Source organism: Streptomyces iakyrus (genome assembly GCF_000717055.1).
GTDB classification, from domain to species: Bacteria; Actinomycetota; Actinomycetes; order Streptomycetales; family Streptomycetaceae; genus Streptomyces; species Streptomyces iakyrus.
In genome coordinates this window covers 1-112,774 of the sequence record NZ_JNXI01000017.1, presented here as the reverse complement: position 1 = coordinate 112,774, position 112,774 = coordinate 1, and the positions used below count along the sequence as shown (strand labels likewise).

The 112,774-nt window shown below is 73.2% G+C and carries 109 protein-coding genes and 2 pseudogenes (1 of these 111 cut by a window edge); 66 read left to right on the top strand and 45 right to left on the bottom strand.

Features of this window, described 5'->3' with window-relative positions; genetic code table 11:
* The 8 genes from OO68_RS27120 to rfaE2 all read left to right on the top strand — a co-directional run.
* Positions 1-689, top strand: the 3' end of a protein-coding gene (locus OO68_RS27120) for a carbamoyltransferase family protein (RefSeq protein WP_033311768.1). Its footprint begins 988 nt before the window's first position; the window shows 689 of its 1,677 coding nt (coding positions 989-1,677); the start codon falls outside the window, past its left edge; the stop codon is at positions 687-689.
* Positions 686-1,759: a glycosyltransferase family 2 protein gene (locus OO68_RS27115; RefSeq protein WP_033311767.1), complete on the top strand. Its 1,074-nt coding sequence runs from the start codon at positions 686-688 to the stop codon at positions 1,757-1,759. Before OO68_RS27120 ends, OO68_RS27115 begins: the two co-directional genes overlap by 4 nt.
* Complete coding sequence (locus OO68_RS27110; protein WP_078625474.1) at positions 1,756-2,364, top strand: D-glycero-alpha-D-manno-heptose-1,7-bisphosphate 7-phosphatase; 609 nt, start codon at positions 1,756-1,758, stop codon at positions 2,362-2,364. Before OO68_RS27115 ends, OO68_RS27110 begins: the two co-directional genes overlap by 4 nt.
* On the top strand, positions 2,361-3,422 hold the full coding sequence (locus tag OO68_RS27105) for a glycosyltransferase family 9 protein (protein WP_033311766.1): 1,062 nt from the start codon (positions 2,361-2,363) through the stop codon (positions 3,420-3,422). Before OO68_RS27110 ends, OO68_RS27105 begins: the two co-directional genes overlap by 4 nt.
* A complete protein-coding gene (locus OO68_RS27100; protein WP_033311765.1) occupies positions 3,419-4,384 on the top strand; it encodes a glycosyltransferase in 966 nt (321 codons plus the stop codon). Before OO68_RS27105 ends, OO68_RS27100 begins: the two co-directional genes overlap by 4 nt.
* The gene (locus OO68_RS27095; protein ID WP_033311764.1) at positions 4,381-5,658 is read left to right on the top strand and encodes a glycosyltransferase; all 1,278 of its coding nucleotides are present in this window, start codon (positions 4,381-4,383) and stop codon (positions 5,656-5,658) included. The genes OO68_RS27100 and OO68_RS27095 overlap by 4 nt, the downstream gene beginning before the upstream one ends.
* A gap of 108 nt (positions 5,659-5,766) precedes the next feature.
* On the top strand, positions 5,767-6,408 hold the full coding sequence (locus OO68_RS27090) for a D-sedoheptulose-7-phosphate isomerase (protein ID WP_051814826.1): 642 nt from the start codon (positions 5,767-5,769) through the stop codon (positions 6,406-6,408).
* On the top strand, positions 6,405-7,802 hold the full coding sequence (gene rfaE2 / locus OO68_RS27085; protein WP_033311763.1) for a D-glycero-beta-D-manno-heptose 1-phosphate adenylyltransferase: 1,398 nt from the start codon (positions 6,405-6,407) through the stop codon (positions 7,800-7,802). Before OO68_RS27090 ends, rfaE2 begins: the two co-directional genes overlap by 4 nt.
* A gap of 322 nt (positions 7,803-8,124) precedes the next feature.
* Here rfaE2 and OO68_RS27080 read toward each other — a convergent pair whose 3' ends face one another.
* The 3 genes from OO68_RS27080 to OO68_RS27070 all read right to left on the bottom strand — a co-directional run bounded on the left by OO68_RS27080 (position 8,125) and on the right by OO68_RS27070 (position 10,916).
* Positions 8,125-9,369: an MFS transporter gene (locus OO68_RS27080; protein ID WP_245237187.1), complete on the bottom strand. Its 1,245-nt coding sequence runs from the start codon at positions 9,367-9,369 to the stop codon at positions 8,125-8,127.
* Positions 9,370-9,723: 354 nt separating this feature from the next.
* Positions 9,724-10,287, bottom strand: coding sequence for a hemerythrin domain-containing protein (locus tag OO68_RS27075; RefSeq protein WP_033311761.1), 564 nt, complete (start codon positions 10,285-10,287; stop codon positions 9,724-9,726).
* 95 nt (positions 10,288-10,382) lie between these two features.
* Positions 10,383-10,916 (bottom strand): DoxX family protein, encoded by a 534-nt coding sequence (locus OO68_RS27070; RefSeq protein WP_033311760.1) that lies wholly within the window; start codon positions 10,914-10,916, stop codon positions 10,383-10,385.
* Between the two features lie 206 nt (positions 10,917-11,122).
* On the opposite strand from OO68_RS27070, the gene OO68_RS27065 reads away from it, so the two are divergent.
* The 5 genes from OO68_RS27065 (at position 11,123) to OO68_RS42455 (ending at position 15,178) form a co-directional block, all read left to right on the top strand.
* Positions 11,123-11,311 carry a hypothetical protein gene (locus tag OO68_RS27065; protein WP_033311759.1) on the top strand — a complete coding sequence of 63 codons (189 nt, stop codon included), beginning with the start codon at positions 11,123-11,125 and terminating at the stop codon, positions 11,309-11,311.
* A gap of 21 nt (positions 11,312-11,332) precedes the next feature.
* Positions 11,333-12,031: a hypothetical protein gene (locus OO68_RS27060; RefSeq protein ID WP_033311758.1), complete on the top strand. Its 699-nt coding sequence runs from the start codon at positions 11,333-11,335 to the stop codon at positions 12,029-12,031.
* Positions 12,028-12,999 carry a DUF6895 family protein gene (locus tag OO68_RS27055; RefSeq protein WP_245237181.1) on the top strand — a complete coding sequence of 324 codons (972 nt, stop codon included), beginning with the start codon at positions 12,028-12,030 and terminating at the stop codon, positions 12,997-12,999. The genes OO68_RS27060 and OO68_RS27055 overlap by 4 nt, the downstream gene beginning before the upstream one ends.
* Positions 12,996-13,913 carry a DUF6895 family protein gene (locus OO68_RS27050; protein ID WP_033311757.1) on the top strand — a complete coding sequence of 306 codons (918 nt, stop codon included), beginning with the start codon at positions 12,996-12,998 and terminating at the stop codon, positions 13,911-13,913. The genes OO68_RS27055 and OO68_RS27050 overlap by 4 nt, the downstream gene beginning before the upstream one ends.
* 191 nt (positions 13,914-14,104) lie before the next feature.
* Positions 14,105-15,178, top strand: a complete 1,074-nt coding sequence (locus tag OO68_RS42455; protein WP_078625473.1) for a serine hydrolase domain-containing protein — start codon at positions 14,105-14,107, stop codon at positions 15,176-15,178.
* A 59-nt stretch (positions 15,179-15,237) separates the two neighbouring features.
* Here the strand turns inward: OO68_RS42455 and OO68_RS27040 are convergent, their stop codons facing one another.
* The 5 genes from OO68_RS27040 to OO68_RS27020 all read right to left on the bottom strand — a co-directional run bounded on the left by OO68_RS27040 (position 15,238) and on the right by OO68_RS27020 (position 20,384).
* On the bottom strand, positions 15,238-16,605 hold the full coding sequence (locus OO68_RS27040; protein WP_033311756.1) for a carbohydrate-binding protein: 1,368 nt from the start codon (positions 16,603-16,605) through the stop codon (positions 15,238-15,240).
* Between the two features lie 147 nt (positions 16,606-16,752).
* Positions 16,753-18,417, bottom strand: a complete 1,665-nt coding sequence (locus OO68_RS27035) for an alkaline phosphatase D family protein (protein ID WP_033311755.1) — start codon at positions 18,415-18,417, stop codon at positions 16,753-16,755.
* Between the two features lie 228 nt (positions 18,418-18,645).
* Positions 18,646-19,410, bottom strand: coding sequence for a metallophosphoesterase family protein (locus tag OO68_RS27030; protein ID WP_033311754.1), 765 nt, complete (start codon positions 19,408-19,410; stop codon positions 18,646-18,648).
* The gene (locus tag OO68_RS27025) at positions 19,407-19,694 is read right to left on the bottom strand and encodes a BON domain-containing protein (protein ID WP_033311753.1); all 288 of its coding nucleotides are present in this window, start codon (positions 19,692-19,694) and stop codon (positions 19,407-19,409) included. The genes OO68_RS27030 and OO68_RS27025 overlap by 4 nt, the downstream gene beginning before the upstream one ends.
* Before the next feature lie 12 nt (positions 19,695-19,706).
* Positions 19,707-20,384, bottom strand: coding sequence for a nucleotidyltransferase family protein (locus tag OO68_RS27020; protein WP_033311752.1), 678 nt, complete (start codon positions 20,382-20,384; stop codon positions 19,707-19,709).
* A gap of 320 nt (positions 20,385-20,704) precedes the next feature.
* Here OO68_RS27020 and OO68_RS46940 point away from each other — a divergent pair, with 320 nt between their 5' ends.
* Together OO68_RS46940 and OO68_RS27010 are read left to right on the top strand one after the other, a co-directional pair.
* Positions 20,705-21,295: a hypothetical protein gene (locus tag OO68_RS46940; RefSeq protein WP_245237179.1), complete on the top strand. Its 591-nt coding sequence runs from the start codon at positions 20,705-20,707 to the stop codon at positions 21,293-21,295.
* A gap of 17 nt (positions 21,296-21,312) precedes the next feature.
* Positions 21,313-25,644 carry a cation-translocating P-type ATPase gene (locus OO68_RS27010; protein ID WP_033311751.1) on the top strand — a complete coding sequence of 1,444 codons (4,332 nt, stop codon included), beginning with the start codon at positions 21,313-21,315 and terminating at the stop codon, positions 25,642-25,644.
* 60 nt (positions 25,645-25,704) lie between these two features.
* Here OO68_RS27010 and OO68_RS27005 read toward each other — a convergent pair whose 3' ends face one another.
* Positions 25,705-26,154: an SRPBCC family protein gene (locus OO68_RS27005; protein ID WP_033311750.1), complete on the bottom strand. Its 450-nt coding sequence runs from the start codon at positions 26,152-26,154 to the stop codon at positions 25,705-25,707.
* Between the two features lie 149 nt (positions 26,155-26,303).
* Here OO68_RS27005 and OO68_RS27000 point away from each other — a divergent pair, with 149 nt between their 5' ends.
* The 3 genes from OO68_RS27000 (at position 26,304) to OO68_RS26990 (ending at position 27,708) form a co-directional block, all read left to right on the top strand.
* Positions 26,304-26,747: a phage holin family protein gene (locus tag OO68_RS27000; RefSeq protein WP_209442621.1), complete on the top strand. Its 444-nt coding sequence runs from the start codon at positions 26,304-26,306 to the stop codon at positions 26,745-26,747.
* Positions 26,744-27,175, top strand: a complete 432-nt coding sequence (locus tag OO68_RS26995) for a DUF3618 domain-containing protein (protein WP_033311749.1) — start codon at positions 26,744-26,746, stop codon at positions 27,173-27,175. The genes OO68_RS27000 and OO68_RS26995 overlap by 4 nt, the downstream gene beginning before the upstream one ends.
* Positions 27,176-27,255: 80 nt before the next feature.
* Positions 27,256-27,708, top strand: coding sequence for a flavodoxin family protein (locus OO68_RS26990; RefSeq protein WP_033311748.1), 453 nt, complete (start codon positions 27,256-27,258; stop codon positions 27,706-27,708).
* Positions 27,709-27,722: 14 nt separating this feature from the next.
* On the opposite strand, the gene OO68_RS26985 is transcribed toward OO68_RS26990, so the two are convergent.
* Positions 27,723-28,922 (bottom strand): YihY/virulence factor BrkB family protein, encoded by a 1,200-nt coding sequence (locus OO68_RS26985; protein WP_078625471.1) that lies wholly within the window; start codon positions 28,920-28,922, stop codon positions 27,723-27,725.
* Between the two features lie 101 nt (positions 28,923-29,023).
* Here OO68_RS26985 and OO68_RS26980 point away from each other — a divergent pair, with 101 nt between their 5' ends.
* The 4 genes from OO68_RS26980 (at position 29,024) to OO68_RS26965 (ending at position 33,718) form a co-directional block, all read left to right on the top strand.
* Complete coding sequence (locus OO68_RS26980) at positions 29,024-29,653, top strand: GNAT family N-acetyltransferase (protein WP_033311823.1); 630 nt, start codon at positions 29,024-29,026, stop codon at positions 29,651-29,653.
* 156 nt (positions 29,654-29,809) lie between these two features.
* On the top strand, positions 29,810-30,505 hold the full coding sequence (locus OO68_RS26975) for a lytic polysaccharide monooxygenase auxiliary activity family 9 protein (protein ID WP_033311746.1): 696 nt from the start codon (positions 29,810-29,812) through the stop codon (positions 30,503-30,505).
* A 252-nt stretch (positions 30,506-30,757) separates the two neighbouring features.
* Positions 30,758-32,776 (top strand): DUF1996 domain-containing protein, encoded by a 2,019-nt coding sequence (locus OO68_RS26970; RefSeq protein WP_033311745.1) that lies wholly within the window; start codon positions 30,758-30,760, stop codon positions 32,774-32,776.
* Between the two features lie 177 nt (positions 32,777-32,953).
* The gene (locus tag OO68_RS26965; RefSeq protein ID WP_033311744.1) at positions 32,954-33,718 is read left to right on the top strand and encodes a sulfite exporter TauE/SafE family protein; all 765 of its coding nucleotides are present in this window, start codon (positions 32,954-32,956) and stop codon (positions 33,716-33,718) included.
* A 72-nt stretch (positions 33,719-33,790) separates the two neighbouring features.
* Here the strand turns inward: OO68_RS26965 and OO68_RS26960 are convergent, their stop codons facing one another.
* The 8 genes from OO68_RS26960 to OO68_RS26930 all read right to left on the bottom strand — a co-directional run bounded on the left by OO68_RS26960 (position 33,791) and on the right by OO68_RS26930 (position 40,822).
* Positions 33,791-34,588, bottom strand: coding sequence for a YsnF/AvaK domain-containing protein (locus OO68_RS26960; protein ID WP_033311743.1), 798 nt, complete (start codon positions 34,586-34,588; stop codon positions 33,791-33,793).
* 42 nt (positions 34,589-34,630) lie between these two features.
* Positions 34,631-35,335, bottom strand: coding sequence for a DUF3618 domain-containing protein (locus OO68_RS26955; RefSeq protein WP_033311742.1), 705 nt, complete (start codon positions 35,333-35,335; stop codon positions 34,631-34,633).
* Positions 35,311-35,676, bottom strand: a complete 366-nt coding sequence (locus OO68_RS26950; protein WP_245237176.1) for a phage holin family protein — start codon at positions 35,674-35,676, stop codon at positions 35,311-35,313. Before OO68_RS26950 ends, OO68_RS26955 begins: the two co-directional genes overlap by 25 nt.
* Positions 35,677-35,746: 70 nt before the next feature.
* Positions 35,747-36,346: a hypothetical protein gene (locus OO68_RS26945; RefSeq protein WP_063739341.1), complete on the bottom strand. Its 600-nt coding sequence runs from the start codon at positions 36,344-36,346 to the stop codon at positions 35,747-35,749.
* Between the two features lie 12 nt (positions 36,347-36,358).
* Entirely contained in the window at positions 36,359-36,499 is a 141-nt protein-coding gene (locus OO68_RS46340; protein WP_157852754.1) for a hypothetical protein, read from the bottom strand.
* 140 nt (positions 36,500-36,639) lie between these two features.
* The gene (locus tag OO68_RS26940) at positions 36,640-38,892 is read right to left on the bottom strand and encodes an MMPL family transporter (protein ID WP_033311821.1); all 2,253 of its coding nucleotides are present in this window, start codon (positions 38,890-38,892) and stop codon (positions 36,640-36,642) included.
* A 57-nt stretch (positions 38,893-38,949) separates the two neighbouring features.
* Positions 38,950-39,912 (bottom strand): DMT family transporter, encoded by a 963-nt coding sequence (locus OO68_RS26935; RefSeq protein ID WP_033311740.1) that lies wholly within the window; start codon positions 39,910-39,912, stop codon positions 38,950-38,952.
* A gap of 88 nt (positions 39,913-40,000) precedes the next feature.
* Positions 40,001-40,822, bottom strand: coding sequence for a chitosanase (locus OO68_RS26930; RefSeq protein ID WP_033311739.1), 822 nt, complete (start codon positions 40,820-40,822; stop codon positions 40,001-40,003).
* A gap of 248 nt (positions 40,823-41,070) precedes the next feature.
* Here OO68_RS26930 and OO68_RS26925 point away from each other — a divergent pair, with 248 nt between their 5' ends.
* On the top strand, positions 41,071-41,253 hold the full coding sequence (locus OO68_RS26925) for a hypothetical protein (protein ID WP_033311738.1): 183 nt from the start codon (positions 41,071-41,073) through the stop codon (positions 41,251-41,253).
* Here the strand turns inward: OO68_RS26925 and OO68_RS26920 are convergent.
* Positions 41,241-41,993, bottom strand: coding sequence for an ankyrin repeat domain-containing protein (locus OO68_RS26920; protein WP_033311737.1), 753 nt, complete (start codon positions 41,991-41,993; stop codon positions 41,241-41,243). The two genes, OO68_RS26925 and OO68_RS26920, sit on opposite strands and share 13 nt — an antisense overlap.
* 213 nt (positions 41,994-42,206) lie before the next feature.
* Between OO68_RS26920 and OO68_RS26915 the strand changes: the two genes are divergently transcribed.
* The gene (locus tag OO68_RS26915) at positions 42,207-44,339 is read left to right on the top strand and encodes a SpoIIE family protein phosphatase (RefSeq protein ID WP_033311736.1); all 2,133 of its coding nucleotides are present in this window, start codon (positions 42,207-42,209) and stop codon (positions 44,337-44,339) included.
* Here OO68_RS26915 and OO68_RS26910 read toward each other — a convergent pair.
* A complete protein-coding gene (locus OO68_RS26910; RefSeq protein ID WP_033311820.1) occupies positions 44,330-45,022 on the bottom strand; it encodes a GAF and ANTAR domain-containing protein in 693 nt (230 codons plus the stop codon). The genes OO68_RS26915 and OO68_RS26910 overlap by 10 nt on opposite strands.
* Before the next feature lie 114 nt (positions 45,023-45,136).
* Complete coding sequence (locus OO68_RS26905; protein ID WP_078625470.1) at positions 45,137-47,695, bottom strand: SpoIIE family protein phosphatase; 2,559 nt, start codon at positions 47,693-47,695, stop codon at positions 45,137-45,139.
* A gap of 149 nt (positions 47,696-47,844) precedes the next feature.
* On the opposite strand from OO68_RS26905, the gene OO68_RS26900 reads away from it, so the two are divergent.
* Entirely contained in the window at positions 47,845-48,435 is a 591-nt protein-coding gene (locus OO68_RS26900; RefSeq protein WP_051814825.1) for an AMIN-like domain-containing (lipo)protein, read from the top strand.
* Between the two features lie 47 nt (positions 48,436-48,482).
* Here OO68_RS26900 and OO68_RS26895 read toward each other — a convergent pair whose 3' ends face one another.
* From OO68_RS26895 to OO68_RS26880, 4 genes are all read right to left on the bottom strand, one after another.
* Entirely contained in the window at positions 48,483-49,586 is a 1,104-nt protein-coding gene (locus OO68_RS26895; protein ID WP_033311734.1) for a GNAT family N-acetyltransferase, read from the bottom strand.
* A 97-nt stretch (positions 49,587-49,683) separates the two neighbouring features.
* The gene (locus tag OO68_RS26890; protein ID WP_245237174.1) at positions 49,684-50,067 is read right to left on the bottom strand and encodes a hypothetical protein; all 384 of its coding nucleotides are present in this window, start codon (positions 50,065-50,067) and stop codon (positions 49,684-49,686) included.
* A gap of 139 nt (positions 50,068-50,206) precedes the next feature.
* Entirely contained in the window at positions 50,207-50,884 is a 678-nt protein-coding gene (locus tag OO68_RS26885; protein WP_033311732.1) for a hypothetical protein, read from the bottom strand.
* Positions 50,885-50,985: 101 nt separating this feature from the next.
* The gene (locus OO68_RS26880) at positions 50,986-51,369 is read right to left on the bottom strand and encodes a VOC family protein (RefSeq protein WP_033311731.1); all 384 of its coding nucleotides are present in this window, start codon (positions 51,367-51,369) and stop codon (positions 50,986-50,988) included.
* 270 nt (positions 51,370-51,639) lie between these two features.
* On the opposite strand from OO68_RS26880, the gene OO68_RS26875 reads away from it, so the two are divergent.
* A complete protein-coding gene (locus OO68_RS26875; protein ID WP_033311818.1) occupies positions 51,640-52,992 on the top strand; it encodes a diacylglycerol/lipid kinase family protein in 1,353 nt (450 codons plus the stop codon).
* A gap of 80 nt (positions 52,993-53,072) precedes the next feature.
* On the opposite strand, the gene OO68_RS26870 is transcribed toward OO68_RS26875, so the two are convergent.
* A complete protein-coding gene (locus tag OO68_RS26870; protein ID WP_033311730.1) occupies positions 53,073-53,399 on the bottom strand; it encodes an antibiotic biosynthesis monooxygenase family protein in 327 nt (108 codons plus the stop codon).
* Positions 53,400-53,514: 115 nt separating this feature from the next.
* Between OO68_RS26870 and OO68_RS26865 the strand changes: the two genes are divergently transcribed.
* Positions 53,515-54,465 (top strand): TIGR01777 family oxidoreductase, encoded by a 951-nt coding sequence (locus OO68_RS26865; RefSeq protein WP_033311729.1) that lies wholly within the window; start codon positions 53,515-53,517, stop codon positions 54,463-54,465.
* A gap of 5 nt (positions 54,466-54,470) precedes the next feature.
* Here the strand turns inward: OO68_RS26865 and OO68_RS26860 are convergent, their stop codons facing one another.
* Both OO68_RS26860 and OO68_RS46935 read right to left on the bottom strand, forming a co-directional pair.
* Entirely contained in the window at positions 54,471-55,346 is an 876-nt protein-coding gene (locus tag OO68_RS26860; protein WP_033311728.1) for an SCO4651 family lipoprotein, read from the bottom strand.
* A gap of 109 nt (positions 55,347-55,455) precedes the next feature.
* Entirely contained in the window at positions 55,456-55,605 is a 150-nt protein-coding gene (locus OO68_RS46935) for a hypothetical protein (RefSeq protein ID WP_167345921.1), read from the bottom strand.
* A gap of 140 nt (positions 55,606-55,745) precedes the next feature.
* On the opposite strand from OO68_RS46935, the gene OO68_RS26855 reads away from it, so the two are divergent.
* From OO68_RS26855 to OO68_RS26825, 7 genes are all read left to right on the top strand, one after another.
* Positions 55,746-56,177, top strand: coding sequence for a hypothetical protein (locus OO68_RS26855; RefSeq protein ID WP_106974424.1), 432 nt, complete (start codon positions 55,746-55,748; stop codon positions 56,175-56,177).
* 229 nt (positions 56,178-56,406) lie between these two features.
* Entirely contained in the window at positions 56,407-58,047 is a 1,641-nt protein-coding gene (gene pgm, locus OO68_RS26850) for a phosphoglucomutase (alpha-D-glucose-1,6-bisphosphate-dependent) (RefSeq protein WP_033311726.1), read from the top strand.
* A 217-nt stretch (positions 58,048-58,264) separates the two neighbouring features.
* Positions 58,265-58,552, top strand: a complete 288-nt coding sequence (locus OO68_RS26845) for a zinc-ribbon domain-containing protein (RefSeq protein WP_033311817.1) — start codon at positions 58,265-58,267, stop codon at positions 58,550-58,552.
* A gap of 168 nt (positions 58,553-58,720) precedes the next feature.
* Complete coding sequence (locus OO68_RS26840) at positions 58,721-59,206, top strand: SRPBCC family protein (RefSeq protein WP_033311816.1); 486 nt, start codon at positions 58,721-58,723, stop codon at positions 59,204-59,206.
* 230 nt (positions 59,207-59,436) lie between these two features.
* On the top strand, positions 59,437-60,444 hold the full coding sequence (locus tag OO68_RS26835) for a trypsin-like serine peptidase (protein WP_033311725.1): 1,008 nt from the start codon (positions 59,437-59,439) through the stop codon (positions 60,442-60,444).
* A 105-nt stretch (positions 60,445-60,549) separates the two neighbouring features.
* Entirely contained in the window at positions 60,550-62,148 is a 1,599-nt protein-coding gene (locus tag OO68_RS26830) for a HEAT repeat domain-containing protein (protein ID WP_167345920.1), read from the top strand.
* Positions 62,136-63,380, top strand: coding sequence for a glycosyltransferase (locus OO68_RS26825; RefSeq protein WP_033311723.1), 1,245 nt, complete (start codon positions 62,136-62,138; stop codon positions 63,378-63,380). The genes OO68_RS26830 and OO68_RS26825 overlap by 13 nt, the downstream gene beginning before the upstream one ends.
* On the opposite strand, the gene secD is transcribed toward OO68_RS26825, so the two are convergent.
* The 4 genes from secD to OO68_RS26805 form a co-directional block, all read right to left on the bottom strand.
* Positions 63,370-65,643 (bottom strand): protein translocase subunit SecD, encoded by a 2,274-nt coding sequence (secD, locus tag OO68_RS26820; protein WP_033311722.1) that lies wholly within the window; start codon positions 65,641-65,643, stop codon positions 63,370-63,372. The genes OO68_RS26825 and secD overlap by 11 nt on opposite strands.
* An 82-nt stretch (positions 65,644-65,725) precedes the next feature.
* Positions 65,726-66,142, bottom strand: coding sequence for a hypothetical protein (locus OO68_RS26815; protein WP_033311721.1), 417 nt, complete (start codon positions 66,140-66,142; stop codon positions 65,726-65,728).
* A gap of 44 nt (positions 66,143-66,186) precedes the next feature.
* Positions 66,187-66,870 (bottom strand): response regulator, encoded by a 684-nt coding sequence (locus OO68_RS26810; RefSeq protein ID WP_051814823.1) that lies wholly within the window; start codon positions 66,868-66,870, stop codon positions 66,187-66,189.
* A gap of 2 nt (positions 66,871-66,872) precedes the next feature.
* Positions 66,873-67,826, bottom strand: a complete 954-nt coding sequence (locus OO68_RS26805) for a sensor histidine kinase (protein WP_033311720.1) — start codon at positions 67,824-67,826, stop codon at positions 66,873-66,875.
* Positions 67,827-68,189: 363 nt separating this feature from the next.
* On the opposite strand from OO68_RS26805, the gene OO68_RS26800 reads away from it, so the two are divergent.
* From OO68_RS26800 to OO68_RS26720, 17 genes and pseudogenes are all read left to right on the top strand, one after another.
* A complete protein-coding gene (locus tag OO68_RS26800) occupies positions 68,190-68,501 on the top strand; it encodes a TraR/DksA family transcriptional regulator (protein WP_033311719.1) in 312 nt (103 codons plus the stop codon).
* Positions 68,502-68,544: 43 nt separating this feature from the next.
* Positions 68,545-68,919, top strand: coding sequence for a TraR/DksA family transcriptional regulator (locus tag OO68_RS26795; RefSeq protein WP_033311717.1), 375 nt, complete (start codon positions 68,545-68,547; stop codon positions 68,917-68,919).
* A complete protein-coding gene (locus OO68_RS26790) occupies positions 68,916-69,740 on the top strand; it encodes a rod shape-determining protein (protein WP_051814822.1) in 825 nt (274 codons plus the stop codon). The genes OO68_RS26795 and OO68_RS26790 overlap by 4 nt, the downstream gene beginning before the upstream one ends.
* Before the next feature lie 165 nt (positions 69,741-69,905).
* Positions 69,906-70,475: a dihydrofolate reductase family protein gene (locus tag OO68_RS26785; protein WP_033311716.1), complete on the top strand. Its 570-nt coding sequence runs from the start codon at positions 69,906-69,908 to the stop codon at positions 70,473-70,475.
* Between the two features lie 93 nt (positions 70,476-70,568).
* Positions 70,569-70,781 (top strand): annotated as a pseudogene (locus tag OO68_RS44410) (M1 family peptidase); the annotation flags it as partial.
* A gap of 330 nt (positions 70,782-71,111) precedes the next feature.
* Positions 71,112-71,702, top strand: coding sequence for a LysE family translocator (locus OO68_RS42450; RefSeq protein ID WP_051814821.1), 591 nt, complete (start codon positions 71,112-71,114; stop codon positions 71,700-71,702).
* Between the two features lie 181 nt (positions 71,703-71,883).
* On the top strand, positions 71,884-72,447 hold the full coding sequence (locus tag OO68_RS26770) for a snapalysin family zinc-dependent metalloprotease (RefSeq protein WP_033311713.1): 564 nt from the start codon (positions 71,884-71,886) through the stop codon (positions 72,445-72,447).
* A gap of 290 nt (positions 72,448-72,737) precedes the next feature.
* The gene (locus tag OO68_RS47810; RefSeq protein ID WP_245237171.1) at positions 72,738-72,878 is read left to right on the top strand and encodes a hypothetical protein; all 141 of its coding nucleotides are present in this window, start codon (positions 72,738-72,740) and stop codon (positions 72,876-72,878) included.
* 242 nt (positions 72,879-73,120) lie between these two features.
* Positions 73,121-74,062: a bis(hydroxyethyl) terephthalate hydrolase gene (gene bdeA, locus OO68_RS26760; protein ID WP_033311709.1), complete on the top strand. Its 942-nt coding sequence runs from the start codon at positions 73,121-73,123 to the stop codon at positions 74,060-74,062.
* Between the two features lie 923 nt (positions 74,063-74,985).
* Positions 74,986-76,305: pseudogene (locus OO68_RS48335) on the top strand (helix-turn-helix transcriptional regulator); the annotation flags it as partial.
* Between the two features lie 187 nt (positions 76,306-76,492).
* Positions 76,493-77,761, top strand: coding sequence for a PucR family transcriptional regulator (locus OO68_RS26750; RefSeq protein ID WP_033311707.1), 1,269 nt, complete (start codon positions 76,493-76,495; stop codon positions 77,759-77,761).
* Between the two features lie 241 nt (positions 77,762-78,002).
* Positions 78,003-78,824 carry an ABC transporter ATP-binding protein gene (locus tag OO68_RS26745; protein ID WP_033311705.1) on the top strand — a complete coding sequence of 274 codons (822 nt, stop codon included), beginning with the start codon at positions 78,003-78,005 and terminating at the stop codon, positions 78,822-78,824.
* Positions 78,821-79,621: an ABC transporter ATP-binding protein gene (locus tag OO68_RS26740; RefSeq protein WP_033311703.1), complete on the top strand. Its 801-nt coding sequence runs from the start codon at positions 78,821-78,823 to the stop codon at positions 79,619-79,621. Before OO68_RS26745 ends, OO68_RS26740 begins: the two co-directional genes overlap by 4 nt.
* On the top strand, positions 79,618-80,517 hold the full coding sequence (locus tag OO68_RS26735; RefSeq protein WP_033311702.1) for a branched-chain amino acid ABC transporter permease: 900 nt from the start codon (positions 79,618-79,620) through the stop codon (positions 80,515-80,517). Before OO68_RS26740 ends, OO68_RS26735 begins: the two co-directional genes overlap by 4 nt.
* Complete coding sequence (locus tag OO68_RS26730; protein WP_033311701.1) at positions 80,510-81,649, top strand: branched-chain amino acid ABC transporter permease; 1,140 nt, start codon at positions 80,510-80,512, stop codon at positions 81,647-81,649. The genes OO68_RS26735 and OO68_RS26730 overlap by 8 nt, the downstream gene beginning before the upstream one ends.
* Positions 81,646-82,929: an ABC transporter substrate-binding protein gene (locus tag OO68_RS26725; protein WP_033311700.1), complete on the top strand. Its 1,284-nt coding sequence runs from the start codon at positions 81,646-81,648 to the stop codon at positions 82,927-82,929. Before OO68_RS26730 ends, OO68_RS26725 begins: the two co-directional genes overlap by 4 nt.
* Before the next feature lie 79 nt (positions 82,930-83,008).
* Positions 83,009-83,386, top strand: a complete 378-nt coding sequence (locus OO68_RS26720; protein ID WP_033311697.1) for a VOC family protein — start codon at positions 83,009-83,011, stop codon at positions 83,384-83,386.
* Positions 83,387-83,419: 33 nt separating this feature from the next.
* Here OO68_RS26720 and OO68_RS26715 read toward each other — a convergent pair whose 3' ends face one another.
* Both OO68_RS26715 and OO68_RS26710 read right to left on the bottom strand, forming a co-directional pair.
* On the bottom strand, positions 83,420-84,529 hold the full coding sequence (locus OO68_RS26715; protein WP_033311696.1) for a hypothetical protein: 1,110 nt from the start codon (positions 84,527-84,529) through the stop codon (positions 83,420-83,422).
* A gap of 2 nt (positions 84,530-84,531) precedes the next feature.
* Entirely contained in the window at positions 84,532-85,581 is a 1,050-nt protein-coding gene (locus tag OO68_RS26710; protein WP_033311695.1) for a hypothetical protein, read from the bottom strand.
* A gap of 243 nt (positions 85,582-85,824) precedes the next feature.
* Between OO68_RS26710 and OO68_RS26705 the strand changes: the two genes are divergently transcribed.
* Positions 85,825-86,343, top strand: a complete 519-nt coding sequence (locus OO68_RS26705; protein WP_051814819.1) for a hypothetical protein — start codon at positions 85,825-85,827, stop codon at positions 86,341-86,343.
* Between the two features lie 143 nt (positions 86,344-86,486).
* Here OO68_RS26705 and OO68_RS26700 read toward each other — a convergent pair whose 3' ends face one another.
* Both OO68_RS26700 and OO68_RS26695 read right to left on the bottom strand, forming a co-directional pair.
* Positions 86,487-88,409 (bottom strand): protein-arginine deiminase domain-containing protein, encoded by a 1,923-nt coding sequence (locus tag OO68_RS26700; protein ID WP_051814818.1) that lies wholly within the window; start codon positions 88,407-88,409, stop codon positions 86,487-86,489.
* Positions 88,410-88,563: 154 nt separating this feature from the next.
* Positions 88,564-88,986, bottom strand: coding sequence for a DUF350 domain-containing protein (locus OO68_RS26695; RefSeq protein ID WP_033311693.1), 423 nt, complete (start codon positions 88,984-88,986; stop codon positions 88,564-88,566).
* A gap of 149 nt (positions 88,987-89,135) precedes the next feature.
* Here OO68_RS26695 and OO68_RS26690 point away from each other — a divergent pair, with 149 nt between their 5' ends.
* Entirely contained in the window at positions 89,136-89,828 is a 693-nt protein-coding gene (locus OO68_RS26690) for a 2-phosphosulfolactate phosphatase (RefSeq protein ID WP_033311692.1), read from the top strand.
* A gap of 182 nt (positions 89,829-90,010) precedes the next feature.
* Positions 90,011-91,060: an enoyl-CoA hydratase/isomerase family protein gene (locus OO68_RS26685; protein WP_033311691.1), complete on the top strand. Its 1,050-nt coding sequence runs from the start codon at positions 90,011-90,013 to the stop codon at positions 91,058-91,060.
* Positions 91,061-91,113: 53 nt separating this feature from the next.
* On the opposite strand, the gene OO68_RS26680 is transcribed toward OO68_RS26685, so the two are convergent.
* The 5 genes from OO68_RS26680 to OO68_RS26660 all read right to left on the bottom strand — a co-directional run bounded on the left by OO68_RS26680 (position 91,114) and on the right by OO68_RS26660 (position 96,640).
* Entirely contained in the window at positions 91,114-92,154 is a 1,041-nt protein-coding gene (locus OO68_RS26680; RefSeq protein ID WP_033311690.1) for a vWA domain-containing protein, read from the bottom strand.
* Positions 92,155-92,390: 236 nt separating this feature from the next.
* Positions 92,391-92,762 (bottom strand): hypothetical protein, encoded by a 372-nt coding sequence (locus tag OO68_RS26675; RefSeq protein WP_033311689.1) that lies wholly within the window; start codon positions 92,760-92,762, stop codon positions 92,391-92,393.
* A gap of 140 nt (positions 92,763-92,902) precedes the next feature.
* Positions 92,903-94,138 carry a SpoIIE family protein phosphatase gene (locus tag OO68_RS26670; RefSeq protein ID WP_033311688.1) on the bottom strand — a complete coding sequence of 412 codons (1,236 nt, stop codon included), beginning with the start codon at positions 94,136-94,138 and terminating at the stop codon, positions 92,903-92,905.
* 33 nt (positions 94,139-94,171) lie between these two features.
* Positions 94,172-95,092 carry a universal stress protein gene (locus OO68_RS26665; RefSeq protein WP_051814817.1) on the bottom strand — a complete coding sequence of 307 codons (921 nt, stop codon included), beginning with the start codon at positions 95,090-95,092 and terminating at the stop codon, positions 94,172-94,174.
* An 87-nt stretch (positions 95,093-95,179) separates the two neighbouring features.
* A complete protein-coding gene (locus tag OO68_RS26660) occupies positions 95,180-96,640 on the bottom strand; it encodes an aldehyde dehydrogenase family protein (protein WP_033311687.1) in 1,461 nt (486 codons plus the stop codon).
* 208 nt (positions 96,641-96,848) lie between these two features.
* On the opposite strand from OO68_RS26660, the gene OO68_RS26655 reads away from it, so the two are divergent.
* Positions 96,849-99,275, top strand: a complete 2,427-nt coding sequence (locus OO68_RS26655) for a SpoIIE family protein phosphatase (protein ID WP_033311686.1) — start codon at positions 96,849-96,851, stop codon at positions 99,273-99,275.
* 97 nt (positions 99,276-99,372) lie between these two features.
* Positions 99,373-99,876, top strand: coding sequence for a VOC family protein (locus OO68_RS26650; RefSeq protein WP_033311685.1), 504 nt, complete (start codon positions 99,373-99,375; stop codon positions 99,874-99,876).
* Here the strand turns inward: OO68_RS26650 and OO68_RS44405 are convergent.
* Entirely contained in the window at positions 99,761-100,648 is an 888-nt protein-coding gene (locus OO68_RS44405; protein ID WP_078625467.1) for an alpha/beta fold hydrolase, read from the bottom strand. The genes OO68_RS26650 and OO68_RS44405 overlap by 116 nt on opposite strands.
* Before the next feature lie 73 nt (positions 100,649-100,721).
* Between OO68_RS44405 and OO68_RS26645 the strand changes: the two genes are divergently transcribed.
* Positions 100,722-101,555, top strand: a complete 834-nt coding sequence (locus tag OO68_RS26645) for an NAD(P)H-binding protein (RefSeq protein WP_033311684.1) — start codon at positions 100,722-100,724, stop codon at positions 101,553-101,555.
* A gap of 40 nt (positions 101,556-101,595) precedes the next feature.
* Entirely contained in the window at positions 101,596-102,228 is a 633-nt protein-coding gene (locus tag OO68_RS26640) for an HAD family hydrolase (protein WP_033311682.1), read from the top strand.
* A 23-nt stretch (positions 102,229-102,251) separates the two neighbouring features.
* Here the strand turns inward: OO68_RS26640 and OO68_RS26635 are convergent, their stop codons facing one another.
* Both OO68_RS26635 and OO68_RS26630 read right to left on the bottom strand, forming a co-directional pair.
* A complete protein-coding gene (locus OO68_RS26635; protein ID WP_033311679.1) occupies positions 102,252-103,115 on the bottom strand; it encodes an LLM class flavin-dependent oxidoreductase in 864 nt (287 codons plus the stop codon).
* 69 nt (positions 103,116-103,184) lie between these two features.
* Positions 103,185-104,489 carry an MFS transporter gene (locus OO68_RS26630; protein ID WP_280922535.1) on the bottom strand — a complete coding sequence of 435 codons (1,305 nt, stop codon included), beginning with the start codon at positions 104,487-104,489 and terminating at the stop codon, positions 103,185-103,187.
* 115 nt (positions 104,490-104,604) lie between these two features.
* On the opposite strand from OO68_RS26630, the gene OO68_RS26625 reads away from it, so the two are divergent.
* Positions 104,605-104,823 (top strand): hypothetical protein, encoded by a 219-nt coding sequence (locus tag OO68_RS26625; protein WP_245237169.1) that lies wholly within the window; start codon positions 104,605-104,607, stop codon positions 104,821-104,823.
* Positions 104,824-104,883: 60 nt separating this feature from the next.
* Here OO68_RS26625 and OO68_RS26620 read toward each other — a convergent pair whose 3' ends face one another.
* The gene (locus OO68_RS26620; RefSeq protein ID WP_033311676.1) at positions 104,884-106,083 is read right to left on the bottom strand and encodes a hypothetical protein; all 1,200 of its coding nucleotides are present in this window, start codon (positions 106,081-106,083) and stop codon (positions 104,884-104,886) included.
* A gap of 85 nt (positions 106,084-106,168) precedes the next feature.
* On the opposite strand from OO68_RS26620, the gene OO68_RS26615 reads away from it, so the two are divergent.
* The 7 genes from OO68_RS26615 to OO68_RS26590 form a co-directional block, all read left to right on the top strand.
* Positions 106,169-107,146, top strand: a complete 978-nt coding sequence (locus OO68_RS26615) for an ABC transporter substrate-binding protein (protein WP_063739340.1) — start codon at positions 106,169-106,171, stop codon at positions 107,144-107,146.
* 92 nt (positions 107,147-107,238) lie between these two features.
* The gene (locus OO68_RS26610) at positions 107,239-108,369 is read left to right on the top strand and encodes a FecCD family ABC transporter permease (RefSeq protein ID WP_033311675.1); all 1,131 of its coding nucleotides are present in this window, start codon (positions 107,239-107,241) and stop codon (positions 108,367-108,369) included.
* A gap of 11 nt (positions 108,370-108,380) precedes the next feature.
* A complete protein-coding gene (locus tag OO68_RS26605; protein WP_245237186.1) occupies positions 108,381-109,373 on the top strand; it encodes a FecCD family ABC transporter permease in 993 nt (330 codons plus the stop codon).
* A gap of 20 nt (positions 109,374-109,393) precedes the next feature.
* The gene (locus tag OO68_RS26600; RefSeq protein ID WP_033311671.1) at positions 109,394-110,215 is read left to right on the top strand and encodes an ABC transporter ATP-binding protein; all 822 of its coding nucleotides are present in this window, start codon (positions 109,394-109,396) and stop codon (positions 110,213-110,215) included.
* A 56-nt stretch (positions 110,216-110,271) separates the two neighbouring features.
* Positions 110,272-110,385: a streptamidine family RiPP gene (amiA, locus tag OO68_RS47805; RefSeq protein WP_241270818.1), complete on the top strand. Its 114-nt coding sequence runs from the start codon at positions 110,272-110,274 to the stop codon at positions 110,383-110,385.
* Positions 110,386-110,475: 90 nt separating this feature from the next.
* Positions 110,476-111,324, top strand: coding sequence for a hypothetical protein (locus OO68_RS26595; RefSeq protein ID WP_033311669.1), 849 nt, complete (start codon positions 110,476-110,478; stop codon positions 111,322-111,324).
* Positions 111,321-112,774: CocE/NonD family hydrolase (locus OO68_RS26590; RefSeq protein WP_051814816.1), on the top strand; the 1,454-nt coding region annotated here is incomplete at its 3' end. The genes OO68_RS26595 and OO68_RS26590, both read left to right, overlap by 4 nt.

The window sequence follows — 112,774 nt, the reverse complement described above, 5'->3', positions numbered from 1 at the left end:
AGGGCGACGAGCCGTCGCCCATGACCGGTGCCGACCTCGGCCGGGAGTGGTCCGACGCCGAACTCGGAGCCTGGCTGAAGACCGCCGCCGTCCCCTTCGAACGGCCCCAGGACATCACCGCGACCGTCGCCCGCGCCCTGGCGGACAACGGGATCGTCGCCTGGTTCCAGGGCCGCTCCGAGTACGGCCCCCGGGCCCTCGGCCACCGCTCCCTGCTGGCCCACCCCGGCCACGCGGGCAACCTCGAACGGCTCAACGACGTCAAGGGACGCGAACAGTTCCGGCCCGTCGCCCCCATGGTCCTCGCCGACCGCGCGGCCGACCTCTTCGACGGCCCGCTGCCCAGCCCGTACATGCTGTTCGTGCACGACGTGGCCCCGGCGTGGCGGGAGCGCGTCCCCGCCGTCGTGCACGTCGACGGCACCGCCCGCATCCAGACCGTCGACCCGGATCGCGAACCCCTGGTCGCCGCCATGCTCCGCGAGTTCGAGCGGCTCACCGGCCTGCCCGTGGTCGTCAACACCAGCCTCAACACCGCCGGCCGGCCCATGGTCGACGACCCGCGCGACGCCCTGGAGTGCTTCGGCTCCTCGCCCGTCGACCTGCTGGCCATCGGCCCGTACGCGATCCGGCGCGGCGACCTCTTCCGTACCGACTCCCGCAGCGACGACGCCGGAGGCCCCCGATGACCGGACCCGACGCCCCGGCTCCCGACGCCGAGTACGCCGTGGTGATCCCGACCCTCGGACGGCCCAGCCTGAGCGCCTGCCTGCACGCCCTCGCCGAGGCCACCGGACCGGGCCCGGCCCGGATCGTCCTCGTCGACGACCGCCCCGACACGGCCCGGGCCACCCTCACCGCCCACGTTCCGCCGTCCCTGCGCGCGCGCACCGTCGTCGTGCCCGGCGGGGCACGCGGACCGGCCGCCGCACGCAACCTCGGCTGGCGGGCCGCCGGTGACGTGCCCTGGATCGTCTTCCTCGACGACGACGTCGTACCCGGGCCCACCTGGCGCGACGACCTGACCCTCGACCTGGCCGCCGCGACCGCGCGCACCGCCGGGATCACCGCCCGCATCGAGGTGCCGCTGCCCGCCGGCCGGCGCCCCACCGACTGGGAACGCAACACGGCCGGTCTCGCCGACGCCCGCTGGATCACCGCCGACATGGCCTACCGCCGGGACGCGCTGGTGGCCGTCGGGGGATTCGACGAACGCTTCCGGCGGGCCTTCCGGGAGGACGCCGACCTCGCCCTGCGCACGCTCGACGCCGGCTGGACGCTCACCACCGGCCGACGCACCACCACCCACCCCGTACGGCAGACCGGGCGCTGGATCTCCGTCCGGCTCCAGGCCGGCAACGCCGACGACGTGCTGATGACCCGGCTGCACGGCCGTCACTGGTGGCGCCGGGCGGAGGCCTCCCGCGGCCGCCTGCCCCTGCACCTGGCGGTGACCGGAGCGGGAGTGGCGGCGCTCGGCTGCGCCCTGCTCGGCCGGCACCGGGCCGCCGCGGCCTGCGCCGCCACCTGGCTGGCCGGCACCGCGGAGTTCGCCCTCGCCCGCATCCTGCCCGGGCCCGGCACCCGCGACGAGGTGCTCACCATGACGGTGACCAGCGCCCTCGTCCCGCCCGCCGCGACCTGGCACTGGCTGCGCGGGCGCCTCGTGCACCGCAAGGCCCGGCCGCACACCCCGTTCCCAAGCGGCGAGCCGACGCCCGCGCCCCGTCCGGCGGCCCGAGAACGGCTGCGGTCATGACGCCGCGTCCAGGCCCCTGGCTGCTCTCCGGGGACGTGCGGCAGCGCCCGTACGATCCGGGCAGTCCGCTGCCCGCGGCCGTCCTCTTCGACCGCGACGGCACGCTCGTCGCCGACGTCCCCTACAACGGCGACCCCTCGCTGGTCGCGCTCATGCCCGGTGCCCGGCAGGCCGTGGACGCCGTGCGCGCCGCCGGGGTGCCCGTCGGCGTCGTCACCAACCAGTCGGGCGTGGCCCGGGGCCTGCTCACCCGCCACGCGGTCGAGGCCGTACGGCTGCGGGTGGAGGAGCTGCTCGGGCCGTTCGCCGTCTGGGCCGTGTGCCCGCACGCGCCGGAGGCGGGCTGCGACTGCCGCAAACCGGCCCCCGGACTGATCCTGGCCGCGTGCCGCCGCCTCGCCGTCCCGCCGGAGCGCACCGCCGTCATCGGCGACATCGGAGCCGACATGGAGGCGGCGCGGGCCGCGGGAGCCCGCGGAGTCCTGGTCCCCACGGCTGTCACCCGGGCCGAGGAGGCAGCGGCGGCCGGGACCACGGCACCGGACCTGCCGACGGCCGTGGATCTCGTCCTCGGCCCGGCCCTCGCGGCCCGGGAGCCGCGATGACCCCGACCCGCCTTCCCCGCACCCTCGTGGTCCGCCTCGACAGCTCCGGAGACGTCCTCCTGGCGGGCCCCGCCGTACGGGCCGTCGCCGCCGGATCCTCCCGCACCGCCCTGCTCTGCGGACCCCAGGGCGCCCCGGCCGGGCGGATGCTGCCCGGCGTCGACGAGGTGCTGACCTACGACGCCCCCTGGGTCGGCCTGGAGCCGCCGCCGGTCACGCGGGCGGCCACCCGGCGACTGATGGAGACCCTCACGGCAGGCCGCTTCGACCGCGCGATCGTGCTGGTGTCCTACCACCAGAGCCCACTGCCCATCGCCCTCCTGCTGAAGCTGGCCGGGATCGGACGGACCGCCGCCGACTGCGAGGACTACCCGGGCGCCCTCCTCGACCTGCGGCACCGCAGACGGCCGCACCGTCACGAGGCCCTGGCCGCCCTCGACCTGGCCCGCGCCGCCGGTTTCGAGCTCCCGCACGGCGACGACGGCCGGCTGCGCGTCCAGCCGCCGTCGCCCACCACCCACCTCACCGGGCCCGGCCCGTACGTCGTCCTCCACCCCGGCGCGGCCGTGCCCGCACGGGCCTGGACACCGGGCCGCGCGGCACGTGCCGTGGCCGCGCTGTCCGCGGCGGGTCACCGCGTGGTCGTCACCGGCGGGCGCGCCGAGCGCGAGCTGACCGCCCGGGTCGCCGGGCGGCACGCCCTGGACCTCGGCGGCGCCACCGACCTGCCGCAGCTGGCCGGAGTCCTGGCGGCGGCCCGCGCCGTGGTGGCCGGCAACACCGGCCCGGCGCATCTGGCCGCCGCCGTGGGCACGCCCGTCGTCAGCCTCTTCGCGCCGGTCGTACCGGCCGAACGGTGGGCCCCCTACGGCGTACCGCACGTCGTGCTCGGCGACCCGCACGCCGCGTGCGCGGACACCCGGGCCAGGCACTGCCCGGTGCCGGGGCACCCCTGCCTCGACGGCATCGGCGACGAGGAGGTGCTCGCCGCCGTGGCGGCCCTCACGGACCACCCGGCGGGCCGGGGAGAACACACCCAGCGAGGAGCGGCCGTATGAACATCCTGCTGTGGCACGTGCACGGCTCCTGGACCACCGCGTTCGTCCAGGGCCCGCACACCTACCTCGTCCCCGTCACCCCCGGCCGCGGCCCGGACGGCCTCGGGCGGGCCCGCACCTTCACCTGGCCGTCCTCGGTCCGCGAGGTCACTCCGGAGGAACTCCGCGACACGCGGGTCGACCTGGTCCTTCTCCAGCGGCCTCACGAGGCGGCGCTGGCCGAACGGTGGCTCGGCGGACGCCGCCCCGGCCGGGACGTGCCCGCGGTGTACCTGGAGCACAACGCGCCGGCCGGCGACGTGCCGGACACCCGGCACCCGTGCGCCGGCCGCGACGACCTGACGCTCGTCCACGTCACCCACTTCAACCGGCTGTTCTGGGACTGCGGCACCACCCGGACCGAGGTGATCGAGCACGGCATCGTCGACCCGGGCCACCGCTACAGCGGCCGGCTCGCCCGCGCCGCCGTCGTCGTCAACGAACCCGTGCGACGCGCCCGGTACACCGGAACGGACCTGCTGCCTGCACTGGCCGAGGCCGTGCCGCTCGACGTCTTCGGCATGGGCACCGACGGCCTGGCCGGACACCTCGGCCTGCCGGCCGACCGCTGCCGTACGGCCGACCTTCCCCAGAGCGAGCTGCACACGGCCCTGGCCGAACGCCGCATGTACCTGCACCCGGTGCGCTGGACCTCCCTCGGCCTGTCCCTGCTGGAGGCGATGCACCTGGGCCTGCCCGTGCTGGCGCTCGCCACCACCGAGGCGGTCGAGGCGGTCCCGCCCGGTGCCGGCACCCTGACCACCCGCCCCGACGTCCTGGCCCGCGCCGCCCGCCGCTACCTCCACGAACCGGAGGCGGCGGCCGCGGACGGAGCCCGCGCCCGGCAGGAGGCCCTCGAACGCTACGGGCTCAAGCGCTTCCTGGCCGACTGGGAGCGCCTGATCACGGAGGTGTGCTCATGACCCCGTCCCTCAGTCCCCTCCCGGCCGGACCGCTCGGCGGCGACCCGCTCGACCCGGGCGTCCTCGCCATCGCGCTCGTCTCCGAGCACGCCAGCCCCCTGGCCGCGCTCGGCGGCGTCGACGCCGGCGGACAGAACGTCCACGTCGCCTGCCTCGCCGCCGCACTCGCCGACCGCGGCCACCGCGTCACCGTCCACACCCGCCGCGACGCGCCCGACCTGCCCTGCCGGACGGAACTGCGCGACGGCGTCGAGGTGCACCACGTACCCGCGGGGCCGGCCGAGCCGCTCCCCAAGGACGAGCTCCTGCCGCACATGGACGCCTTCGGCCGCCACCTCGCAAGCGCCTGGCGCACCCGGACCCCCGACGTCGTGCACTCCCACTACTGGATGTCGGGCCTGGCCGCCCTGCGCGCGGCCCGCGAGCACGGCCTGCCCCTGCTGCACACCTACCACGCCCTCGGCACGGTGAAGAGGCGGCACCAGCGGCTCGCCGACACCAGTCCGCCGGAGCGGATCCCCGGCGAGATCGAGGTCGGTCTCGGCTGCGACCGCGTCATCGCCACCTGCCGGGACGAGGCCCGCGAACTGGCCCTGATGGGCATTCCCCCGCACCAGGTCGGCATCGTGCCGTGCGGCGTCGACACCGACCGGTTCACGCCGAAGGGCCCGGCCGCACCGCGCGGACCGTACCCGCACCGGATCCTCCAGCTGGGCCGGCTCGTGCCGCGCAAGGGCGCCGCCGTCACCGTCACCGCACTGGCCCGGCTGCCCGGGACCGAGCTGGTCGTGGTCGGCGGGCCGCCCGCCGGCCGGCTCGACGGCGACCCGGAGGTGCGGCGGCTGCGCGGCATCGCCCGGGACGCCGGGGTCGCCGACCGCGTCCGCTTCACCGGTGCCCTTCCCAGCGAAAAGGTGCCGTCGCTGCTGCGCTCAGCGGACGTCGTCGTCTGCCCCGCCGACTACGAACCCTTCGGCATCGTCCCGCTGGAGGCCATGGCCTGCGGCGTGCCCGTCGTGGCCAGCGCGGTCGGCGGGCAGCTCGACACCGTCGCCGACCCCGGCACCGGGCGGCTGGTGCCGCCCCGCGACCCGGCGGCCCTGGCCGCCGCCGTCGCCGCGCTGCTCGCCGACCCGGAGGCCCGCGCGGCCTGCGGCGCGGCCGGCCGACGGCGCGTCCTGAGCCGGTACGGCTGGGGCCGGGTCGCCGCCGCCACCGAGGCCGCCTACTGCGAAGTCCTCGACACCGAGCCCGCCGCGACCCGCGCCGGCTGACCGCCCGGACCCGCTCCCCGCCCGACGACAGCCACCAAGGCCCGACGTTCGACATCCGAAGGAGGTGCGGGTTCGCCGCCGTCACCCACGGCGGTACGCCCGATCGACATGAGCGAACGCGAACCCCCCGCACACCCCGTCCTGGAAACCGCGCGACTGCACTGCCGGTCACTGGAGGAATCCCTCGGAGGATTCCGCAGGCAGGGGCTCGACCGGCTCGCGGACTGGGGCGGCCGTCTCGCCGACGTCCTCACCGGCGGCGGACGGCTGCTGGCCGCGGGCAACGGCGGCAGCGCCGCCCAGGCCCAGCACCTCACCGCCGAACTGGTCGGCCGCTACCGCCGGGAACGCCGCGCCTACTCCGCGCTCGCCCTGCACGCCGAGACGTCCAGCATGACCGCCATCGGCAACGACTACGGCTTCGACCACGTCTACGCCCGTCAGGTCACCGCCCACGGCCGCCCCGGCGACGTCCTGATGCTGCTCTCCACCTCGGGGCGCAGCCCCAACCTCATCGCCGCCGCCGTGACGGCCCGGCAGGCCGGACTGCGCGTGTGGGCCCTGACCGGACGTGGCCCCAACCCCCTCACGGAAGCCGCCCACGAAGCCCTGTGCGTCGACGCCGGCAGCACCGCCAACGTCCAGGAGATCCATCTCGTCGCCGTCCACCTGCTCTGCGAGTGCTTCGACACGGCCGTGTCCGCGCTGCCGGCACACCGCGCGGTCCTCACCCACGGGAGCACGTCATGACCGGCCCCCACCCCCTCGTCGTCGTGGGGGACGTCCTCCTCGACGAGGACATCGAGGGCGTCTCCACCCGCCTCGCCCCGGACGCCCCCGCCCCGGTCGTCGACGTCACCGGCGACCGCCGCCACCCCGGCGGAGCCGGTCTGGCCGCCGCCCTCGCCGCCCGCGGTGGCCGGGACGTGGTCCTGGTGACCGCGCTCGGCGACGACGAGGCCAGCGAGGCGGTACGGCGCGGGCTGCGCGGCCGGGTCCGGCTGCTGGAGATCCCGCTGGACGGCACCCTGCCGGTCAAGACCCGCGTCCTCGCCGGCGGGCGGCCGGTGGTCCGCATCGACCGGGGCGGCGGAACCCCCGGCGAGCCCGGTGACGCGGTCCGTGAGGCCCTGGCCGGCGCGCACGCCGTCCTGGTGGCCGACTACGGCCGGCACACGGCCGGGGCCCTGCGGCCGCTCCTGGAGGACGCCGCCCGCCGCACGCCCCTGGTGTGGGACCCGCACCCCCAGGGCGACCCGCCGGTGCCGGGGGCCCGCCTCGTCACCCCCAACGCGGCCGAGGCACGGGCCCTGCACCCCGGTTCCGGGGACACCACGCTGGGCGCGTACGCCGAGAGGGGGGCCCGTCTCGCCGAACGCTGGCGAGCGGCCGGTGTCGCCGTCACCCTCGGCGAACGCGGGGTGCTGCTGGTCCGGCCGGGCTCCGGCACGCCGATGCTCGTCCCCGTGCCCTACCGGGCTGCCGGGGACCCCTGCGGCGCGGGTGACTGCTTCGCCGCCACGACGGCGGCGGCCCTCGCCGACGGCCTGCTGCCCGAGGAGGCGCTGCAACGGGCCGTCGCCGAGGCGGCCGCGTTCGTCGCGGCGGGCGGGGCGGGCAACCCCGGCCTGTGGCGGACCGAGCCCGCCCCCGGCCCCGCCGCCGAGCCGGCGCACGACGCGTTCGGCCTGGCCGAGCGGGTCCGGTCCAGGGGCGGCACCGTCGTCGCCACCGGAGGCTGCTTCGACCTGGTGCACGCCGGTCACGTCGGCCTGCTGGAGAGCGCCCGGCGCATCGGCGACTGCCTCATCGTGTGCCTGAACTCCGACGCGTCCGTCGCCCGCCGCAAGGGCCCGGGCCGCCCCCTCAACCCGGCGGCGGACCGCGCCCGCGTCCTGGCCGCGCTCGGCAGTGTCGACGCCGTCGCGGTCTTCGAGGAGGACACCCCCGAGGCGGTACTGGCCCGGCTGCGGCCGGACGTCTGGGTCAAGGGCGGCGACTACTCCGTCCAGGACCTGCCCGAAGCGGAGGTGCTCCGCACCTGGGGCGGCCAGGCCGTGGTCCTGCCCTACCTCGACGGCCGCTCCACGACCCTGCTGGCCCGCCGCGCGGCGGTGGCGGCACAGGCGGCCCTGCGACCGTAGGGCGCCTGGGACGCCGAGCCGCCGGTGTCCGCCGTGCGGCCCGTCGAGGGCTCGGGGGCGGCGGGGTGTTCCGCTGCGCGGGGGAGCACCCTCCCGGGCGCTCGGTCACGCCCCCGGCGGTGCCGGGCAGGCGGGACGGAGGCTGCCGATGGCGAGGGCACGCGGGCCGCCGTGTGACACACGGCAGCAGCCCCTGTCCCGGGGCCGCGCGGCACGCCGCCCCGGTCCGGCCGCCGTCCGGGCCAGGCCCCCCGGAGGCTGATGTCCGCCCGGTCCGGCCGCCGTCCGGGCCGCGTGCCCGGGGCCCCCGGGCCGAGCCGGTTCAGGCAGCCGGGCTGAGCGCCGGCTTGCCCAGGGTGTCGTGGTCCTCCTTGCGCAGCAGCACCGGCGCCGTGGCCCGGCGGCGGCGCAGCAGAGAGCCCGTCCCGATCGCACTGGCGATGAGCAGTCCCCCGGTGACGAGGGCGCCGCGGGGTCCGGCCAGTTCCATGAGGAGGCCCAGTGCGGGCGGGCCGCCCAGGCCCCACACCGTGCCGATGCTGCCCCACACGCCCAGCACCCGTCCCCGCAGGTGGGCGGGCGGGTCGGTCTGCAGGACGGCCGTACCGGCGGTGTCGGAGACGGACTCCACCACGGCCATGGGCAGTACCAGCACGATCAGCACCGCCAGCGACGGCGACAGGCCCGCCACCACCTGGAGCAGCGCCCCCGCGGCCGCCAGCGTGCCCACGAGCCGCACCGACGGCCGGCGCAGCCGGGCGCCCAGCACCGCGCCGAGGATGCCGCCGGCGGCGAGCACGGTCGACACCGTGCCGAACGAACCGGCGCCTCCCGCGAGCGGCCCGGTGACCAGCACGGCCAGGGTGAGCCCGTAGTTGCGGCCGAACACCGCGCTGATCCCGGTCACACCCGCCAGCGCGACCAGGCGCGGCCGCCGCACGAAGTAGGCCAGCCCCTCGCGCACGGTCAGGTCCGAGCCGACGCCGCCCTCGGGCTCCCGGCCGGTCTGCCGCACCGCTCCGGCGGCGGGCCGCAGGAACGGGATGACCGAGGCGACGAAGAGGAACGAAAGACCGTTCGCGAAGTACGCGGCGGACGTGCCGAGGAACCCGACCGCCACACCGGCCAGGGCCGCTCCCACCAGGCGGCCCGCCTGGTGCACCAGCGCCCCGACGCCGATGGCCGAGGGCACGTCCTCCGCCGGCACGAGGTCGTTGCCCAGCAGCGCGCACGCCGGGTTGTCGACGGTCGCGACGACACCCGTGACGGCGGCCAGCACCATCAGCGAGGTCATGTCGATCCGGTCCAGCGCCACGAGGACGGCCGTGGTGAACGCGATCGCGCCGAGCAGAGCCTGGCTCACGGCGGCCGTCAGCTTGCGGGGCCACCGGTCGACGGCGGCCCCGCCCAGCACGCTGATCAGCAGCGCCGGGGCGGCCTGCACGGACATGGAAAGACCCGTCGCGGCGGCGGACCCGGTGATCTGCAGGACCAGCAGGTTCTGCACGGTGAGCTGCATCCACGTACCGGCGTTCGACACGAAGTTCGCGACGGACCACCAGCGCATGCTGCGGTACCGCAGGGACCGCCAGGGCGAGCGGGAGGCGGGCAGGGCAGGGGAGGGGGAGGAAGACACAGTGCGGTACTCGGAGACGAGTCGGAGGACTCAGGAGGAGGGGGACGAGGGGGCGGGACACACCGGCCGCGCTGCGCGGTGGTTCCCCTCGACGGGTACGGCGCCGCCCATCGTGGCAGAGGGGACCGGAGAAGCGGTTCCACCGCACCGTGATCCGCCGTCTCGCGCCTCCCAAACTCCCTGCCGCGCACGGGCCTTGAGGCCGCAGTGTGGTTACTCACACGCGCACACACGGAAGCGGGGTCCGTCGCCTAGGCGACGGACCCCGCACAGACGGTGACGGCCCTACTCGGACTTGCCGCGGCCGCTCAGCGCGTCCCGCAGCCGGTCCACCATCCCGGTGCCCGGGGCCAGCAGCTTGTTCGCCGGGGGCTTGTCGGGGGCTGCCGGGTGGGGCCTGGTCGGAGCGGTCTTTTTCGCCTTGCGCACCTTGTCGCCCAGCTCGTTGAGCGCGTCCATCGGACAGGCCTGCCGCAGCCGCGGGAAGAGGTTGCCCTCCTCGTCGGCGATGTGCGAGCGGATCTCGCTCATGAGCATGCCCATCAGACGGTCGAACTCGGCGTCGCCCGCGTCACAGCCCTCCAGATCCTTCATGATCTGCTCGGCCGTGGCGTGGTCCTGGAGCTCCTGATCGGCGATGGCGTCCCCGCCGGCCACGTGCTCGCGGACCGCCGGGTACAGGTATGCCTCCTCGGCCACCGAGTGCCGTACGAGCTCCATCGTGACCTGGTCGGCGTACAGCTTGCGGTCCTGGTGGCCGGACGGCAGTGCCTCGATCCTGCCGAACATCTCCTCGACCTCGCGGTGATCGGTCACCAGTTCGTCGATGACGTTTCCTCCGTGTCCCATGTCCTTCACCTCCAGCGCTCGGGTCCCCCCGGCCCCATGGGGTTAACGCGCGGTCCCGCCGGTGCCGTACCGGCGGGACCGGCGGTTCAGGCGGTTCACGCGGGGAGCTTGGCCCGGACGCGCCCGGCCGCGGCGGCCGGCCGTGCGGTGGCACGCACGGAGCGGCGCACCAGACCCGCGTCGCGCCGCAGACCACGGGCGGCGTGCGTGCCGCGCCACACCACCGAGGGGCGGGCGCCGGTGTCGTCGGCGGCGATCAGCAGCCCGCCGAGCATGGACAGGTTCTTGAAGAAGTGGATGCGCTGCTGTGCCCGCTCCTCGGGGTCCTCCGACTCCCAGAAACGGTGCCCGGCCAGCGTGGTGGGCACCAGTGTGGCCGCGATGGCCAGCGCGGCCGGACGCGGCATGCGCCCCGTGGCCAGCATCAGTCCCGCGGCGACCTGCACGGCGCCGCTGAGGCGTACGACCTGCTCGGTGCGGTCCGGCAGGGCCGGGACGCGCTCGGTGACCGGTTGGACGACAGGCTCGGCGGCGTCGGCGACCTGCTCCGGGTCGCGGACGGAACTCAAGCCGCCCGTGAGGAACATCGAGGCCAGCATGGGGCGGCCGAGCACTCGCAACAGACTCATGGCCCTCTCCAGGGGGTCGGTGGGTACAGCGTCCGCCGGGTTCCCCAGCCGGAGCCGAAGCACTCACACCGCCCGTGCCACTAGGTCGCTTATGGGTGAGATGTTGAAGAAGTGACGCAAATAAACTCTTGGGTAAGTTGGCATGATTTGTCCCCATCAGGTGCACTAGAGGAGAAAGCATCCACTTCAGTCAAGGAGATGGTGCAATGACTGCCACCGAGAAGGTCACCAAGGACCTGACGGGCATCCAGAGTGCCGACATCGAGGCCGCACTCGACCCGGCAGAAGCCGACGGCATCTACCGCGACAGCCGCGAGTGCGCCGCACTCGCGCTGTTCAAGGGCGGCTACGGGCTGCTCCTGTCGCCGCCCACCCCGCGCCCCAAGAAGGGCTAGTGGACCGACGGGAGTAAACAAATGGAGCAGTCTGGCACTTCGTCCCTCTTGCAGGGCGCGGTGCAGGACCTCGCTTCCTCTGTGGTCTCCGCTCTTCGGAGCGGAGACCACGCTCGTGCGGCCGCCCCGGAGCGGGCGGCCGACGGGGAAGCGGAGGGCCTCGCCCTCGCGGCCGTACGTGTGCTGGGAGCCGACGCGATGCTGCCGAGCACCCTGCTGTCCACCCCGCCGCTGCCCGACGAACTCGCGGTGTTCCGTGCGGCCGTGGAGGCCTACCCGCCCGGCGCCGACGCCGCCCCCACCGTTCTGTGGAGCCACTGGGCCATGCGGCACACGCTGTGGCGACTCGACCCGGGCCACGCCGACGGCCCGCACCCGGAACCCGACGCCGCCTGGCTCGAGGGCGCGCCCTGGCAACTCCTGACACACCAGCTCGCGGTACTGGCCGCCCTGGCGGTACCGGGAGAGGACTGCGCGGTGGCACGCGCGGCACAGCACCGTCCGGTCGACGTCGCCCGGGGCTTCGTGCGCGCGGTACGCCGCAGGGACTGGCGACAGGCGGCCGGCGCCGGACGCTGGCTGACCCTGCTGGAGGGCGTACCGCAGACGCTGGGACTCGACAACGGCCTGGACTTCGTGGAGCTGATGGGTGGACAGGACCCGCTCGTGGCTCTCCAGGTGAGCGCGGCGCGTCTGACGCGGACGGGAGTGTTCGTGTGAGCGACATCCCGGGGACGTGGGGGACGCGGCAGGTCGCCGAGGACGCGCTGGCGTGGGTGTCGGCACATCGCGCGCAGTTCGCGCTGGGCGAGGACGCGCTGGCCGCTGACGGACAGGTGAACCGCAGCTGGAAGCCGCTCGGGGAACTGGCGCAGGTGTGCGCGACCGTCTGCCGCCACACCGCGCCCCCGGATCCGCTCCACGCCTGCGCGTCGGCCCTGATGGACTTCGCGTGGCAGGAGACCGGCCGGGGAGAGCTGTTCCTGCGCCTGCAACGGCTGGAACCCTTCGCCACATACCCGCTGGAGGTGTACGCCGCCATGGCCGCGGCGGGCCTGCGGCACCCCGGCTACGAGGCGGCCACCGCCACGGTGGCCCGCACCCGCAGCTGGCAACTCACCGAGCAGGAGCCCACCCGGCGGCTCGGCGTCGTGAACGCCGAGACCCGCAGCGGCATCCGGCAGTCCGACGCGATGCCGCAGGCGCTGCGGCGCACCTGGCTGGGCGGGCTGCCCGAGCCCTGGACCTTCGAGCAGTCCTCCGGCTACTCCCTCACCCACGTGGTCTTCCATCTCACCGACTGGGGGCGCGCCGGCCCCGCGGGGGTGCCGCCCGACCTCGCCGGCTACCTGGCCGACTGGCTGCCGCCCTGGCTCGACACCTGTCTGGATGCCGGGATGTGGGACCTCGGTTGCGAGCTGCTGGCCGTGGCGGCGAGCCTGCCCCTGCTGCCCGAACCCGCCGTCCTGCGTGACGCCTGGGCGCGGATCGCGGCGGCACAGCACCCCTCCGGCGCGGTCCCGGAACAGGGGAGCGGAGCGGACCACGGCAGCGGTCCGGACTTCCCCTCCCACTACCACCCCACCCTCATGGCCGCCTTCGCCGCGACGCTGACCACCGGGCGGCTCGACGACGGAGCCCGGGCAGCCGCGCCCCACCTGCCCGGCGGACAAGGAGTGCTGGGATGACCGACACCCGCCTGATCCACAACGTCGGAGTCGGCGCCCTGGAATGGCTGTGGGCCCACCGTGACGGATTCGAGCTGGAACCCGATGTGGACCCCGAGATCGGCTTCCTGGAGCGCTTCAAACCCATCGGCGAACTGGCCATGATCTGCAAGGTGCTGTTCCGCGAGGGCGTCGCCGGGTCGCGTCAGGCCCGGCTGGCCCGGCAACTCCTCGACCACGCCTGGCGCGAGACGCTGGACGGCGGCCGCATGCTGGTGCGGGGGCAGCTCACGGAGCCCATCTCCCCCATCCCCTTCGAGGTGTACCTGCCCTTCAAGGAACTCGGCTACAGCCAGCCGGAGGTGGAGCGGGCAGCCGCCCTGAACCACCGGCTGGACAGCTGGGCGGCGTTCGAGGCGACCCCCACCCGGCGGCTCGGCCTGTCCGCGTTCCAGCGCCGGTTCGGCCTCCCGCCCCGGCCGCCGGAGTCCGAACTGAGGGACACGACCTGGCTGGCCCGCACCCCCGAACCCTGGACGGTGGAAGGGCACATCGCCTACGACGTCACGCACAACGTCTTCCACCTGACGGACTGGGGGGAGAAGCCGGACGGTCTGCCACCCGCCACCGCCGACTACCTCGCGACCTGGCTGCCGGTCTGGATCGACGACTGGCTGGACCTGGAACGCTGGGACCTGCTCGGCGAACTGCTCGTGGTCGACGCCTGCCTGCCGCGCCCGACCCTGGACGAGCGGGCCTGGGAGGGCTTCGCCGCAGCACAGCAGCCCGAAGGCGCCATGCCCGCCCTGCGGACGATGCCCGAGGGGGCTCCCGACGAGGTGTTCGACATCGTCTACCACCCCACGCTGGTCGCCGCCTACGCCTCCGTACTGGCCACGTCCCGGTCCTTGGCCCTGCTGGCACACGCCTCATGACGCCCCGTCGGCACACGCCCTGGCCGGGTGAACCGCTCGACGACGCCGAGACTCCGGCCCTGCGTGTCACGCCGGCGGACGCATCCTCGCCCGCGAGCCACGCGCCGAACGAGGGCCCGGCGGCCTCGCGCGCCACACCGGCGGGCCGCTCCCTCGCCCCGCACGACACGGCGTCAGAAGATCCCCGGCGTATGCGCGCCACGCTCCACGCCGCCGGGCCTGCCCCGCGCGGCCCGTCCCTGCAGGTCCCCCCGGACGACGGCCCGCTCGTCGAGCGGCTCTCCGACGCCGTCACCACCTCCGACGCCCCGGACGTGGTGTTCGCCCTCTCCCGGCACGGCCGCCGCAGTGTCGTGAGCGGCGGCACCGCCCTGCCCCCGTCGGTCACCCGCGAAAACCTGCGCTACGAGATCGGCTCGGCGACGAAGACGTTCACCGGTCTGCTGCTGGCCCGGCTGATCCGCAGTGGCCGGCTGTCCGGCGGTGAACCTGCCGCCGCCTTCCTGGACGGGGGGCGGCCGACAGGTGCGGACCCGGTCACGCTCGCCCACCTGATCACCCACACCTCCGGCCTGCCCGCACTGCCGGCCGGGTTCTTCCTCCGGGGGCTGCCCGCCTGGACCACCAACCCCTACGGCCGTTTCCCGGAGGCCCGGGTCATCGACGCCTTCCTGCGCCACCGGCCGCGCCACCGCCCCGGTACCCGGTGGCGCTACTCCAACTACGGCGTCGCCGTACTCGGACACGCACTCGCCGCCGCGACCGGCACGCCCTGGGAGGCCCTCCTCACCGACCAGATCCTGAGCCCCCTCGGCCTGGACGGCACCACCCTGCGGGCGGACGACTCCGGGTCCGACGCCCTCGGGCACGGAAGGGACGGCGTGTCACGGGTGCCCGCCTTCGACGCCGGAGGCTTCCAGGCGGCCGGAGCCGTACGGGCCACGCCGCACGACCTGCTCACCTTCCTCGAGGCCCATCTGGACCCGACCGGCGTGTCACCGCACCTCGCCCCCGCCCTGCGGGCGGTGCGCCGCCCCGTGCTCCGCAGGGGCATCGGGCACCGGCACGTCCACACCATCGCCTGGTTCCGTCACCCGACGGACGGCGGACCGATGTACTTCCACAGTGGCGCGACCCTCGGCCAGCAGGCGTTCCTCGGTTTTCGCGCCGACACCGGCACCGCCCTGGCCGCGGTGTGCACCCGCCGCTTCCGCGCCCACGACCCGTTCCTGGCCACCGCGTACGCGCTGCTGGCCGAGGAGTAGCGGGCCCCGCCCGGCGCCGACGGCACATGCCGTTCGCGCCGGGCTTCCCTGACACCTCGTCACACCCGCTGCCACAGGGCCGGAGTGCGGTTGGGCGCCCACGCGCCCTGGGCCTGGTGGGTCTGCAGGCACCGGTACCGCACACCGGCGTGGATCACGGTGGCACCGGCCTGGTAGACACGGCCCTCCGCCCACGCCTGCGCGCCGTTGCCCTGCGGCGCCGAAGACTGGACGGCGGCGGTCTTCAGGGTGAGGCCGAAGTCGCTGAGCAGCGGGTTGACCGGCTGGTAGAAGGTCGTGCCGCCGCTCTTGCAGTCGCCCGTACCGCCGGAGGTCACACCCTGCGCCTGGACGCCCGCGACGAAGGGCCCGCCGGAGTCGCCCGGCTCGGCGCACACCGTCGTCCGGGTCAGCCCGTCCACCCTGCCCTCGGCGTAGCTGACGCTGGTGTCGTGCTGCTCGATCTTGCCGCAGTGCCACCCGGTGGTGGAGCCGGAACGGCAGACGGCGGCCCCGACGAGCGCCTGGACCGAGCCGGTGATCTGCACCTTCTGGTCGCCCTCGACCTTCACGTTCGCGGTCGGGGTCCACTGGTCGTTGACGGCGACCCACGACATGTCCTTGCCCGGGAACGTCGAGGCCTGGAAGGTGCCCTGCTCCGTCTGGTCGAAGCCGGTCGTCCGGTCGCCCTTCTTGCCGCAGTGGCCCGCCGAGGCGAAGCCCCGCTGTTCGCCCTTGGTCACGGAGAAGCCGACCGAACAGCGGGCGGAGCCGTTGATGTAGTAGGGGTCGCCGCCGGTGATGTCCGCCAGCAGGCGTGGCCGGTCCGCCGTCACCTTGACGCCCACGCCCTTGCCGTCGAGACCCGCGGCCTTGACGAACGCGGCGGCCGCGGCCTTGGTCCGGGCTTCCATGGCGACCCGGTTCGCCGGGACGTCGACGTACCACTGGGGTGTGTCGCGGGTGCTGACGCGGGTCGCCGCCCGGTCCAGCTTCTTCTTCGCGGCCATCAGGTCGCGCAGCGTCTTCCTGACGACGGCGGCTTTGGCGCCCTGGGCCTTGATGGTGGGCACGTCGGCGGCCTTGGTGGTCGCCACCACGAGCTCCTGCGAGGTCGCGCCGCGCAGCCAGGCCCCCGCGAAGCGGTTCCCCAGCGCGTTGCGCAGCAGCCCTGCCCGGGTGCCCGCCTCCGCCTCGTTGATCAGCCGCCGGGATGCCTGGGCCCGGGTCAGCCCGAGATCACGCTCCAGGGCGCGCAGCATCAGAGGCGACGGCCGGTCGGCTCCGAGGGTCTGGGAGGCCGAGGACAACGGGCCCGCGGGGGGTGCCGGCTCGGCCGCCACGGCGGACGGGACCCCGGTGGCGACGAGCGCGCCGAGCGCGGTCAGGGCCGCCCGGCGGCCGGTCACGGCATGTCTGTGGACCATCTCGATGTGTCTCCTTCGATCACGGTGGAACTGCCGTCGAGGTCATAGGCCTTGCCGGAGCGGCCCGGAGTGATGCCCCGGGGCGCCCCGTTTCGCGCCTGGGCGCGGGGAAGGACGCCATGTGCAGTACTGCGGACGCCCGGCGTGTCACGCGGACTTCAGGCCGGGCGATCCCACCTCCGTGACGAAGGACGCGGTCGTCGAGATGGTGCCCCCGGGCGCGTTGACGGCCGAGACGGTCCGGAAGTCGACTTGGGCGTTCTGGCGGCCCAGCTCGACCCGGACGTAGCCGCGCCGGCCGTCGTAGTGCTTCATGTGGGGGTTGGCCTTCATGTAGGTGTCCCAGTTGTCCGGCTTCCTGGTTCCGTTCCCGCCGCTGGCGATGGAGGTGCAGGTGAACTCCGTGCCCACCGTCTTGGACTGCGGGTCGTCGAAGTCGTCCTTGATGTCGAAGGCGTAGCCGACGTGGACGTCACCGGTCAGGACCATCCAGTTGTCGATGCCGGCGGCCTTGGCGCCCGCCATGACCCGGTCACGGGAGGCGCGGTAACCGTCCCAGGCGTCCATGGAGACCCGGGCCGGCGAGGTCAGGTCGAACTTGCGCTGTGAGAAGCACACCTGCTGGGGCATCACGTGCCACAGCGCACCGGAGTTCCGCCAGCCGTCCAGCAGCCAGCGCTCCTGCTCGGCGCCGGTGAGGGTGCGGGCCGGGTCGTCCGACTCGCTGCCCGGCGCGTGCGGCCGGTCGCCGTAGGCCTGGTCGGAGCGGTACTGGCGGGTGTCGAGGATGTCGAACTGGGCGAGTGACCCCCAGACCAGCCGGCGGTACAACCGCGCGTCGGGGCCCTGCGGCAGCTGCTCGGCGCGCAGCGGCTGGTTCTCCCAGTAGGCCCGGTAGGCGGCGGCGCGCCGCACCAGGAACTGCTCCTGCGGAGTGCCGTTCTCGTCGAAGGCGCCCGCGTAGTTGTTCTCCGTCTCGTGGTCGTCCCAGGTGACGAGGAACGGGTGCCGGGCGTGCGCGGCGAGCAGGTCCGGGTCGCTCTTGTAGAGCGCGTAGCGCAGCCGGTAGTCCGCCAGGGTGGTCGTCTCGCGGTTGAACACGTCGGGCAGTTTGCGGTCGGTGTAACGGCGGGCCCCGCCGGCGGAGTCCACCGGGTACTCGTACAGGTAGTCGCCGAGGTGGAACACCACGTCGACGTCCTCCTGCGCCACATGCTGGAAGGCGGTGTAGTAGCCGTCCTGGTAGGCCTGACAGGCCACGGCGGCCAGCCGCATGCCGGCGGCGTCCGTGCCCGCCGCCGGCGCCGTACGGGTCCGTCCGACGGGGCTGATCCAGCTGCCCACGCGGAACCGGTAGTAGTAGTGGCTGCCCGGCCTCAGGCCCTTGACGTCGACGTGCACGCTGTGGGCGTATTCGGGATGGGCCGTGGCGGTGCCCTGCTGCTCGACGATCGCGAACCACTCGTCCAGGGCCACTTCCCAGGAGACGACGACCCGCTGCTGGCCCAGGCCACCGTCCTCGCCGAACGGCTCGGGGGCCAGCCGGGTCCAGATCAGTACCGAGTCGGGCAGCGGGTCGCCGGAGGCCACCCCCAGGGTGAACGGGTCGTCGGAGACCCGGGCGGCGTCGAGTTCGGGAGCGGCGGTGGCACCGCGGGCCGGCCGGTTGGTGGCGAACGCGAGCGTCGCCGCCGCCGCGGTCACCGTCAGGAACCGGCGGCGGGCGACGTGCGGCGCCGCGGTGCGCAGTACGTCGTCGTGCGGGGAGAAAGCATGCTCGGACGGTGCTCTTCGACGGCCCGTCAGCGCCATCTGGTGTCCTCTCGTACGGGGCAGTTGCACTCCATACGGACGCATGGGGACATCGTCGGCGTGCGGAGCGCGGAGCTCGCATGCTAAGCAGACAAAATGCCTTAAACAGGCGCGACGTGCGGGGTGTTCACACCAGAGGCGGTACGGGGCCCGATCGGGCGCGTCCCGGCGGCGCACACGCCGACCGCCGCCGGCGAACGCCGGCGGCGGAGGGGGAAGAGGGGTGGTTCAGCCGGCCTGTCGGGCGGCGGCCACGGTCGCGGCGGGCTCCCGGACCGGCAGGTGGTAGACGTGGAAGGCCCGTCCGATGACCGGCTGGGCGACGTTGCGCACCCGCACGCCGCCGCTCGTCATGCCGTGCTCCGTGCCGGCATGCGCGTGCCCGTGCACCGCGAGGTCGGCACCGGCGGCGTCGATCGCCTCGGCCAGCAGATAACTGCCGAGGAAGGGGTAGATCTCCAGCGGCTCGCCGGCCAGGGTGTCCGCGACGGGGGAGTAGTGGGTCAGCGCGATCCGCGCGTCACAGCCCTCCTCGCCCAGTCGCTCCAGCGCGGCCCGCAGCCCGTCGGCGCTCCGCCGGGAGTACCGGACGAACTCCTTCATGACCGGCTCGCCGAACTCCCCGGCGCAGCGGCCGACGAACCCGCCGCCGAACCCCTTGGTCCCGGCGACGCCGATCCGCGCCCCGCCGCTCTCCACGACCGTCCCCTGCCCCTCCAGCACCTGCGTGCCGGCATCCTGGAGGATGGCCGTGACCTCGTCCGGGCGGTCGTCGTGGTGGTCGTGATTGCCCAGGACGGCGACGACCGGAACGGCGAGATCCTGGACCTCCCGGGCCACCACCCGCATCTCCTCGGGCGTGCCGTGCCGGGTGAGGTCCCCGGCCAGCAGCAGGAGGTCGGCGCACTCGGGCAGGGTCTCGAAGGCAGGGCGCAGCACACCCTGGCTCTCGGGCCCCATGTGGATGTCTCCGACGGCTGCGATGCGGATCATGAGAGCTCCTCCGCGTGGTCGGGGGAGGACGCCTCGGTGACCACGAGGTCGCTGTGCACGGGGAAGCCGGTGAGCTCCTCCTCGACGGTGCGCACGATCTCCTCGCGGCAGGGCGCCGAGGGCACCGTGCCGGTGAGCAGCACCGTCCTTCCGCGGGCCTCGACCCGTACGCCCAGTTCACCGAGTTCGCCGGAGGCGAGGCGGTCCTGGAGGTGGGCGATGCGGTACTCCAGGTTCTCGGCGGGCGGCCCGCCGCCCGCGTCCTGTGAACCGAGGGTGCTCATGTGGGTGCTCCTTCAGATGACGTTCAGGCGCTCCAGGAGGAAGAAGAACGCCGCGGGCATGGGCTCGTCCCCGCACTCGCGCCGCACCTGCTCCCAGTCGACCTTCTCCCGCAGCGCACGCGCGATGGGCAGGGCCGCCCCGAAATCGCAGTGGTGCTCGGAGAACGCGGCGGTCAGGCTCCACAGCAGATCGGTCGGGGCCAGCACGGGCATGCGCACCGAGTCGACGGACAGCTCCTCGGCGCGCTCCAGCATGTCCGCGCCCACCGGCCGGTGGGCCAACTCGAAGATGATGTCGACGGGCTGTCCGAAACACGTGGCCTTGATCAGCCAGTCCTCCGGCGGCGTGTAGACCGTCAGCCCGGCTTCCCGGAGTGTGGCCGCCACCGCCTCCGCGTCCTCGGGGCGGATGGCGAAGTCGACGTCGTGCTGCATGTTCTTCTCGCCGCCGTGGGCGTACGCGGCCACGCTCCCGGCCAGGGCGAACAGGTGCCCCTTGCGCTTCAGCAGGGCGCCGACCTGCTTGGCCGCCTCCAGGATCGCCTGGTTGCGGTCCAGGGGCAGCTCCTGCGGCGGCTGGTCCGCCTGCGGGTCCTGTGGTGGCGCGGGCTCGGCTCCTTCCGGTGCCATCCGGAGGTCGGGGATCCCCGGTCGCCGGACGAGCGTCGCGTCATCACCGTTCTGCGTCATGACCACTCCTTCGCCGAACCGGACACTCCGCTCCCGTGCGGGGTCCGGACCCGTGACGGCCTGTTTGCCTGCACTGAGTACCCGGCGCTCCCGACCCGACACGGACGGCTTACGAGGGCCGCCCGATCCAGCACGATGTCGCTTCCCCGCAGGGCCAGTTGAACCCCGGGCCGCAGCTCCCGGGCTCCGGTCGGGCCGCAGGGCCCCTCCACTCCGGAGCGTCGGCCGGTTCGCCCCCTGCGCAGCCTGGCACCCGGCCGAACAAGACAAGCGCATACCATCCTAAAAGCGGAATATGGGGCAAAGAGCTGGGAAACCGGATGACGCCGCTGGACAACGCGCTCGTGGAGGTCGACATGAACCAGGAGACATCACGTTCGTCCGATCTTCCGCAGCCCTTGCGGGCCATGGCCTCGGGCCTCAGGCACCTGCCGGGTGCGGAGCAGGTGGGCAAGGTGGCCACGGACGCGCTGGACAGGATCGGCGCGGTCTCGCCGCGCGGCCGCCGCATGGCCGTCTACGCCGGCGCCGGAGTGCTCGGCGTGGCCGGACTGGTGGAGTGGCCGGTGGCGGTGACCGGCGCGGCCGTCGCCTGGTTCACCCAGCCGCGCCCCGGGCAGCGGCCCGACGGCGCGTCCCCGAACGGCGGAACCCCGGCCGGCGAGAGCGGGGACCGCCGCTCCGCCCGGTCCGGCCAGGACGACGAGGACACCTCCGCCCACGGACCGGGCGGCAGACTCGCCGCCTCCCACTACCGGCACGACCGGCCGGAACAGCACGTCCATGAACAGCCCGCCAAGGTCGGCGACACCGCCACCGCCTCCGCGCTGAAGCAGGTCGCCGAGGCCACCGCGCACCACGGCGAGGAGCAGCAACACGGGCAGACACACGACAGCCGCCCCACCGGCTGAGTCGGGACAGCAAACAGATGCTCACACGCTTCGACGTCACCCCGCTCGTCGGGGCCGTGGCCGGGGCCGCCGCAGGCGCCGCCCGCAGCACCGCCCAGTCGGTGACGTCCGTCTACGACACCACCCGCCGCGTCCGCAACGTCGCGCGCAACGCCCTGACCGGCGGGCAGCACTGGAAGGCCGGACAGCGCCTCCACCTCGCGCTGCGGCACTCCGACGGCGAGGCCGAAGCCCTCGCCCACAAGCTCGCCCAAGAACTGGTCGAGCACCCGGACGTGCTCACGGCGTACTGGGACGGGGGACTGTCCCGCCTCGTGGTCACCGTGGCCGAGGACGCCGTCACCGACCGCGTCGCCGAGCGGGCGACCGCACTCGCCACCCGCCTCGGCCTGGACCAGGGGGCCGACCCGAACCTCCGGGACACCAGCCACCCCGGCGACCCCGCCGAGGTGCGCGTCACAGCGGCGGCGATCCTGCTGGACGCCGCCGGCGCGGCGGGCGCCCTGGCCGGCCGGTCCCTGCGGATCCCGCCCACCTCGCGCATCATCACTGCCACCGTCACGCTGCTGCGCGAGAACCCCCGCTTCCGGGCCCTGCTCCGGCAGCGGTTCGGCACGTCCGGCATGGAACTCGTCCTCGCCGCCGGCAACGCCGCCGCCCACGGCATCGGCCAGACCCCGCTGGCGCTCGTGCTCGACGGCATCCTGCGCGGCAACCAGCTCACGGAGGCGGTGGCCAGGGCCGCGGCCTTCGAGGCGCTGCACGACGACGTCTGCCATCACCAGCGCACCAGCCTGCCCGGCCCCACGGACGCCCGGCCGGCGCTCAAGGTGACCCCGGCGGCGGAGTACGCCTCCCACGCCAGCACCGGCAGCCTCGCCGGCGCCGCCGCCACCCTCCTCGTCACCCACAGCCCGAACGACGCCGCCGAAGCGGTCCTCGCCGGATCCCCGAAGGCGGCCCGGTACGGACCGGCCGCCTTCGGCGCGACCCTCGGCATTTTCCTCGCCCGGGCCGGGATCCTCCTGCGCAACGGGGAGCGCCTGCGGCAGCTGGAGATCGCCGACGCCCTCGTCCTGCACGCCGACGCCCTGCGCAGCCTGCGGCAGGACGACACCGGCGACGGCCTCCCCGACGACCCGGTCCACCCCTTCGCCGAAGCCGTCCTGGACGCCGCCCGCCGGGCAGGGCTGCACGTCGTGATCGCGGGCGGCTCCGACCTGAAGGACATCACCCGGCTCGCCGACGAGGTCGCCCCGAGCGCCGTCCCGTTCGGGGACGTCGTGCGGGGCCTGCAGGACGAGGGGCACGTCGTCGTGACGGTGGCCCGCCTGGACGCGTCAGGGGACGGGCACGTCGCGGCCGGGCTGCCGGCCGGGGACGTGGCCGTCGCCCTCACCGACGGCGGGGGCGCCGTCTCCTGGGGCGTCGACGCGCTGGTCCCCGGCGGCCTCGCCGACGTCTGGCGGCTGCTCACGGCGATCCCCGCCGCCCGGCGCGTCGGACGCCGGTCGCAGACCCTCGCCCGGGCCGGCGCGGCCCTCTCCGGCCTCCTGGTCGCCCGCGGCGGGCAGCCCCCCGGCCTGCACCTCCCGTTGCCCCTCACCCGGCACGCCCCCGTCAACATCGCCGCCGCCAACGCCCTGATCACCGGCTGGCTCGAAGCCGTCCGCGTCGCCCGGGCCACCCCGCCCGAGCCCCGCCTGCACATCCCCTGGCACGCCCTGGAACCCCACGAGGCCCGCAACCGGCTGCGGCGCACCGACCACGACGGAGAGCCCCGCGGACTCACCCTGCTCGCCGACCGCTCACGGCAGCAGGCCGCACGCCTGGCCCGGCACCCGGCCGCCACCCCCGCCCGCTGGACCTGGCAGGCGGCCGGCGCCGTACGCCGTGAACTCGACGACCCGCTGACCCCCGTCCTCGCCACGGGCGCCGTCGCCTCGGCGCTGCTCGGCTCGGTCGTCGATGCACTGCTCGTCGTCGGCGCCATGGACCTCAACGCCGTGACCGGCGGCCTCCAGCGACTGCGCGCCGAACAGGCCCTGGCCCGGCTCGCCGCCCGGCAGCAGCCCAAGGCCCGCAGGCAGGACAGCCGCAAACGCACGGTCACCGTCGACGCCGCCCGGCTGCGGCCCGGCGACGAGATCAGCCTCGGCGCCGGTGACGTCGTACCCGCCGACGCCCGGCTGCTGGACGTCGACGGCCTCGAGGTCGACGAGTCGGCGCTCACCGGCGAGTCCCTGCCGGTGACCAAGTCGGTCGAGGCCACCCCCGGTCTGCCCGTCGCGCAGCGCACCTGCATGGTCTTCGAGGGCACCACCGTCGTGGCCGGACGGGCCACCGCCCTCGTCGTGGACACCGGCGACCGGACCGAGGCGGGCCGGGCCGTCACCCTGGCCGCCCGCACCCCGCCGCCCGCCGGCGTCCAGGCACGGCTGCAGGAACTGACCCGCAAGGCACTGCCGGTGACCTTCACCGGCGGCGCGGTCGTGACCGGGCTGTCCCTGCTGCGCGGCAGCCCCGTCCGGCGCGCCGTCAGCGGCGGCGTCGCGGTCGCCGTCGCCGCCGTGCCCGAAGGGCTGCCGCTCGTCGCGACCGTCGCGCAGATGGCGGCGGCCCGCCGGCTGTCCCGCCGCGGCGTCCTGGTCCGCACCCCGCGCACCCTGGAGGCACTCGGCCGGGTCGACACCGTCTGCTTCGACAAGACCGGCACCCTCACCGAGAACAGACTGCGCCTGGTCCGCGTCGCAACCGCCGACGGCACCGTCCTCGCCACCGACGACGAACGGGCCGCCCCGGTCGTCCGCCTGGCCGCGCGCGCCTGCCCCCAGGAGGACACGGGGGAGGGCCGCCGCGTCGCGCACGCCACCGACGAGGCCGTCCTCGACGTCGCCCCGCCCGACGAGGGCTGGGCCGCCACCGGTGAGCTGCCCTTCGAGACCCGCCGGGGCTACGCCGCCGCGATCGGCCGCGACGGCGACCCGGACCTGGGCGAACTGCTCGTCGTCAAGGGAGCCCCCGAGACGATCCTGCCCGCCTGCCGGGACCTGCCCGCCCACGCCTGGGACACCGCGCACGAACTGGCCGGCCAAGGACTGCGCGTCCTCGCCGTCGCCCGCCGCGCCTGCCGGGCCGACGACGCCGAGGCCGAACTCGACCTGCCGCTCGCCGACCTGGAGTTCAGCGGCTTCATCGCCCTCGCCGACGTCCCGCGCGACACCTCGCACGCCCTGCTCGCGGAACTGCGCCGCTCCGGCATCCTGCCCGTCATGCTCACCGGCGACCACCCGGAGACCGCCCGCGCCATCGCCCTGCAACTGGGCTGGCCGGAGGAGACCGAAGCCGTCACCGGTGACGAACTCGTCGCCATGGAGCGCCGCGAACGCGTCCGGGTCCTGCGCGGCGCGGGCGTCATCGCCCGGGTCGCACCCGAGCAGAAGCTGCACGTCGTGGAGGCCCTGCAACAGGCCGGGCGGGTCGTGGCGATGGCCGGCGACGGCGCCAACGACGCCGCCGCCATCCGGGCCGCCGACGTCGGGGTCGGTGTGGAGTCCCGCGGCTCCGCCGCCGCCCGCAACGCCGCCGACCTCGTGCTCACCACCGGCGACCTGTCCGTCCTCGTGGACGCGGTCGCCGAGGGCCGTGCCCTGTGGCGCAGCGTCGCCGACGCGGTGAGCATCCTCATCGGCGGCAACGCCGGCGAGGTCGGCTTCAGCGTCCTCGGCACCCTGCTCGCCGGCGCTTCCCCTCTGTCGACTCGTCAGCTGCTGCTGGTCAACCTGCTCACCGACATGTTCCCGGCCATGGCCGTGGCCGTCACGCCGAGCAGTGACCCCTCGACCGCGGAGCACGCCGCGACCGGACCGATGGGCCTCGACGTCCTCGGCGCACCCCTGCTGCGCTCCATTCGCCGCCGCGGCGTCACCACCTGCCTCGGCGCGGTGACGGCGTACCTCATCGGCCGCCTCACCCCCGGCACCGAACGCCGGTCCACCACCATGGCGCTGTGCGGTGTCGTCGGCGCGCAGCTCGTGCAGACCCTCTCCGGACGGCGCCACAGCACACTGGTCTGGGTCACGGCCCTCGGCTCGGCCGCCGTCCTCGCCGCCCTCGTCCAGACCCCCGGCGTCAGCCACTTCTTCGGCTGCACCCCGCTCGGACCCGTCGCCTGGGCCGGCGTGGCCCTGGCCATCGCCCTGTCGGCCCTGGCTCCCCGTCTGGAGCGCCTCCGCGCGGTCCACGCCCTCTACGACGCCGCGACACGGCTCGCCCTGCGCCTGGGCGACCTGAGCCGGCAGACCCGGCAGGTCTTCCAGAGCGGGATCGCCGCCCCGGTGGCGTCGTAGCGGACGAGCACAGAGGAAGGCCGCCACCACGGCACGTGGTGGCGGCCTTCTCACGCGCGGTCAGACCTGGCCGCGCCAGGCGCCCGTCTCCGCCCCGCGGGCCTCCATGAACTCCTTGAAGCGCCGCAGATCACCGGAGACCTGCCGCTTCACGAAGCCGAGCTTGTCGCCCACCGTCTCGGCCACGCCGTCGGGGTCGAAGTCCATCTGCAGCATGACCTTGGTCGTGTCGTCCTGGATGCGGTGGAAGGTCACCACACCGGCCTGCCGCGCCTCGCCGCCCACAGTGGTCCAGGCGACGCGCTCGTCCGGGACCTGCTCGGTGATCTCCGCGTCGAACTCCCGCGCCTGCCCGCCGACCTTCGTCACCCAGTGCGTGAGGGTGTCGGTGCGCTGCTCGATGCGCTCGACACCGTCCATGAACTCGGGGAAGGACTCGAACTGCGTCCACTGGTTGTACGCGGTGTGCACCGGCACGCGGACCTCGATGGATTCCTCTACCTGCGACAAGGCGATACCTCCCTTTCTCGTCTCTGAGCGGCGGACGGGTACCAGATCCCGCGCGGCTCACTCATCGTCATCACAAGTTGTCCGACCAGGTGTCCTTTCCGCCTTTGCGGGGGTACTCGGCCCGCACCACGGACCGGGAGGTGATCGCCATGACGGACACGCACCGCACGGCCTCCGCCGCTCCCCGCACGGGGAGCGCGCCGGCGGCCGGAGACGAGCCGGTGGGCGAGCTGGTGCAGCGGGCCACCGAGCAACTGACCGACCTGGTGCGCGGCGAGATGCGCCTCGCCCGGGCGGAGATGACCGAGAAGGGCAAGCGCTTCGGGAAGGGCGGCGGCCTGTTCGGCGGCGCCGGCGTCCTCGGCTTCGTCACCCTGCAGGCCCTGGTCGCCACGGTGATCGCCGCCCTGGCCGTGCCGCTGCCGGTATGGGCGGCGGCGCTGATCGTCACGGGCGTGCTGGCCGTGGCCACGGGCCTGACGGCGCTGGCCGGCCGCAAGCAGGTGCGCAGCGCCACCCCGCCCGCCCCGCAGCAGACCATCGACAACGTGAAGGCCGACGTGGCCGAGATCAAGGAGAGTGCACAGCGATGACCCAGCCTCCGCACGACGAGCCGACCGCCCGCAGCCAGGAGGAGCTGCGCGAGCAGGTCGAGCAGACCCGCCACGAACTCGGCGACACCGTGCAGGCACTGGCGGACCGGGCCGACGTCAAGACCCGTGCCCGTGAGAAGGCCGCCGTGGTCAGGGAACAGGCCGGCGTCAAGGCCGAGGAATGGGGCGGGCAGGCCAGGGCCAAGGCCGCGCACCTGGCCCACACCGTGGAGGAGAAGCTGCCCGAGCCGGTGAAGCAGAAGGGCGCCGCCGCCGCTCAGGGCGCGAAGGAGAAGGCCGCCCAGGCCGAGCAGGTCTGGCAGGACAAGGCCCCGCAGCAGGTGCGCGACCACCGGGCCGCACTGCTGGCGGGCGCCGGTGCCGCGCTCGTGGCCTTCCTGCTGATCCGTCGTCGCGGCAAGCGCTGAGCCACAGCGACCGCGCACGCGACACCCGGCCCCCGTCACCGCTTGCGGTGGCGGGGGCCCGCACGGCAAGGTCAGGTGCCGTGGCCACCTTGCTGATCGTCCATCACACGCCCTCGCCGCACTGCCAGGCGATGTTCGAAGCCGTCCTCTCCGGGGCGACCGACCCCGAGATCGAGGACGTCCGGGTCGTCCGCGTTCCCGCGCTGTCCGCCACCGCTTCCGACGTCCTCGCCGCCGACGGCTTCCTCCTCGGCACTCCCGCGAACCTCGGCTACATGTCCGGAGCCCTCAAGCACTTCTTCGACCAGGTCTACTACCCGTGCCTGGACGCCACCCGCGGCCGCCCCTTCGGCTACTGGGTGCACGGCGGCAACGACGTCACCGGAGCGGTGCGCGGGATCGAGTCGGTCACGACCGGCCTCGGCTGGCGTCGCACTGCCGAGGCCGTGACCGTGACCGGTGAGCCGGACAAGGGCGACCTCGAACGGTGCTGGGAACTGGGTGCGACGGTCGCCGCCGGGCTCTCGGGCTGAACCGGCGGGACGGGTCAGGTCTGTTCGAGCCGGCGCCGGTCCTCCTCGTCCCACGCCCGGGTGTCACGGGGCTGGGTGTACGGCTCCTCCTCGGGCGGATGCCCCCCGGCGATGGCCCGCTGGCGGACCGTCTCCGCGTCGAACTCCAGCCCCAGCAGGATCGCCAGGTTGGTGATCCACAGCCACACCAGGAAGACGATGACACCGGCCATGGTGCCGTAGGTCTTGTTGTACGAGGCGAAGTTGGCCACGTAGACCGCGAAGCCGGCGGAGGCGACCATCCAGATCAGCAGGGCCAGGAAACTGCCCGGAGTGATCCAGCGGAACCCCTTCACCTTGGCGTTCGGCGCCGCCCAGTACAGGATCGCGATCATGAGCACGACCAGCAGCACCAGGACCGGCCACTTGGCGATCGACCACACCGTCAGCGCGGTGTCGCCGATGCCCAGTGCGTCTCCGGCCTGCTGGGCCAGTCCGCCCGAGAACACCACGATCAGCGAACTGATGACGGCCAGCACCAGCAGCACGACCGTCACGCCCACCCGCATCGGCAGCAGCTTCCACACCGGCCGGCCCTCGGGCATGTCGTAGACGGCGTTGGCCGAGCGGATGAATGCGCCCACGTAGCCGGAAGCCGACCACAGTGCCAGGACCAGACCGACGATCGCCATCAGCGAGCCGATGCCGGCGTTGCCCTGCAACTGGTCCACGGCCCGGGTGATGATGTCGCCCGCCGAGCCGGGCACGAGTTCGCGGACGTTCTCGGTCACCTTGTCCGTGGTCGACCTGCCGGTGAGGCCCAGCATCGACACCAGCACCAGCAGTGCGGGGAACAGGGCCAGCACGCCGTAGTACGTCAGCGCGGCCGCCCGGTCGGTCAGCTCGTCGTCCTTGAACTCCCGCACGCTGCCCTTCAGCACCGCGACCCAGGACTTCCGGGGGAGGCCGGCAGGGGTGTCCGGCGCCGCACGCTCCACCTCGGGGTCCGGCCCGGGCTCGTCGGCAGCGGCCGCGGGTTCTTCCCGGCCCTCCGCCCCGGTGTCCTCTCGGCGTTCCGCCTCCGAGGTCCCCCAGCGGTCCGCATCGGCAGTTCCCCGCCGTTCCGGCTCGTGAGATTCCCGGCGTTCCGCCTCGAACCCCGGGCGCTGGCTCTCCGGAGGCGGTGCCTCGGTCTCGTGCCGTTCTTTTCGTCCCGGAATATGCAGCTTCACCATGTGAGCCGGGTAACCCCAGGCGGGGCCCTTAAGCCGCGCTGGTGCGAGCTGGGGCTCGATGAAGTTGAGGGAGCGCTCCCACTGCGTGCACGATGGCCGCCATGACCACGTCACCCACCATCCGCCCGTACCGCCCCGAGGACCGCGAGGCCCTCGACGACATCTGCATCCGCACCGCCCATCACGGCGAGGACAGCCGCCCCCACTACGCGGACCCGGGCATCTTCCCGGCGACCTTCGCGGCGCCGTACGTCCGTCTGGAGCCGGAACTGGCCTTCGTGCTGGACGACGGGCGGGGACAGGCGGGCGGTTACATCCTCGGCGCGGCCGACACCGCGCGCTTCGCAGAAGCCTTCCGCGCCACGTGGCTCCCCCTGGTCGCCGACCGCTACCCGGAACCATCCCGGCCGCCGCGCACGCCGGACGAGGTGATAGCGGGCCTGTTGCACGACCCCGAACGGATGGTGCTGCCCGAACTGGCCGCCTATCCCGCGCACCTGCACATCGACCTGCTGCCCGACTGGCAGCGCCGCGGCTACGGGCGCCGGCTGATGCGGACGCTTCTCCAGGCCCTTCAGGACAGGGGAGTGCCGGCCGTGCACCTGGCCATGGCGACCGCGAACACCCGGGCCCGGGCCTTCTACGCCCGGCTGGGCTTCGAGGAGATCGAGGTGTCCGAGCCGGGTGCGGCCACCTACCTCGGCCGCACCACGAAGCCGGACCGGCTCTGACCGATACGGAAGTGGCGCAATCGCGCATTGCCGACTCGTGTCATCGGGTGCAACCTGTGGGAGATGGGAGCGCTCCCACAGCGAAACATGATCGAAAAGTATGAACGATTGAACGCACGACAACCCCCACAGCCCCCACAGCGAAAGAGAGAGATCATGAATTGTCATGATCATGATGCACCGCGCGGTGTAGTGCGCCTCCCCAGGCTCAGGTCCCGCCTGACGCTCGCCCTGAGCGTGCTCGTCGCCGCGCTGCTCGGCCTGTTCCCGTGGAGCGGCACGGCCGTCGCCCACGGCTCCGTCGTCGACCCGGCCTCCCGCAACTACGGCTGCTGGCTGCGCTGGGGGAACGATCACCTGAACCCCGCGATGGCCCAGCAGGACCCCATGTGCTGGCAGGCGTGGCGGGCCGACCCCAACGCCATGTGGAACTGGAACGGTCTGTACCGCAACGGCTCCGGCGGCAACTTCCAGGCCGTCGTCCCCAACGGCCAGCTGTGCAGCGGCGGCCGGACCGAGGGCGGCCGGTACAACTCCCTGGACGCGGTCGGCGCCTGGAAGACGACGGACATCACCGGCAACTTCACGGTGAAGCTGTACGACCAGGCCAGCCACGGCGCCGACTACTTCCTGGTGTACGTGACGCGGCAGGGCTTCGACCCCACCACCCGGCCGCTGACGTGGAACGACCTCCAGCTCGTCAAGCGCACCGGCAGGTACGCGCCCAGCCAGAACTACGAGATCCCGGTGAGCACTTCGGGGCTGAGCGGCCGGCACATCGTGTACACGATCTGGCAGGCCTCGCACATGGACCAGACCTACTTCCTGTGCAGTGACGTGAACTTCCGCTGACCTGCGCATCCCCGCCGGACGGGCCGTCCGGCGGGGCCCGGGCCGTCCCGCGCTTCATGAGAGTTCTCCGAAAATTTTCGACGGGGGTGAACACCCCGCCGCTCCCGTACGTATGGGGCGAGGGGATTTTCATGCCCGGCACGCCACAAGCGCAGGAGAGCACCCTTGGGACGCAACACGCGAAGACGCCCTACCGGCCCACGACGCGCGACCTTCGCCGCATTCGCACTGATCCTGGGCGGAGGCGGCCTGATGGCCGCGAACGTCTACGCCTCGGCCACGGACGGCGGTTCGGGCGGTGACTCCGCCGCGACGCGGTCCGGTACGGGGGTCCGGACCGCGGGCGCCACGATCGACTGCCCGGACGTCGGCAGCAAACTGACCTCGGTCCCCGAGCAGGCGCGGGGGGAGGTCGACAAGGAACTCGCCCTCCTGGACGAACAGATCGCCAAGGCGTATCAGCAGCTGAGCGCATCGGCACAGCAGATGCAGCAGGACCCCGGCTTCGCCGACAACGCGATCGTGAATCCGCTGAAGGAGAAGCGGGGCGCGACCCTCGAACGCATCGCGATCGCCATCGACCGCGTCGGGGACCGCCCCGAAGGGCTGGAGGCCCTCGCCGCCTGCACGGTGCAGGACGGCAACCAGGCTCCCGCGCAGGGCGAAGGCCAGGACGGCGACGCCGGCGAGCAGCCCGGCCAGGAGCAGGGCCAGGCCGGCCAGGGACAGGGGAACGGCCAGGGTCAGGGCGCCAACGGCGGACAGGCGGGCAACGGCCCCGTCGCCGCCGACTTCGCGGACATCAAGAGCGTCCAGCCCAACGTGAACAACCCCCGCCCGCAGGGCGACGCGTCCCGCGGCACTTTCGCCACCAGTTGCGGCGTGAATGAGAACGGCCTGTTCAACTCGGACAACATCATCGCCGCCCCGGGTGTCACCAACGGCGCCCACCACTTCCACGACTACGTCGGCAACCAGGCCAACAACGCCTTCGCCAGCGACGAGGACCTCGCGAACGCGGAGACCAGCTGCGACGACCAGGGCGACAAGTCGTCCTACTACTGGCCCGTCGTCCGTCTGCAGAACGGCACCCAGGAGCAGGACGCCAACAAGCCCGGCGGCGGCATCGAGGGCAACGCCGGCGAGATCGCAACGCCGAAGCAGGTCACGCTGACGTTCGTCGGCAACCCGCGTGAGAAGGTCACGGCCATGCCGCGCCTGCTGCGCATCATCACGGGCGACGCCAAGTCGTTCGTCAACGGCCCGGCCAACGCCAACGCCTCCTGGAGCTGCACCGGCTTCGAGGACCGGCAGCTGAAGGACAAGTACCCGCTGTGCCCGCAGGGCAGCGACGTCGTCCGCACCTTCAAGTTCCAGAGCTGCTGGGACGGCCGCAACATCGACAGCGCCAACCACCGTACCCACGTGGCGTTCGCGGACGCCGCCGGGAACTGCCCGTCCGGATTCCGCCCCATCCCGCAGCTCGTCCAGCGCATCGTCTACGACATCGACGCGCCGAGCCTGAGCGACGGCGGCCGCACGACGCCGCTGTTCGCGGTGGACTCCTTCCCGGAGCAGCTGCACAAGCCGGGCACGGACCACGGTGACTTCATCAACATCTTCGACGAGGATCTGATGGGGGAGATGGTCGACTGCATCAACGACGGCCGTAAGTGCGGCGCCGGAGCGGGCGGCCAGGACCCGGCACCGGGCGAGGAGCCCCAGGAGCCCACGAAGTCGCCGGAGGCCCCGCAGGAGGAGCCGACCAAGGCGCCCGAGGCTCCGCAGGAGGAGCCGACCAAGGCGCCCGAGGTCCCGCAGGAGGAGCCGACCAAGACGCCCGACGCCCCGCAGAACGGGAACGGCGGCGGCAAGCCCGGTGACCAGGGCGACGACGGCAAGGGTGACGCCGCGAAGCCCCCGGCTCAGAAGCCGGAGCCCGAGCCGGAGCCCGGCGACGCGTCCACGGCTCCCGGTGGCGCCCAGCCGGAGGTGAAGGCGACCGCCTCCGCCGACGGCGGCAATGCCGCCGAGCAGGGCGGCGGTGCGAAGAACGGTGACGGCGACGACGCGGACGGCCTCGGCGAGTCCCAGGCCGTCGGCCAGGCGACCAGCGCCGCCCCGACCCCGTCGGCCCCGTCCCGGACCGAGCCGCAGGCGGTCGGCGAGGGCGGCCTGGCCGACACCGGCGCCCAGCTCTGGCCGGCCGTGGCGGGTGCCGTGCTGGTCATCGCGGGCTTCGTCGTCCTGCGCCGGGTGCGGCGGGGCTAGCAGCCACGTCCGGACGTGAGCCGTGAACGGCGGCGGGATCCCCACCGGACCCCGCCGCCGTCGTACGCCTCGGGCCGAGCCGCTTCTCCGGCACCCTTCGACGGGCGCCGAACCGTCCACCCTCTAGCGTGACCTCATGAACCTCAGCGGAAACGGCACACACTGCGGAGCGGCGGCGTGACGCCGTGGGAGATGGCCGCCGTGCTCGCCGCCGGTACGGGTGCCGGGGCCGTCAACGCCGTCGTCGGCTCGGGAACGCTGATCACCTTCCCGGTCCTGCTGGCCACCGGCCTGCCCCCGGTCACCGCCACGGTGTCGAACGGGCTGGGCCTGGTGCCCGGTTCCATCACCGCGGCCCTCGGCTACCGCGAGGAACTGCGCGGGCAGCGTCGGCGCGTCCTCCTGCTCGGCGCCGGTGCCGTGCTGGGCGGCCTCGCGGGCGCCGTGCTGCTGCTGACCCTGCCCGCGTCGGCGTTCGAACGGATCGTGCCGGTCCTGGTGGGCCTCGCCCTCGTCCTGGTCGCCTGCCAGCCCTGGATCGCCGAACGGGTACGCCGCCGTCGCGCCTCGGGCGGTCGCGTCCGCCGCGACGGCGGCCCGCTGCTCTTCACCGGACTGACGCTCGCCAGCGTCTACGGCGGCTACTTCTCCGCCGCGCAGGGCATCATCTACGTCTCCCTGATGGGCATGCTGCTCGACGAGACACTCCAGCGGCTCAACGCCGTGAAGAACGTGCTGGCGGCCGTCGTCAACACGGTCGCCGCCCTGCTGTTCCTGTTCTTCGCTCCCTTCGACTGGACGGCCGTCGTGCTCATCGCCGCCGGTTCAGCGCTCGGCGGCCTGATCGGAGCCCGAACGGGCCGCCGCTTCAGCCCCGCCGTCCTGCGCACCCTGATCGTCTCGGTCGGCACCGTCGCCCTCGTTCACCTGATGCTCCACTGATCCCGTCCCGGCGCGCACGCGGGGCGCCCGGGGGAGGGCCTCGGCCCTCGCGCCCCGGGCGCCCCGTGGAGATCAGGGGCGGCGCCGCCGGTCCCCGTGCTCGTCGGTTCCCTCGGACTCGATGCGTTCCTTGCGGACCTCGCCGGTGACGGTCTCCTCCTCCGTGACCTCTTCGGTGGTCAGGCGCACCCGCTCCTTCGGCACGGCCCGGGTCTCCACCACGGGCTGCTCCTCGTAGAGCGTGACGTCGTGTTCCGCCTCGGTGATGTCCGGGCCGGTCATCGCCCTGTCCCGGTTGGCGTCGGTGATCGGCTCGCGCTCGACGCGGACCTCTTCATGGCGTACGGGGACGGTGTACTGCTGCTCTTCGGTGACGACGTACTTGCGCAGCCGAGCCCGGCCGGCCTCGTGGCGTTCGACACCGACGTGCATCTCCTCCTCGGACCGCGTCATCGCGTCATCGCCGGTGCCGACGGTGCCGACGGTGCCGGTGGTACCGGTGGTGCCCGTCGCCCGGCCAGTGCCGGAGTCCGGGTCCTGCCACGAGGCGTCCCAGTCGATGCCGTAGTACTGGTACAGGCGCTGCTCCTCCTGTTCGGACAGGTGGCCGCCGGCGTCTACGTCGACGTTGGGCGCGTCTTTGACCTGGTCCTTGGCGAACGGCACTTCGAGGTGGTCCTCGACGAGGGCCGCGTCGTGGATGGGCACGAAGGACTCACTGGTGCCGAACAGGCCCGTCCGGACGCTGACCCACTCGGGCTCGCCGGTGACGTCGTCGAAGAAGACGTGCCGGGCATCGCCGATCTTGTCCCCCCTGGCGTCATGGACCGGGTGGTCCAGCACGATGTCGATCTGCTCTCGGGTGATCATTCGGTATCTCCTGCATTCTGGGTTGGTCGGGCGGCGGGGTGCCTACGGTCCGGGGCTGCCGGTCTGTCCGCGTGCTTCCTCGGCCGCTGTCTGTGCGGAGCGCCGGGCCTGTTCGGTGACGTGCCCGGCTTGCTCTTCGGCCTGCTCCTTGGTGGCGCGGGCGGCTTCGGAGGCGGTGTCCTTGACCTCCTGGGCGGCTTGGCGGCCGGCCTGGGTGGCGTCCTCCTTCAACTGCTGCGCGGACTCCAACGCGGCCTGCTTCATGGGCTCCACGGCCTGCCCGGCCCGCTGCGCCGCCTGCTCCTCGGCCTGCGAGGTGGGCAGCAGCGAGGCGGTCAGCAGTCCCGCGCCGAAGGCGATGAGGCCGGCCGCGAGCGGATTGCCCTGCGTCTGCCGCATCGCTTGCTCGGGGGCCTGCCGTGCCGCCTCGCCGGCCTGCCCGGCGGTCTGCCGGGCGGTGCCGGTGACCCTTCCGGCGGCCTGGCGCGCGGTGTCAGCCGCCTGACCGGTGGATTCCAGTACCGACCGGGTGGCCTGCTGCGTGCGGTCGGCGGTCTGCCCGGTGATCTCCGAAGCGCTGCCCATCACTCGTTCCCTGACCCCGTGCAGAGCGCCGCGGACGCGCCGGGTGCGACGCCGTACCATCCGGCGGGGGCGGGCGCGGTCGGCCAGTCGGGACACGTCCTCGGACAGCCTTTCCCGGGTGGATTCGATGTCGGCCCTTATCCGGTCGGGTGCCGTGCCCATTGCATGTCCTCCTTCAGCGTCTGCATGGTCTGCTCCGGCTTCCGTGACACGGTGCGCATCTGCGCGCGGCCCCGGCGGTACAGGACCAGGCCGATCACCGCCCACACTCCGGTGACGATCAGTGCGGCCCATCCCAGGTCCATGACGTTGGCCAGGGCGAACATCGCCGCCAGGGTCAGAAAGACCGCCACCATGTAGCCGGCGAAACCGGCTCCGCCGAACATCCCGGCCGCCTTGCCCGCTTTGGTGGCCTCTTCCCGGATCTCGGCCTTGGCCAGTTCCGCTTCTTGGCGCAGCAGTTGCTGCACGTCCGACGTCACCGTCGAGAGCAGCTCTCCCACCGAGCTGTCCTCCTGCCCGCGGTGCTTCGGAGCGGGGCGATGCGGGGCGTGTGGCGCGAGCGACGACATCTCAGACCTCCCCGTAACCCGGCAGTCCGGGCGGCGCCGCGTCCTCGGGCAGGCTCTGAGAACCGGCCGAGGTGTGCGGCTGCGCCGAGCGGCCCTGGCCGGAACCGTCGGCCTTGCTGCCGGCCTTGGCAAGCCGTCCGACGGCGAACCCGGCCACGACCGCTCCGCCGAGGAAGGCGCCGGGGCGCCGGCGGGCGAAGTCCTGAAGGTCGCCGACCAGGCCGCCCACGCCCCGGGCGTCCAGGTAGTCGGCGGCACGGTGGCCACGGTCGGCCGCCTGCGTCACGAGGCTCCTGGCGGGTGTGTCCGTGTCGGCGCTGTCCGCGAGAGCGGACAGGTCGTCCGCCCACTGCCGCACCACCTGCGCTCCGCGCCGGGTCTGGCTCTCGGCCTCCTCGCTGACCCGCGTCCGCAGGTCGCCGGCCATCGCACCGGCCTGTGCCCTGGCCTCACCGGTGACGGCTCTGACCTGGTCGGTGGCGGTGCCGACGACCTGACTCGCACCTTCCCTGGCCTGACCGGCCGTGGCCGAGGCCTCCTGTTTCGCCGCCTGCCCGGCCTGCTGAGCACGACCGGTGCTCTCGTTCGCCATCTCGCTCATGGGTCCTCTCCCTCAGGCACCGCCCGTGGATTCGGTCTCGTCGGGATCCGGACCGCCCGCGGCGACGGCGTCCGCCGTCCACCTCCGCGCTTCGGCGCGCCCGGCCTGTGCGGGGCTCGCCGCCGGCTTCTCGCTCCGGTGGCCGTCCCGCACGCACCCTCCTCGATTAACCACACCCACTAGGCCAAAACAGCAAAAAGGGATTTTTCGGGCCATGAAACGCGGGGTGAAGCCGGAAGCCGTTGCAAGCAGCCGATGGCTCACGCGAGTTGGGACAGCGGTGGGAGTCGGGTTCAGTGAGACGCCGAACGTGCCTCGGTCCGTGCCCCCTCGGCATCGATGTGCGGCACCACCCGGTCCAGCCACCGCGGCATCCACCAGGCGTGCCGTCCGAGCAGTGTCATCACGGCCGGCACCATGAGCAGGCGTACGACGGTCGCGTCGATGAGCACGCTGACGGCCAGCCCCAGTCCGAGCATCTTGACCACGATGTTGTCGCTGACGATGAACGCCGCGAACACGCTCACCATGATCAGCGCGGCACAGGTGATGACCCGGGCGGTGATCTCCAGGGCGTGCGCGACCGACCCCTCGGCGTCCTTGGTGCGGAGCCAGGCCTCGTGGACACGCGACAGCAGGAAGATCTCGTAGTCCATGCTGAGGCCGAAGACGATGGCGAACATCATCATCGGCACGTAGCTCTCGATGGGCACCTTGCCGTGGACGCCGAGAGCGGGACCGCCCCACCCCCATTGGAAGACCGCGACGACCACCCCGTACGACGCGGCGATCGACAGCACGTTCAGGACGGCCGCCTTGACGGCGACGAGCAGCCCCCGGAACACGGCCAGGATGATCAGGAAGGCCAGACCCACCACGACGGCGATGATCACGGGCAGCTGGGAGGCGACGATGTCACGGAAGTCGACCTGGGTCGCCGTCGTACCGGTGACGTACCCCTTGGCGTCCGTGCCCTGCACGGCGCCCGGCAGCGTGTCGTCGACGAGACGGTTCGTCAGGTCCGTGGTCGCGGCGTTCTGCGGGGACTTGGCCGAGTAGACCGTGCCGAGCAGGATGTCGCCGTCCTGCGTGGGCGTCAGGGGAGTGACGACGGCGGCGCCTTGGACCCCGTCGAGCGACTGCTGGGCCTTGGAGGCCAGGGCGGAGCGCTGCGACTGAGGCACGTTCGTCTGGTCGATGACGACCGTGAGCGGGCCGTTCGAGCCGGGCCCGAAGGCGCCGGCCATCAGGTCGTACGCCCGTCGGTCGGTGAAGGAGGTCGGGTCGGCGCCGTCACCGATGTGTCCGAGCTGGATGGAGAACAACGGGATGGCGAGGACCACGACCACGGCGACTCCCGCCGACAGGAACGACAGCGGTCTGCGCTCCACCCGCTGCGCGTACCGGTGCCAGGTGCCCTGCGGCGTGTCACCCGCCCCGGCTTCGGTCTCGGCGATGGGCGGGCGCACGTGGAAGCGGTCGATGTGCCGGCCGATGAGGCCGAGCAGGGCCGGCACCAGGGTGAGCGCGCCGACGACGGCCGAGACGACGGTGACGGCGGCGGCGAGACCGAGCAGGGCGATGAAGGAGACCCCGGACGCGGACAGGCCCGCCAGCGCGATGATCACCGTGCAGCCCGAGACGAGAACGGCATGGCCGCTGGTGCTCGCGGCCTGGCCCGCCGCCCGCACCGGGTCCATGCCGTCGATGAGGTTCTGCCGGTGCCGGGTGAGCATGAACAGGGCGTAGTCGATGCCGACGCCGAGGCCGATCATCGTGGCCAGGGTCGGTGAGACCGTCGCGAAGGTGAACGCCGCCGCCAGCAGTCCGAGGATGGCGAGACCGCCGACGACGCTGATCAGCGCGCTCAGCAGCGGGACGACGGCGGCGATCACGCTGCCGAACCCGACGAGCAGCACGATGACCGCCACGCCGAAGCCGATCAGCTCGCTCACCCGGTCGTCGGCGGACGGCCGGGCGAGCTCGCCGAGCGGTCCGCCGTATTCGACCTCCGCCCCGGCCGACCGCAACGGCTGTACGGCGGTGTCGACGCCGTCGAGGTAGTCGTCGCCGAGCGTCGAGGGCTGCACGTTGAAGCGGACGGTGATGTAGGCCGTCTTCTTGTCGTCCGACAGCGGCCCCACGTTCTGCTGGCCGCTGGGCGTGCCCGGCGCGGTCAGCGGGTTCTGGGCGGACAGCACGTGCGGGAGCTTCTCCAGGTCGGCGACGGTGGTCGACATCTGGGAGCTCAGCGCGGTCAGGGGCTGCTGGTCGTCGCGCAGCACGATCTGGCTGCTGTAGCCGCCGGCCTGGGGATCGTGCGCCTTCAGCACGTCCAGACCCTTCTGGGCCTGCGCCTGGGGCAGGCTGAAGTTGTCGGAGTACGACCCCCCGAACTCACGGCTGACGACCTGGAGCGCCACCAGCGCCACGAGCCAGGCGATGATGACGATCACGAAGTGCCGTGCGCACCACTCGCCCAGCCGCCGCAGCACACCCCCGCGCGAGGTTTTCGTGTCTCCTTCACCGGTGCGGCTAAGCGGCATGGAGTCGTCTCCTGTGTCGGCCGGGAGGTCAATGCCGTTCATTAGATGCGCGCGGGATCACTCCGGCGCTTCAGGCACGCGGATGCCCCGGGACTCCGGTCGTCCGTTCCCCCGAAAGGCCCGACCCCGCGGGGCCCGCCTCCGCTCCGCCCGCCGCAGCGCTCCCGACCCGAGCGCCACGCCGAGCCCCACCAGCGCACTGCCCGCCGCCTGGGCGGGGCCGTAGGAGCCCGTGCCGACGAGCGGCGCGGTGCAGGCCGCCGCGACCGGGATGAGGCCCGAGAAGAGCGTGGCGCGCTCCGCGCCGATCCGCTGCATGCCCATGTACCAGCACACGAACCCGACCACGGTGACCACCACCGCCTGCCACAGCAGCGCGGCCGTCTCGACGGTGTCCGGACGCCGCAGCCAGCCGGTGCCGTCGACGAGCAGCCCGACCGCCGCCGACTCCAGGGCGGCGACCGCGCACACCGTGGCGGACAGCAGCCGCGGCCCGAGCGGCCGCAGTACGGGCACCGCGAGCACGGCGAACCCGACCTCCCCGGCCAGGGCGCACACGGAGAAGGCGATGCCGGTGCCGTCCGTGCGTCCCCAGCCCTGCACCGTGAAGGCGCCGACGGCCACCAGCAACGACCCGTACAGCACGACCCGTTGGGGCCTGCGCCCGTCCATGAGGGGCACGAGCACGGCGACGGCCACCGGCGCGCAGCCCACGAACACGCCGGGCACCGCGGGTTCCGCCGTGCGTTCGGCGGCGATGACGGCCAGGTTGAAACCGACCATGCCGACCGCGGTCAGCAGGGCGAGACGGGCCCACTGACGGAGTGTCAGGGCCCGTACCCGGCCGGCGGCGCCCTTCCCGGCCGCCGGCACCAGCAGCAGGCAGGCCAGTGCGTAACGCAGGAACTGGCCGCCCGCGTAGGGGTAGTCGCCCAGGACGCTGTTGGCGGTGAAGGATCCTCCGACGAGGACGCAGGCGAGCGCGGCGAGCAGGGCGCCGCGCGTGGTCGTGGCGTTCATGGGGGTGACGCTAGGCAGCCGGGCGGCCCGGGACGGGGTCCACTTCCCTGCCTGCTTGGTGGACCACTTCCCGCCCGGGCCGGCCGGGTCAGCCGATGTGGTAGCTGTCGCCGTAGACCCTCCAGTCGAGCGGCGGGTTCAGGTCGAGGTTGCGCCGGCGCAGGAAGACGCGCTGCGCGGTGTCGACCCGGCTCGTGTCGCTGTGCGCTTCCTCCTGCTTCATGGCCCACACCCGTGCGTCCAGGAAGGCGTCGAGGTACGTCACCTCGTCACCGCCCTGCGCCGGCGGCTTCGCGGTGCGCAGCGCGCGCCTGCGGATGTTCCGGAAACTCAGGGGATCGCTGCCGTCGCCGTGCATGACGATGGCGTCGTAGTACGCGAACTGGCCGAGCACGCGCAGCCCGTCCGCCTTCCCCTGCCGGACCGCGGGGCCGAAGTACACCCGGTCGCGCTCGTCGTCCTGCGCCCGCTGGAACGCGGCGTCCCGGGCCGCCCGGCGCCAGTCGCCGGGGAAGCCGGGGTCCAGTCCGGCATGCGAGTCCGAGCCGTTGACCTCGCGCAGGGCCGGCAGGTACTTGGCGAGGACGTTGCCGGGCCGGCGGGCGGTGTAGAGCTCCACGAGGTCGAGCATGTCGCCGGTGCCGGAGCAGAAGCCGATGATGCCGGCGGTGTAGCCGCGGCCGTCGCGGATGTCCTCGATGTACTGGTACTGCGCCTTCCAGTCGAGCGAGGAGTTCTCGGCGCTCGACACGAGCTGCATGGCGATCTCCTTCTTCGCCGGGTCGTCGAGCCCGATCGCCCGCTCGGACGCCGTGGCGGCGACGGGTTTCAGGAACGGGGTGGCCGCGAGGGCCGCGCCGAACAGCGTCAGGGCGGTGCGGCGCGTCGCCGGGGTGGCGGGGTGTCTCACGGGGCCTCCAAGCAGAGTGGGGGGTTGGAAGAGCTGGCCGTGCAGAACTGATAGGAAGGTTTCCTATCACTGGCAGGTCGGAAGGGGAACCGGCGAGGTGAAAGTTCGTACGGTCGAACAAGCGCCGGTGGCGGCGCGACTTTCACGGCTGAGCGGTGCCACGGGAACCAGAAGCCCCTCCCGCACGTCAACTCTTTGCCCACCAAGGGACGAACGGTCGGACCGACCAGCCGGAGAGGGGAATCGCCGTGGACGAGGCGACGACGCAGCAGGGGAGCGAGGCGGAGGGCGCGGCCCGCCGGGCCCGCTTCGGGGCACTGCCGGAGCCGGTGCGCGTGGAGGACATGGTCGAGGAGCGGGCGGCGAGCGTGCCCGACCCGGCGCGTAACGCGTACAACCAGGACGAATGGATGGTGCGCTACTGCCTGTGAGGTGCCTCGCCGGAGGCCTTCGTCTTCGCGCCCAGGTCGCGCAGCCAGCGCACCACGTCGTCGGCGTCCTGGGTGCGGGCGACGTCCAGCGGCGTCATGCCGTCGTAGCCGGACCAGTCGGGGTCCGCGCCCCGTTGGTGGAGGTACTGCGCGGTGGGCAGGTGACCGCCGTGACAGGCGCCCCAGAAGGCGCTGGTGATCTCCTCGGGTGACGGTGCCTCGTCCGCCTCGACGCAGGCCCGGACCCGGTCGAGCAGACCGAGCGTGGCGGCGTCCTGGAGGGTGACGCGGGCGCCGTGCTCGACGAGCCGGTGCGCGGCGCGCCACTGGCCGAATCCCCGGGCGTCGGCGAGCGGGGTGCCGCCGGCGATCACCGCCCCGGGCGCCTCGATGTCGGCCCCGGCCGCGATCAGCGCGTCCAGGACGGGCACGTCGTTGCTGCTGGCGGCCCAGTGCAGCGGCGTCTCAGCGTGCGCACCCTCGAAGCGGGCCTGCGGATCGGCCCCGGCGGCCACCAGGACCGCGACCACCTCGGGGCCCCTGGGGAAGTGACCGGGCCAGTCGGCCGCGATGTGCAGCAGACTGCGCGTGCCCCTGCCCTCCTCGCCCTGCTCGGCGATGCGGACGGCGGCGAGACCGGGATGGTCGGCGAGCAGCCGCCGGAGCCCGGGCACATCCCCGGTGCGGATCGCCTCCGTGACGGCGACGGCCAGCGGGTCCTGCGATGTCAGCGTCTGCAAGCCGGCCTCCCGGTGCCGTCAGGGCTCCCGATTCTGCCAGCCGGTGTCCTCCCGCACGGCCGCCCGCCGGAAACGGCCGGACCATCGTTCTCCCGGCAGCCCTGCGGCCCCGCTCCGAGACCTGCACATCCGGCGACAAACCGGGCACCCGTTCGTATGACATGCCCGGACGCTCCGCCAGGCGTAGCGTCCGGGTAGGAGCGGGAGGACACCATGCCCGGGAGCAACGAGCACCCCGGCAGCGCCGGATCACCGGACGACGCCCTGGGGGCGGCCCTGGCCGACACCGTGCGCGGCACCGGCGCCTCGATCGGCGGCCTCTACCTCATCGAGGAGGCCGAACCGGTGCTGCGTCTGGTGGCCCTGTGCGGTCTGCCGGTGGCCTTCACCGCCCCCTGGCGGCGGCTGCCCCTGAGCGCACCGGTCCCGGTCGCCGACGCGATCCACGACGACACCCTGGTCAGCGTGGTCGGCCAGGACGACATGGCCCGCCGCTACCCCCGCGCCGCCGCCGTCCTGCCCTACCCGTTCGCACTCGTCGCCGTCCCACTGACCGGCGTACGGCGCCCGTGGGGCGGCCTCGTGCTGATGTGGCCCGCCGGCCGGCCGCGCCGGATCACGCCACGCGAACGCGGCCACATCACCTCCAGCGCCCGCCGCATGGCCCGCCTCCTGGACGACGCCCCCCAGCCGCCGTCCCTGCCCGAGCTGCCGCGGGTCGTCCCGGTGGACGCCACTCGCCACCCTGCGCAGACCGGCCTGGCCGCCGCCGACTACCTCGAACGCCTCCCCGAAGGCGCCCTGGCCCTCGACTTGGAGGGCCGCGTCACCTTCATCACCGCCACCGCGGCCCGCCTGCTCGGCCGCGGCGCCGACCGGCTCCTGGGCACCAGACCCTGGCAGTCCCTGTCGTGGCTCGACGACCCCGTCTACGAGGACCACTACCGCACGGCGGTGGTCAGCCGCGCCCCCGTCTCCTTCACCGCGCTCCGCCCCCCGGACCAGCCGCTGACCTTCCAGCTCTATCCCGACACCAGCGGCATCAGCGTCCGCGTCCTGCCGAGCACGGAGCAGGCCGGCGGCCCGCCGCCCGCAGGCGCGCGGCAGCCCGCCGCGGCACCGACGGGACGCCTCTACCAACTCGTGCACCTGGCCGCCGCGCTCACCGAGTCGGTGACCGTGCGCGACCTCGTCGCGCTGATCGCCCACCAGATCCTGCCCGCCTTCGGCGCCCAGGGTCTGGTGCTGTCCGGCGTCGACGCCGGACGGCTGAAGATCACCGGCTACCACGGCTACCCGGCCGAGGTCATGGAGCGGCTCGACGCGCTGTCCCTGGACACCGACCTCACCCCCGCGGGCCAGGTCCTCGCCAGCGGCACCCCCGCCTTCTTCGCCGACCCCGTGGAACTGGCCGCCGGCTACCCCAGAGCACCCCAGATCAGCGACAAGCAGGCCTGGGCGTTCCTCCCCCTGATCATTTCCGGCCGGCCGGTCGGCTGTTGCATCCTGTCCTACGCCCAGCCGCACACCTTCACCGCCGACGAACGCGCCGTCCTCACCTCGCTGTCCGGCCTGATCGCCCAGGCCCTCGACCGCGCCCGGCTCTACGACACCAAACTCCGGCTCGTGCAAGAACTGCAGCGCGTCCTGCTGCCCCGGGCCCTGCCGCGCCTGCCCGGCCTCGACGTCGCCGCCCGCTACCTGCCGGCCGGCCACGGCACCGAGGTCGGCGGCGACTTCTTCGACGTCCTGCGCGTGAACGACACCACCGCGGCCGCCGTCATCGGCGACGTGGAGGGCCACAGTGTCGCCGCCGCGGCCCTCATGGGCCAGGTCCGCACCGCCATCCACGCCCACGCCACCGCCGGCGCCGCACCCGGCCAGGTCCTGGCCCGCACCAACCGGCTCCTGGCCGACCTCGACTCCGACCTGCTCGTCTCCTGCCTCTACGTCCACCTCGACCTGGCCGGCCGGCAGGCGTCCTTCGCCAGCGCGGGACACGTGCCGCCGCTGCTGCGTCACGCCCGGCACCCCGCCCGGGTCCTGGACGTCGACCCCGGCCCGCTGCTGGGCATCGGCACCGGCGGCGACTACCCGGTCACCACCGTGCCCCTGTTCCCCGGCACGACCCTCGCCCTCTACACCGACGGCCTGGTCGAACTCCCCGGCACCGACGCCACCCGCACCACGACCGACCTGGCCGGGCACCTGGACGCCGCCGACGGGCAGGACCTGGAGCGGCTCATCGACCGGCTCGTCCGCCACACCACACCCACCGGACAGCACAACGACGACATCGCGGTGCTCCTCCTGCGGGCCATGAGCCTGCCGGACGGTCAGACCTGACCGGAGGGCTGGGCCCGGACCCGCCGCGCCACGTCGCGCAGCTTGAGGTTGTGGTCCTGGGAGATGCGCCGCAGCACGCCGAAGGCCTCGTCCTCGCTCATCCGATGGCGCTCCATCAGGATGCCCATGGCCTCACCGATGGCGTGCCGCGTCTCCAGGGCGTGCTCCAGCTGGTCGACGGTACGGGCCGTGGACAGGGCGACGGCGGCATGGGAGGCGAGCAGCCAGCCCGCCGACTCGATGTCCTTGCCGAATGCCCCGGGACGGCGCGAGTACAGGTTCAGCGCGCCGAAGTCCTCCTCGTCGGTGTAGAGCAGAGCGCCGGTCATGCTGCCGATCCCGAGGTCGCGAGCGGCCCGGCTGTAGCGGGGCCAGGACGGCTGCGGCCGGGTCATGTCGGCGATGCGGAACAGCCGCTCGCCGTCCACGCGGCGCGCGGCGTCGAAGCAGGGGCCCTCGCCGAGCTCGCCCTGCAACCGGTCCGACTCCTCGACCATGTCGCCGCACACGGCCAGCGTCACGGCCCGGCCCTTCGAAACCGTCAGGATCCCCGCCGCGTCGCAGCCCTCGACCAGCTCCACCGCCGCCGCCGAGACCGCGTCCAGCGTCGCCTGCACCGAATCCTGGGCGACCAGGTCCCGGGCGAGCTGCGCCATCTGCTCGGCGTACCGCCGCCACTCCACCGCCACCACCGCCTTGCTCGCCGGTCCCGCCCACGGTACTCCGCGCCGCTTCGTATGGCCGTTCGGTCATCCGGCCGGGCGTCCGGGCAGCCTGCCCGCAGCCGGGCCCGGCATTCACCGGTACGCCGTCAGCAGCAGCGCCACGTCGTCCGGCCGCTCCCGGGCCTGCCGGGCCGTCCCCACCAGCCGGTCGGCGAGATGCTCCACCGAGTCCGCCGGCGTCTCGGACAGCCGGCGCCGGACCGCGTCGATGCCGGTCTCGATGTCGCTGCCGGGCCGCTCCACCAACCCGTCGGTGTACAGGGCGAGAACACTGCCGGGAGCCAGGGTGAGCGCGGTGACGGGGTACTCCGAGTCGGGCTGCACGCCCAGCATGACGCCGCCCGCGAGATCCAGGGTCTCGGCCCGCCCGTCGGGGTGGCGCAGCAGCGGCGGGGGATGACCTGCCCGCACCGCGAGAGCCCGTCCGGTGCCCGGGTCGAGTTCGATGTAGCAGCAGGTGGCGAAGGCGTCCGATTCCAGCTCGGTCAGCAGCCGGTTGGTGTGCGTGATGACCTCCTGTGGCGGGCGCTCGCTCGCGGCGAAGGCGTGGACCGCACTGCGCAGTTGCCCCATCACCGCCGCGGCGCCGACGCTGTGCCCCTCGACGTCCCCGATGACCAGGGCCACCCCACGCCCGGTGGTGATCACGTCGTACCAGTCCCCGCCGATCGCCATGCCCTGCGTACCGGGCAGATAGCGGCCGGTCGTGCGCAGACCCTCGACGGCGGGCAGGCGGTGCGGCAGCAGCCCCTCCTGGAGGCCGCGGGCGACGGCGGACTCCGCGTCGTAGAGCCGGGCCCGTTCCATCGCCTGGGCGGCCAGGCCGCTCAGCGCGGTGAGGGCGGAGCGTTCGTCCGCGGTGAAGCGGTGCGGGGCCTCCCAGCCGAGGATGCACGAGCCGACGGAACGGCCGGAGGCGATCAGCGGCAGGAACGCCCAGGCGTTCATGCGGTCCAGGGTGATGCCCGGATAGGCGAGGGAGAGGGCCTCGGGCGACTCGAAGAACAGCGGGAGCCGGGTGGTGAGGGCGTGGACGCCGGGCAGTTGTGTGTCGAGGGTGACGCCTTCGAACGGGGTGAGGAAGTCCTCCGGGTATCCCGACTCCCACAGCAGGTACATCCGGCCCTCGCGGACGGTGTACAGCGCCAGCTCCCGGGCGCCGAAGGCGGGCAGCAGCTGCTCGGCCACGGCCCGGCAGACGTCGCGCACGGTGACCGCCTCGGTGAGCACGCTCGCCATCTGCACCACGTGGTAGAGCGCTCCGGCACGCGCGGCGGTGACCGGCACGGGCGGGGGCGCCCCGGCCGCGGCGGCGGGAGCGGCGGCGGCACCGGCCTCCGGACCCTGTTCGGCCCCGGTGGGCGGCCCGGTCGGGGAGACCCGGCCGGTCAGGCCGTGCACGTCCGGGTACAGCACGAAGCTCAGCCAGCTCCCCCCGGGATGGCGGACGAGGAAGGACACCGGCTCCTGCGACAGCATCGCCGCCCGGTAGCGGTCCTCGTACGCGGGATCCCTCAGCCAGGTGATCACTTCCCACGGATAGCGGCCGAAGAGCTCTTCCCGGCCGGAATCCAGCAGCTCCTCGCAGCGGCGGTTGGCGTAGGTCAGACGGCCGTCCTGGTCCAGTGAGAAGATCCCGTCCGGCAGCCGCTCGGCCGCCTCGGCCGCGGTGAGTCCGCCGGCCGCGTCGACGAGGGCGCCCACCAGGATCCGAGGGGAGCCGGGGCCGGCGTGCACGAGATGGCCCCACAGTTCGACCGGCCGGTAGCCGGTCTCCTCCTCGCCCATGGACGTGTCCCGCACCCGGAAGTGACGGGACCTGACCCGGCCGCCGGCCAGCACGTCGTGCCGGCTCTCCCGCAGTTCGTGCAGGTCGTCAGGGCTGACACGGGACTCGACGTCCGCGATGGTGCCGCCGTAGTCCGCCCGGTCGATGCCCAGCAGGGCGAGGGCCTCGTCGTCCGCCGCGCACCGGTCGCTGTCCAGGTCCCAGTCGATGAGGCCCACCCGGACCGGGTCGGCGCCGGAGGTGGGCAGCCGCACGCTGATCGGCTCGTCGTCGTACTCGACGCGGCGGGCGGCGGCGCCCGCGCCGGGCGGGTGTGCGGCGAGGCGGTCTTCCATGGCCCGCTCGGCGGGACGCAGCGCGTGGTCCACCGTCTCCACGTCCATCGGCGCCCGGCTGGCCGAGCGCAGCACGACCAGGACGCCGACGGTCTCACCGCCGGTCCGGACGGGCTGGTAGGCGGAGCCGAAGGAGTAGGGCAGCCCCGCGGTGAAGTGCGGGAAGCGCACCATGGTGGCGCGCTCGTCCGGCAGCCACAGCGTCTCGTCGCGCCGGTACGCCTCCGCCATGGGCAGGGCACCCCCGACCGGCACCCGCCACCAGGCCTTGAGCAGCGAGCGGGGCACGCCGGTGACCATCGCGAGCACCAGCGAGCGCCGGTCGCGGGAACGCAGGTAGACCAGTCCGCCGTAGCCGTCGAGGTCCCGCACGGCCTCCACCAGCGAGTCCGTCAGGGCGTCCTCGATCCGGCCCGGGCCCCCGGCCGGGGCCCGGCTCCCAGCCCCGTCCCGGCTCCGGCCGTCGGCCGGCCGCGGCCCGTCCGGTACGGCGGCTGCCTCATCCATGTCGCGTCCTCCCGGTACGGACGCACCGGACACCAATCGCTCCCCACCAGGATGTGCCATGCCCGGCGGTCCGGCGCGGCAAGTGCAACCTTTCGGCCCGCCCGGCCGTCTCACCCCACATCAGCCACATGCAAGCCTCGGGGGCGGCAATGGTACGCATCAGAAGAGCATGCGCGACTCTCGCGCTCGTCGGCGCGACGGTGGGAGTGGCGGCGGTCCCGGCCGGCGCCGCACCGGACGCCACCTCGCGCTCCACCACGAAGGCCACGACGTGTCCGACCGGCTGGGGAAGCCTGGCCAAGACGGACGCCGGCGCCACCGTCGCGCCCATGACGAACGTCAGGACCGGCCGTCACACCTGCTTCGACCGGATGGTCGTCGACGTGCCGGGCGCCGGCAGCGGTGTCGGCTACAGCGTCCAGTACGTCACCCGGCTCTACCAGGACGGTTCGGGGCGCGAGATCCCCGTGGCCGGCGGCGCCGTCCTCGCGGTGCGGGTCGTCGCGCCCGCTTACGACCCGGAGACCGGCGCGGCCACGTACCCGGGCCGGGTGGCGCGTCCGCTGCCGGGCGTGGACCTCACCGGGTACCGCACCTTCCGGGACACCAGGTTCGCGGGCAGCTTCGAGGGCGAGACCCAGATCGGCCTCGGCGTCCGCGCCCGGCTGCCCTTCCGGGTGCAGCAGCTGGACGACCGCGTCATCGTGGACGTCGCGCACAGCTGGACCGCCACGGGCTGACCGGACCGCACACCGCGCCCGGCTCCCCGGAGCCGGGCGCGCCGGTCTCAGCCACCGCGCAGCCGGCCGACTTCCTCCAGGGCCCGCGCCGCCGCGGCGGCCAGGCCGGGCCGGTTGCGGACGAAGCGGCGGGCCGCCCGGGCGGGCTCCCGGCCCAGCCAGTGCACGGCTCCTCCCGGCACCGCCCGTACCACAGCTCCTTCGTACACGCGCAGGTCGCGCGTCTTGAGCGACTCCTTGTAGCGGGCCGGACCGCTTCCCAGATCAAGCATCTCGACGCCGTCGGCCGCCGCGGCCTCCAGCATCCTCAACTGCAGCACGAGACCGGGGGAGTACTTGGCGTACGCGCGGTCGTAGGCCGGGAACCACCAGGACAGCACCGTGCGCGACCGCAGCCCGAAGTGCGCGGCCACCGGCCGGTCCGCGGCGTACAGCACGGACAGCACCCCGCGGCACTCCGGGTCCTCGCTCCTCCCGAGCAGCCCCACCAACCGGGTGATCCACTCCTGGGCGAACCGGTCCCGCCGTCCGGTCCGCCGATATTGTGCCGACTTCCACTCCATCAGAGCCCGCAGCGCGCCGGGGTCCCCGGCGTCGTACACGAAGCGCACCTCGCCGACCTGCCGGGCCAGCTTGCGCTCCTTGGCCAGGGTCTGTCTCAGGAAGCCCGGCGACTGCGCCCGCAGCCGTCGCGCGTACGCCTCGAAACCGTCGCCGATGTCGACGACCGGGGAGGCGAGCTCCTCGACCGCGTGCGGCGCGAACGCCTCCTGGCCGGCTTCGAGGTTGTCGAACTCCCAGGACGCCAGCCCGCAGACCCGTAACAGCCGGCGGGCGTCCAGCCGTACCCCGGGGCGCAGCACGGCCCCCTGACTGTCGGACACCCCCAGCCCGATGGCCCGGCCCCGCCCCAGCACCCCGGCCTCGTACGGGAAGAACCCCACGGGGGAGCCGTCGTCCTGCAGCACCGCCACTCGGGCAGCCGGCCTGACCTGCCCCACGGCCGCGGTGAACACCGGGTCGAGAAAGGGGTTCGCCGGGGCGCCGGACTCCGTCCGGATCTCCCGCCACATCTTCTTGTCGTTGGGGCCGAGTTCGTCCGGCCTCAGAACGAGAACGCGCTTTCCAGGCAACTCTGCCTCCTGTGTCATCGGGATGGGGACACATGAAGGCCTGCACATCACCGCGTACCGGCACCAGGCAGTACTCGGGCCGCACGGCGCAGGCCCTGGTCGGTACTGCCGTCACTCAGCAGCGGAACGTCTGCAACCGGGCGGTACTCGGGGCGGATCCGACCGCCACCGGACACGGAGGCGCTCCCGCCGCACGCAGGTGCGCACCACTCCCGCCCGGCACGGCCGCCCCGGTCACCACCGTGCTCGTCCCGGTCGCCCCCGCCGCCCGCGGCGTCCGCGCCGCGAGCTGCCGCCCGGACGGCTCCTCCTCGCACGGACAGGGCTCCTCGGCCCCTTCGGCCCCGGCGCTCGGGGCCACGCCCGGCTTCGTCGTGTCCGCCATCGTGACCGGCACCGCGGAGCGCGCCTCGTCCACGAGCCCCGGGGTGACGAGGTGCAGCAGCATCAGCAGGCAGGCCACCAGACCCACCGCCGCTGCCCCACGTCGCCGCACCATCAGACCCCCGACTCGGCCGGCTGCGCCTTCCAGTAGGCCGAGCCCGGCTCCACCCCGTCAAGCCCTGGTGTGACGATTCGTCCCAGTCGGGCGGCTGACGCCCGGATTCCAACGGAAAGCGCTGCCGTCCCGCGGGTGTTCAGCCCCCGGCGCTCAGCACCTCGCCCGGCTTCGGCGCCCGCACGTTCAGCGGCTCGTCGAAACCGCTGAACGACGTGGTGGTGCGTTGCGCGCCGCTCTTGTACACCGTCTTCAGCAGGTACGGCTCGCCTTCCTCGGCGACGTAGAAGGTGTACGTCCCTTCCTTGTCCGCCTTGTCGGTCACGATGACCTCGACGGCCCTGGTGTCTCCGACGCGGGTGGAGCCGCCCTTCTTCGCCGTACCGAAGGAGTCGAAGGGCCGTTCGCAGGAGGTGAGTCCGTCGCCGCCCGGGGAGGCCGGGTCGACGGGCGTCTTCACCCACAGCCTCTGCTCGCCGGTGACGCCCGGCTTCTTCTTCCACTTCTGCAAGTAGGCCCGGTTCGGACGGACGTAGTCGGTCGTGCCCAGCCGGATCTGCTCCAGGACGCCGCCGCCGGACCAGGTGGTCCTGGACCTGCATCGGCCGTCCAGATCTGTCACCAGGTGGCTGGTGACCGTGCCGCCGCTCGTGGTGCGGTTGGTGATGTCGACGGTGACGGAACTCAGCTTCCGCATCGTCGCGTTGGCCTCGTCGAGGATGTCGCCGGCGGTTCTGTCCTCGCCGGTGCCGCCGGCTCCGCACCCGGCCAGGGCCGCCGCCAGCAGGCAGAGCGCGGTCGTCGTCACGGTGGCCATGGCCCGCACGGAGCCCCCCTGTTGTTCGTGTCGGCCGATGATCAGCAGGGGAGCTTACCCGCCGGTCTCCCGACGGGCCGGGGCTTTTCTCCACCGGGTGGTCAGGAGCCCATGGCGGCTCGGTCGGACGCACTGCGCAGGACGCAGAACTCGTTGCCCTCGGGATCGGCGAGAACCGCCCAGCCCGAACCGTCGGGGTTGCGGTGGTCGGCGACGAAGGTGGCGCCGAGGCCCAGCAGCCGGTCCACCTCCTGGTCGCGCGAGGTCTCGGGGCGCAGGCACAGATGGATCCGGTTCTTGACCGTCTTGGCCTCGGGGACCTGGTTGAAGTACAGCACCGGCCCCTCCGCGAGCATCACCTGGGTCTCCCGGTCACCCGGTCTGTCCTCCGGATGCAGCGGACGGCCGGTCACCCTGCTCCAGAAGCGGGCCAGCCCGTAGGCATCCGCACAGTCGATCGCCACGTTCTGCACCACAGAGACCATGCGCGCGAGCCTTCCTGATCTTCACGCCGAACGCCACCGAGTTGCGGTTCCCGAGCCGAGGCCAGGCCCCCGGCGCCCGGAACCGCGCTCACGAGGCCGCGTACGCTACCGATGGCTCCGTCCCGATGGATCTGCGCGTCTCACGTGCCCCGCGGCGGGGGAGCCATCCAGGACGGCAGTGGCGAAGCCGGCAGGTCGGCGGGCACCATGGTCACGGCCGGGCGCGGTCTCGGGGATCCGCCCGCGCCGGCCTTCGAGCGGAGGGACGAGATGGGATCGGCGATGGACGAGCGGTTTCACCGCCGGCAGAGATGGGCGGCCAGGGGTGCCCTGGCCGCGGCCGCCCTGGCGGCCCTGCTGCCGCTCGTCTCCGGCGGTCTGCGAGGGCTGCTCCTGCTCGTGGCGGGCCTCGCGGGACTCGCCCTGACCGCGGCCGCGCTCTGGTGGGTCCTGTCACGGCGGGGAGTGGTCCGCATCGCGTCGGCCGCGCTGGCCGTCGTCGCGCCCGCCGGCCTCATCACGGCCTTCGCCGCGGCGAACCTGCTGTGGGTGGTCGTCCTGTCCCTGCTCCTGTGGTGCGGGGCGGTCTGGAGCGGCCGCTACGCCCTGCGCAGCACGGGCCTGCGGTCCGTGCGGGTCAAGGAGTACCGCACGCCGCCGCCGCTGCACCCCTTCCTGCTGCTCAACCCGCGCTCCGGCGGCGGCAAGGTCGAGAAGTTCAACCTGCGGGAGAAGGCCGAGTCGCTCGGCGCCCGGGTCGTCCTGCTCGACCCGGACCAGCACCAGGACGTCACCGCCCTGGCCAAAGCCGCCGTGGCCGACGGAGCGGACCTCCTGGGCGTCGCGGGCGGGGACGGCACCCAGGCGCTGGTCGCCGCCGTCGCCGCCGAACACGGCCTGCCGTTCCTCGTCATCGCCGCCGGCACGCGCAACCACTTCGCCATGGACCTGGGCCTGGACCGGGACGACCCCTCCACCTGCCTCGACGCCCTCACCGACGGCGTCGAACTCCGCGTCGACCTCGGGTTCGCCGACGACCGCCCGTTCGTCAACAACGCCTCGTTCGGCGTGTACGGGGCCGTCGTCCAGAGCCCCGGCTACCGCGAGGACAAGGTGGGCGCGGCCCTGGAGCGGCTGCCGGAACTGCTCACCCGGCAGAGCGGCCCGCGTCTGACGGCCACCGCCGACGGCATCATCGTCTCCGACCCGCAGGCGATCCTGGTCAGCAACAACGCCTACCGCATGGACGACCCCTTCGGATTCGGCCGCCGCGAGCGGCTCAACTCCGGGCGGCTGGGCGTGCTCGCCGTCCGCGTGGACAGTGCCGTGGAAGCGGCCGAACTCCTGCTGTCGCCGCGCCCGGAAGGGCTCACCGTGCTCACCGCCCAGCGCGTCGTCGTCGACGCCGACGAGCCGCAGCTGGAGGTCGGCCTCGACGGCGAGGCGCTCACCCTGCCCGCACCCGTCCACTGCCGCATCGCTCGCCGCGCCCTGCGGGTGCGGGTGCCCCGCAACCGGCCCGGAGTGCCCGAGGCGCCCCCACGGCTCGACTGGCGCCGCCTGCGCAAACTGGCGGCCGCGGTCGGCCGCACCGCCGTGCCCACGCGTTCCCGCCGGAGCTGAGCGCCGCCGCACGACGCCCCACGAGACGCCGAGGGCCCCCATGCGCGCGGCATGGGGGCCCTCGTACGTCACGCCGTCGGTCAGGCCTCCTTCGGCCCGGCCTGCTGCACCACCTCGAAGGACCACAGCGTCGAGCCGCTCGCCGCCGGCTTCGGCCGCTCGCCGCCCTCGCCGCCGCCCTGGTGCGCGGTCTTCATGGGCCCTTCCATCCAGGCCTGGAACGACTCCTCGTCACGCCACCGGGTGTACACGAGGTAGGTGTCGGTGCCCTCCACCGGGCGGAGCAGCTCGAACCACTCGAACCCGTCGGAGTTCTCCACGGCGTGCGCACGGGAGGCGAACCGCTTCTCCAGCGTCTCCCGCTGCTCGGCGGGCACGGTCAGCACGTTGATCTTGACTACGCTCATGGCCCCATCTTGCCCGATGGCGGATCTGCGCAGGTTAAAGCCCGCCTCTCCCAAGGTTTTGAACACGTTCAAATGTGAGCTAGGGTCGTACTCACACATCGAGGGGGAGACCTTCATGAAGTTCGTGATGCCCGGTGGCACCGGACAGGTCGGCACGGTCCTGAAGCGCGCGCTGAGAGCTGCCGGACATGACGTCGTGGTGCTCAGCAGGCACCCCGCCGGGCCAGGGGAAGTGCGGTGGGACGGCGCGACCCAGGGGCCCTGGGCGGCCGAGATCGACGGCTGTGATGTCGTGGTCAACCTGGCCGGCCGGAGCGTGAACTGCCGCTACACACCCGCCAACCTCCGGCAGATGATGGACTCGCGGGTCCACTCCGCCCGGGTCGTGGGCGAGGCCGTCGCCGCGGCGAGCGAACCGCCCCGGCTCTGGCTGCAGATGAGCACCGCCACCGTCTACGCGCACCGCTTCGACGCGGCCAACGACGAGGCCACCGGCGTGATCGGCGGCACCGAACCCGATGTCCCCGGCTACTGGGGGTACAGCATCGACATCGCCAAGGCCTGGGAGCGCGAGCTGGAGGCCGCGGACACCCCGCACACCCGGAAGGTGGCTTTGCGCGCCGCCATGGTGATGAGCCCGGACCGCGGAGGAGTCTTCGACGTCCTGCTGCGCCTGGCCCGGCTGGGTCTCGGCGGCCCGGTCGCCGGTGGCGCCCAGTACGTGTCCTGGATCCACGACCGGGATTTCGTCCGGGCGGTCGAGTTCCTCGTCGCCCGGGACGACATCGAGGGCCCGGTCAACCTCGCCGCCCCGGGCCCCGTGCCGCAGCGCGCCTTCATGCGGGCCCTGCGGGCCGCGTCCGGCGTCCCCGTCGGCCTGCCCGCGACCCGCTGGATGGCGGAACTCGGCGCGTTCGTCCTGCGCTCGGACACCGAACTGCTGCTCAAGAGCCGCCGTGTCGTCCCCGGCCGCCTGCTGGAAGCGGGCTTCGCCTTCGAGCACCCCGAGTGGCCGCAGGCCGCGGACGACCTCGTACGACGCCTCCGCGGCCATGCGGTGGGGTGACCCGGTCAGCTCTGCCGCTTGCCCTGCTCCAGAGCCTTGCCGGTCATGTCGGTGACCTGTCCGGCCGGCGGCTCGTCCGCCTCCACCTCGGTACCGAAGTCGGTGAAGTCCATGACCGTGCGCACCGTGACCTTCTCGGGCGCGGACGAGGCGTCGGAGGAGGACCGCTGCGTCGCCTCCGGGGCCTTGACGGTCATGTCGATCTGCTGACGGCGCATCCGCCCCTCGTCGTCCAGCCAGACGTCCATCGGCAGGGTCGGGCCGACCTGCTTGCGCAGGGTGTCGCCGTTCGGCAGCTCGGCGACGTCGACGGAGACGCGGTAATGCGTGGTCTCCACACCGTTGACCGTGGCCGTGCCCTTCTCGGTCACGTCCTTGTCGGTGATCGCCTTGGCGTACGCCGCGGACTGCGCCGGATCGCTCATGGGCTGGTCGCCGGTGCCCTGCTGCGCGGCGACCTTTCCCAGGTCGATCTTGATCCAGGGCTTACCGCCGGGCGCCTGCCCCTTGGGCATCCTCTGGTAGAGGACCTGGTCGACCACCCGTTGCTCGATCCGCTGTCCCTGCACCGTGAGCGTCATGACGCTGTCGCCGTCGTCCAGGTCCACCACGCCCTGCCCGTTCGCGGTCTGCGAGGCGCCCTGGGCCGAGGTCTGCACCCGCAGCTTCACCTTGGCGGTGTCCTCCTCGGCCGTCCTGTCGTAGGCCGACCGCACCGCCTGGGTGCCCTGCTCCCGGGCGCCGGCGCTCGATGACGCCGAGGTGCCCTGCGCGCCGTCGCCCGAGTCACCGTCGTCGCCGCAACCGACCAGCACCGTCCCCGCCAGGGCTCCGGCGACGCCTAAGGCACAGACCCGCCTGCCGTTTCCCGCCCTGCCCATCGAATCAGCTCCTTCTCAGGTGTGTGTGGTGCGGCTCAAGTGCCCAAGCCGGACATGAACACACCTGTAGGGAAGAGAAGTTGGATACCGGGAGGAACGGGCGCCCCCGTCAGTGGCCGCGGCCCCTGAGCTTGCCGAGCAGACGCTGGGCCTGGGCCCGCTTGCGGGGGTCGGCCGCGGCCCGGCGTGCCTGTTCCGCGGCCCGCCGTCCCTGCGGGCTCTTGGCGAACTCCTTGATGCGATTCAGCATTCCGGCCATGACGCACCTTCCTTCCTGTGGTGATGACGCTTGCCTGTGTAGTGCGCCTACCCCTCCGACGCGGTGCCCAGGCACACCTCCGCCCGGTCGGTGCGCGACCGAATGTGTTTGCCGCCGGAGTCAGAGGCAAGTCGGTGTCCATGACTGAAGAGAACAAGCGCGCGAATCAGAAGGCGACGACCACCGTACGGACCGCCGAGTCCAAGGCCCGCGGCACGGCCGACAAGGCCACCGCGTCGGCGTCCCAGGCGGCGAAGGGCGCCGCGGGCAAGGCCGGTGAGGCCGCGTCAGCCGCCAAGTCCGGCGCGGAGCGCTCCACCGAGACGGCGAAGGCGGCCGCACAGACCGCGGCCAGGGGCGTCGAGGCGGGCCGCCAGGCGGTCGTCACGGCCTCCGGGCACGTCGCCACCACGGCGAAGACGGCCTGGACGGTCATCGCCCACCGCAAGCTCGTGGCCGCGGGGGTCGGAGCGGGCCTGACCGCCCTGAGCGCGGCGTCCTACGCCGTCGGCCGCCGTGCCGAACGCGGCGCGCACGGCCCCCTCACCCGGCTCACCGGCGGGCGGATCTGAGTACGGCCGGCGCGATGGACGTGCCGGCACGAGGGAAGCAGGCGGCGCGGCGCGCCACCGGGGGTCCCGGTGGTCCGTGGCGCCGCCTCCCCGTGCCCCGGACCACCCTCTCCTCCGTGGGCCGGCGCACATCCGCCCCTCACCGTGGTGCCCCTCTCGCGCGGCACCACGGTGACGAGGAAGGATGAGACCGCAAGCGAACGATCAACCCTTACGGAGGAGCGGGCCCATGCAGCACGAGCGAGCGGGAAGTCCGGCCGGACCAGAGGATCTCGTCGATGTCGCTCGGCTGGTCACCGCGTACTACGCGCGCCGCCCCGACCTGGACGATCCGGGCCAGCGCGTCACGTTCGGGACCTCAGGACACCGCGGATCGTCCCTGGCGGCCGCGTTCAACGACGACCACATCGCCGCGACCAGCCAGGCCATCTGCGAATACCGCGCCGGTCAGGGCATCGACGGCCCGCTATTCCTGGGCGCGGACACCCACGCCCTGTCGGAGCCCGCGCGTGTGACCGCCCTGGAGGTGTTCGCCGCCAACGAGGTGACGGTGCTGATCGACGACGCGGACGGCTACACGCCGACCCCGGCCGTCTCGCACGCCATCCTCACCCACAACCGGGGCCGCACCACCGGCCTCGCGGACGGCGTCGTCGTCACGCCCTCCCACAACCCGCCCGCCGACGGCGGGTTCAAGTACAACCCGCCCAGCGGCGGCCCCGCCGCCTCCGACGCGACCTCGTGGATCCAGGACCGGGCCAACGAGATCATCCGCGGCGGCCTGAAGGACGTACGGCGCGTCCCCTACGCCCGCGCCCTCGCGGCCCCCACCACCGGCCGCTACGACTTCCTCGGCACCTACGTCGCCGACCTGCCCGGCGTGCTCGACCTGGACGCGATCCGCGCGGCCGGTGTCCGTATCGGCGCCGACCCGCTCGGGGGTGCGTCGGTCGCCTACTGGGGCCGCATCGCCGAACAGCACCGCCTCGACCTCACCGTGGTCAACCCGTACACCGACCCCACCTGGCGGTTCATGACGCTGGACTGGGACGGCAAGATCCGCATGGACTGCTCGTCGCCGTACGCGATGGCCTCGCTCATCGAGCAGCGCGACCGCTTCCAGATCTCCACGGGCAACGACGCCGACGCCGACCGGCACGGCATCGTCACCCCGGACGCCGGCCTGATGAACCCCAACCACTACCTGGCCGTCGCCATCTCCTACCTCTACGCCCACCGCGACCGCTGGCCGGCCACCACCGGCATCGGCAAGACCCTGGTCTCCTCCGCCATGATCGACCGGGTCGCCGCCGACCTGGGCCGCGAGCTGGTCGAGGTGCCCGTCGGCTTCAAGTGGTTCGTGGACGGACTGCTGGGCGGCACCATCGGCTTCGGCGGGGAGGAGTCGGCCGGGGCTTCCTTCCTGCGCCGGGACGGCTCCGTGTGGACCACCGACAAGGACGGCATCCTGCTCGCCCTGCTCGCCTCGGAGATCACGGCGGTCACCGGGAAGACCCCCTCCGAGCACTACGCGGCCCTCACCGCGCGCTTCGGTGAGCCGGCGTACGCGCGCATCGACGCCCCCGCCTCCCGTGAGGAGAAGGCCCTGCTCGCCAAGCTCTCCCCGGCCCAGGTCAGCGCCGACACCCTGGCCGGGGACGCGGTGACGGCGGTGCTCACCGAGGCTCCCGGGAACGGCGCGGCCATCGGCGGCATCAAGGTGACCACGGACAACGCCTGGTTCGCGGCCCGGCCCTCGGGCACCGAGGACGTCTACAAGATCTACGCCGAGTCGTTCCTCGGCCCCGACCACCTCGGCCGGGTCCAGGAAGAGGCCAAGTCCGTGGTGCTGACGGCCCTCTCCGCCTGACACCCCGGCACGGCACAGCCCGGGCCGCCCTCACGCGGCCCGGGCCGTGCGCGCTTCGGCTGCGCAGGCTGCGGGCCCTCCGGACCGTTGGCGTCCCCGCCGTCACCCGACCGGACCAGCCCGTGCCGCGCTCTCCACACGAACGAGGGGCCAGAACCCCCGGTGTGCCCGCGATGCAGGACACTGGATGAAGATCCGACCGGGAAGGACCGAACACGTGATCATCTTCGGCACCAAGGGCTACCTCTACCAGCTGGCGATACTGACGCTGGTGTGCGGCCAGTGCGGGAACCCCGCCGCTCACACGCTCAGGAAGCGCATCACGAAGTTCACCCTGTTCTTCGTCCCGCTGTTCCCGATCTCCACGAAGTACCTGACGCAGTGCACCTTCTGCGGAGCGGAACAGAAGGTGACCAAGGAGCAGGCGGAGCAGCTCCAGACCCAGAGCACGAACGGCCCGAGCGGCCAGGCGTACGGGCAGCCGCAACAGCACGACCGGTTCTGATCCCGTCGTACGCCCGGCACAGCTCATCTGCACCTCCACTTGTGCCGCTCGCTGATCACATCCGATGTGGCAAGCCGAGCATCCCGGGTACTCGTCCCGCACGGGCCCGGACCTGTGTGGGCCGATGGGCCTCCCGCAGTCGAACGGTGAGAATACGGAGGCATGCAGATGAGCACCATCAAGGAAACCGTGGAAGTCGACGTCCCCGTCCACACCGCCTACAACCAGTGGACGCAGTTCGAGGAGTTCCCGAACTTCATGGAGGGCGTCGAGGAGGTCAGGCAGCTGGACGACCGCCACAACCACTGGACGACCAAGATCGGTGGGGTACGGCGCGAATTCGACACCGAGATCGTCGACCAGCTGGCCGACGAGCGGGTCACATGGCGCACGACCAGCGGAGACACGCACCAGAGGGGCTCCGTCCGCTTCGAGCGCCTCGACGACACCCACACCAGGGTGGAGCTCGTCATGGACATCGAGCCCAGCGGAGCCGTGGAGAAGGCCGGGGACATGATGGGCACCATCGACCGCCGGGTGAAGGGCGACATGAAGCGCTTCAAGCAGTACATCGAGGAGCGCGGAGTCGAATCCGGCGCCTGGCGCGGGCGCGTCCAGCCGGGCGGCCCGAGCGGCTCCGGCCCCATCCTCTGACACCAGCCGCGCACTCCCGAACCCGGTCTCCCCCGTGAGGCCGGGTTCTTCTGTGTCCGCATGTCCCGTTCCACGTGGGGAGTGCGTGCGGTTTCGGCCAACGTCATGACATGCACCTGTCCAAATCGGCCTCCCGGTGGCACGCTGCCCCCTGACCGTCCGCAGTGACACCCCTGCCTGACCGGGTGGAGGCTTCCCGCCGCCCGGCCCCCACAGCAGAAGGAGACCGCGTGATAGGCCGACCCCGCAGCCCCCGCCCGTCCGGCGGCGGCACCCCCGTCCGCCGCTCCGTCCTCGGCGCGCTCGCCGGCATCGCCGCACTCCTGGCGACCGGCGTCACCGCCGCACCGGCGAGCGCCGCACCGGACCCCGGCACGACGACCCTCTTGGCGCGGGAACGCGCCCTGGCCTTCTGGACCCCGCAGCGGATGCGCGAGGCCACCCCGCTCGACCTCCTCTCCGTCGACCGCTCCGACGTACGGGCGCCGGCGCTGCGCACGGGCAGGGCGAAGGTCGTCGCCCCCAGCGCGCCCGCCTCGGCCGCGGGCCCCCAGGCCTTCCCGCACGGCGGCGGACCCTGGTCCGGCGGGGGAGCGGTGACCAAGACCGCGGGGCGGGTGTTCTTCAGCTACCAGGGCCGCACCGCGTCCTGCTCCGGCAACGCCGTCACCAGCGCCAACAAGAGCACCGTGATCACCGCGGGCCACTGCGTGAAGATGCAGGGCGCCTGGCACACCAACTGGGTCTTCGTACCCGGCTACCACGACGGTCAGCGCCCGTACGGCACCTGGGCCGCGTCCAAGACCCTGTCCACGCCGCAGTGGACGGCCAGTGAGGACATCAACTACGACATCGGCGCGGCCGTGGTCGCCCCGCTGGACGGGAAGAGGCTCACCGACGTCGTCGGCGGGCAGGGCCTGGCCTTCAACACCGGCTACAACAAGGCCATGTACTCCTTCGGCTTCCCGGCCGCGGCGCCGTACGACGGCGAGAAGTTCATCTACTGCAGCGGCACCACGACCCGCGACTTCCTGCTCTCCAATGACCACGGTCTGACCTGCAACATGACCGGCGGCTCCAGCGGAGGCCCCTGGTTCACCCAGTTCAGCGAGGCAACCGGGACCGGCCTGCAGTCCTCGGTGAACAGCTTCAAGTACAACTTCTTCCCGAACTCCATGTACGGCCCGTACTTCGGCACGGACGCCCAGAACCTGTACCAGAGCGCCCAGTCGTCCTGATCCACCGTCCCACCGGGAGCCGGGTGCTCCACCACGATGTGGTGGAGCACCCGGGACGCGGGCAACCTTCGCTCCCCCCGACGGTCTGACTGTGCAGGGGTGTTCATGGGAGAGGACCATCAGATCGCCTTTCTCCTGCGGGAGTCGGCGCAGCCGGATCCGGAGCGGCGTGCCGCGGCGTTGAAGGGGCTGGGGAGGATCGGCCGGGCCGAGCACGCCCGCGTGCTCGCCGAAGCGGCCGACGACCCCGACCCGGCCGTGCGCGCGGCCGCCGCCCTGGGCCTGGGCCGGCTCGGCGTCCCGGAGGCCGGCGAAGAGGCGCTGCCCGTCCTGATGGGCGACGCGGACCGGGACGTGCGGCGCAGGGCCTCGGTCGCCGCCACCCGGCTCGGACTCGGCGGGCCCGCCGTCACCCGGGCCTTCTCCCGCCTGCTGTCCGATCCGGACCACCACGTCCGGATCAACGCCCTGGACGGGCTGTCGGCCCTGGGCGTGCCCGGGGACGTCACCGCCCTGGCCGCCCTGCTCGGTGACCCGGACCCCGCCGTATGGGGGCGGGCCCGGACCCTGCTGCACACCTGCGGAGAGGACCCGGCCGTACGGGCGGAAGTCATGCGCACGGCCCGCCGGGGCACGGGTGCCGCCCGCGCGCGTGCCCTGGAATGGCTGCCGGAACGGTGCACCCGGCAACTCCTCGACTCCCTGCTCACAGGGCTCCACGACCCGTCGCCCGCGGTACGGATCCAGGCCGCCCGGCGCCTGTTCCACGTGGAACAAGATCAGGTGCAGGACAAGCTGGACGCCGCCCTGCGCACCGAGGAGCACCCCGAGGCCGCCGCAGGACTGCTGCGGGGGCTGAAAGGGCTGGGCGCCGACCGCGTGGCCGACGCCGCCGTGCGGTGGCTGCGCGATCCCGTCGCCGGACCCTCGGCCGCACGTGCCCTGGGCGCCGTGGACCCCGGCACGGCCGCCCCGCATCTCCGCGCGGCCCTGACCGACAAGACGCTCTCCCCCCACACCCGGGCCGCCGCGGCCACCGCCGTAGGGAACGCCGGCCGCTGGGACGCGGTGTGGCTCCTGCTGTCCCTCCTGGACGACCCCGACGACGTGCTCCGCGGGGGCGTGCTCGACGGCCTGGAGACACTCGTCGAGAACGGCCTCCGCCCCTGGGAGCGCCACCCCGTGGCCTGGGCCCTGACTGACCATCTGGCCACCGACGGCCGGTACACCTGGCGCACACGCAACGCGCTCGACGGCCTCACCCAGGCCCTGCCCGACCTGCGCCGCCTCGCGGACAACGCCCCGTCCGGCGAAGTCCTGGCCGCCGCACTGTCCCTGCTCGACGGCGACGACCCGGCCGACGAGCACGCCCGCCACGACGTACGGCGCTTCCTGTGCCGCCTCGACGACCCGCACGAACCGGTCCGCTACGAAGCCGTCCTCGGTCTCGAACGCTGGACGCAGGCCGGAGGTTCACTGCCCCCCGGGCAGCGAGACGGCCCGCGGCCGGCTGGAGGCTCTCACCGAGGACGCCTCCCCGCGCCTGCGCCAGGCCGCCACCCGGCTCCTCGGCGCACTGGACACCGGCCCGCCGTGAGCACAACCGGCCGGAAGGCACCCGCACCGGCGAATTTCGTCCACGTGCGGTCATGCGCCGTGTGCCGCTCGCGCGGCCGGTCCACACTGGACCCATGCGCGTGGTGATCATGACGGCTGGATCGCGCGGCGACGTCGCGCCGTACACCGGGCTCGGCGCGGGGCTGGCGCGGAGCGGGCACGAGGTCACGCTCGCCACCCACGGCCTGTTCGAACCCCTGGCAGCCGGATCGGGGGTGCGCTTCCATCCGACCCCGGTCGACCCGCACGCCGTGTCCCACTCCGACCGCGGCCGAGGGCTGCACGCCAGCACCACCGGCCTCGGCAAGCTGCTGCGAGCGGCGTCGATGGCCCGGTCCGCCGCCGAGGAGATGACCGACTCCCTCGTCCAGGCGGCCCGCGGCGCAGACGTCGTCCTGGCCGCCGGAGCCGTGGCCCCGCTGGGCCGTGCCATCGCCGAGGGGCTGCACCTGCCCAGTCTGGGCCTGTTCCTCCAACCCCAGCATCCGACACGCGAGTTCGGCGCGCCCATGCTCGGCGGACGCTCGCTCGGCACGCTGGGCAACCACCTGGGCGGACGGGCCGTCATCTCCGCCGTCGACCGGGTCTTCACCCAGGCCATGCACCGGCTGCGCACCCGGCACGGCATGGCCCTGCGCAGTCCCTCCGCGAGCCGCCGGGCCCACGAGCGGGCCCACTGGCCCGTGCTGCACGGATTCAGCGAACGGGTGGTGCCCCGCCCCGGGGACTGGCGCCCCGGGCTGGACATCGCCGGGTACTGGTGGCCGCACGACACCCGCACCCTGCCCGGCGAAGTCGAGGAGTTCCTGGCCGCCGGGCCCCCGCCGGTGTTCGTCGGACTGGGCAGCGCGACGGTGCCGGACCCCGGTCACCTCAGCGCCGAGATCGTGCGCGCGCTGCGGGCGGCGGGACTGCGCGGCATCGTCCAGCAGGGCTGGGCGGGCCTCACCGCCCACAGCGACGACGACGTGATCACCGTGGGCGACGTGCCGCACGCCCTGCTGTTCCCCCGCACGGCCGCCGTCGTCCACCATGCCGGAGCCGGCACCACCGCCGCCGTCCTGCGCGCGGGCGTCCCCACGATCCCGGTGCCGGTGCAGTTCGACGGCGGCTTCTGGGCGGCGCGCCTGGTCGCCCTGGGGACGGCCCCGTGCGCCGTCCCCCTGCGGCGCCTGACCGCCGGCACACTCGCCCCCGCGCTGCGCCGCGCCACGGGCGAGCCCCGGCACCGCGACCGGGCCCGGGAACTGGCCCGCGGCCTGGCCGGGGAGGACGGTGTGGCCCCCGTCCTGGCCGCGCTGGACCGGCTCACGTCGTGATCGCGGCGCCCTCCGGGGACGGCTTCCCACGGCGCGAACGGGCGTGCAGCCCGATCGCCACGGGAGCCGCGGTGAACACCGAGGAGTACGTCCCGACGGCGAGGCCGATGAGCAGCGCCAGGGCGAAGTCCGTGAGCGAGGAGCCGCCCAGCACGGCGAGCGCGGTGAGCATGAACGCCGCGCCCATGCCGGTGTTCACCGTGCGGGGGAGGGTCTGCAGGATCGCCCGGTTCACGACGCCGGAGAACGGCGAGGATCCCGGGCCGCGCCGGTCCAGTTCCCGGACGCGGTCGAAGAGGACGACGGAGTCGTTGACCGAGTAGCCGATGACGGTGAGCAGCGCCGCCAGGAACACCCCGTCGACGGGCTTGCCCAGCCAGGCGAAGACCCCGAGCAGAATCACCACGTCGTGGACGAGGGCGACGACCGCGGCGGAGCCCAGCACCCAGCGGAAGCGCGCCGCGAGGTAGACCAACTGCGCCCCCAGGGCGACGGCGAGCGCGATGAGCGCGCCTTGGCGCAGCTCCTTGCCGAGGCTGGGGCCGATCAGTTCGTCGCGCACCTTGTCCGCCGGGCCGGCGACCTCGCGCAGGGCGCTCGTGACCTCGTCCTCCTCGGCGCCGGTCAGGGGTTCGGTACGCACCGTCAGACCCGTGTCGCCGGACGACTGCACCACCGCGCGGGGGAACCCGGCGTCGGCGAGGGCGGTCCGGACCCGGCCGGGATCGACGGGGCCGCTGGTGGAGTACTCGATCAGGCGGCCTCCGGTGAACTCCACCCCGAGGTCGACGCCGCGCACCGCCAGACCCGAGCCGGCCAGCACGAGCACGGCCGCCGAGGTGGCCAGCCAGCGGCGCGGGCGGCGCATCAGAAGCGGATTGCGGCGGGTGATGCGGTCGCGGACCGTGCCGGTGGTGGCGATGCCGGTGATGCGCGGGCGGCGGCGTACGCCCGGTCGGCTCGCGGCGAACTCGGCGAGCACCCGGCTGATGACCAGGGCGCTGAACATGGAGGCGAGCACACCGATGCCGAGGGTGACGCCGAAGCCGCGCACGGGCCCGGAAGCCAGGAAGAACAGCAGAGCGGCCGCGATCAGGGTGGTGATGCTGGAGTCGGCGATCGCGCTGAAGGCGTTGCGGAAGCCGGCCGTGAGCGCCGAGCGGATGCTGGGCCGGCGGCGTGCCGCGTACTCCTCGCGCGCCCGCTCGAAGACCAGCACGTTGGCGTCCACGGCCATGCCGATGGCCAGGACGAAACCGGCCAGGCCCGGCAGGGTCAGCGTGGCCCCGAGGGCGGCCAGGGCGGCGTAGGAGACCAGGCCGTAGCAGGCCAGGGCGAGGGCGGCCAGGGCGCCCAGCAGCCGGTAGACGACGATGATGAACAGCGAGGTCAGCGCGGTGCCGATGACGGCCGCCCAGGCACTGGCGGTGATGGCCTGCCGGCCGAGGGTGGGACCGACGGTGCGCTGCTCGACGGTCTCGACGGGCACGGGCAGCGCCCCGCCGTTGATGAGCAGGGAGAGTTCGCGGGCCTCCTCGGCGCTGAACGAGCCCGTGATCCGGGTGGCGCCGTCCCGGATGCCGGTCCCGCAGGGGATGGACGGATCGACCTGGGGGGAGGAGATGACCTTGTCGTCGAGGACGATGGCGACCCGCCGCGCCGCCTCGCCCGGCGCCGCGCAGGCGGCCTCGCCGGTCAGGCGGGCCCAGCCGGCCCGGCCGGCGCCCTCGAAGCCGACGGTGACGTGCCATCCGGCGCCGCCCTGCTGGTCGAACCGGGCGGCGGCCTCCTTCACGTCCTCGCCGGTCAGGGACGCGGGCCCGAGACGCAGCGGAGTTCCGGACTCGTCGGGCAGGACGCGCTGCCCGGGCCGCTTCGGCAGCGGCCGGGACGCGTCGTCGCCGTCTTGGGCGGCGCCGAGCACGGGGTGGAAGGTGAGTTGCGCGGTTCGGCCCAGGACCTCGGCGGCCTTCTCCGGGTCCTGCACACCGGGCAGTTCGACGATGATCCGGTGATCGCCGGAGCGCACCAGGGTGGGTTCGGCGACGCCGAGCGCGTCGATGCGGCCGCGCAGCACCTCCAGGGTGCGGTCGGTGGCCGCGCGGTCGGCGTCGGCCGTGGGGGTGGAACGGGTCTCCAGCACGATCTGTGTCCCACCGCGCAGGTCGAGTCCGAGGCGGACCGGCACGGTGGCGGCGACGTACAGGGACAGGGCGAGCACGGCGAGGGCGAGCAGCGCCCTCACACGAAGGGAACGGTTCAACGGGAACCTCCGGCAGGCACACCTCGGCAGCGGCCGGCGCGGGCCGCGGCGGGGCGGGTCGGGATGTGAAGGGGACGGAGCGTCAGGTGCCGGAGGACACCGGGGGCGCACGCCCCTGCTCCTGGTCCGCGGGCGGCTGCGAGCAGGGCAGGTGCCGGCTCGGAACCTGCGGTGGGCCCGGAACCCCGCCTGGGGCGACGTCGGCACTCCGGCCGCAGACGCCGAAGTGTCCGCGCGGGCCCGGGTGCTCGCTGTGCTGCTCGTGCCGGATGGCCGCCCGGACGGCGTCGCATCCGTCGCCGGCGCGCGTCTCGTCGTACCGCTGAGGGGCCGCCGCCGCGGGCGCTGCCGGCACCCCCGCGCCCGCTGTGCCGGGCGCCGGGGCGGCGATGCCGAGCGCGGCGAGCACCACGAGGACAAGGACCGCCGGCAGCGCCGCGATCCGGTGGGGGGATCGGGCGCTGCCGACGCCGGGCGCCGTGCGCGCGCTGTATGGCACCGTCCCCCCTCTCGTCGTGGCGTGCCGGCCGGGCCGGCCTCCGGTCAGGGCTCGATCAGTCCGGCGCGGATCGCATAACGGGTGAGGTCGAGACGGTCGCGCAGGCCGAGTTTCTGGAGCAGGTTGGCGCGGTGGCGCTGGACGGTCTTGATGCTGATGAACAGCAGGTCGGCGATCTCCTTGGACGAGTGGCCCTCGGCGACCAGCTTGAGGACCTCCTCCTCACGGGGGGTGAGGATCCGGTCCGGGTCTTCCTGGCCGCGGCGGGCCCGGTCCAGGTAGTTCCGGATCAGGGCGGTCACCGCGCCCGGGTACAGGAAGGGCTCGTCCCGCATCGCGGCCCGGCAGGCGGCGACCAGGTCGCGGTCGGCCACCGACTTCAGCACATACCCGCTCGCGCCGGCCTTCAAAGCCTGGAAGAAGTACTGCTCGTTGTCGTGCATGGTGAGCATCAGGATCCGCAGGTCCGGCCTCACAGCGGCCAGTTCGCGGGCGGCCTGCAGACCGGTCAGGCGCGGCATGGCGATGTCGAGCACGGCCAGGTCGACATCGCGGGTGCGGGCCAGCTCGATGGCCTCGGCCCCGTCACCGGCCTCGGCGACCACCTCGAGGTCCGGTTGCTGGTCGAGGATGAGCCGCACGCCGCGGCGGACCAGCGCGTGGTCGTCGGCGAGCAGGATGCGGATCGTGCTGGACTCCGCGGGAGCGGGCATGGCCGTGTCGGGCATGGTCAGAGCTGCTTCCTTGCGAGCGGCGCGGTGAGCCGGACCCGGGTGCCGGCCCGGGGTGCCGGGGTGATGTCGAGGCGGCCCCCGACGAGCAGGGCCCGCTCGCGCATGCCGCGGATGCCGGCGCCCTCGCGGGGTGCCTCGATGCCGCTGCCGTCGTCGGTCACGGTCAGCACCACGCCGTCGTCGGCACGGCGCAGCGCGACGGTGACCCGCCCGGCGTCCGCGTGGCGGGCGACGTTGGTCAGTGACTCCTGCGCGACACGGTAGAGGACCAGCTCCGTCTCCGGGGCCAGCGGGGGCAGGTCGGTGTCGAAGCGGCGCGTGACCAGCAGCCCGGTATGGGTGGCGAAGTCCTCGCTGAGCGAGGTCAGCGCGCTGACCAGGCCCAGATCGTCCAGCACGCCGGGCCGCAGCCGGCGCACCAGGCGGCGCACCTCGTCCAGGCTGGCCCGGGTGATCTCCTGCAGTTCCTGCAACTCCCTGCGCTGCGGCTCCGGTACGTCGTCCGCGGAGCGCTTGAGCCCCAGCAAAATCGCGGTCATGCTCTGGCCGACCTCGTCGTGCAGCTCCTGGGCGATGCGCCGGCGTTCCGCCTCCTGGGCCAGCAGGGCCCGGGCGCTGCTGGCGGCCCGTTCCTGCTCCAGCCGTTCCAGCATGGCGTTGAAGGTACGGATCAGCTCTGCGACCCCGCCGGCCCCGGAAGCGGGCAGGCGCTGGCCTGGACGCAGCAGGTCCACGGTGGTCATCAGCTTCGTGAGCCGGTCCAGCGGGGCCAGACCGAGCCGCAGCAGCGCGGCGTTCGCGACGAGCATCACGGCCAGACCGCCGACCAGGATCACCGCCTCGGTCAGCAGCACCGGCACCGAGACGGTCACCGGAGCCCACAGCAGCAGGGCCGTGGCCGCGCCCAGCACCACGGCGTTGAGCGCGAAGATCCGCCAGAACAAGGACACCGTCCCCGCGCCTCCCCTTCTACGAACTCTGTCTCACCTCCACTGTCGGGCATCGCGGAGCCCACCGCGTTCGCGGGCCGGGCGCTTGAGCAAGCCTGTGGCCAGGCTGCCCCCTCCCCAGGCGCCCCGTAAATGGGACCTGACCCCCATTTCCCCGGGCGCGCACCACCCATGGCGCGGCCGCATGGGTCCCTCGCACCGGTGCACATGGGGCCCGCGCCCGATGGGCATCCGCCGCGGACCGGGCCAGGCTGGAGCTCACACGACCACCCGGCAGCGGACGGGCGGCCCGGCCACCCGCCGGGCCGCCCGCCGAGCATGACCGCCCGCGCATCCGCGTCCGCCGCCGAGAAAGGACCGACCATGCCGCTCGACGCCACCCGGGCCGAGCCCCACCCGCACGAGGCCCGCCGGCGCCTGGAACACGCCCGCGCCACCCGGCTGGCCCAGCTGCGTGCCCTCGATGAGACCGAGCGCGGCTCGGACGATCACCTGCTGTCCGCGCAGAAGACCGCGATGGAGGGGGTGCTGCAAGAGATCGAGGAAGCCTTCACCCGCATCGACGACGGCACCTACGGCATCTGCGTGGGCTGCGCGAAGCCCGTTCCCGCAGAGCGGCTCGAAATCCTGCCCTACACCCGCCACTGCGTCGCCTGCCGGCGCCGCACGGCCTGATCCCGCCCTTACCGACCTTTAGGCCCTGCCGCAAAGGGGTGATGTGGTGAACCACCAGACCGTCGAAGAGAGCACGACGCACCTGTCGGCCGAGGACCTCGCCGCGCTGCGCGAGAACCTCCACGAGCAGCGCCTCTTCCGCCAGGAGCAACTGCGCCTGCTCGGTGGGCCGGTCACCTCCCGGGCCGAGGACCGGCTCCGGCAGCGGGCCGCCGCGCAGATCGAGGTCCGCGTCAAACTCGCCGCCTCCGCCCGCATGGTCCTCAATGACGTCGAAGCGGCCCTCAGCCGCATGAACGAAGGCTCGTACGGCGCCTGCCACCTGTGCCGGCGCCCGATCGAACGCGAACGGCTCATGATCGTGCCGCAGGCCCGCTACTGCGCCCGCTGCCAGCAGGTCAAGGAGGCACAGCCGTGACCGGTACTCAGGACCTGTCCGGCGCCCGGGCCCGTCCCCGGCCGGGGACGCCGTGTCGGCGCTGCCGCGGCATCGCCCTGGACATGGGCAGTGCCCGCACCCGCGTCTGGCTCGCAGGCCAGGGCACGGTCGTCGATGTCCCCACGGTCACCTTTCCCGGGGCGGGCGCGGTCCACCTCGTCCAGCGCGGCACCATCATCGACACCCCAGGGTGTTCCCGGATGCTTCAGCGCCTGCTCGGCGACCGGCTGCCCCGCTTCGCCCGCCCCCTGGTCATCGTGACCACTCCCGTCGTGGACGGCGTCGCCTACCGGGCCCGTGCCCGCGCCGCGGTTGAGGTGCTGCGGCCCCGCAGCGTCCTGACCGTGCCCAGCGCCCGGTGCATCGCCCTGGCCGCGGACGCGGACATGTCCCGGCCGCTGGTGGTGCTGGACGTCGGCGCCCATCTCACCGAGGTGGTGCTGCTGTGCGACGGCGCCGTCACCGACGCGCACCGCACGGCTCTGGGGACCAGCGACCTCGACGCGGTGACCGCGCCCGAGCAGATCGTCGACGCGGTGGTCGCGATGCTGACCGCGATCCGCCGCGACGACCGCATCTCGCTCACCGCCGGCGCCCTGCGGCGCGGCATCCTCGTGGCCGGCGGGGGAGCCCTGCGCCCCGAGATCACCCAGCCCCTCACCGCTCGCCTGAAGGCACCGCTGCACATCGTCCCGGCCCCGCACACAGCGGCCGTCCGCGGCGCCGCACGGCTCCTGCAATCCGCCCACACCCACCCCTCGGCCCGGGCGGGCCTCCCTCCCATCGCAGACCCCCGTTGACCGACTCCGTCCCCGGCGAAGCTGCACCGGAGATGACGGTGACGTCCGGGGGCGTGGTGCAGTCGCCACCGTCGACGACTGCACCAACAATGGCCGATGGCGAGACAGGCGTCGTAGGCGGAGTGCGCCCCATAGGGTCGAACTCGCCACTGAGGAGGTCTTCAGATGCGCAGCGTGACCTATTCGATGGGCGTCTCACTGGACGGCTACATCGTGGGACCGGACGGCGACTTCGGCTGGACGGAGCCCGGCGACGACGTCTTCCGCTTCTGGATCGAGGAGATCCGGCAGGTCGACGTCCACCTGCTGGGACGACGGCTGTACGAGACGATGCTGTACTGGGAGACCGTCGACGACCAGGACCCCTCGCTCGACGAAGCGACGCTCGAATGGGCCGGGCTCTGGAATCCGCTTCCGAAAGTGGTGTTCTCCACCACGCTGTCCTCGGTACAGGGCCATGCCCGCCTGGCCTCCGGCAGTGTGGCGGAGGAGATCGAGCGGTTGCGGGCCGAGCCGGGGGAGGGCGAGATCGCGATCGGCGGCGCGACGCTCGCCGCCGAGGCGGCCGCGGCGGGTCTGATCGACGAGTACCGGGCGATGGTCTACCCGGTGCTCGTCGGAGGCGGCATTCCGTTCTTCCCCCGGGACGAGCGCCGGGTGGATCTGGAGCTCGTCGAAACCCGCACCTACAACGCGCGAGTCGTCTACCTCCGCCACCGCGTGAAGCGTCAGTGAGCCTGAGCTGGGCCGGGATGCCCGCTGACCCTTCATCAAACCCTGGCCTTCTCCCATCTCCCCCCGGCAGGCGGCCGTCAACGGTCTGTGGGCGGCTGGGAGGAGCCGGAGGACGGGGCGCTGGTGGCCAGCCAGCCGATCGGGGCGCCGTCGTGGTACCCGTGCAACGACCGGCCCGCCGACAAGGCGTCGTACCAGCGCTCGGTCACCACGCCGTCGGCGTACGCGGTCGTCGCGGGAGGACGTCTGCTGACCCGGACGACGAAGGCGAGCACCACCACCTGGGTGTACGAGCAGTCGGCGCCGCCGACACGCGTGGATCCACGGGACGACGCTCCCGCCGCTGCCCGGGGCCGAGAGGCGGGCGGCGGGCTAGGACCGCCCGCGCGCGCCTTGTCTTGAGGGCGTTCCACCGCCGTCAGCGGGGGATGCCCGCGGCGTCCAGGTACCGGTGCAAGACCTCCGCCAGGACGAGCACACCTTCCCGGGCACCGGTCCACCCTCGTTGAGCCGTCCGCTGTCCGGGCGGCCCCTAAGGGGGTACCCGACGGTGCCGCCGGCTCGGCGGCCTTTCGCACGGAGGTGCCAACGGGCGCCGGCTACGGGCGATTTCGCAGGCGCGGGAGTGGAGGGCGGATGACGGTCGACCTGGTCGGTTTCCTGGGGGTCGTGCTGGTGGCGTACCTGGTGCCGGGCCCCGATTTCCTCGTGGTCGTCAGATCGGCGGCCGAGGACCCCTCGAAAGGCAGAGCCGCGGCACTGGGCGCCCAGACCGGGCTGTGCGTGCACATGCTGGCCGCGGCGGCCGGCCTCTCGGCGATCGCCACCCGCTCACCCGCGGTGTACGACGGGATCAGACTGCTGGGCGCGGCCTACCTGGTGTACCTGGGCGTGCGGGCCGTGCTCGCAGCCCGCCGGGCCGCCCGGGAGAGGCGCACCGGGAACGAGGTCGCGTCCCCCGCCCCGCACGAGGGCGGGCCCGTGCGGGGACGCTTCCGGTCCGGCTTCTCCCAGGGGTTCCTCACCAATGTGCTCAACCCCAAGGCCGCCCTGTTCTTCCTCAGCGTCCTCCCTCAGTTCGCCGACGGCGACGGATCCCTGGCGCGGCAGATCTTCCTCCTGGGCCTGCTGGACGTCGTCATCGGCGTCGCCTACTGGTTCGCCCTCGTCGTCGTCGCCGCCCGGCTGCGGGCCCTGCTCGACAGGCCGGACGTGCGCCGCCGCTAGGAGCTGAGCACCGGCTGGCTGTTCATCGCCATCGGCGTCTCGGTCGCGACCGCCGCCTGACGGCCCGACACCCGGGGAGGCTCCGCTTAGGCCGTTTGCCGGATTCGGTGGCGACCTTGCCGGGCATGGGGCAACAGAATGTCATGAGCACGACTGCCCTTTCCCCACAAGGAGGTCGATCATGCACGTCCGAATGCTGACCGGCGGTATCGCCACCGCCTGTCTGGTGTCCTTGTCCCTGACGGCCGGCCAGGCTGCGGCCGCCGCCCCCCGGGCCGCGGAAGCCCCGCTCGCCGCCCGCGTCCTGACCTATGACGCCAGCGGCTCCGCGGAGTTCAAGAGCGCCGTCAACCGGGGCGCGGCGATCTGGAACGAGAGCGTCGACGCCGTCGAACTGCGGCCGGTCGCAGCCGGGCAACGAGCGAACATCCGGGTCCTCGCGGACAACGGCTGGCCGCGCGCCCTGCCCACCACCCTCGGCAACGGCACCGTGTACATCGGACGCCAGGCAGTCGACCAGGGCTACGACACGATCCGTATCTCGTCGCACGAACTCGGGCACATCCTGGGTCTGCCGGATCGCAAGCCCGGACCGTGCTCCAGCCTGATGTCCGGCTCCACCGCGGGCATTTCGTGCACCAACCCGTACCCGAACGCGGCGGAGAAGGCGGAGGTCGAAGGGAACTTCGGCGGTGTGCTCGCCGAGCGGGCCCCGGCCGGGCGTGCGGAGGTGATCGTGGACTGACGCATGCCGCGTCACGCGTGAGAGGGCGGCCACCCACTCACGCTGGACCGCTCACCGTCGATCGGCAACGGGCAGCAGCCACGCCGGGTTCCCTGCCGGGTAGGCCCGTTGTCCGGCCGACGGTGAGCGGCGGCGCCTCACTCCTGGCGGGAGTGCAGGCCGAAGACCGGTCAGGTCGCCGGCAGCCCTGGCGGACGGGCCTGGTCAGCACCATCCTCAATCCGAAGATCGCCGTCTTGTGCCGGCCTGCTGCCCACGCCGGCCCCGCCTCAACTGCCCGCCGCCTGGGCATGACGCTCCTCGTCCTCCTCCACGCCGCCCTCACCCTCGTCCGGCTGGGCGGCTACGTGTTCCTGCTGTCCAAGGCCGGGCCGGTCCTGCACAGGCCCCGCTCCGCCGTGTGCTCGGGCGTACCACGGGCGTGGTGCTGATCGGCTTCAGCCTCGCCGTGGACGGCGTGGGAGGTACCGCCCGCTGACGTGGTGTCCGTATGAGACCGGCTGACCCGGCGGCCGTAGGAGACCGGTGACTTTGCCGGTCCCCGTGCGGTGGCCGGTCCCCGACAGTGGCACGGCCAGCCCGACGGCGGTGCCCACCGCGGGCACGCGGCGGACGCCCCAGGTCCCGCGTGCCCGCGAACGGCCACCCGCCACGACAGAGAGGACGACTCGTCGTGCATCTCCATCCCCACACCGGCTCATCCACCCGTACTGGTGACACCCTCGGCCGCCGATCCGGGCACCGGGCCGGACGCCTGGCCGGTGCCGCTGCGGCCCTAGTCCTCGCCGTCGCCCTCGGAACCCTGACCGGCCCGGGCGCCCACGCCGCCGACAACCCCTACGAGCGCGGCCCGGCTCCCACCACCGCCACCATCGAGGCGGCTCGCGGTCCGTACGCCGTGTCGCAGACGTCCGTCTCCTCGCTGTCCGTCACCGGATTCGGCGGCGGCACGATCTACTATCCGACGAGCACCAGTGACGGCACCTTCGGTGCGGTGGCCATCTCGCCCGGCTACACCGCCTACGAGTCGTCCATCGCCTGGCTCGGACCGCGTTTGGCCTCGCAGGGATTCGTGGTGTTCACCATCGACACCCTCACCACGCTCGATCAGCCCGACTCCCGCGGCCGCCAGCTGCTGGCCGCCCTGGACTACCTCACCGAGCGCAGCTCGGTGCGCGGTCGCGTCGACGCCTCACGCCTCGGCGTCCTGGGCCACTCGATGGGTGGCGGCGGCAGCCTGGAGGCCGCCAAGTCGCGTCCGGCCCTCCAGGCGGCGATCCCGCTGACCCCGTGGAACCTCGACAAGACCTGGCCCGAGGTCACCACGCCGACCCTGATCTTCGGAGCCGACGGAGACACCATCGCCCCCGTCTCCTCCCACTCCGAGCCCTTCTACACGAGCCTGTCCTCCTCGCTGGACCGGGGCTACCTGGAGCTGAACTCGGCGACGCACTTCACGCCCAACTCGTCGAACACGACGATCGCGAAGTACAGCATTTCCTGGCTCAAGCGGTTCATCGACAATGACACCCGCTACGAGCAGTTCCTGTGCCCGCTGCCCCGGCCGAGCCTGACCATCGAGGAGTACCGGGGCAACTGCCCCCATGGTTCCTGACCCAGTGAGGGGCCCGGCGGCGGACGCGTTCGACGCGTCCGCCGCCGGCGCCGTGCCGGGGCACAGGCGTGAGGGCCGGCCATTGGGCCGGGGCACAACGCGTGACGCGGCCAGGCCCGGTCAATGCGCAGGTGGGCGGTGGGTTTGCCCGCTGGGACGCGCGGACTTCAACCTTCCGGTCTTCCTTACGCACGAGTAACCTCCGTTGGGTGACCGGAGACAGGAGCAGGGTGCGGACGGCTCCCCGCGTGGGGAGCCGGTACGGCCGGGACGCCGCCCGGTCGTCCGCCGAGGACCGCGGCCACGCCGAACTCACGCGAGGCCGACGGCAGTTGTTCGACGGCCCGGTGGACGACGCGCGCGAGACCCTGTTGCTGGCCGCGTCCCTGCTCGCCGCCGGTGCCCCGGACGGGGCCGAGGCCGCACGCCTCTGCGCGGCGGACGCCGCCTGGGCGTCGGGCGACGTCACGGCCTGTCTGACCGCCCTCGACGACACGGACCCGCCGGGGCCGACGGGCGGGTGCGCCGTCCGGGACACCGCCCCAGCCGGAGAACCGGCTTACGACCGCAGCGCCCCGACGACCGGCGGGGGTGGCAGCGGTCCGACGACGGGCGGGGGCGGCACCGGTCCGACGACTGGGGTGGACGGCGAAGCGCCGGTGTCTGCCTTGAACGGCGACGCCCTGGCGTCCGGCCTGGGCGGCGACGTTCCGGCCTCTGGCCCGGACGGCAGCGCTGCGACGACCGGCGTGGGCGGCGGCGTTCCGGTGTCCGGCCCGGACCGCAGGGCTTCGGTGTCCGGCCCGGATGGCGACGCCCTGGCGTCCGGCCTGCGCGGGAGTGTCCAGACGGTCGGCGAGAACGGCAGCGCCCCGGTGTCCTGCCCTGGCGGCGGCGTTCCGGTATCCGGCCCGGAGGGCCACCCCCCGGCGACGGACCGAGCCGACGGTGGGTCGCCGTCGCGCGGCGCCGCGGGTCTCTCCGCCCCTCCCGTCGGGGCCGGGCGGCCGGAGCTGCGCGGTTCCGGGTGGGGACGGGGCCGCGACCCTTTCTTCCGGGACTACCGCGACGGCATGCGCGCCCTGCTGGCCCGGCGGCCGGAGCACGCCGCCGGGCCGCTGCGGCGCGTACTGAGCCGCGTGCGCCACGACGACCCGCCGGAGCGGCTGCTGCGCGCCGCGTCGGCGGCGCTGCTGCTCGGCGACGTCCACGCCGCCCGCGCCGCGGGGGCGCGTGCCCTCGCGGTCGCCCGCAACGCGGAGTGCGTCGCCTCCGAGGCGCGGGCCCTGGAGTACTTGGCCTACGGCGAGCTGCGCGCCGGCCGCCACGCGCAGGCGCGCGCCCACGCGGAGGAGGGCGTGCGCGCGGCGCTGCTGGCCGGCCATCGCAACACCGCGGCGAGCCACCACGCGCTGCTCGCCCTGGCCGCGTCGATCGAGGGGGACACCGCCGCGGTCGCCGGATACGCCTCGGCCGCCCTGGCCACCGCCCGCCGCCACGGCCTGGCCCAGGCGGCGACCCTGGCCGAGTGGGCCACCGCCCGTGCCGACCTGGCCCGCGGCCGCCCCCTGGACGCCGCCGACCGGCTCGGCCCGCTCGTCGGCCCCGGACCCCGGCGTGGTCACTTCGCCGTCTGGATGCTGGCCGTGCCCTGCTTCGTCGAGGCCGCGGTACTCGCCGGGCAGCCGGAGGACGCCCGGGGCCCGGTCGGCGACCTCGCCGGCTGGGCCGACTTCGGCGCCGATCCGCACGCGTCGGCCCAGCTCGCGCGCTGCCGGGCCCTGCTCGCCGCGGACGACCGCGAGGCCGACGACCTCTACCTGCGGGCGCTCGCCCTGCACGACGGGTCGGGGGGCGACTTCGAGCGGGCGCGGACCGAGCTTCTGTACGGCCGGTGGCTGCGGCGCCGCCGACGGCTGCGGGAGGCCCGTGGCAGGCTCGGCGCCGCCCTGGTCGCCTTCGAACGCTGCGGCGCCGGCGCCTGGGCCGACCAGACCCGCGGCGAGCTGCGCGCCAACGGAGCCGCGTCCGGGAAGGAGCCGGCCGCGGGACTCGCACGGCTGACGCCGCAGCAACTGCGCATCGCACGCCACGTGGCCGAGGGCGCCACCAACAGGGAGGTGGCCCAGCGGCTCGCGGTCAGCACCCGCACCGTCGACTACCACCTGAGGAACGTCTTCGCCGCCCTCGGCGTGCGCTCCCGCGTCGAGCTGGCCCGCATGGTCGACCAAGAGCACCGCTGAACCCGGAAAATCTCGGCGCCCGCACGGAGAAGACGCCGCACGACCCTGGGGACCGACCGGACGGTATGCCATTCTTCGAAGCAGCACTACGCGGGTGACGACGCCGAACGGGCAGCGCACCCGCCGGACGCCGCTGCGCCCGGACGGCACCGGGCCGCCGTGGGACCGAAGCCGGGGGAGGACCGCCATGCATCCTGCCGCACGCACACGTACGACGTTCCGCGCCGGGCCGACACCCGTCCCGCAGCCGCGGTCCCGGCGCATCCGGTCGCTGATCGACGCCGACGCCCTGCGCGTTCTGCACCGCGCCGCCCGCATCCTGCTCGACGACCTGCCGGATCTGACCGACCGGCTGCTGGCGGTCCTGCGCGAACAGGAACCGGCGTACCGGACGGCGCTGGAGAACGACCACGCCGCCACCTGGCAGGAGGTCTACCGCTCGCTGCGGCACAGCGTGACATCGCTGCTCGACCCGCGCGGCACCCGCGAGGCCGCCCACCGCTGCACCTGGCGGATCGGCGTCACCCGCGCCGAGCAGGGACTGCCGCTGGACGCCCTGCTGCACGCGTTCCGGCTGGGCGGGTCCCTGGTGTGGCAGCGGCTGGTCGAGGAGACCACCCGCTCGGAGCCCGAGGACACCCGGCTGCTCGTGCACGTGGCCACCGACGTGTGGAACTTCGTCGACGAGCACTGCACCCTCGTGGCGGACGCCTACCGGCAGGCCGAGCGGCAGCTCGCCTGGCGGCGCGAGAACAGGGTGCGCCTGCTGGCAGCGGCCCTCCTGGACGGCACGAGCCGGATCGCGGACCTTCCCGAGACGGCCGAGCGACTGGGCCTGCCGGAGCACGGCCGGTACGTCGTCGTCGCGGTCGCCGGGGGCCCGCCGCAGGACCTCCCGCCCGGCCGGAACGCCTACTGGCACGCAGGAGTGGAGGCGGACCACGGCATCGTCCTGGTCGGCGACGAGGGAACAGGCGAGGCCGACCGGGACCCCGTCGCCGCACTGGCTCTGCCCACCGACCGACCCGCGGGCCGCCGGATCGGCGTCGGCAGTGCCGTGACGGGACTCGCCGCCGTCGGCGACGCCCGGCGCCTGGCCGACCTGGCCCTGAGCATCTGCCCGCCCGACGGCGGCACGGTCCGGCTCACCGAGCATCTGCCCGAGGCGCTGGTCGTCTCCTGCCCCGAGCTCGGCGCCACCCTCACCGAGCGGGTGCTCGGCCCCCTGCTGCGCCTGGAACCGGCCGACCGGGACGTCCTGCTGGACACCCTGGTCGCCTGGTTCGCCTGCGAGGGTTCCGCCCAGCGGGCCGGCGAACGGCTCTACTGCCACCGCAACACCGTCCTGAACCGGCTGCGCCGCTGCGAACAGCTCATCGGCCGCTCCCTGTCCCGCCCGCACGACGTGGTGGAGATCAGCCTCGCCCTGACGGCCCGCCGGCTGCTGCGCGGCTGAAGCACCGGAGACCCGCACGCCGAGCCCTCCGCCGGGCAGCTGCGGAGTGCACCCCTGCCCGGCATCCGCCCGCGCCGCGCCGCTCCCGCCCCTGGGCAGCCGCACAATCCCCGCCGGTCCCCGCTGGGACCACGCAGCCACCCGGCCCGAACACCTGTACCGCCTGCCCGCGCCCGTGCTGTCGTGAGCTGCCCTTCCCCCGAAGCACCCGTGCCCGACGGCACGGATCCGAGGAGCCGTGATGCCCGAAGCACCACCGGACGACGAGCCCGCCCTGCACGTCGAGGGTCTCGACGTGACCTACGGGCGCGCCCTGTCCGCCCTGCGCTGCGTGTCGCTGACCGTCCCGCACGGCACGGTCGTGGCCCTGCTCGGCGCCAACGGCGCGGGCAAGACGACCCTGCTGCGGGCGGTGTCGGGCACCCTGCGCCTGCACCGCGGCGCGGTCACGGCGGGCCGTATCCGCTACGGCACGACGGACCTCGACGGACGCGACCCGGTCGCCGCCGTGCGCGCCGGGGTCGTCCAGGTCCCCGAAGGGCGCCGGGTCTTCGCCGGGCTCACCGTCGACGAGAACCTGCGCTCCGGCGGCCTCGGCCTCGGGCGGCGCCGCCCCGACCAGGTCGCCGAGGCCCGGGAGCGGGTCTTCACGCTCTTCCCGCGTCTCGCCGAACGCACCCGGCAGGCGGCGGGGCTGCTCTCGGGCGGCGAGCAGCAGATGCTCGCCATCGGCCGGGCCCTCATGGCCGCGCCCCGGCTGCTCCTGCTCGACGAGCCCTCCCTGGGTCTGGCCCCGCAGATGGTGTACCGGATCGCCGAGGTCGTCCGCGAGATCAACGCGCAAGGCACCGCCGTGCTGCTCGTCGAGCAGAACGCGGGCATGGCGCTGTCCCTCGCCGACACCGCCCACGTCCTGGAGGTCGGCGAGGTCCGGCTCTCCGGACCCGCCGACGAACTCGCCCGCACGGACGCCGTGAAGCGCCTGTACCTGGGCGAGACCGACGGCACAGGGACCGAGACCGCGCAGAGAGCCGGAACCACCGAGGGGCAGGGAGCCGCGTGACCGTCCGCACCACCGCACCGCCCGAACTCACCGTCACGGACGTGACGGTCCGCTTCGCCGGACTCACCGCCCTGGACGCGGTGTCGTTCACCGTCGCCCCGGGCTCCGTCCACGCCCTGATAGGACCCAACGGGGCGGGCAAGTCCACCTGCTTCAACGTGCTGTCGGGCCTGTGCCGCCCGGCCACGGGCACCGTACGGCTGGGGGACGCCGACCTGACCCGGCTGGCGCCCCACCGCATCGCCGCCCTCGGCATGGCCCGCACCTTCCAGAACATCGTCACCACCCAGGGCACGGTCGCCGACAACCTGATGCTCGGCCGCCACGCCCTGTCCCGCTCCGGATTCGCCGCAAACGCGCTGCGCCTGCCGCAGGCACGGCGCGAACAGCGCGAACACCTCGACCGGGCCCGCGAGATCGCCGAACTCACCGGTCTCGCAGGGCACTTCGACATTCCTGTCGACCTGCTCTCCTACGGCGACCGCAAACGCGTGGAGTTCGCCCGCGCCCTCTGCCTGGAGCCCAGCGTGCTGTTGCTGGACGAACCGGTCGCCGGGATGAACGCGGCCGAACGCGCCCGCACGGTCGAGGTCGTGCACACCGTGCGGGCCGAACTCGGCCTGTCCGTCGTCCTGGTCGAGCACGACATGGGCCTGGTGATGCGGCTCGCCGACGAGGTCACCGTCCTCGACTTCGGCCGCCGTATCGCGCACGGCACCCCGGACGAGGTCCGCAGCGACCCCGAGGTGCTGCGCGCCTACCTCGGCACCGGCGCCGGGCAGGAGGACGCGGCATGACCTCCCTCCTCGACAACGTGTTCAACGGCCTCGCCCTGGGCGCGGTCTACGCCCTCGTCGCCCTCGGCTTCGTCATCATCTTCAAGGCGTCCGGCGTCATGAACTTCGCCCACGGCTCCCTGCTCCTGCTCGGCGGCTACCTCACCGCCGTACTCCACGACGACCTCGGCTTCGCCGGGGCACTCGCCGTGTCCGTCCTGGTGACGGCGGCCGTGGCCGGAGCCATGGACCGCTTCCTGCTCCAGGCAGGCGGCGGCCCCGACCCGCACACCGCCCATGTGCAGACCATCGTCACCATCGGCGTCGACATCCTCATCGTCACCGACCTGTCGCGGCGCATCGGCGGCGATCTGCTCTCGCTGGGCGACCCCTGGGGCGACTCGGTCAGCGGGCTCGGACCGGTGACCGTCGCGGACAGCCGTATCGCCGCGATCGTGGTCTCCGCCGTGGTCATCGCCGGTGTCTTCGCCCTGTTCCGGTACACCACGTGGGGCCTGTCGCTGCGCGCCTCGGCCGAGGACGTCGAGGCGGCGTCCCTGATGGGCGTACGGCTGGTGAGGGTCCGCATGCTGGCCTGGTGCCTGGCCGGAGCGCTGGCCGCCCTGGCCGCGGTCTTCCTCGCCGCGTTCCCCGCACCCGGCCTGGAGCGCACGACCGGGCAGATCGCCCTGAAGGCGTTCCCGGCGGCCATCCTCGGTGGCATGGCCTCCCCGCCCGGCGCCCTCGCGGGCAGTCTGCTGATCGGCATGACCGAGGCGCTCGTCGCGGGCTACCAGTCCGATCTGCACGTCCTGGGCGAGGGGTTCGGGGACGTCGCCCCCTACGCGGTGATGGTGCTGGTGCTGCTGGTGCGGCCGACCGGGCTGTTCGGCGGGAAGGCGGCGGTCCGTGTCTGAGCGACTCCCGCGCGCCCGCGCGATCCGGATGGGCCGGGCCCTCGCGGTCGTCACCGTCCTGTGCGCGCTGCCCTTCTACCTCGACGCGTTCTGGCTGCGCATCGGACTGTTCTCGATGGCGGCCGCCGTCGGCGCGGTGGGTCTGGGCCTGCTGTCCGGCACGGCGGGCCAACTCTCCCTCGGCCACGCCTTCTTCCTGGCCGTGGGCGCCTACGGCTACGTATGGCTGGCCGGCGAGCCCGGGCCCGGCCTGCCCACGGCCGTGGCCGCCGTGCTGGCGGTGCTGCTCGCGGGGGCGGCCGGCGGGCTCTTCAGCCCCGTCGCCGGCCGGGTGCGCGGCATCTACCTGGGCGTCGCCACCCTGGCGCTGGTCTTCCTCGGCCACCACGTCCTGCTGACCGCCGACTCCGTCACCGGCGGCTTCAACGGCCGCTCGGTGCCGCCGCTGGAAGTGGGCGGCTTCTCCTTCTCCACGGACTCCGAACTGACCCTGCTGGGCGTCCCGTTCGGCGCCGAGGAACGGCTCTGGTACCTGGGACTCGGGCTGTTCGCGGTCACCTGGTTCACCGCCCGCGGCATCCTCCGCGGCCGTCCGGGACGCGCCCTGGTGGCGCTGCGCGACAGCGAGACCGCGGCCGCCGTGATGGGCGTGAACGTCTCCCGCTACCGCTCGGCGGCCTTCGTGGTGTCGTCGATGTACGCGGGCCTGGCCGGAGTGCTGCTCGCCCTCTCCTTCCGCCGCGTCGTGCCCGACTACTTCGGCCTCGTGCTGTCGGTCGACTACCTCGCCATGATCGTCATCGGCGGGCTGGGATCGGTGGCCGGAGCCACCGCGGGCGCCGTCTTCGTCACCGCGCTGCCCCTGCTGATGACCCGCTACGCCGACCAACTTCCGCTGGTGGCCGCACCTGGCACCACCGACGGCACGATCGGACCCACCGAGGCCGCCCGCTACCTCTACGGAGCGGCGATCGTCCTCATCCTCCTCTTCACCCCCGACGGCCTGCACGGCCTGGCCCGCCGCCTGCGCGCACGCCTGCGCAGCCGCCGGGCCGCCCCGCCGCCCTCCGGTACCACCGCCCCGTCCCAGCCGCCCACGTCCGCCGCACGAGCCAAGGAGCCCACCCCGTGAAGCACACGCACCACACCGCACCACGCACCAGAACGCTTCTGGCCACCGCCCTCGCGGCCCTGCTGCTCGCAGGCACCGGATGCAGCTCCAAAGCCGGCTCCCCGGGGAGCACCGCCGACGGTGCCGACGGCATCAAGACCGGCCCCGGAGTGACCGGCGAGACCATCAGACTCGGTGCCCTGACGGACCTCACCGGCCCCTACGCCACCCTCGGCAAGAGCATCGTGCAGGCCCAGCAGATGTGGGCGGACGAGGTCAACGCCCGCGGCGGCATCTGCGACCGGCGCGTCGAGATCGTCGTCAAGGACCACGGCTACGACGTCCAGAAGGCCGTCACCGCCTACGCCGACCTCTCCCAGGACGTCGTGGCACTGCCCCAGGTCATCGGTTCGCCCGTGATGGCCGCGCTGCTCGACGACATCGAGCGGGACAAGGTGCTCACCTTCCCGCAGGCCTGGGCCGCCTCCCTGCTCGACCGCGACGCGGTCCAGGTCCTGGGCACCACCTACGACATCGACATGATCGCCGCGGTCGACTTCCTCACCCGCACCAAGGGAATCGCCAAGGGCGACACGATCGGCCACGTCTACTTCGAGGGCGACTACGGCGCGAACGCGCTGGAGGGCTCGCGCTGGGCCGCGAAGAAGGCGGGCCTCAAGCTGGCCGGACAGAAGATCAAGGCTACGGACACCGACCTGTCCGCACAGGTCTCGGCCCTGCGCAAGGAAGGCGTCAAAGCGATCCTGATCAGCGCGGGACCGGCCCAGACGGCTTCCCTGGTCGGCGTCGCGGCCTCCCGGGGCCTGAAGGTTCCCGTCGTCAGCAGCGCCCCCGGCTACGCCCCGCAGCTGATGAAGACCCCGGCCGCCCCCGCCCTTGCGGCCCTGCTGAACGTGGTCAGCGCCGCACCCGCGGTCAGCTCCGACCTGGCCGGGGTGCGCAAGATGGTCGCCGCCTACAAGAAGAAGTACCCGGACTCCCTCGTCGACTCCGGCGTGCTCTCCGGCTACAACGCCGCTCAGCTGATGGGCACGGACCTGAAGAAGGCCTGTGAGAACGGCAGTCTGGCCCGCGAGGACGTGGTCAAGGCCCACCGCTCGCAGTCCAGGGTCGACGTCGGCCTCGGCACCGCGCAGAACTTCTCCGACAAGGCGCAACCCGCGAACACCTCGACGTACGTGCACAAGCCGGACGCCAAGGCGGTGGGAGCCGCGGTGAACGTGGAAGACGCCCACACCGCGCCGGGCGTCGAGCAGTACCTCGCTTCTCGGACCGGGTGACGATCAGGGCCCGGTCTCACCAGGTGGCGGCTCTTCGACCTGCCGAGAGCAGGCGAAGAGCTCCGCCTAGGATCGGGCCATGATCGCTGACGTGCAGTGCGTGGTGCTGGATTGCCCCGAACCGATGGAACTGGCCGGGTTCTACCGGTCGCTTCTCGGTGGCACCGTCAACCAGCCGGACTGGCGGTGGGCGCTGAGCGACGCCTGGGCGACGCTGCACACGGCGTCCGGTCTCGTCCTGGCCTTCCAGCGGGTGACGCCCTACCGGCCGCCCGCGTGGCCCGACCCGGCCGGACCGCAGCAGTTCCACCTCGACTTCGGAGTCACGGACCTGGACCGCGCCGAAGAGGAGGTGCTGGCCCAGGGAGCGAATGTGCTGGACGCCGGTGCGGACGGGCGGAGTTGGCGGATCTATGCCGACCCGGCGGGGCACCCGTTCTGTCTGGTCCGCCACTGAGGGACACCCGCGTCGACTGCTCGGCCCGGCCACTCAGCCGTACCGCAGGATGCGAGGAGCGAAGGTGCCCTCGGGGCCGTCGGCGCGGCCGACCGACCACACCGTCGCCGTGCCCGGCACCGGCGCCAGCCGCAGGCTCCTCGAGTCGCCCTCGCCGGCCACCGCCGGTTCGTCGTACCCGGTGAACGACCGGCCGTTCCAGGCGAGGAAGTCCGGCCCGGGGACCCACGGGGGAGTGCTGCCCGGCGGGCCCCACTTCTGCGAGCGGGCCACCGAGACCCAGCCCAGCTCGCCGGACGCGCCGGGCGCCAGGGACGTGATGCCGCCGAAGTCGGTGGGCACCGTCACCCGGTTCCACGCCTGCCCGTCCCAGCGGACCAGCAGGGGCGGAATCGGCCGCCCCACCGGGCCGCCGACGAACCCGGCCGTGCCACCCGCCCACACCTCCGTGGGCGAGACCGCCAGCACACTGCCCACGGCCGACCGCGGGAACCCGTCCACGATCGTCTGCTGCCACGCCTGCCCGTCCCAGTGCGACACGGCCGCACCCGAGGCGGTTTCGCCCGCGGCCCAGACGTCGTCGGCCGCGAGGACGTGCAGGCCGTACACGGCTCCCGGCGGTGCCGGCACGTCCTGCCAGGCGCGCCCGTCCAAGCGGAGCAGCACCTGGGCGCCGTCCCGCGAACCGATCAGCCAGGTCTCGCCGCCGCCGGTCACGACCCTGGTCGCCACCACACCCCGCGGCGGCCGGCTCTCGGACCAGGCGACGCCGTCGAAGCGGAGCAGGCGGGCACCGCCCGCCGTATCGCGGCCGACCGCCCAGAGGGCGGCCGGTGAGGTCCCGGCGACGGACAGCAGTTCCCCCTGCCAGCGGATCCCGGGCAGGTCCTGGCGCTGCCACGCCGTTCCGTCCCAGCGCAGCACCAGCGGGAAGCCCGGCGCCTCGCGGCCGACGGCGTCGGCACCCACCGCCCAGGCCCGGTCCGGCCCGAACGCCACGGCCTCGTTCAGGCCGGCCTGCGGACGTACCTGCGCCGGGACCGGAACGTGCTGCCAGGACGTGGTGTCCGCCCCGGCCGGGCTCATGCCGGCCATGACCGTCATGGCGACGGCGAGGGCCGCGACGAACAGTCTGCGTGCCATGGTCAGCCTCCCAGCCGCTCACTCATCAGGTTGGGTCTGGAGCCGTAGATCTCGACGGTCCCGAAGGACAGCAGCGAGGACCCGGCCCTCGCCAGTGCCCGAGGTCTGACGTCGATCGCGTTCGTGCGTTCGGGGCCGTAGGAGAAGGTGGTGCGGGGGCCGTCCACCCGCGCGTACTTCGACCGGAACGCGAGGTCGCTGCGCACCGGCAGCCACAGCGCGCCGTCCGGGCCGCGCACCATGGCCTCGGTGTGGGTGTCGCCCAGCGGCGGGTACGTGGTGCGCCAGGTGTGCCCGTTCCAGGTCGTCAGATAGGTGCGGGCCGCGCCGTCGGTGTACTGACTGCCGCCGACGGTGACCCGGCCGGACGGTTCGGGCAGGACCGTGTGCACGTTGCTGTCCGGCGGCAGCGGCACCTTCGCGTCCCGCCACGTCGTGCCGTTCCAGCGCAGCACGGTCGTCCCGGTGCTGGTGTCCCCCCAGGCCCATGCGTCGGCGGCGGAGCGTGCGGTGATCCCCATGACGTACCGGACATCGTCGGGCACGGACTGCGCGGTCCAGCCCGAGCGGTCGTAGTGCAGCACCTTCAGCCCGGTGTCGTCCTCTCCCACCACCCACGCGGCACCCGGCACGGCGGCGAAGTCCTGGTAGGTCCACAGGGGCTGCGGCAGCGGGACGGTGCTCCAGCCTTCCGCCGCCCGGCGCAGAATCGCGCCCGAACCCGAGCGGTTGTACAAGGTCCACATCTCGTCGCCGACGAACTGCACCTTGCCGAGCCAGCCCGCTTCGCCGGCTCCGGGGAAGCCGGTGTCCCGGCTCCACGCCGTGCCGTCCCACCGGTACACCAGGGGCCTCAGCCCGTCGGTGGCGTGCTCGTACCCGGTCGCCCACGCCTCGCCCGGCCCGCGGGCGGCGAGGTCGGACACCGTCACCGGAGGGGCCGCCGCCGGCACGGGCAGCGCCGACCAGCCCGGCGCCACGGCCGAGGCGGGCGACACCACCGCGGCACACGCGATCACGAGGCAGACGACGACCGCGCGAAGCCCGTTCACGAGACCTCCCCAGAACGCGAAGGTCGCTCACCTTAGGGCGGTTCACCTCTGCTGAACAGACGTCACACGGCCACATCACGCGGAGGATTGGCTCCACCACCCCGACGCAGCTGCGGCGTTACCGGCCGCGGGCGACGGCGGGAGGCATGCTGGGAGCCGTGACCGGCGTGGGCACAGCGCGGGTGCCGCGACGACCGAACGGGGACGAGGGACCCGCGTCCCGGGACAGGTGAGGGGCATCAGGTGGCGGACGACCGGCGAGCGGATGTGCCGCCCGGAACGGAGGCCGCCGTACTGGCGGACCGTCTCAAGGAGCGGATCTACGCGACCATCACGATGATCGCCGTCGTCGTCGGACTGTCCCTCGGCGACGTGGGTTCCCTCGGCGCCGTCGCCACGGTCCTGACGACCGCACTGGGGCTGTGGCTCGCGGCGTTCGTCGCCGACCAGCAGGCCCACCGCACGGTCCACCGCCGGCTGGCCACCGGCCCCGAGCTGCGCCGCATGCTGTACGTCAGCAGTCCCCTGCTGTCCTGCGCCGTGGGCCCGGCCGTACTGATCGCCCTGGCCGCGCTGGACGCCCTGTCCTTGCACGCCGCGCTGCTGACGGCTGCGGGGGTGGGCGTCCTCTCCCTTTTCCTGTGGGGCTGTCTGGGCGGCCTGCGCATGGGAGGCGGCGCCCTGGCGGCGACGGTGGCGGGCCTGGCGGACGCGGCGATCGGTGTGGCGGTCGCCCTGGTGAAGGCGGCGGCCGGGCACTGATCCGGCGCGGCCCGGCGGTGGAATCCGCAAGGCCGAGCCGCTGCTTTTCCTCTTCGAGCGGGCGAAGGACCAGGTTCGCCGGGGGCCCGTCACGACCAGCAGTACGACGGGCCCCGCAGCCGCGGCCGGCAACCACCCGCTGCCTACGCCCCGTTGCGGTCGGCCACCGGGCGCTGCCACCACGCGGCCGTCGCGTCGCGCAGGGTGTTGGTGCCGCAGTGCACCTCACCCATACCGAGGTGGTACGTGTACCAGTCGTCGATGTACGAGACCTTCAGTCCGACCCGCTGGTAGACGGCGGTGACGGCTTCCGTGAAGATGTCCTTGCCGCCGATGACGGGTCCCCACTGGCGGGGCGCGAGGTAGCGGTCGCGCCCCAGGAGCACGCCGTTGACCGCACCGGGCACGTAGGCGCTGGTCGTCACCGTCGCCGGAGCCGCCGCACCGGGGGCGGGATTCTCCGCGAGCCACTTCTGCTGGCCCTGCTCCCGGAGGCTGTCCACGAGGTCGGAACCGGCGCCCATGCGCGTCAGACGCGGCACGGGAACCTCCTGGCCGTCGGCGGTCAGAGCCTCCGAGTCACGGGTGTACAGCGCGGGGACCCGCACGATCTCCTCGTCGGTGACCCCGGTCTCGCGCTTGAGGATCTCCAGGTTGGCCGCGATGCGCCGCGCCGCCATCTCGTTGTCGGCCACCAGGTGACGGGAGGCGAGCGCCTGGTCGATGGTCTCCTTGGGGGCCGGCGTGCCACTGCGCCCCGGCACGGAGAACATCTTCGTCCTGCCGTGGCCGTCGCGCTGGGTGTCGCGCAGCAGTTGCAGACCCGCCTTCGGGTCGGCGATGCCGATGCGCCAGCCGCGCGGGGTGTCGGCGGGCAGGAACTGCACGAACTCGTCGACGTGGCCCACGCCCAGCCAGGAGGTGTCCAGCAGCAGCGGGTCCTGCAACCCCTGCGCCCTGAGCATCGTCCGCATCACCTTCGACGGGCGCGCCCCGCTGTCCTTGCGCTCGCCCATGATGATCCGCCCGGCCGGGAAGGAACGCCCGCCGTGCGCGTAGGGCGGGATGGTCTCCAGGTTCCCCATGGAGTTCAGCGACCAGTCGTCGGGCTCCGCCCCGTCGGTCACCTGCACGACACCGATGTCCCGGCCGCGCATCCGCTCGAACAGCTCCCGGCCCGCATCCCGGTCCGGTTGCGCGGAACGCAGCATCACGCGCATCACCTGCCGCTGTCCGCCCGGCCCGGTCATGCTGACGTAGGCCGGTTCGACGAAGTCCTGGGCCCAGCGGTCGGCGTACTTCTCGAAGGTGACCAGAGGCGTCGTGACCCCGGCCTTCTTGACCTCCTTCTCGAGAGCGGCGACGAACTCCCGCTGGAGACGGCTGTCCGGGCCGTCGCCCTGGACCTTGGACACCATCACCTGCTGGGTGTCCTGAAGGTGGTGCTGAGTCAGCAGCGGCGCTACGCGCAGGGTCACGGCGTCGGAGGTGGACTTCTGACCGGACGTCACCGTCAGCCGGACCACCGCTCGGCCGTCCCACGTCGCGGTGTCGCGGACGACGTCGGTGGCCTCGACGCCGAACTCCACACCGGAGCGCAACTCGGCGGCCGTCAGCCGGGTCGCGGACGTCACCGGGACCCACCTGCCGGCGCGCTGGAGGAAAAGGTGCGCGTGCTTGCCGCCCGTGGCCAGCTTCAGACTGCCCGTGGCGTTCGCGGGGAGGCCGGGCAGGGGCACGGAACGGACCCGGGCGAGGTCGGCCGCGTCCTCGGTGCCGTTGACCTTCGTGTCGGAGCCGTCGTTGCAGGCGGCCAGCTTGGCGTCGGTCAGGGGCTCGCCGTCGGGCGCGGTCACCGGGCACCGCTTGGAGTCGTCATCGATGTTGGGCAGGACCACGGCTCCGCGGTCGACGGACCAGGCGTCCTCACCCGTCTTGTCGCTGCCACCGGTGACATCGACGCGTCCGTCGCGGTTCACGTCCGCCCGCAGATCGGCGCGTACGCCTGTGTCGGCGGCGAAGGCGGAGCCGACCGGCCCGGCCAGCACGGATCCGGCGGCAGCCATGGCCAGTACCACCGACCCGGCCGGGTACAGGCGCGAACGTACAGGTCTCGGTGAACGCACGGCACGTTCCTCTCAGTTGGGGGGCTTCCGCCCTACAAGAGGTGGAACTGTGCCTGTGCGTTCACTGTGTTGCGAGAGTTACCCCGTCAGCGCTTCAGGCGATGGACGCCGCGATGACGGCCGACACGGCGAGGTTGCACGAGGCCGTCACCCAGACCGCGGGATGAGGCTCCGTCTCGACCAGCGTCGCCCCCAGGCGGCCCGGCGTGACCAGGTCCACCAGCAGGAACGCCACCGCCATCATCACCAGTCCCAGCAGCCCGAACGCCGCGGTCGAGACCAGCCCCTTGCCGAAGTCCTCGTACGTCGTCCATATCGACGTGAACACGATGCCGCCGATGCCGAGCAGCGCGGAGCTGAGGACCGTGGCCGCGTTGCGGTTGCGCTGTTCCCAGATCTGCCGCCCGAGCTTTCCAGGCGTCAGCACGTCCACCAGGACGATGCCGAGGAGCAACAGGACCAGTCCCAGACCGCCGTACGCGGTGGCCCGCCCGAGTCCATTGACGATGTCGCTCATGGGATTGCCAACTCCGAAGCGTAGAGATCAAGGAGAGGCAAAATGTAGCGCACACGTGCAGCTCGCTGACCGCCCGCCCGGTCGTCCGTGACGCCGACCTGTTCTGCGCTTCCAAGCGCGGCGGGAAGGGCTTGAGCGATCATGGCCCGATGGAGACTCGGTTCCTTGGCATACCGGAACTTGCCGAAGCCCCGTCCGTGGCCGTCGTGGTCGACGTCATGCGTGCCTTCACGGTGGCCGCCTGGGCCTTCGCACGAGGGGCGGAGAAGATCGTTCTCGCGGAGTCGCCGGAGGACGCCCTGGCGCTCAAGGCACGTCACCCCGACTGGGTGGCGCTCAAGGACGGTCCGCCCGCGCCCGGGTTCGATGCCGTCAACTCACCGGGACTGCTGCGCTCTGCCGACCTCGCCGGGCGGACCGTCGTGCAGAAGACGACGGCGGGGACGGTCGGCGCCCTCGCGGTCAGGGAGGCGTCGCTGGTGCTGTGCGCCGGCTTCGTGGTGGCGGAGGCCACGGCCCGGGTCCTGCGGACGCGCGGGTGCGACCGCGTCACGTTCCTGGTCACCGGCGAGGGCGGGCAGGCCGAGGAAGACCTTGCGTGCGCCCAGTACATCGCCCTGAGGGCCACCGGGACAGGGACGGCGGCGACCGACTTCCTCCGGCGTGCTGCTGCGTCGCGCGCCGCCGCCGAGCTGACGGAGGGTGTACGGCAGGGCGTCCACCCCGACGACGTCTCGCTCTGCCTGGACCTCGACCGGTTCCCCTTCGCCATGGTGGCGACCCCGGAAGACTCCCTCATGATTCTCCGCCCGTCGGTGCGGAGCGCCGGACCCGACCGGTGAGGTGACGGCTCGCGGACCAGGGGCGGGACCCCCTGCCACGCCCGGTCATCAGCGCACCGTAGGGTCCGCGGTGGCAGGTGATCCGGCGACGGCAGCGAGCGACCTGATGGCCTCCACGTGATGGGAAAGGAATCGACAGTCATGCGCGTCATCGTGGCCCAGGGCCTGGGGGAGGAGTTCCGGTGAGCGGAGCCGAGGAACCCGAACCCGTCCTCTTCCACACCAGCGGGCGTGCCGCCCACATCACGCTCAACCGGCCGCGGGCCCTCAACGCCTTGACGCACACCATGGTCCGCCGCATCGACGAAGCCCTCACCGAGTGGGAGCGGAACACCGCCGTGGAGACCGTCGTCATCACCGGCGCGGGGGAGCGGGGCCTGTGCGCCGGCGGCGACATCCGTGCCATCCACGACGACGCCCGTGACGGCGACGGCACGGCTTCCGCCGCGTTCTGGCGCGACGAATACCGCCTCAACGCCCGCATCGCCCGTTACACCAAGCCCTACGTCGCCGTGATGGACGGCATCGTGATGGGCGGCGGCGTCGGTGTCTCGGCGCACGGCAGCGTCCGTGTCGTCACCGAGCGGTCCCGGGTCGCCATGCCCGAGACCGGCATCGGTTTCGTGCCGGACGTGGGCGGCACCCGTCTGCTCGCCCAGGCCCCCGGGGAGCTGGGCACGCACATCGCCCTGACGGGCGCTCAGATCGGTGCTGCTGATGCGCTGTTGTGCGGGCTCGCGGACCACTACGTGCCGGCCGCCGTGCTGCCGGAATCTCTCGGCGCCCTGGCCGTGCTGCCCGTGGAGGAGGCCCTGGACGGCCATGTGGGGACACCTCCCCAGGGCGTCCTGGCCGCCCGGCGCGACTGGATCGACGACTGCTACGCCGCCGACACCGTCGAGGAGATCGTGCGTCGGCTGCTCGCGCACGGCGACCCGGCCGCCAAGGAGGCCGCGGAGACCCTGCTGGCCAAGTCGCCGACCGCCCTCAAGGTCACCCTCGCCTCCCTGCGCCGCGCCCGGACACTCGGGTCGCTGGAGCCGGTTCTGAACCAGGAGTACCGCGTCTCCTGCGCAGCCCTCGACATGCCCGACCTGGTCGAGGGAATCCGCGCCCAGGTCGTCGACAAGGACCGCCGGCCGCGCTGGTCGCCGAAGACTCTGGACGAGGTCACCGAGTCCGATGTCGAGCGCTTCTTCACTCCTCTCGGCGAGCGTGAACTCGGGCTCTAGGCGGGGTGCCGGGGGCGGCGAGGCCTCCGGCACGCCATCGTCTTCTCGACAGGTCAGAGCATCAGCAGCAGCCGCGTGTTCGGTACGAGCTTCCGGTTGACGCTGGTGCTCTGCACGAAGATGGTGAAGTGGTCATTGTGGTCCGGCTTGACGCGGGCTTCCGCGTCGGGCAGGCCGAGCAGGCTCCGCGCCGCGGGCCCCGTGTACACGCGGTCCGTCTTCTTCTCCAGCACCGCGATCTGCTTCTGTGCCTGGATCTTCTCCGACTTGCTCAGCTGGTAGAACGCCGCACCGGTCCGGTAGGTGTGCCCGCACTCGGTGACCCACTCCCTGATGGCCGCGTCGCGGGCCACCGGTATCAGCTGGTACTTCGACGGATCGACCGGCGTGAGGCCGGCCGCCTTGATGGTGTCCTGGTTGACCGCTTCCGCACCGGTGGAGAACACCGCGCGCGACCCCCGGATACCCTGGGTGCGGCCCATCATGAAATTCTCGGTGGCCTGCCGGATGACCTGCCCGGCCTCCTCCAGGCCCTGCGTGCTCGTGGCGTCCCAGATGGCGATGTTGTCCCTGGGGAATCCGCACTGCATGGCCTCCCGCTTGCCCATCTGGTCGGGCACCAGGACGGCCAGCGTCCAGTTGTCCTGCTGGGTCTCGATCATCCGGGCCACGGCCTCGACCAGTTCCCGGGGATCCCTGGCCGGGGCATCAGGGCAGCGGTGACTGGCGTTCTCCTGCCCGTCGGTCAGCACGAACGTCAGGAAGCTGTGGTCGCCGTACAGCTGGGCCGTCTGAGCCAGCTCGTGCTGTGACTTCAGCGCGGCCGCCAGGAGGGCCGTCATGCCGCCCGTCCGGTACAGCTGCTTCAGCGACGGCATGCGCAGCACGTCCTTGTCGTAGATGACGCACTGCACCTTGTCGGCGAAGACGTACACCGTGACGCGGGTTTCCTGGTCCAGTTCCTTGGACCGGCGGGCCAGATACGCGGTCTGCTGGTCGGCGACCTCGACGACCTTGCGGCTCAGGTGCGCCATGGAAGAGCTGGCATCGAGCACTAGAGCGACGTGATTGATGTAGTTCTGGCTTCCGGACATCACAACTCCCCCTTGTTCCGGTGTCCCGGTTGGATGTTCTTACCTTCTCACCCACCACTGACAATCGATCTTGGTCCGGCGCCGGCGCCGGCGCCGGGGGCAGTGAGGCGTGGGATCCGCATTCGGGGGTATCCGCTTGCCGCTGGACGGGGAAGGGCTGCGACACCTGGGGAGGTCGAAGCGGCCCTTCCCCTGCCACGGCGCGGTGGGACCGCCGGGTGCGACCAGCGCAGGCGTCACGACAGCAGCATGCGCGTCCACGCGACGGCCAGGACGAGGCAGGCGAGGGTGAACAGGCCCTGCACTACGGCGGTGACGGACATCTTCAGACGGGCGTGCACGAAGGCGCCCGCTGCCGCCAGGACCGGAGCGCCCCAGATGATGAGCCAGGTCACAGCCGGGGTGTCCCGGGAGCGCGGGGTGGGGGAGGAGCGTGGTGACGGCGCGGTTCCCAGGCCGACCGCGAGGAGCAGCAGCCCGGCGACGACGACGATGACGGCGTCCGCGGCCAGGAGCAGCAGGGCGACGGCGATGTCGGTGAGCAGGGAGGGGCGTTCGCGCCGGGACGGCGTCGAGGATTCCTGGTCATCCGTGGACGGTGAGGCCATGTCCCGACTGCACCACGGAATGGCGTGTTCAGGACCGTCCCGGACCGTGGAGGAACCCGAATGTGACCATCGGTCACCCCGAACCGACCAGGCCCGCCCCGCACCACGAGCCGCGCAGCGGGTTAGCCCCTCGCGCCGGACTACAAGCGGATCACGATCAGGGCGATGTCGTCCGGGGCGCCTTCGGTGACGTCGAGGCGGGCCAGCAGGCCGTCGGCCAGCTGGCCGGGCCGCAGCGCGCGGTCCGCGCGCAGAGCCGCGGTCAGCCGTGCCAGACCGGCGTCGATGTCCTCGTCGCGGCGTTCGATGAGCCCGTCGGTGTAGAGCACGAGGGTGTCGCCCGGCGTGTAGGTGAGGCCGGCCTGGGGGCGGGGGACATGGTGCTCGCGTGCGCCGAGGGGCGGGTCGGTGGCTTTGTCGAGCAGCTCGCAGGTTCCGTCCCGGTGCAGCAGGACGGGCGGCGGGTGCCCGGCGTTGCTGTAGATGATCAGCCTGCTGCGGGTGTCGATGAGCACCTTGACCGCCGTCGCCGCCATCGCGCCGTCCACGGACCTGGCGTACAGGCCGAGGACCTCCAGCGCTTGCGCGGGGCTGGGAATGGCCCGGATGACGGCGCTCAGGGCGCTGCGCAGCATGCCCATGACCGCCGCTGCGTGCAGGCCGTGGCCGACGACGTCCCCGACGGCCGCGGCATAGCGGTCGGGCGGTAGGTCGACGACGTCGTACCAGTCACCGCAGACGTTCAAGGAGGTCGTCGCCGGCAGGTACCGCACGGCGATGTTGTCGTGGCGGTTCAGATCGGGTGCGGAGAGCATGGCCTCCTGCAGCGTGACCGCGACCTGCCGCTCCCGGGCGTGGGCCTGGAGCAGCTCCCGGTTCAGCCGGTGCAGTTCGTCCGTGCGCGCGTACAGCTCGGCCGCCAGGCCCTTCTCCCGCGTCGTGAAGTCCTCCCCGAGCCGGCCGGCCCGGCCCGGGTGGAAGAAGGCGGTGACGTCCTCGGCCCGCTGGACGATCCACTTCACCCTGCCGTCCGGGCCGGGAAGCGGAGTGTGGATCTTCGACCACCATCGCTCCTCGAACCCTTCCAGGCGGCCGGGGGCGGGGATGTCGTAGCGCTGGAGCACCAGGACGTCCGGCTTCCCGCTGTCCAGGGCCCGGCTCAGTGAGGCCTTCACGTTCTGCTGCGGGTCGTCGGGGGTGCCGGGGCGCGGCGGCAGGGCATCGAAGAAGTGCTTTCCGATCAGGTCACCGCTGGTCCGGCCGGTCGTGTGCAGGTATGCCGGGTTGACGTAGCGGATCACCAGGTCCGTATCCAGAACCAGATACGGGCTCGGCGTGGTGTCGAAGAAGGCCGTGAAGTCGATGTCCACCGTCATCACGCGCCCGCGGGCGCGGCTTCCTGTTGCAGTCTACGGGTGATCACCTTCACCGCCCTCCGCCGTCGCCGGGCCCTCGCCCCGGTGACGGACCACAGCGACCGGGCACCGCGCATGGTGCAGAACGGCCTGGCTGACTGAGCCCAGGAGCAGGCCCCTGAAGCCGCCCCGCCCGCGTGCTCCGACGACGAGCAGCTGCGCGTCCGCGCTTGCGTCGATGAGGCTGTGCCGCACCCGGCCGGCCACCGGCCTTCGCACCACCGGGACGTCCGGGTGCCTGCCCCGGGGACCGGCGAGCGCCGCGTCGAGGACGCGCTCGGCGTGCTCCAGCAGGTGGGTTTCGTCGTAGGTGACGAAGGGGGGATCTGCCGGGCCGTCGTAGACATCCGGACTCCCTGTCCGGCACACGTGCAGCGCCGTGAGGTCCGCGCCGCGCAGGGACGCCTCGGCGAAGGCGAAACGGATGGCTTCCTCGGAGGCGGGCGAGTCGTCGACCGCCAGCAGGACGGGGCCCGCCGGGGCGGGGCGCCCCCGCACCACCAGCACGGGGCAGCGGCCGTGCGCGGCGAGGTGCCCGGACACGGAGCCCAGCAGCAGGCTGCTGAAAGCGCCCAGGCCCCGGCTGCCGACCACCACGAGGGAGGCCGTGCGGGAGGCGATCTCCAGCACCACCAGGGGCTCGCCCACGGTGACGTCACGGGTGACGTCCACCTGCGGTGCCACGTCGTGGGCCCGCCGCTCGGCTGCCGCCAGTGTGCCGTCGAGCAGTTCCCGCACCCCTGCCCCGGCCGGATTCCACGGCGGCCCGCCGGCCGGCAGGTGCGAGGACGACCGCCCGAAGGCATGCACCAGCCGCAGCTCCGCACCACGGATCGCGGCCTCATGGCTTGCCGCCCCCACCGCGTCCAGACTCGACGGTGAACCGTCGACTCCCACCACCACCGGCTTCGTCATGGCGGCACTCCTTCCTCGTGGAGGGACCCCGGCCCGTTCCCGCGCGGGCGACCGTGGGACCTGCCGCGTGGCGGACCGCGCCCGGGGTCACGACGGTCCCGGTGCCGTCATCCAGCGCCACTGCGTGAACTGCTCCAGGCTGGCCGTGCCGCCGATGCGGGAGCCGTTGCCGGAGACGCCCATGCCCCCGAAGGGGGCGTTCGCCGCGTCCTTGGCGCAGACGTCGTTGATGTGGACCATGCCGGTGCGCAGCCGCTCGGCCACGGCGGTGGCCCGCGGCACGGAGCCGGAGTGCACGGCGGCCGCAAGACCGTACGCGGTGTCGTTGGCGATCTCGACGGCCTCCGCCTCGCTGTGGAAGGGCAGCACGGGGGCGACGGGACCGAAGATCTCCTCCGTGTACGCGGGCATGGCCCGGTCGACGCGGTCCAGGACGGTGGGCGGGTAGAACAGTCCCTCGCGTCGGCCGCCCGTGAGCACCCGCGCCCCGGCCGCCACGCTCTCGTCGACGATGCGCTCGACCCTGGTGGCCTGCCCCACGCTGATGACCGGCCCGATGCCGACACCCTCCTCGCGGGGGTCGCCGACGCGCAGGGCCAGCGCGTGCCGGACCAGCGCGTCGGTGTACGCCTCGACCACATCGGCGTGGACCAGATGGCGGCCGGCGGCTACGCACGCCTGCCCCTGATATCCGAAGGAGCTCACCGCTCCGGCGAAGGCGGCCGCCTCGACGTCCGCGTCCTCGAGCACGACGAGCGCGTTCTTGCCGCCGAGTTCGAGCAGGACCCGTTTCAGCCCCTCACCGGCCACCCGGGCCACGGCCCGCCCGGCCGCGGTGGAGCCGGTGAACGCGATCATGGCGACGTGGGGGTCCGCCGCGACCGCCTGCCCGGTCTCGGCGCCACCCGGCAGGACGTGCAGCACCCCGTCGGGCAGGCCCGCGTCCTCGAAGAGCCGGGCGACGAGGACGCCCCCGGACACCGGCGTGAGCGGGTCGGGCTTGAGCAGCACGGTGTTGCCCAGCGCCAGGGCGGGTGCCAGCGCGCGCACGGCGAACAGGAGCGGAGCGTTCCAGGGATTGATGACACCGATCACGCCGAGCGGCACCCGCCACGCCAGGCTCGTGCCGCCGGGGGCCTGCGGCTCCAGAACCTCACCCCGGGGCAGCGAGGCGAGTCCGACGGCGTGGTTCAGCTGGGCGAGGGCGGCGGCGATCTCGTAGTCGCCCTTCGCGGGGACGCCGGCCGACTCCCGGACGATCCACTCGCGGAAGGTGTCGCTGCGTTCCCGCAGGATGCCGGACGCCCTGAGCAGCACCTCGACACGGTCGGAGGGAGCAGCCGCGGCCCACTCCCCGGCGGCCGCTGCGGCCCGTGCGCCGGCCCGGGCGACGTCCGCGGGCGACGCGATGCCGACCTCGGCCAGAGTGTCCCCGGTGGCCGGTTCGATCACCTGACGGGTGCCGCCCTCGGACGCGCGCCAGCCCGAGCTGAAGATCTTCCCGGCCCACTCGGCCCGGTCCGGCCACCTCTCGCCGATGACAGCCATGGGTGCCACCCTCCGTCCGGGACCGCGCCGCCGCCCTGCCGTGCGGCGCCGGCCTGCCACGAGGCCCGCCATCCTGCCATGAGGACCTGTTCGCGCACATCTGTCACGCTTGATATCCAGTGTCGTAAAAAGTGAAGGTGCGGCGCACCTCGGGTTCAGGGCGCTCCCCGGCAGACGGCCCCAGGCGGGAGTGAGGCGGGATGGAATCATGATCGGATCCGCGTCCGCCCGGGACGGGGGCCCGTCGGGCGACGGGTCGCGGGAACGGATCGACGAGGCGGCCACGGCAAGGGCCGTCGTCGACGGTCACGGTGTCGTGACCGCGTGGAACGAAGGGGCCAGGAGGCTGCTCGGATACCGGGCCCCGGACGTGATCGGCACGAGCGGTGCCCGGCTTCTCGCCGACGGCGCTCACCCCCACGTACCGGACGCGCTGACCGGTCTGCGGAGGTGGAGCGGGACGGCCACGCTGCTGCACCGGGACGGCCACCGGCTCACGCTCGGACTGCTGGCCCACCGCCGGGAGAGCGCCGGAGGCGAGGACTGGCTCCTGGTCGCCCCGGTGACCCGGCCGGCACCCACGCCGCAGGACGACGCGTTCGTGCGGCGCAGCTTCGCGCAGGCCCCCTACACCATGGCCCTGTACGACACCGGCCTGCGGTTGCGCTGGGCGAACGGGGACATGGAACGTGTGATGGGCTTGTCCGAGGCGGAGATGCGCGGTCTCCGGGTGACGGAGATCGTCCTCGACCCGGAGAGCGAGCGGACCGAGGAGGGCATGCGCACCGCGCTGCGGACGGGTCGGCCCCAGGAGCTCGGAGCCGCGCTGCACCTCGCCGGCCATGAGCGGGAGAGCGTGTGGTCGGTCTCCCTGGTGCCCGTGCGCGACTCCGGCGGGCGGCTCGAAGGCGTCCTGCTGTCGGCGCACGACGTGACGGAGCAGTACCTCTCGCGGCAGCGGCTGGTCCTGGTCGACGACGCCAGCCTGCGGATCGGCAGCACACTGGACCTGCCCCGTACCGCCCAGGAACTCGCCGACGTGGCCGTCCCCCGGTTCGCGGACTTCGTCACGGTCGATCTCCTGCCGTCGATCGAAGGGGGCGAGGACCCACCGGAAGGCCCTCCGCATGGTCCGGTGATGATGCGCCGGGTCGCCTCCCAGTCGGTTCTGGAGGGCTGCCCCGAAGCCGTGGTGCCGTACGGGACGGTGGCGAACTACCCGGAGCGTTCCACAGCGGCCCGCTGTCTGGCGGAAGGCCGGCCGGTCATCGAGCACATCACACCCGCCGCACTGGCGGACCTCGACCGGACGGCCCCGCAACGGGCCGCACGTATGCGGCAGTTCGGATTCCACTCGGTGCTGGCGGTACCCATGCGCGCACGTGGTCTCACCCTGGGCGTGGCCACGTTCTCCCGCCATCGGCGGCCCCAGCGCTTCGAACAGGACGACCTGCTGCTGGGTCAGGAGATCACCGCCCGCGCCGCCGTCTGCATCGACAACGCCCGGCGCTACACCCGCGAGCGTGACACCTCCCTCACCTTGCAGAAGAGCCTCCTGCCGCAGCAACTGCCCGAGCAGGCAGCCCTGGACGTCGCCTCCCGCTACCTGCCCGCCAGTGCCCGCGCAGGGGTGGGCGGCGACTGGTTCGACGTCATACCGCTCTCCGGTGCCCGGGTCGCCCTGGTCGTCGGTGACGTCGTGGGCCACGGCATCCAGGCCTCGGCGACCATGGGGCGGCTGCGCACCGCCGTACGCACCCTGGCGGACGTCGACCTGCCTCCCGACGAGTTGCTGACCCACCTCGACGACCTCGTCAACCGTCTGGCAGGCGGGGCGGACACCATGGCACCGATCGACGGCGACATCGGCGCCACCTGTCTGTACGCCGTCTACGACCCGGTCTCCCGGCACTGCACCGTCGCGCGGGCCGGCCACCCTGTGCCCGCCCTCGTGAGGCCCGACGGCACCGTCGAGTTCCTCGAAGTCCCGGCGGGGCCGCCTCTCGGACTGGGCGGCCTGCCCTTCGAATCGACCGAGCTGGAGCTCGCCGAGGGCAGTCTCCTCGTCCTCTACACGGACGGGCTCGTGGAGAACCGCGGCCGGGACATCGACGAGGGGATCGCCGCCATGCGCGTGGTGCTGGGGCGGCCGGCACATGATCTGGAGGCCACCTGTGACGACCTGCTGAGCACTCTCCTCGCGGACCGTCCCTCCGACGACGTGGCGCTCCTCGTGGCGAGGACGCGGGCTCTCGACGCGTCCCATGTGGCGACCTGGCCCGTGACGCAGGACCCCGCCGCGGTCGCCGAGATGCGCAAAGCCGCCTGCCGGCAACTGTCCGGATGGGGCCTGGACGAGGCCGCGTTCGTCACCGAGCTGGTCGTCAGCGAACTGGTGACCAACGCCATCCGGTACGGCCGCCCTCCCGTCGTGCTCAGACTGATCTACGACCGCACCCTCATCTGCGAAGTCTCGGACGGCAGCACGACCGCGCCCCACCTGCGCCGGGCCCGCACCTTCGACGAAGGCGGACGCGGACTGCTGCTCGTCGCCCAGCTCACCCAGGGCTGGGGTACCCGTCAGATACCCAACGGCAAGATCATCTGGGCGGAGCAGGCACTGCCCGCCGACTGAGGCGCCGCCCATCATTTCCCAGGAGCCCATAGGACAGGATCTGACCTACAGCCCCCGTAGCTTCGGGAGGAGCAGCACACAGTCGGGAGGAAAGCGGATGAGCGTACAACCGATCCCGGACGGCTACCACACCGTCACGCCTTGGATCATCTCGCGCGACACGGCCGGGCTGATCGACTATCTGAAGGAGGCGTTCGGCGCGGAGGAGATCGCGCGGGTCGTCGGGGAGGACGGCCGGATCGGACACGCGGAGGTGCGGATCGGAGACTCGGTCGTCATGCCCTTCGACGCACCGCCCAACTGGCCGCCGACGCCGGCCTTCCTGCGTCTCTACGTCGAGGACGCCGACGCCGCGCACCGCAGGGCCGTCGCGGCGGGCGGCACGTCGGTGACCGAGGTGACGCATCTTTTCTTCGGCGACCGGATCGGGCGGGTGCGCGACCCGCTGGGCAACCTGTGGTGGCTCCAGACGCGGGTGGAGGACGTCAGCCCGGAGGAGATGGAACGCCGCCTGCGCGACCCGAAGTGGACCGAGGCGATGGCGTACGTCCAGGGTGCCGACTTCTTCCCGGGGACCGGACCTGTCCGAGGAACGCCCTGAGCACCTGCCGCAGCACCTCGGGGCGCTCCAGGTGTACGTCGTGCCCCGCGCCGGGGACGCTCAACGCCACTGTCTCCGGGCGCTGTTGCAGCATGGACTCCGTCTCGTGCGGGGGAACGATGCCGGACTGGCCCAGGACGACCAGCGTCGGGCACGTGATGCTCGCCCACTCGTCCCAGAAGGAACGCCGAGTGTTCTCGGTCAGCGCTTCGACCATCACGTCACGATCGAACCGTGGCCACCAGCCCCCGTCGCGCTCCTCCAGCCCGCCCGCCCAGCCTTCGCCGACCGCACCGCCGCCGAAGAACTCCACGGCGGCGCGGCGCGAGGGGAACGGCGTCGGCCACGCGTCGAACATCGCGCCGATCTCGGCCTGCACGTTCGGATCGGCACGGCGCGGGCCCGCCTCGACGAGGACGAGCCCGCGCAGCAGGCCGGGGTGCGCCGCGGCGGTGAGCAGGGCGGTGTGCCCGCCCAGCGACTGCCCTGCCAGCACCGGTTGGTGCAGGCGGAGTTGTCCGATGACGGCGACGGTGTCGGCGACGTACGCGGCGCGGGAGACATCGCGCGGCCGGCGTTCGCTCGCGCCGTGCCCGCGCTGGTCGACGGCGACGACCCGGTAGCGGGGGCTGAGGTCCCCGGCGAGGGCATCCCATTCGCCCGCGTGGCCGGCCAGCCCGTGCAGCAGCACGACCGGGGGTCCCGCGCCGCCCCAGTCGCGGCAGGCGATGCGGACACCCTCGCGTATCACGGTGCGCTCGGTCCAGGTCATGCCCTTGACCTTAAGTCCGATTGAGCTTCTAGCGTGTCCCGTAGTTGATCTCTGACGGCGGGAGAACGTGCTCATGATCCTCGTGACCGGAGCCACCGGGCATATCGGCAGTGTGCTGCTGCGGGAGTTGCAGGCATGCGGTGCGGGGCCGGTGAGGGCGTTCACCCGTGACGCTGCACGGGCGGCGTTCTTCGGGGAAGCTGAGGTGGTGGAGGGGGACTTCGCGAAGGGGGAGACGTTGAAGCCCGCTCTGGACGGGGTGCGCTCGATGTTCCTCCCGTCGCGTACGGGCCCGGACGCGGACATCGTCGCGGCGGCCCGGCGGGCGGGTGTGGAGCACGTGGTGCTGGTGTCGTCCATCACCGTCCAGACCCATCCGCACCTGGGCCCTGCCGGTGAGAACCTGGCCGTCGAACGGCTGCTTGAGGACAGCGGCATGGCCTGGACGGTCCTGCGGCCGACGCAGTTCGCCTCGAACGCGTTGATGTGGGCCGGGCCGATTCGCGACCGGGTGGCGGTCCGCGCGCCGTACGCGGACACCGGGCTGCCCACGATCCACCCCGCGGACATCGCGTCGGTGGCGCGTGCCGCGCTGACCGAACCGGGCCACCGGGGGCGGACGTACGCCCTGACCGGTCCGGAGCCGGTGACCGCCCGGCAGCAGGTCGAGGCCATCGCGGCAGTGCTCGGACGGGATGTCCCGTTCATCGAGATCAGCCGGCAGGAGGCTCGTGGCCGCATGGCCGCGGTCTTCGGGGAGGAGGCCGCGGATGCGGTGCTCGACGTCACGGGCGGAGACGTCAATGACGAACTGCTGGCAGTGCGCGACACGGTAGCGCGGGTCACTGGTTCCCCGGCCAGGCCGTTCCGCCAGTGGGCCGCGGAGAACGCCCACTTGTTCCGCTGAGCCGGGCGGCCGGTGTGAGTTCCCGTGCTATTCAGGGGCCATGACGCTGATCAAAACCTCCGGCAGGCCGTTCGACGCGGTGCTGTGCGACCTCGACAACGTGATCCGGTTCTATGACCTGACCCGACTGGCGAGGCTGGAACAGCTGGCCGGACTGGCCGAGGGGACCACCACACGGGTGGCCTACGCCCCGGAGACGGACCTGCCGCTGCTCCTCGGAAAGATCGGCAAGGAGCAGTGGGTCGAGACCATCGTGCGGGGTCTCCTCGGTGAGGTCTCGGAGCCTCAGGCCCGTGAGCTGGGGACGGCGCTGGCCGAGGCGCCTTTCCGGGCTGACGAAGTGGTGGTCACGATGCTTCGCCGGATACGGGAACACATGCCGCTCGTCCTGGTGACCAACGCGACCCTGGAGTTGGAGAGCGACCTCGCATCCCTGGGGCTGTCCGACCTCGCGCACCATGTCGTCAGCAGCGCCCGGGTCGGAGTGGCCAAGCCCGACCGCGAGATCTATGAGATCGCCGCCGAGCGGGCGGAGACCGCCGTCGAGCGATGCCTCTTCGTCGACGACCGGCTGGAGAACATCGAGGCCGCCGTCGCGCTGGGCATGACGGGTCTGCACTACCGCGAGCCGGAGGACCTGCGGAAGGTACTGGCTCTCGCGCTCGCTGACTGAGGCCACGAGGCCGTCCGGGATACCTAGAGGTCCGGCGGGCCGGCCTCAATGCGGCGCAGCACCGGCGCCAGTCGGTCCAGATCGGGGCCGGTCTGGATCTGCCGCTCGTCCCACCAGGTGGCACCCGCGTCACGCAGGGGACCGATGACGTCCCCGGCCTGGGCCGCGTCCGGGGGTGTGGCGCCGCCCAGGACCAGCTCGAAGGGGCGCTCGCAGCCGGCCTGCCGGTGGTCGCGCAGGTAGCCGGCCAGTTCCCGGACTTCGGCCACATCGGGTACGTGACCGTGCCGGGCCGTCTCGAAGAGCGGTACCGCGCCGTCCCAGCGGGCCGCCCGCCGCATGGGTGGGCGGCGTGGCCAGAACCCGCCGATCCACACGGGCGGGCCTGGCTGTTGCACGGTGGCGGGCAGCAGCGTCACGTTCTCTGCTTCGTAGTGCCGGCCGTGGTGGTTCACCGGCCCGCCGGTCCAGAAGCGCAGCAGCAGCTCCAGCCCCTCGTCCAGGCGCTCGGCGAGCAGACGCGGGTCTGCGGTGTCGCCGAAACTGCGGTACTCGTCCTCGACGGGACCGCCCAGACCTGCGGCGAAGGTCACCCGGCCGCCGCTGAGGTGGTCCAGGGTGGCGACCTGGCGGGCGAGTTGCTGCGGACGGTAACGGGGGACCGGCGTCAGCAGGGTGCCCAGCCGGATGCGTGAGGTCGCCAGTGCGGCCGCCGTCAGCAGCATCCAGGGGTCTCCGAAGGGACGCCCTTGGTGATGCCGGTGCAGCACATGGTCCCAGACGAAGAGCCCGTCCCAGCCGGCCTGTTCGGCCGCGGCCGCGATTTTCGCGACGTTCCGCGGGTCCGCGAAGTCCCCGAAGTTGGGGATGTTGATGGAGAAGCGCATCCCAGCAGGATGGGCGGTGGGTGGTGCACAGACAAACGGATTCCTGGCCAGGAGCCTCGTGCCACGGCATCAGCCCTCGACGTGCGCCTGATCCGGCTTGTGGACCTGCGGAAGATCACGCATACGGCGCATCGGGCTCAGGGCGAGGATGAGCCACGACGGCGCGACGACACCGGTCATGATCCACATGGCCGGCCGGTACCCGACGGCATCGCCGAGCACGCCGCCCAGCAGGGATCCGAGCGGGATGGTGCTGTGGTTGATCACCATCGTGGTCGCCACGACCCGGCCGAGCAGGTGCGGTGGGCAGTAGGTCTGCCGGAAGGTGCCGACCACGATGTTGGCCACGGAGATGCCGAGCCCCACGAGGAAGCCCCCCGTCGCGAACAGCAGCAGCCCCGGCCCCGCCGTGGTCATCGGCAGCAGCAGCACGAACGGTGAGGTGGCGAGCTGCAGGAGGAGCAGCCCCCGCGCCGTACCGAACCGCCGGCTGATACGGGTGGCCATCAGCGCACCGACGATGGCGCCGGCGCTGCCACCGGTGAGCAGCAGCCCGACCATGCCGGGGTTCAGCCCGACGGTGCGGACCAGGAAGACAACCTGGACCGCCTGATAGCCCATCAGCGCCAGGTTGACCACGGCGCCCCACGTGACCATCGGCCGCAGGTACCGGTCCCGGGCCACGAAACGGAGCCCTTCCGCGATCTGCCGCCCGAGAGAGGCGCGTTCCGCACTGGGATCATGGTCGGGCTCGACGACGCCGATCCGCCGCAGGCAGACAGCGGAGACCAGGAACGTCACGGCGTCGGCCACGAGCGCGGTGACCGCGCCCAGCGCCTGGGCGAGGAGTCCCGCCACCCCGGGCCCGGCGACCTGGGTGGCGGCCGCGCTGCCCTGCAACCTGGCGTTGCCCTCCAGGAGGTCGCGGCCGTCGAGCACGATGCGGATGTACGAGTGGTAGGCGGTGTCGAAGCACACCGCCGCCGTGCCGCAGACCAACGCGACGACGACCAGTTGCTCAAAGGTCAGCGCGTCGAGCCAGGCCGCCGCCGGGACGCTCACCAGGGCCGCGGCGGCTGCCAGGTCACACGCGATCATCAGGGGGCGTTTGCGCCTGCGGTCCACCCATGCCCCCACCGGGAGACCCACGAGCAGCCACGGCAGCCACACCGCCGCCGTGAGCAGGCCGACGGCGGTGGAGCCCGCGCCCAGCCCGACGACCGCGATCAACGGCAAGGCCACCACGGTGACGCTGTTGCCCAGGCCACTCACGGTTTCGCCCACCCAGAGCAGGCGAAAATCCGGTCGGCTGAAGACTCCCCAGCGCGATCGGGGCCGGGCGGACGTGTCATTCCTCGGGTTCACCGGCAGCATCATGCCGTGATGGGATGACTCCATGCGCCCTGAGCACTGTGCTACCGGGAACCACATCGAGGTGTGGCATGAGCGAGTGCTCCCGTCGAGTGCGGAACAAATCACGCTCTGGCTGGTGTTGCGTGGTTCGCTCCTTCCGGTCCTGGTCTGGGCCGGTGTCGCGTGCTTCGTGTACGTCGTCTACAGCCCGGCGGTGGCGCTCGTCCTCGGTGCGCTCTTCGCGGTCGCGTTCATCGTGGGGTTCGGCCTGCGGCGGAGAGCACGGCACTCCGTTCGGTGCAGCGTCTACGGTGCGCTGGGCGGGGTGCTCGCCGAGTCCATGGCCGGTTTCTGAGGCGAGGAGCAAGTCGCCCGCGGACGGGGCCTCTTGGCGCATCGGCATGTACGGCGGCGGTCACCGGCCCACGGGATCGCCCTCGGCGCCGTCGGTGCGGTTGCGCAGGGCCATGTGGCCGCCGTGATGCAGCGGTGTGCTCAACCGCGGACGGGCCGCCTCGTGGCCCGTTCGCGCATCGACGATGTGGACTTCGCCGTGGCCGCCGCGGGTGACGGCGACCCAGTCGGAGCCGGGTGAGGCGGCCACGGCCCGGCGCTGGACGCCTTCCCAGGGGGTGCCGCCGCGACGCGGGGCACCGTCCATCGCCGGCAGGGGGGTGCGGCGGACGATGCCGTCGGCGCCGAGGAGGAGCAGCTCGTCGCCGTCGGGGTGGATGCGGGTGAACGCCGTGTGGTTGCGGGCGAGGGCCAGCCGGAAGACCAGTCCGGGGCCGAGCTCCGTGAGGGACGTGCGACCCGTTTCCAGATCGTGGTGCCATGCCTGGTTGGTCCACTCCGGCCACCGCAGCGGGTCGGGAGCGCCGCCGCGCAGTGTGCTCCACAACGCCGCCCGCCGGGTGTCGAGGCGCAGGTACCACCCCCGGGCGGGCGCCTCCCACGGGATCACGGCCTCGGCCAGGAGCGTGTCGCCCTTCCTCCGGGCCCGGTGCACACCCTCGCCGGTGGCCACGAACAGGTCTGCCGCACCGGGGGCTTGGGCGTCGCCGTGGCCGTCGTCGGGCAACGGCAGGAGCTCGTGGGGCGAGGCCACGGGGCAGCCGGGCGGAGCCGCGAGGAGATCCGCGAACCGGTGTGCGGCCAGCGCCCCGGGTTCCCGGTGCCGCAGCACGACCAGCGGGTCGCCGCCGCCCAGCACCGTCACGCCCGGCTCACCGACCCGGGTGCGCACGCGTGCGGTCTTGTCGGTGGCCAGGTCGACGACCGTCAGCAGGTCCGACCACGGCTCGGTGTTCTTGCCCAGGCCGGTGGTCACGGCCAGCCGGCGCCCGGCCGGGTCGCAGGCGAGGTGCTCGGCCGGCACGGCGACCGGGACCGCGCGTTCCACGAGCTGCTCGCCGTAGGGGTCGAGGACCAGGAGTTCCCCCCGGCGGTCGTCGACACAGGCCACCCGCCCCTCTGACAGGGCCAGGAACCCGGCGTGCTCGGAGAGATGGCGGCCGGTGAGGCGTCCCGTGACGGTGCCGTCCGGCACGGTCAGCACGTGGACGGACCCGGCCACGTGATCGGAGACGAGCAGGACGGGTGCGGCAGTGGTCATGGGTCCTCCCAAAGGGTGTCTCGTGAAAACGATTATCATGTATGTTCGGTGAGTTCCCGGCACCTGAGAAGAAGCGAGGGCATCGATGCTGCGCTCCCCGTCGAGATTCGTCCGCAGTTGGATCACCGCAGCGCTGGTGGGTTCCGTGCTGGCCGGCTGCGGCTCGTCGCCCGACGAGCCCGCGAGTGACGAGGCAAAGCCCGCGGCGAGGACCGAGGTCACCGTCGAACCCATCAAGGCGTCGACGGACGTGACCGACACGAATGGCGTCAAGGTCTCCGTGAGCAAGGAACCCGAGCGCATCGTCTGCCTGTTCGCGCTGTGCGACGACATCCTGACCGAACTGGGCATCGTCCCGACCGCCACCAACAGCGCACTGCTCTCCCACCCCGGCTTCCTGGGGGAGGAGAAGGCCAAGGAGGTCGACGTCATCCCCGGCGGATTCATCGCCCCGGAGGTGGAGGCGATCCTCTCCCACAAGCCCGACCTGGTCATCGGGCTGGGGGACACCCACGGCAAGCTCGCCCCGGCCCTGAAGGGCGCCACCACCTTCTGGCCCATGCAGCCCGAGACCTGGGAGGACAGCGTCGGCTACCTGCGCGACGTCGCCGCCCTGACCGGCCGCACCGCCGAAGGCGAGAAGGCCGAGAAAACCTTCCGCACCAAGCTCGCCAAGGCCGAGAAGACGCCGAGTGACAAGACCGCGCTCATCATCTACGGCAGTGACGAGAACTTCGGCGTCGCCACCCCCGAGGCCGACGTGGCCGCGAGCCTGTTCCCGAAGATCGCGCGGTACCCGTGGAAGTCCCGTGGTGTCGAGGGAAGTTACAGCCTGGAGGAGATCCTCGCCCGGAACGTCGACGTGCTGTTCGTCGAGACGATGAGCTTCGGCGACGCGGACGGCAAGCTCTCGGAGAAGCTGGCCGAGAACCCCCTCTGGAGCAAGATCCCGGCAGTGAAGAACGGCGACGTCCACGAGGTCGACTCAGAGGTGTGGGCCAAGGGCCGCGGCACCCGTTCGCTGGGCATCGTCCTCGACGAGGCCACGGCCGCGCTGCGGTGAGGGCGCCCCTGCCGCTGCCCGCCGCGGCGGATGGTCCCGCGGCAGGCGGGCGGCGGCCCTCGCGCGGTGCGCGAACGTGGCAGCCCGTCCTGGTGGCCGTGCTGCTGGTGGCCTCCTCGCTCTGCGCGCTGAGCCTCGGCACCCCGTACGTCCCACCGCACCGGCTGGCCGGTGCGGTGCTGGACGGGGACACCACCCTCGCCGGGATCGTCGTCACCGAACTCCGCGTGCCCCGCCTGGTGCTGGCGCTCGTCGCCGGTGCCTGTCTCGGGGCGGCCGGACTGGTGCTCCAGGAGGCCCTGCGCAATCCCCTGGCGGTGCCGGAGATGCTGGGTGTGTCGTCCGGGGCCGCACTGGGGGTGGCCGCGCCTCTGGTGCTGACGCTGTCCCTGCCTGCCGCCGTCCAGCCCTTGCTGGCCATCGGCGGGGCCGCGCTCGGCGGTGGGCTGACGCTGCTCGCCGCCGGGCTGGGCCGCAGCCCGTCCGCCGTCCTGCTGACCGGCGCCGCGGTCGCCGCCGCTCTGCAGGCGGCGCTGCTCGTGCTGATGGTCATGGCCGACCAGCTGGACCTCCACCTCATCTACCGCTACCTGCTCGGCTCCCTCTCCGCCCGGACCTGGGACGACATCGCCGGGCTGTGGCCGTGGCTGCTCGTCGCCGTTCCCGCCCTCGTACTGTGTGCGCCGGTCCTGTCGGTGATGCGGCTGGGTGACGAGGACGCGGAGGCGCTGGGTGTGCGCGCCCACCGGGCGCGGCTCGCCGCGCTGGCCATCGCCGTGGTGCTGATCGCCCCGGTCACGGCGGTGTGCGGGCCCGTCGCGTGGGTGGGTTTCCTCGCCCCGCACCTCGCCCGGTGGTTCAACCCCACTGCGGGAGCGGTGCGCTGGCTTCCGTGGTCCGCCGCCTGGGGTGCCGCCGTCGTCACGGTCGCCGATGTCCCGGCCCGGCTGGCGCTGGCACCCGTGGAGACGCCGGCCGGCGCCTGGACGGCCCTGCTGGGGGTTCCGGCCGGGGTCGCTCTGATGCGGTCGGGTGGCCGCGGCCGGGCCGCCCGGTCCGCGCCGGGCGTGGGCAAGGCGCTGCACGGCCCACGGACGGCCGCATCCGGCGTGACGGACGAAGTCCCCCGTGCGGCCCCGGACGACGCTCGACGAGAGGAAGCCGGGGCCGGCGGGACTCAGCCGCCCCCTTCCCGGCCGACCGGCACGGAGGACGTACGGTGACCCGGCGTTTCATGGCGCTCGCGGCCCTTGCCGTCGTGTGCGCCGGCGTGGAACTGGTGGCCGGGCGCGGCATGTCCCCGGGCGTGGTCTGGGACGTCGTGAACGGCGGCGGTGACGCGACGGCACGCCACATCTTCTTCCAACTGCGCCTGCCCAGACTGCTGGTGTCCCTCGGGGCGGGCGCGTGCCTGGCCGTGGCGGGGCTGGTCCTCCAGTCGGCTTTGCGCAACCCGCTCGCCGGACCCGAGGTGACGGGCGTGACGCCGGGCGCGGTCCTCGGGGCCGTCACCGCGACTGCTCTGGGGCTCGCCGGATGGGACTCGCCACTGGCCGTCGTCCTCGCGGCTTGTACGGGCGGGTGTGCCGGAGCGGCGCTGCTGTGGCTGCTCGCCGGCCGCGGCCGGGGGGACCCGGCACAGACCGCCGTGCACGGAGTGCTGGTGTCGGCGGTGCTCGGCGGCCTCACCGCCATGGTGCTCCTGGTGGAGCCGGGTGAACTCGGGAGCGTCGTCCAGTGGTTGGTGGGCACCACCGAGGGGCGGGTGTGGCAGCACTGGCACCTGCTGTGGCCGTGGGCGCTCCTCTGGGGGGCCGGGGCCTGGCTGCTCGCCGGACCGCTGACCCTGCTGCGCTGCGGGGACGACATCGCCCTCACGGCCGGCCTGTCCGTCCGGCCGGCACGGACCCTCGCCCTGCTGTGCGCGGTGGCGCTGACGGCGGGCGCGGTGGCCGCCGTCGGGGCGCTGGGCTTCGTGGGGCTGCTCGTTCCGCATCTGGCCGTGGCCGTCTTCGGCGCGGACCTGCGGGTGAGCCTTCCCGGTGCCGCCCTGGTGGGCGCGGTCGTGGTGTGCGGGGCGGACGCCGCCGCGCAGTTGTCCTCGCGGCTGCCGGTACCCGGGCTGGACGCCGGCCGGTTCACGTTGCCGGTCGGGGCGCTCACCGCCTGCCTGGGCGCCGCGCTGCTGCTGGTCGTCGTGCGCCGCACGCCGAGCCGTACGTTCTGAAGTCGACCGAAGGGCAGAGCATGACCGAGTCCGTGGGGATCCACGTCGAGGGGGTCCACTTCGGCTATCCCGGACGACCCGTGCTGAGGGGCGTCGACATGACGGTCCGGCCGGGCGAACTGACCGCCCTCATCGGCCTGAACGGCTGCGGCAAGTCGACGCTGCTGCGGCTGGCCGCGGGACTGCTGCGGCCGGATGCGGGGCGCGTACTGCTCGGTGCGGACGACCTCGCCCGGCTGTCGAGGCGCGCCACGGCCCGCAGGGTGGCGCTGCTGCACCAGTCCGCCCCGGCCGTACCGGGCATGACGGTGCGTCACCTCGTGCGTCAGGGCCGGTACGCGGCACGCGGGCCGCTCGGCATGCTGCGCGAGGGCGACGACCCCGTCGTGCGGCGGGCTCTGCGCGATGTCGGGGTGGAGCAGTGGGCCGACCGTGACGTCGACGCGCTGTCGGGGGGTGAGCGGCAGCGGGTGCGGCTCGCGATGGCGCTCGCCCAGGACACGCGCGTCCTGCTGCTCGACGAGCCGACCACCTACCTGGACCTGCACCACCAACTCGACGTGCTGCAGACCGTGGTGCGCCTGCGCGAGGAGCGCGGGCTCACGGTGGTGATGGTGCTGCACGACCTGGCCCACGCGGCCCGGTTCGCCGAGCGGATCGTCGCCCTGCGCGAGGGCCGTGTGGTGGCCGACGGGACGCCGAAGCAGGTCGTCACGCCGGGGTTGCTGGCGGAGGTCCTCAAGGTGGCGGGCCGGGTCGGCGAGGATCCGGAAGGGGGATGGCCGGTGTGTTACCCAGATCACCCCATCGCAGCTCTTGAATATGAAAATCAGATTCATTAGCGTGTGATCGCGGCGCTCATCCGAACGCCGTATCTCCCTGAGATGAAGGAGAGTTCATGGACAACGAGCAGGTCTTCGCGCCGATCGCCGACCCGGGTCAGCTGGCTCACGACTCGGCTTCCCACTCCAACGCGCTCGTCGAGAACCCCTTCGAGGACACCGAGGAGTAAGCGAGGGCTCAGCTCCCTCGAACGTGGGCCCGCCCGTTGCCTTCCGGGCGGGCCCACGCCCGTCCCCAGCCCGTCGCCAGGAGGAACGCCGTGTCCCACAGCCGACTCGTACCCGGTGCCGAGGTCGTCGCCGTACCCGGGCGAGGTCTCGCCGTCCGTACCCCCGAAGGGGACTTCCTCACCGTCAGGACCGGCGACGCGGACGAGCGGCTCCTGCTCTCCCGGCTCACCGGCGACGAGACCCCGCACCGGGCGGACACCGAAGTCGACCGCGTCGTCCGCGGGTTCGAGCAGGCCGGATTCCTGGCGGACGGCATCCCGCCCGCCGAGTGGCCGGCCGACCGCCGGCACATCCGGCTCATCGGCGACCCGGTACTGACCGGACCCCTCGCCGCACACCTGACGGCCCTGGGCGCCGACCCGCGCACCGCTCCGGCCGGCACCACGTCACCGGCCGGCCTCGACGACCTGCTCGCCACGGCCCCCGCCGCCGTCGTGTGGTGCCTCGACGGACCCGTGCCCGACGGGCTGTGGGACACCGCGGACCGGCTGCCCGAGCACGGCGTCGCCTGGCTGCGCTGCCACCGCGAGGGCTGGCAGGCCTACGTCGAGCCGGTCGCAGCCGACCCCGGAGACGTCACCTCCGCCCACATCCGCTCCCGCCGGCTCGCCGCCACCCCAGCGCACCGCGAACTGGCCGCGTACTGGACCGGCCCCCGCACCCTCGGCGCACCCGTCCGGCTCGCCGTTCCCGCCGCCACACTGCTCGCGGCGCTGCTCGCCGACGACCTCACCCGGTGGGCCACCGCAGCGCCCCACACGGCCGGCCTCCCGGCACGACGCCGGCTGCGCCGCGTCGACCTGCGCACCCTGACCGTCACCGAACACCCCGTCCTGCCGGTGCCGGACGTGGCATCGATGCCGAAGCAGGACGGATGACGGCGTTCAGCGCGACCGTCGACGGGCTCGCCACCGACGTCCGACTCCCCGCCGGCGACGGGCCCTTCCCGGCCGTCCTCGTCCGCACTCCCTACGACCGCGCCAGGCACCGGGCCGAAGCCTCCGGCTGGGCCCGCCAGGGGTTCGCCGCCGTCGTCCAGGACGTGCGGGGCCGCTTCGCGTCACCGGGGGAGTGGCACCCCTTCACGAACGAGACCACCGACGGGGCGGCGACCGCCCGCTGGATCCGGCGGCAGCCCTGGGGCGACGGCCGGCTGGTGGCCGTCGGCGCCTCCTACGCCGCCCACTGCGCCCTCGTCCTCGCCCTCGACGCACCCCGGGACGCGCGGCCGGACGCCGTCATCGCGGCCGTGCCCGCGCTCGGCCTCGCGGAGACGGCGCGCGAGGCGTCCGGCGTGGAGCGGCTGCGCCCGCGCGCCGGATGGTGGGCCGCTCATGGCGACCGGCCGGACTCCGACGAGAGCGCCCTGGACAAGGCCCTCGCCACGGACCCCGGCCTGCTCGCCCACCTGCCGCTGACCGCTCTCCCCGAGCGGCTGGGCCGGAGCCTGCCCTCCTGGGCGGATCTGTGGCGCCACCACGATCGTGGGCGTCTCGTGACGCGGGCCGCACATGCCGGGATGCCCTTGCTCGCGGTCGGCGGCCACCACGACCACTTCACCGACGACACCGTCGCCCTGTGGCGCGACTGGGGCGGCCCCTCTGCGCGTCTGCTCCTCGGCCCCTGGGGGCACGGCCTCCGCTCCACGCCGGGCCCGGACGCGGGGCCCGCCCACCGGCTGAACCTCGGCGAGCTGTACGTGCGCTGGGCCCTGCGCGCCCTGTCCGGCGAACTCGCCCCCGGCCGCCACGGCGCACTGGCACTGGGCGGAGCCGACCTGTGGCTGCCCGCCTGCGCCGACGGCCTTCCGCGCGCACAACGGCCGCGGCTGCTCCACGGCTCAGCGTTCACCGCCGACCCCGACCGGCCCGTCCGCTCCGACGACCTGACCGTCCCGACCGACGGACCCCCCGACCGGTGCGTGCTGATCACCCCACCGCTGCCCCGTCCGCTCGACGTCGTCGGACCCGCCGGAGCCCGGCTACGGGCCACCGCTCACACGCCGTCCGCGGACTGGGCCGCCCGGCTCGTCGCGCTCAGCCCGGAGGGGAACGCCGAGCGGCTCGCCGTCGGCGTCGTCCGGCGAGCCGAACCGGTCGGCCGCCCAGCCGAGTTCACCATCGGCCTCGGCCGGCTCACGCGCCGGCTGCGCGCCGGCACCCGGCTGCGCCTGGAGATCGCCGGCCACCACTTCCCGGCCCACGCCCGCAACCCCCACACCGGCGACGACCCGGTGGCAGCCCACCGCCTGCTCGCCTCCCGGCGCGAGGTGGACCCGGCCGCCGTAACCCTCACTCTGCACGTGCTCCCCTCCCGTCCCACCCCCAC

Coding starts and splice junctions, on each gene's coding strand:
- OO68_RS26875 (WP_033311818.1), top strand. CDS start 51,640: ATGGGATCGGCGATGGACGAGCGGTTTCACCGCCGGCAGAGATGGGCG.
- OO68_RS42450 (WP_051814821.1), top strand. CDS start 71,112: ATGACGGTCGACCTGGTCGGTTTCCTGGGGGTCGTGCTGGTGGCGTAC.
- OO68_RS26865 (WP_033311729.1), top strand. CDS start 53,515: ATGAAGTTCGTGATGCCCGGTGGCACCGGACAGGTCGGCACGGTCCTG.
- OO68_RS26825 (WP_033311723.1), top strand. CDS start 62,136: ATGCGCGTGGTGATCATGACGGCTGGATCGCGCGGCGACGTCGCGCCG.
- OO68_RS26735 (WP_033311702.1), top strand. CDS start 79,618: ATGACCTCCCTCCTCGACAACGTGTTCAACGGCCTCGCCCTGGGCGCG.
- OO68_RS27020 (WP_033311752.1), bottom strand. CDS start 20,384: ATGACGCAGAACGGTGATGACGCGACGCTCGTCCGGCGACCGGGGATC.
- OO68_RS27035 (WP_033311755.1), bottom strand. CDS start 18,417: ATGGCGCTGACGGGCCGTCGAAGAGCACCGTCCGAGCATGCTTTCTCC.
- OO68_RS26915 (WP_033311736.1), top strand. CDS start 42,207: ATGCCCGGGAGCAACGAGCACCCCGGCAGCGCCGGATCACCGGACGAC.
- OO68_RS26695 (WP_033311693.1), bottom strand. CDS start 88,986: ATGAGCGACATCGTCAATGGACTCGGGCGGGCCACCGCGTACGGCGGT.
- OO68_RS26940 (WP_033311821.1), bottom strand. CDS start 38,892: ATGCCGCTTAGCCGCACCGGTGAAGGAGACACGAAAACCTCGCGCGGG.
- OO68_RS26670 (WP_033311688.1), bottom strand. CDS start 94,138: ATGACGGTGGACATCGACTTCACGGCCTTCTTCGACACCACGCCGAGC.
- OO68_RS26995 (WP_033311749.1), top strand. CDS start 26,744: ATGACCCAGCCTCCGCACGACGAGCCGACCGCCCGCAGCCAGGAGGAG.
- OO68_RS26905 (WP_078625470.1), bottom strand. CDS start 47,695: ATGGATGAGGCAGCCGCCGTACCGGACGGGCCGCGGCCGGCCGACGGC.
- OO68_RS26665 (WP_051814817.1), bottom strand. CDS start 95,092: ATGACGAAGCCGGTGGTGGTGGGAGTCGACGGTTCACCGTCGAGTCTG.
- OO68_RS27115 (WP_033311767.1), top strand. CDS start 686: ATGACCGGACCCGACGCCCCGGCTCCCGACGCCGAGTACGCCGTGGTG.
- OO68_RS27105 (WP_033311766.1), top strand. CDS start 2,361: ATGACCCCGACCCGCCTTCCCCGCACCCTCGTGGTCCGCCTCGACAGC.
- OO68_RS26615 (WP_063739340.1), top strand. CDS start 106,169: ATGCTGCGCTCCCCGTCGAGATTCGTCCGCAGTTGGATCACCGCAGCG.
- OO68_RS27050 (WP_033311757.1), top strand. CDS start 12,996: ATGACCGACACCCGCCTGATCCACAACGTCGGAGTCGGCGCCCTGGAA.
- amiA (WP_241270818.1), top strand. CDS start 110,272: ATGGACAACGAGCAGGTCTTCGCGCCGATCGCCGACCCGGGTCAGCTG.
- OO68_RS26980 (WP_033311823.1), top strand. CDS start 29,024: ATGACCACGTCACCCACCATCCGCCCGTACCGCCCCGAGGACCGCGAG.
- OO68_RS27060 (WP_033311758.1), top strand. CDS start 11,333: ATGGAGCAGTCTGGCACTTCGTCCCTCTTGCAGGGCGCGGTGCAGGAC.
- OO68_RS46935 (WP_167345921.1), bottom strand. CDS start 55,605: ATGGCCGGAATGCTGAATCGCATCAAGGAGTTCGCCAAGAGCCCGCAG.
- OO68_RS27010 (WP_033311751.1), top strand. CDS start 21,313: ATGCTCACACGCTTCGACGTCACCCCGCTCGTCGGGGCCGTGGCCGGG.
- OO68_RS26955 (WP_033311742.1), bottom strand. CDS start 35,335: ATGGGCACGGCACCCGACCGGATAAGGGCCGACATCGAATCCACCCGG.
- OO68_RS46940 (WP_245237179.1), top strand. CDS start 20,705: ATGACGCCGCTGGACAACGCGCTCGTGGAGGTCGACATGAACCAGGAG.
- OO68_RS26690 (WP_033311692.1), top strand. CDS start 89,136: ATGGAGACTCGGTTCCTTGGCATACCGGAACTTGCCGAAGCCCCGTCC.
- pgm (WP_033311726.1), top strand. CDS start 56,407: ATGCAGCACGAGCGAGCGGGAAGTCCGGCCGGACCAGAGGATCTCGTC.
- OO68_RS26620 (WP_033311676.1), bottom strand. CDS start 106,083: ATGACCACTGCCGCACCCGTCCTGCTCGTCTCCGATCACGTGGCCGGG.
- OO68_RS26975 (WP_033311746.1), top strand. CDS start 29,810: ATGAATTGTCATGATCATGATGCACCGCGCGGTGTAGTGCGCCTCCCC.
- OO68_RS27000 (WP_209442621.1), top strand. CDS start 26,304: ATGACGGACACGCACCGCACGGCCTCCGCCGCTCCCCGCACGGGGAGC.
- OO68_RS26935 (WP_033311740.1), bottom strand. CDS start 39,912: ATGAACGCCACGACCACGCGCGGCGCCCTGCTCGCCGCGCTCGCCTGC.
- OO68_RS44405 (WP_078625467.1), bottom strand. CDS start 100,648: ATGACCTGGACCGAGCGCACCGTGATACGCGAGGGTGTCCGCATCGCC.
- OO68_RS26640 (WP_033311682.1), top strand. CDS start 101,596: ATGACGCTGATCAAAACCTCCGGCAGGCCGTTCGACGCGGTGCTGTGC.
- OO68_RS26890 (WP_245237174.1), bottom strand. CDS start 50,067: ATGGTGCGGCGACGTGGGGCAGCGGCGGTGGGTCTGGTGGCCTGCCTG.
- OO68_RS27065 (WP_033311759.1), top strand. CDS start 11,123: ATGACTGCCACCGAGAAGGTCACCAAGGACCTGACGGGCATCCAGAGT.
- OO68_RS26750 (WP_033311707.1), top strand. CDS start 76,493: ATGCATCCTGCCGCACGCACACGTACGACGTTCCGCGCCGGGCCGACA.
- OO68_RS26830 (WP_167345920.1), top strand. CDS start 60,550: ATGGGAGAGGACCATCAGATCGCCTTTCTCCTGCGGGAGTCGGCGCAG.
- OO68_RS26715 (WP_033311696.1), bottom strand. CDS start 84,529: ATGGCACGCAGACTGTTCGTCGCGGCCCTCGCCGTCGCCATGACGGTC.
- OO68_RS26700 (WP_051814818.1), bottom strand. CDS start 88,409: ATGGCTGCCGCCGGATCCGTGCTGGCCGGGCCGGTCGGCTCCGCCTTC.
- OO68_RS26785 (WP_033311716.1), top strand. CDS start 69,906: ATGCGCAGCGTGACCTATTCGATGGGCGTCTCACTGGACGGCTACATC.
- OO68_RS26900 (WP_051814825.1), top strand. CDS start 47,845: ATGGTACGCATCAGAAGAGCATGCGCGACTCTCGCGCTCGTCGGCGCG.
- OO68_RS26945 (WP_063739341.1), bottom strand. CDS start 36,346: ATGAGCGAGATGGCGAACGAGAGCACCGGTCGTGCTCAGCAGGCCGGG.
- OO68_RS26960 (WP_033311743.1), bottom strand. CDS start 34,588: ATGATCACCCGAGAGCAGATCGACATCGTGCTGGACCACCCGGTCCAT.
- OO68_RS26855 (WP_106974424.1), top strand. CDS start 55,746: ATGACTGAAGAGAACAAGCGCGCGAATCAGAAGGCGACGACCACCGTA.
- OO68_RS26810 (WP_051814823.1), bottom strand. CDS start 66,870: ATGCCCGACACGGCCATGCCCGCTCCCGCGGAGTCCAGCACGATCCGC.
- OO68_RS26770 (WP_033311713.1), top strand. CDS start 71,884: ATGCACGTCCGAATGCTGACCGGCGGTATCGCCACCGCCTGTCTGGTG.
- OO68_RS26605 (WP_245237186.1), top strand. CDS start 108,381: ATGGCGCTCGCGGCCCTTGCCGTCGTGTGCGCCGGCGTGGAACTGGTG.
- OO68_RS27095 (WP_033311764.1), top strand. CDS start 4,381: ATGACCCCGTCCCTCAGTCCCCTCCCGGCCGGACCGCTCGGCGGCGAC.
- OO68_RS27040 (WP_033311756.1), bottom strand. CDS start 16,605: ATGGTCCACAGACATGCCGTGACCGGCCGCCGGGCGGCCCTGACCGCG.
- OO68_RS26600 (WP_033311671.1), top strand. CDS start 109,394: ATGACCGAGTCCGTGGGGATCCACGTCGAGGGGGTCCACTTCGGCTAT.
- OO68_RS26650 (WP_033311685.1), top strand. CDS start 99,373: ATGAGCGTACAACCGATCCCGGACGGCTACCACACCGTCACGCCTTGG.
- rfaE2 (WP_033311763.1), top strand. CDS start 6,405: ATGACCGGCCCCCACCCCCTCGTCGTCGTGGGGGACGTCCTCCTCGAC.
- OO68_RS26660 (WP_033311687.1), bottom strand. CDS start 96,640: ATGGCTGTCATCGGCGAGAGGTGGCCGGACCGGGCCGAGTGGGCCGGG.
- OO68_RS27080 (WP_245237187.1), bottom strand. CDS start 9,369: ATGCGCTGGTGGTCCGTCGCGAACTTCGTGTCGAACGCCGGTACGTGG.
- OO68_RS27100 (WP_033311765.1), top strand. CDS start 3,419: ATGAACATCCTGCTGTGGCACGTGCACGGCTCCTGGACCACCGCGTTC.
- OO68_RS27030 (WP_033311754.1), bottom strand. CDS start 19,410: ATGATCCGCATCGCAGCCGTCGGAGACATCCACATGGGGCCCGAGAGC.
- OO68_RS26630 (WP_280922535.1), bottom strand. CDS start 104,489: ATGCTGCCGGTGAACCCGAGGAATGACACGTCCGCCCGGCCCCGATCG.
- OO68_RS47810 (WP_245237171.1), top strand. CDS start 72,738: ATGACGCTCCTCGTCCTCCTCCACGCCGCCCTCACCCTCGTCCGGCTG.
- OO68_RS26745 (WP_033311705.1), top strand. CDS start 78,003: ATGCCCGAAGCACCACCGGACGACGAGCCCGCCCTGCACGTCGAGGGT.
- OO68_RS26635 (WP_033311679.1), bottom strand. CDS start 103,115: ATGCGCTTCTCCATCAACATCCCCAACTTCGGGGACTTCGCGGACCCG.
- OO68_RS27075 (WP_033311761.1), bottom strand. CDS start 10,287: ATGGGACACGGAGGAAACGTCATCGACGAACTGGTGACCGATCACCGC.
- OO68_RS26970 (WP_033311745.1), top strand. CDS start 30,758: ATGGCCGCGAACGTCTACGCCTCGGCCACGGACGGCGGTTCGGGCGGT.
- OO68_RS26985 (WP_078625471.1), bottom strand. CDS start 28,922: ATGGTGAAGCTGCATATTCCGGGACGAAAAGAACGGCACGAGACCGAG.
- OO68_RS26885 (WP_033311732.1), bottom strand. CDS start 50,884: ATGGCCACCGTGACGACGACCGCGCTCTGCCTGCTGGCGGCGGCCCTG.
- OO68_RS26860 (WP_033311728.1), bottom strand. CDS start 55,346: ATGGGCAGGGCGGGAAACGGCAGGCGGGTCTGTGCCTTAGGCGTCGCC.
- OO68_RS26840 (WP_033311816.1), top strand. CDS start 58,721: ATGAGCACCATCAAGGAAACCGTGGAAGTCGACGTCCCCGTCCACACC.
- OO68_RS27110 (WP_078625474.1), top strand. CDS start 1,756: ATGACGCCGCGTCCAGGCCCCTGGCTGCTCTCCGGGGACGTGCGGCAG.
- OO68_RS27025 (WP_033311753.1), bottom strand. CDS start 19,694: ATGAGCACCCTCGGTTCACAGGACGCGGGCGGCGGGCCGCCCGCCGAG.
- OO68_RS26680 (WP_033311690.1), bottom strand. CDS start 92,154: ATGTCCGGAAGCCAGAACTACATCAATCACGTCGCTCTAGTGCTCGAT.
- OO68_RS26870 (WP_033311730.1), bottom strand. CDS start 53,399: ATGAGCGTAGTCAAGATCAACGTGCTGACCGTGCCCGCCGAGCAGCGG.
- OO68_RS26800 (WP_033311719.1), top strand. CDS start 68,190: ATGCCGCTCGACGCCACCCGGGCCGAGCCCCACCCGCACGAGGCCCGC.
- OO68_RS27090 (WP_051814826.1), top strand. CDS start 5,767: ATGAGCGAACGCGAACCCCCCGCACACCCCGTCCTGGAAACCGCGCGA.
- OO68_RS26645 (WP_033311684.1), top strand. CDS start 100,722: ATGATCCTCGTGACCGGAGCCACCGGGCATATCGGCAGTGTGCTGCTG.
- OO68_RS27070 (WP_033311760.1), bottom strand. CDS start 10,916: ATGAGTCTGTTGCGAGTGCTCGGCCGCCCCATGCTGGCCTCGATGTTC.
- OO68_RS26675 (WP_033311689.1), bottom strand. CDS start 92,762: ATGGCCTCACCGTCCACGGATGACCAGGAATCCTCGACGCCGTCCCGG.
- OO68_RS26880 (WP_033311731.1), bottom strand. CDS start 51,369: ATGGTCTCTGTGGTGCAGAACGTGGCGATCGACTGTGCGGATGCCTAC.
- OO68_RS42455 (WP_078625473.1), top strand. CDS start 14,105: ATGCGCGCCACGCTCCACGCCGCCGGGCCTGCCCCGCGCGGCCCGTCC.
- OO68_RS26720 (WP_033311697.1), top strand. CDS start 83,009: ATGATCGCTGACGTGCAGTGCGTGGTGCTGGATTGCCCCGAACCGATG.
- OO68_RS26895 (WP_033311734.1), bottom strand. CDS start 49,586: ATGACACAGGAGGCAGAGTTGCCTGGAAAGCGCGTTCTCGTTCTGAGG.
- OO68_RS26655 (WP_033311686.1), top strand. CDS start 96,849: ATGATCGGATCCGCGTCCGCCCGGGACGGGGGCCCGTCGGGCGACGGG.